The 115,343-nt window shown below is 39.8% G+C and carries 112 protein-coding genes (1 of these 112 running past the window's edge); 103 read left to right on the forward strand and 9 right to left on the reverse strand.

Annotated elements, in window-relative coordinates:
• From QSJ81_RS22225 to QSJ81_RS22245, 5 genes are all read left to right on the forward strand, one after another.
• Window positions 1–1,473, forward strand: a 1,473-nt coding sequence (locus tag QSJ81_RS22225) for a calcium-binding protein (RefSeq protein ID WP_285719540.1), incomplete at its 5' end; no start/stop codon positions are given.
• A 197-nt stretch (window positions 1,474–1,670) separates the two neighbouring features.
• Complete coding sequence (locus QSJ81_RS22230) at window positions 1,671–3,821, forward strand: peptidase domain-containing ABC transporter (RefSeq protein ID WP_285719541.1); 2,151 nt, start codon at window positions 1,671–1,673, stop codon at window positions 3,819–3,821.
• Between the two features lies 1 nt (window position 3,822).
• Window positions 3,823–5,181: an HlyD family type I secretion periplasmic adaptor subunit gene (locus tag QSJ81_RS22235; protein ID WP_285719542.1), complete on the forward strand. Its 1,359-nt coding sequence runs from the start codon at window positions 3,823–3,825 to the stop codon at window positions 5,179–5,181.
• A gap of 4 nt (window positions 5,182–5,185) precedes the next feature.
• The gene (locus QSJ81_RS22240) at window positions 5,186–7,339 is read left to right on the forward strand and encodes a peptidase domain-containing ABC transporter (RefSeq protein WP_285719543.1); all 2,154 of its coding nucleotides are present in this window, start codon (window positions 5,186–5,188) and stop codon (window positions 7,337–7,339) included.
• Window positions 7,340–7,348: 9 nt separating this feature from the next.
• Complete coding sequence (locus tag QSJ81_RS22245) at window positions 7,349–8,263, forward strand: glycosyltransferase family 2 protein (protein ID WP_285719544.1); 915 nt, start codon at window positions 7,349–7,351, stop codon at window positions 8,261–8,263.
• Between the two features lie 174 nt (window positions 8,264–8,437).
• Here QSJ81_RS22245 and QSJ81_RS22250 read toward each other — a convergent pair whose 3' ends face one another.
• Entirely contained in the window at window positions 8,438–9,994 is a 1,557-nt protein-coding gene (locus tag QSJ81_RS22250) for a capsule assembly Wzi family protein (protein ID WP_285719545.1), read from the reverse strand.
• Between the two features lie 275 nt (window positions 9,995–10,269).
• On the opposite strand from QSJ81_RS22250, the gene QSJ81_RS22255 reads away from it, so the two are divergent.
• From QSJ81_RS22255 to QSJ81_RS22325, 15 genes are all read left to right on the forward strand, one after another.
• Window positions 10,270–11,064, forward strand: a complete 795-nt coding sequence (locus QSJ81_RS22255; protein WP_285719546.1) for a tyrosine-protein phosphatase — start codon at window positions 10,270–10,272, stop codon at window positions 11,062–11,064.
• 505 nt (window positions 11,065–11,569) lie between these two features.
• The gene (locus QSJ81_RS22260) at window positions 11,570–11,776 is read left to right on the forward strand and encodes a hypothetical protein (RefSeq protein WP_285719547.1); all 207 of its coding nucleotides are present in this window, start codon (window positions 11,570–11,572) and stop codon (window positions 11,774–11,776) included.
• A 94-nt stretch (window positions 11,777–11,870) separates the two neighbouring features.
• A complete protein-coding gene (locus QSJ81_RS22265) occupies window positions 11,871–12,497 on the forward strand; it encodes a polysaccharide biosynthesis/export family protein (protein ID WP_285719548.1) in 627 nt (208 codons plus the stop codon).
• A 38-nt stretch (window positions 12,498–12,535) separates the two neighbouring features.
• Window positions 12,536–13,999, forward strand: coding sequence for a GumC family protein (locus QSJ81_RS22270; RefSeq protein ID WP_285719549.1), 1,464 nt, complete (start codon window positions 12,536–12,538; stop codon window positions 13,997–13,999).
• 2 nt (window positions 14,000–14,001) lie between these two features.
• Window positions 14,002–14,697: a CpsD/CapB family tyrosine-protein kinase gene (locus tag QSJ81_RS22275; RefSeq protein WP_285719550.1), complete on the forward strand. Its 696-nt coding sequence runs from the start codon at window positions 14,002–14,004 to the stop codon at window positions 14,695–14,697.
• Between the two features lie 58 nt (window positions 14,698–14,755).
• The gene (locus QSJ81_RS22280; RefSeq protein WP_285719551.1) at window positions 14,756–16,114 is read left to right on the forward strand and encodes a sugar transferase; all 1,359 of its coding nucleotides are present in this window, start codon (window positions 14,756–14,758) and stop codon (window positions 16,112–16,114) included.
• A gap of 23 nt (window positions 16,115–16,137) precedes the next feature.
• Complete coding sequence (locus tag QSJ81_RS22285; RefSeq protein ID WP_285719552.1) at window positions 16,138–17,202, forward strand: glycosyltransferase family protein; 1,065 nt, start codon at window positions 16,138–16,140, stop codon at window positions 17,200–17,202.
• Window positions 17,180–18,298: a glycosyltransferase gene (locus QSJ81_RS22290; RefSeq protein WP_285719553.1), complete on the forward strand. Its 1,119-nt coding sequence runs from the start codon at window positions 17,180–17,182 to the stop codon at window positions 18,296–18,298. The genes QSJ81_RS22285 and QSJ81_RS22290 overlap by 23 nt, the downstream gene beginning before the upstream one ends.
• A 24-nt stretch (window positions 18,299–18,322) precedes the next feature.
• Window positions 18,323–19,588, forward strand: coding sequence for a polysaccharide pyruvyl transferase family protein (locus QSJ81_RS22295; RefSeq protein WP_285719554.1), 1,266 nt, complete (start codon window positions 18,323–18,325; stop codon window positions 19,586–19,588).
• Window positions 19,578–20,654: a glycosyltransferase gene (locus QSJ81_RS22300; protein WP_285719555.1), complete on the forward strand. Its 1,077-nt coding sequence runs from the start codon at window positions 19,578–19,580 to the stop codon at window positions 20,652–20,654. Before QSJ81_RS22295 ends, QSJ81_RS22300 begins: the two co-directional genes overlap by 11 nt.
• On the forward strand, window positions 20,647–21,837 hold the full coding sequence (locus QSJ81_RS22305) for a glycosyltransferase (protein WP_285719556.1): 1,191 nt from the start codon (window positions 20,647–20,649) through the stop codon (window positions 21,835–21,837). The genes QSJ81_RS22300 and QSJ81_RS22305 overlap by 8 nt, the downstream gene beginning before the upstream one ends.
• On the forward strand, window positions 21,838–23,034 hold the full coding sequence (locus QSJ81_RS22310; protein ID WP_285719557.1) for an O-antigen ligase family protein: 1,197 nt from the start codon (window positions 21,838–21,840) through the stop codon (window positions 23,032–23,034).
• A gap of 56 nt (window positions 23,035–23,090) precedes the next feature.
• Window positions 23,091–24,629, forward strand: coding sequence for an oligosaccharide flippase family protein (locus QSJ81_RS22315; RefSeq protein WP_285719558.1), 1,539 nt, complete (start codon window positions 23,091–23,093; stop codon window positions 24,627–24,629).
• Window positions 24,622–25,824: a Coenzyme F420 hydrogenase/dehydrogenase, beta subunit C-terminal domain gene (locus tag QSJ81_RS22320; RefSeq protein WP_285719559.1), complete on the forward strand. Its 1,203-nt coding sequence runs from the start codon at window positions 24,622–24,624 to the stop codon at window positions 25,822–25,824. Before QSJ81_RS22315 ends, QSJ81_RS22320 begins: the two co-directional genes overlap by 8 nt.
• 59 nt (window positions 25,825–25,883) lie before the next feature.
• Window positions 25,884–27,278 (forward strand): mannose-1-phosphate guanylyltransferase/mannose-6-phosphate isomerase, encoded by a 1,395-nt coding sequence (locus QSJ81_RS22325; RefSeq protein ID WP_285719560.1) that lies wholly within the window; start codon window positions 25,884–25,886, stop codon window positions 27,276–27,278.
• Between the two features lie 107 nt (window positions 27,279–27,385).
• On the opposite strand, the gene QSJ81_RS22330 is transcribed toward QSJ81_RS22325, so the two are convergent.
• Window positions 27,386–27,712, reverse strand: coding sequence for a helix-turn-helix domain-containing protein (locus QSJ81_RS22330; RefSeq protein ID WP_285719561.1), 327 nt, complete (start codon window positions 27,710–27,712; stop codon window positions 27,386–27,388).
• A gap of 122 nt (window positions 27,713–27,834) precedes the next feature.
• On the opposite strand from QSJ81_RS22330, the gene QSJ81_RS22335 reads away from it, so the two are divergent.
• The 7 genes from QSJ81_RS22335 to QSJ81_RS22365 all read left to right on the forward strand — a co-directional run bounded on the left by QSJ81_RS22335 (window position 27,835) and on the right by QSJ81_RS22365 (window position 34,091).
• Entirely contained in the window at window positions 27,835–28,050 is a 216-nt protein-coding gene (locus QSJ81_RS22335; RefSeq protein ID WP_285719562.1) for a helix-turn-helix domain-containing protein, read from the forward strand.
• Between the two features lie 183 nt (window positions 28,051–28,233).
• Entirely contained in the window at window positions 28,234–28,413 is a 180-nt protein-coding gene (locus QSJ81_RS22340; RefSeq protein WP_285719563.1) for a hypothetical protein, read from the forward strand.
• 294 nt (window positions 28,414–28,707) lie between these two features.
• A complete protein-coding gene (locus tag QSJ81_RS22345; RefSeq protein ID WP_502929679.1) occupies window positions 28,708–30,081 on the forward strand; it encodes a phosphohexomutase domain-containing protein in 1,374 nt (457 codons plus the stop codon).
• 165 nt (window positions 30,082–30,246) lie between these two features.
• Window positions 30,247–31,167, forward strand: a complete 921-nt coding sequence (gene galU / locus QSJ81_RS22350) for a UTP--glucose-1-phosphate uridylyltransferase GalU (RefSeq protein ID WP_285719565.1) — start codon at window positions 30,247–30,249, stop codon at window positions 31,165–31,167.
• A gap of 31 nt (window positions 31,168–31,198) precedes the next feature.
• Window positions 31,199–32,677 (forward strand): phosphoglucose isomerase-related protein, encoded by a 1,479-nt coding sequence (locus QSJ81_RS22355; protein ID WP_285719566.1) that lies wholly within the window; start codon window positions 31,199–31,201, stop codon window positions 32,675–32,677.
• A gap of 89 nt (window positions 32,678–32,766) precedes the next feature.
• Complete coding sequence (locus QSJ81_RS22360) at window positions 32,767–33,438, forward strand: response regulator (protein ID WP_285719567.1); 672 nt, start codon at window positions 32,767–32,769, stop codon at window positions 33,436–33,438.
• A gap of 173 nt (window positions 33,439–33,611) precedes the next feature.
• Window positions 33,612–34,091, forward strand: a complete 480-nt coding sequence (locus tag QSJ81_RS22365; protein ID WP_285719568.1) for a hypothetical protein — start codon at window positions 33,612–33,614, stop codon at window positions 34,089–34,091.
• A gap of 119 nt (window positions 34,092–34,210) precedes the next feature.
• Here QSJ81_RS22365 and QSJ81_RS22370 read toward each other — a convergent pair whose 3' ends face one another.
• A complete protein-coding gene (locus tag QSJ81_RS22370) occupies window positions 34,211–34,768 on the reverse strand; it encodes a hypothetical protein (protein ID WP_285719569.1) in 558 nt (185 codons plus the stop codon).
• Window positions 34,769–35,054: 286 nt separating this feature from the next.
• Here QSJ81_RS22370 and QSJ81_RS22375 point away from each other — a divergent pair, with 286 nt between their 5' ends.
• From QSJ81_RS22375 to QSJ81_RS22410, 8 genes are all read left to right on the forward strand, one after another.
• On the forward strand, window positions 35,055–35,219 hold the full coding sequence (locus tag QSJ81_RS22375; protein WP_173406233.1) for a hypothetical protein: 165 nt from the start codon (window positions 35,055–35,057) through the stop codon (window positions 35,217–35,219).
• Window positions 35,220–35,368: 149 nt separating this feature from the next.
• A complete protein-coding gene (locus QSJ81_RS22380) occupies window positions 35,369–35,719 on the forward strand; it encodes a demethoxyubiquinone hydroxylase family protein (protein ID WP_285719570.1) in 351 nt (116 codons plus the stop codon).
• Window positions 35,720–35,743: 24 nt separating this feature from the next.
• The gene (locus tag QSJ81_RS22385) at window positions 35,744–36,580 is read left to right on the forward strand and encodes a family 1 encapsulin nanocompartment shell protein (RefSeq protein ID WP_038673873.1); all 837 of its coding nucleotides are present in this window, start codon (window positions 35,744–35,746) and stop codon (window positions 36,578–36,580) included.
• Window positions 36,581–36,769: 189 nt separating this feature from the next.
• On the forward strand, window positions 36,770–38,671 hold the full coding sequence (locus QSJ81_RS22390) for an ABC-F family ATP-binding cassette domain-containing protein (RefSeq protein ID WP_285719571.1): 1,902 nt from the start codon (window positions 36,770–36,772) through the stop codon (window positions 38,669–38,671).
• 226 nt (window positions 38,672–38,897) lie between these two features.
• Window positions 38,898–39,482 (forward strand): RNA polymerase sigma factor, encoded by a 585-nt coding sequence (locus QSJ81_RS22395; RefSeq protein WP_285719572.1) that lies wholly within the window; start codon window positions 38,898–38,900, stop codon window positions 39,480–39,482.
• Between the two features lie 5 nt (window positions 39,483–39,487).
• The gene (locus QSJ81_RS22400; RefSeq protein ID WP_285719573.1) at window positions 39,488–39,712 is read left to right on the forward strand and encodes a DUF1659 domain-containing protein; all 225 of its coding nucleotides are present in this window, start codon (window positions 39,488–39,490) and stop codon (window positions 39,710–39,712) included.
• A 41-nt stretch (window positions 39,713–39,753) separates the two neighbouring features.
• A complete protein-coding gene (locus QSJ81_RS22405) occupies window positions 39,754–39,966 on the forward strand; it encodes a DUF2922 domain-containing protein (protein ID WP_285719574.1) in 213 nt (70 codons plus the stop codon).
• 24 nt (window positions 39,967–39,990) lie between these two features.
• The gene (locus QSJ81_RS22410; RefSeq protein WP_285719575.1) at window positions 39,991–40,134 is read left to right on the forward strand and encodes a YvrJ family protein; all 144 of its coding nucleotides are present in this window, start codon (window positions 39,991–39,993) and stop codon (window positions 40,132–40,134) included.
• 59 nt (window positions 40,135–40,193) lie between these two features.
• Here the strand turns inward: QSJ81_RS22410 and QSJ81_RS22415 are convergent, their stop codons facing one another.
• A complete protein-coding gene (locus tag QSJ81_RS22415) occupies window positions 40,194–40,439 on the reverse strand; it encodes a TIGR03905 family TSCPD domain-containing protein (RefSeq protein WP_285719576.1) in 246 nt (81 codons plus the stop codon).
• Window positions 40,440–40,653: 214 nt separating this feature from the next.
• On the opposite strand from QSJ81_RS22415, the gene recD2 reads away from it, so the two are divergent.
• A complete protein-coding gene (recD2, locus tag QSJ81_RS22420; protein WP_285719577.1) occupies window positions 40,654–42,810 on the forward strand; it encodes an SF1B family DNA helicase RecD2 in 2,157 nt (718 codons plus the stop codon).
• 125 nt (window positions 42,811–42,935) lie between these two features.
• The gene (locus QSJ81_RS22425) at window positions 42,936–43,598 is read left to right on the forward strand and encodes a ComF family protein (protein WP_285719675.1); all 663 of its coding nucleotides are present in this window, start codon (window positions 42,936–42,938) and stop codon (window positions 43,596–43,598) included.
• A 2-nt stretch (window positions 43,599–43,600) separates the two neighbouring features.
• Here the strand turns inward: QSJ81_RS22425 and QSJ81_RS22430 are convergent, their stop codons facing one another.
• Window positions 43,601–44,203, reverse strand: a complete 603-nt coding sequence (locus QSJ81_RS22430; protein WP_285719578.1) for an HD-GYP domain-containing protein — start codon at window positions 44,201–44,203, stop codon at window positions 43,601–43,603.
• A gap of 240 nt (window positions 44,204–44,443) precedes the next feature.
• Between QSJ81_RS22430 and QSJ81_RS22435 the strand changes: the two genes are divergently transcribed.
• The 32 genes from QSJ81_RS22435 to hpf all read left to right on the forward strand — a co-directional run bounded on the left by QSJ81_RS22435 (window position 44,444) and on the right by hpf (window position 72,522).
• Window positions 44,444–44,842, forward strand: coding sequence for a flagellar protein (locus tag QSJ81_RS22435; RefSeq protein WP_285719579.1), 399 nt, complete (start codon window positions 44,444–44,446; stop codon window positions 44,840–44,842).
• Window positions 44,843–44,944: 102 nt separating this feature from the next.
• Window positions 44,945–45,244 carry a flagellar biosynthesis anti-sigma factor FlgM gene (gene flgM / locus QSJ81_RS22440; RefSeq protein ID WP_285719580.1) on the forward strand — a complete coding sequence of 100 codons (300 nt, stop codon included), beginning with the start codon at window positions 44,945–44,947 and terminating at the stop codon, window positions 45,242–45,244.
• Between the two features lie 10 nt (window positions 45,245–45,254).
• Complete coding sequence (locus tag QSJ81_RS22445; protein ID WP_285719581.1) at window positions 45,255–45,752, forward strand: flagellar protein FlgN; 498 nt, start codon at window positions 45,255–45,257, stop codon at window positions 45,750–45,752.
• A gap of 44 nt (window positions 45,753–45,796) precedes the next feature.
• Entirely contained in the window at window positions 45,797–46,288 is a 492-nt protein-coding gene (flgN, locus tag QSJ81_RS22450) for a flagellar export chaperone FlgN (RefSeq protein WP_285719582.1), read from the forward strand.
• Between the two features lie 14 nt (window positions 46,289–46,302).
• Window positions 46,303–47,814 carry a flagellar hook-associated protein FlgK gene (gene flgK, locus QSJ81_RS22455; RefSeq protein ID WP_285719583.1) on the forward strand — a complete coding sequence of 504 codons (1,512 nt, stop codon included), beginning with the start codon at window positions 46,303–46,305 and terminating at the stop codon, window positions 47,812–47,814.
• Window positions 47,815–47,849: 35 nt separating this feature from the next.
• Window positions 47,850–48,854, forward strand: a complete 1,005-nt coding sequence (locus tag QSJ81_RS22460) for a flagellin N-terminal helical domain-containing protein (protein WP_285719584.1) — start codon at window positions 47,850–47,852, stop codon at window positions 48,852–48,854.
• 95 nt (window positions 48,855–48,949) lie between these two features.
• Entirely contained in the window at window positions 48,950–49,483 is a 534-nt protein-coding gene (locus QSJ81_RS22465; protein WP_285719585.1) for a DUF6470 family protein, read from the forward strand.
• 14 nt (window positions 49,484–49,497) lie between these two features.
• On the forward strand, window positions 49,498–49,923 hold the full coding sequence (gene fliW, locus QSJ81_RS22470; RefSeq protein WP_285719586.1) for a flagellar assembly protein FliW: 426 nt from the start codon (window positions 49,498–49,500) through the stop codon (window positions 49,921–49,923).
• Between the two features lie 5 nt (window positions 49,924–49,928).
• Complete coding sequence (csrA, locus tag QSJ81_RS22475) at window positions 49,929–50,183, forward strand: carbon storage regulator CsrA (RefSeq protein WP_285719587.1); 255 nt, start codon at window positions 49,929–49,931, stop codon at window positions 50,181–50,183.
• A 193-nt stretch (window positions 50,184–50,376) separates the two neighbouring features.
• Window positions 50,377–51,204 (forward strand): flagellin N-terminal helical domain-containing protein, encoded by an 828-nt coding sequence (locus QSJ81_RS22480; protein ID WP_285719588.1) that lies wholly within the window; start codon window positions 50,377–50,379, stop codon window positions 51,202–51,204.
• Between the two features lie 73 nt (window positions 51,205–51,277).
• Window positions 51,278–51,610: a flagellar protein FlaG gene (locus QSJ81_RS22485; protein ID WP_285719589.1), complete on the forward strand. Its 333-nt coding sequence runs from the start codon at window positions 51,278–51,280 to the stop codon at window positions 51,608–51,610.
• Window positions 51,611–51,625: 15 nt separating this feature from the next.
• Entirely contained in the window at window positions 51,626–53,998 is a 2,373-nt protein-coding gene (gene fliD, locus QSJ81_RS22490) for a flagellar filament capping protein FliD (protein WP_285719590.1), read from the forward strand.
• Between the two features lie 98 nt (window positions 53,999–54,096).
• On the forward strand, window positions 54,097–54,750 hold the full coding sequence (locus QSJ81_RS22495) for a DUF8042 domain-containing protein (protein ID WP_285719591.1): 654 nt from the start codon (window positions 54,097–54,099) through the stop codon (window positions 54,748–54,750).
• 4 nt (window positions 54,751–54,754) lie between these two features.
• A complete protein-coding gene (locus QSJ81_RS22500) occupies window positions 54,755–56,608 on the forward strand; it encodes a motility associated factor glycosyltransferase family protein (protein WP_285719676.1) in 1,854 nt (617 codons plus the stop codon).
• A complete protein-coding gene (gene fliS, locus QSJ81_RS22505) occupies window positions 56,601–56,972 on the forward strand; it encodes a flagellar export chaperone FliS (RefSeq protein WP_285719592.1) in 372 nt (123 codons plus the stop codon). Before QSJ81_RS22500 ends, fliS begins: the two co-directional genes overlap by 8 nt.
• A gap of 28 nt (window positions 56,973–57,000) precedes the next feature.
• Window positions 57,001–57,387, forward strand: coding sequence for a flagellar protein FliT (locus QSJ81_RS22510; RefSeq protein WP_285719593.1), 387 nt, complete (start codon window positions 57,001–57,003; stop codon window positions 57,385–57,387).
• Window positions 57,388–57,423: 36 nt separating this feature from the next.
• Window positions 57,424–58,437 carry an NAD-dependent 4,6-dehydratase LegB gene (locus tag QSJ81_RS22515; RefSeq protein ID WP_285719594.1) on the forward strand — a complete coding sequence of 338 codons (1,014 nt, stop codon included), beginning with the start codon at window positions 57,424–57,426 and terminating at the stop codon, window positions 58,435–58,437.
• Window positions 58,434–59,618 carry a LegC family aminotransferase gene (locus QSJ81_RS22520; RefSeq protein ID WP_285719595.1) on the forward strand — a complete coding sequence of 395 codons (1,185 nt, stop codon included), beginning with the start codon at window positions 58,434–58,436 and terminating at the stop codon, window positions 59,616–59,618. Before QSJ81_RS22515 ends, QSJ81_RS22520 begins: the two co-directional genes overlap by 4 nt.
• A gap of 32 nt (window positions 59,619–59,650) precedes the next feature.
• Entirely contained in the window at window positions 59,651–61,039 is a 1,389-nt protein-coding gene (locus tag QSJ81_RS22525; protein WP_285719596.1) for a B12-binding domain-containing radical SAM protein, read from the forward strand.
• 41 nt (window positions 61,040–61,080) lie between these two features.
• Complete coding sequence (gene neuC, locus QSJ81_RS22530; protein WP_285719597.1) at window positions 61,081–62,250, forward strand: UDP-N-acetylglucosamine 2-epimerase; 1,170 nt, start codon at window positions 61,081–61,083, stop codon at window positions 62,248–62,250.
• Window positions 62,247–63,332 carry an N-acetylneuraminate synthase gene (neuB, locus tag QSJ81_RS22535; protein WP_285719598.1) on the forward strand — a complete coding sequence of 362 codons (1,086 nt, stop codon included), beginning with the start codon at window positions 62,247–62,249 and terminating at the stop codon, window positions 63,330–63,332. The genes neuC and neuB overlap by 4 nt, the downstream gene beginning before the upstream one ends.
• Window positions 63,329–63,961, forward strand: coding sequence for an acetyltransferase (locus QSJ81_RS22540; protein WP_285719599.1), 633 nt, complete (start codon window positions 63,329–63,331; stop codon window positions 63,959–63,961). Before neuB ends, QSJ81_RS22540 begins: the two co-directional genes overlap by 4 nt.
• Before the next feature lies 1 nt (window position 63,962).
• A complete protein-coding gene (locus tag QSJ81_RS22545) occupies window positions 63,963–65,012 on the forward strand; it encodes a nucleotidyltransferase family protein (protein ID WP_285719600.1) in 1,050 nt (349 codons plus the stop codon).
• Window positions 65,009–65,701, forward strand: a complete 693-nt coding sequence (locus QSJ81_RS22550) for an acylneuraminate cytidylyltransferase family protein (protein ID WP_285719601.1) — start codon at window positions 65,009–65,011, stop codon at window positions 65,699–65,701. The genes QSJ81_RS22545 and QSJ81_RS22550 overlap by 4 nt, the downstream gene beginning before the upstream one ends.
• Window positions 65,702–66,070: 369 nt before the next feature.
• A complete protein-coding gene (locus tag QSJ81_RS22555; RefSeq protein ID WP_038673810.1) occupies window positions 66,071–66,361 on the forward strand; it encodes a zinc-ribbon domain containing protein in 291 nt (96 codons plus the stop codon).
• Between the two features lie 331 nt (window positions 66,362–66,692).
• Window positions 66,693–67,466 (forward strand): basic amino acid ABC transporter substrate-binding protein, encoded by a 774-nt coding sequence (locus tag QSJ81_RS22560; RefSeq protein WP_285719602.1) that lies wholly within the window; start codon window positions 66,693–66,695, stop codon window positions 67,464–67,466.
• A 153-nt stretch (window positions 67,467–67,619) separates the two neighbouring features.
• Window positions 67,620–68,390 carry a basic amino acid ABC transporter substrate-binding protein gene (locus QSJ81_RS22565; RefSeq protein ID WP_285719603.1) on the forward strand — a complete coding sequence of 257 codons (771 nt, stop codon included), beginning with the start codon at window positions 67,620–67,622 and terminating at the stop codon, window positions 68,388–68,390.
• A gap of 532 nt (window positions 68,391–68,922) precedes the next feature.
• A complete protein-coding gene (locus QSJ81_RS22570) occupies window positions 68,923–69,699 on the forward strand; it encodes a transporter substrate-binding domain-containing protein (RefSeq protein WP_285719604.1) in 777 nt (258 codons plus the stop codon).
• Window positions 69,700–70,012: 313 nt separating this feature from the next.
• Window positions 70,013–70,678, forward strand: coding sequence for an amino acid ABC transporter permease (locus QSJ81_RS22575; RefSeq protein ID WP_038673800.1), 666 nt, complete (start codon window positions 70,013–70,015; stop codon window positions 70,676–70,678).
• Entirely contained in the window at window positions 70,665–71,384 is a 720-nt protein-coding gene (locus tag QSJ81_RS22580; RefSeq protein WP_285719605.1) for an amino acid ABC transporter ATP-binding protein, read from the forward strand. The genes QSJ81_RS22575 and QSJ81_RS22580 overlap by 14 nt, the downstream gene beginning before the upstream one ends.
• A gap of 130 nt (window positions 71,385–71,514) precedes the next feature.
• On the forward strand, window positions 71,515–71,712 hold the full coding sequence (locus tag QSJ81_RS22585) for a cold shock domain-containing protein (RefSeq protein WP_007930253.1): 198 nt from the start codon (window positions 71,515–71,517) through the stop codon (window positions 71,710–71,712).
• A 279-nt stretch (window positions 71,713–71,991) separates the two neighbouring features.
• Window positions 71,992–72,522 (forward strand): ribosome hibernation-promoting factor, HPF/YfiA family, encoded by a 531-nt coding sequence (gene hpf / locus QSJ81_RS22590; RefSeq protein ID WP_285719606.1) that lies wholly within the window; start codon window positions 71,992–71,994, stop codon window positions 72,520–72,522.
• Window positions 72,523–72,674: 152 nt separating this feature from the next.
• On the opposite strand, the gene QSJ81_RS22595 is transcribed toward hpf, so the two are convergent.
• The gene (locus tag QSJ81_RS22595; protein WP_285719607.1) at window positions 72,675–72,887 is read right to left on the reverse strand and encodes a hypothetical protein; all 213 of its coding nucleotides are present in this window, start codon (window positions 72,885–72,887) and stop codon (window positions 72,675–72,677) included.
• A gap of 221 nt (window positions 72,888–73,108) precedes the next feature.
• Here QSJ81_RS22595 and secA point away from each other — a divergent pair, with 221 nt between their 5' ends.
• The 9 genes from secA to QSJ81_RS22640 all read left to right on the forward strand — a co-directional run bounded on the left by secA (window position 73,109) and on the right by QSJ81_RS22640 (window position 84,667).
• Window positions 73,109–75,628, forward strand: coding sequence for a preprotein translocase subunit SecA (secA, locus tag QSJ81_RS22600; RefSeq protein ID WP_285719608.1), 2,520 nt, complete (start codon window positions 73,109–73,111; stop codon window positions 75,626–75,628).
• A 210-nt stretch (window positions 75,629–75,838) separates the two neighbouring features.
• A protein-coding gene (prfB, locus tag QSJ81_RS22605) for a peptide chain release factor 2 (RefSeq protein ID WP_285719609.1) occupies window positions 75,839–76,937 on the forward strand; the annotation gives its coding sequence in 2 pieces (ribosomal slippage) (window positions 75,839–75,910 and window positions 75,912–76,937; 1,098 coding nt in all).
• 21 nt (window positions 76,938–76,958) lie between these two features.
• A complete protein-coding gene (locus QSJ81_RS22610; RefSeq protein WP_285719610.1) occupies window positions 76,959–77,648 on the forward strand; it encodes an LmeA family phospholipid-binding protein in 690 nt (229 codons plus the stop codon).
• Window positions 77,649–77,833: 185 nt separating this feature from the next.
• The gene (locus QSJ81_RS22615; RefSeq protein WP_285719611.1) at window positions 77,834–79,885 is read left to right on the forward strand and encodes a DUF5693 family protein; all 2,052 of its coding nucleotides are present in this window, start codon (window positions 77,834–77,836) and stop codon (window positions 79,883–79,885) included.
• Window positions 79,878–80,987 (forward strand): polysaccharide pyruvyl transferase CsaB, encoded by a 1,110-nt coding sequence (gene csaB, locus QSJ81_RS22620; RefSeq protein ID WP_285719612.1) that lies wholly within the window; start codon window positions 79,878–79,880, stop codon window positions 80,985–80,987. The genes QSJ81_RS22615 and csaB overlap by 8 nt, the downstream gene beginning before the upstream one ends.
• Complete coding sequence (locus tag QSJ81_RS22625; protein ID WP_285719613.1) at window positions 80,987–81,838, forward strand: YitT family protein; 852 nt, start codon at window positions 80,987–80,989, stop codon at window positions 81,836–81,838. The genes csaB and QSJ81_RS22625 overlap by 1 nt, the downstream gene beginning before the upstream one ends.
• A 38-nt stretch (window positions 81,839–81,876) precedes the next feature.
• The gene (locus QSJ81_RS22630; protein WP_285719614.1) at window positions 81,877–82,722 is read left to right on the forward strand and encodes a transketolase; all 846 of its coding nucleotides are present in this window, start codon (window positions 81,877–81,879) and stop codon (window positions 82,720–82,722) included.
• A 64-nt stretch (window positions 82,723–82,786) separates the two neighbouring features.
• The gene (locus QSJ81_RS22635) at window positions 82,787–83,722 is read left to right on the forward strand and encodes a transketolase family protein (RefSeq protein ID WP_285719615.1); all 936 of its coding nucleotides are present in this window, start codon (window positions 82,787–82,789) and stop codon (window positions 83,720–83,722) included.
• A gap of 195 nt (window positions 83,723–83,917) precedes the next feature.
• A complete protein-coding gene (locus QSJ81_RS22640; RefSeq protein WP_285719616.1) occupies window positions 83,918–84,667 on the forward strand; it encodes a site-2 protease family protein in 750 nt (249 codons plus the stop codon).
• A gap of 378 nt (window positions 84,668–85,045) precedes the next feature.
• Here the strand turns inward: QSJ81_RS22640 and QSJ81_RS22645 are convergent, their stop codons facing one another.
• Window positions 85,046–85,468: a GNAT family N-acetyltransferase gene (locus QSJ81_RS22645; protein ID WP_285719617.1), complete on the reverse strand. Its 423-nt coding sequence runs from the start codon at window positions 85,466–85,468 to the stop codon at window positions 85,046–85,048.
• Between the two features lie 226 nt (window positions 85,469–85,694).
• On the opposite strand from QSJ81_RS22645, the gene QSJ81_RS22650 reads away from it, so the two are divergent.
• The 8 genes from QSJ81_RS22650 (at window position 85,695) to uvrA (ending at window position 97,251) form a co-directional block, all read left to right on the forward strand.
• Window positions 85,695–86,219 carry a nitroreductase family protein gene (locus tag QSJ81_RS22650; protein WP_285719618.1) on the forward strand — a complete coding sequence of 175 codons (525 nt, stop codon included), beginning with the start codon at window positions 85,695–85,697 and terminating at the stop codon, window positions 86,217–86,219.
• Between the two features lie 243 nt (window positions 86,220–86,462).
• The gene (gene ftsE, locus QSJ81_RS22655) at window positions 86,463–87,149 is read left to right on the forward strand and encodes a cell division ATP-binding protein FtsE (protein ID WP_285719619.1); all 687 of its coding nucleotides are present in this window, start codon (window positions 86,463–86,465) and stop codon (window positions 87,147–87,149) included.
• Window positions 87,139–88,026: a permease-like cell division protein FtsX gene (gene ftsX, locus QSJ81_RS22660; RefSeq protein WP_285719620.1), complete on the forward strand. Its 888-nt coding sequence runs from the start codon at window positions 87,139–87,141 to the stop codon at window positions 88,024–88,026. The genes ftsE and ftsX overlap by 11 nt, the downstream gene beginning before the upstream one ends.
• A 21-nt stretch (window positions 88,027–88,047) precedes the next feature.
• Window positions 88,048–89,175, forward strand: coding sequence for a murein hydrolase activator EnvC family protein (locus tag QSJ81_RS22665; protein WP_285719621.1), 1,128 nt, complete (start codon window positions 88,048–88,050; stop codon window positions 89,173–89,175).
• 269 nt (window positions 89,176–89,444) lie between these two features.
• Window positions 89,445–90,587, forward strand: coding sequence for a S41 family peptidase (locus tag QSJ81_RS22670; protein ID WP_352230927.1), 1,143 nt, complete (start codon window positions 89,445–89,447; stop codon window positions 90,585–90,587).
• Between the two features lie 217 nt (window positions 90,588–90,804).
• On the forward strand, window positions 90,805–92,052 hold the full coding sequence (locus QSJ81_RS22675) for a serine protease family protein (RefSeq protein WP_285719623.1): 1,248 nt from the start codon (window positions 90,805–90,807) through the stop codon (window positions 92,050–92,052).
• A 156-nt stretch (window positions 92,053–92,208) separates the two neighbouring features.
• A complete protein-coding gene (gene uvrB / locus QSJ81_RS22680) occupies window positions 92,209–94,269 on the forward strand; it encodes an excinuclease ABC subunit UvrB (protein ID WP_285719624.1) in 2,061 nt (686 codons plus the stop codon).
• A 147-nt stretch (window positions 94,270–94,416) separates the two neighbouring features.
• Window positions 94,417–97,251, forward strand: coding sequence for an excinuclease ABC subunit UvrA (uvrA, locus tag QSJ81_RS22685; protein WP_285719625.1), 2,835 nt, complete (start codon window positions 94,417–94,419; stop codon window positions 97,249–97,251).
• A gap of 141 nt (window positions 97,252–97,392) precedes the next feature.
• Here uvrA and QSJ81_RS22690 read toward each other — a convergent pair whose 3' ends face one another.
• The gene (locus QSJ81_RS22690; protein ID WP_285719626.1) at window positions 97,393–98,775 is read right to left on the reverse strand and encodes an acetyl-CoA carboxylase biotin carboxylase subunit; all 1,383 of its coding nucleotides are present in this window, start codon (window positions 98,773–98,775) and stop codon (window positions 97,393–97,395) included.
• 259 nt (window positions 98,776–99,034) lie between these two features.
• On the opposite strand from QSJ81_RS22690, the gene uvrC reads away from it, so the two are divergent.
• The 4 genes from uvrC (at window position 99,035) to rd (ending at window position 102,949) form a co-directional block, all read left to right on the forward strand.
• Complete coding sequence (gene uvrC, locus QSJ81_RS22695; protein WP_285719627.1) at window positions 99,035–100,834, forward strand: excinuclease ABC subunit UvrC; 1,800 nt, start codon at window positions 99,035–99,037, stop codon at window positions 100,832–100,834.
• Window positions 100,835–100,918: 84 nt separating this feature from the next.
• The gene (locus QSJ81_RS22700; RefSeq protein ID WP_285719628.1) at window positions 100,919–101,473 is read left to right on the forward strand and encodes a LemA family protein; all 555 of its coding nucleotides are present in this window, start codon (window positions 100,919–100,921) and stop codon (window positions 101,471–101,473) included.
• A 451-nt stretch (window positions 101,474–101,924) separates the two neighbouring features.
• Window positions 101,925–102,689: a TPM domain-containing protein gene (locus QSJ81_RS22705; protein WP_285719629.1), complete on the forward strand. Its 765-nt coding sequence runs from the start codon at window positions 101,925–101,927 to the stop codon at window positions 102,687–102,689.
• Between the two features lie 98 nt (window positions 102,690–102,787).
• Window positions 102,788–102,949: a rubredoxin gene (rd, locus tag QSJ81_RS22710; protein ID WP_038673751.1), complete on the forward strand. Its 162-nt coding sequence runs from the start codon at window positions 102,788–102,790 to the stop codon at window positions 102,947–102,949.
• 131 nt (window positions 102,950–103,080) lie between these two features.
• On the opposite strand, the gene QSJ81_RS22715 is transcribed toward rd, so the two are convergent.
• A complete protein-coding gene (locus QSJ81_RS22715) occupies window positions 103,081–103,620 on the reverse strand; it encodes a DUF3231 family protein (protein ID WP_285719630.1) in 540 nt (179 codons plus the stop codon).
• Between the two features lie 289 nt (window positions 103,621–103,909).
• Here QSJ81_RS22715 and QSJ81_RS22720 point away from each other — a divergent pair, with 289 nt between their 5' ends.
• The 13 genes from QSJ81_RS22720 to rapZ form a co-directional block, all read left to right on the forward strand.
• Window positions 103,910–104,218: a zinc-ribbon domain containing protein gene (locus QSJ81_RS22720; protein ID WP_285719677.1), complete on the forward strand. Its 309-nt coding sequence runs from the start codon at window positions 103,910–103,912 to the stop codon at window positions 104,216–104,218.
• A 336-nt stretch (window positions 104,219–104,554) separates the two neighbouring features.
• Complete coding sequence (gene mdh / locus QSJ81_RS22725; protein ID WP_285719631.1) at window positions 104,555–105,493, forward strand: malate dehydrogenase; 939 nt, start codon at window positions 104,555–104,557, stop codon at window positions 105,491–105,493.
• A 217-nt stretch (window positions 105,494–105,710) separates the two neighbouring features.
• Window positions 105,711–106,199: a methylated-DNA--[protein]-cysteine S-methyltransferase gene (locus QSJ81_RS22730; RefSeq protein WP_285719632.1), complete on the forward strand. Its 489-nt coding sequence runs from the start codon at window positions 105,711–105,713 to the stop codon at window positions 106,197–106,199.
• A gap of 90 nt (window positions 106,200–106,289) precedes the next feature.
• Window positions 106,290–106,634, forward strand: coding sequence for a phage holin family protein (locus tag QSJ81_RS22735; protein WP_285719633.1), 345 nt, complete (start codon window positions 106,290–106,292; stop codon window positions 106,632–106,634).
• A gap of 22 nt (window positions 106,635–106,656) precedes the next feature.
• On the forward strand, window positions 106,657–107,454 hold the full coding sequence (locus tag QSJ81_RS22740; protein ID WP_285719634.1) for a Cof-type HAD-IIB family hydrolase: 798 nt from the start codon (window positions 106,657–106,659) through the stop codon (window positions 107,452–107,454).
• 347 nt (window positions 107,455–107,801) lie between these two features.
• Window positions 107,802–108,815, forward strand: coding sequence for an NADPH dehydrogenase NamA (namA, locus tag QSJ81_RS22745; RefSeq protein WP_285719635.1), 1,014 nt, complete (start codon window positions 107,802–107,804; stop codon window positions 108,813–108,815).
• A 405-nt stretch (window positions 108,816–109,220) separates the two neighbouring features.
• Window positions 109,221–109,712: a hypothetical protein gene (locus tag QSJ81_RS22750; RefSeq protein ID WP_285719678.1), complete on the forward strand. Its 492-nt coding sequence runs from the start codon at window positions 109,221–109,223 to the stop codon at window positions 109,710–109,712.
• Window positions 109,699–110,445: a 6-carboxyhexanoate--CoA ligase gene (locus QSJ81_RS22755; RefSeq protein ID WP_285719636.1), complete on the forward strand. Its 747-nt coding sequence runs from the start codon at window positions 109,699–109,701 to the stop codon at window positions 110,443–110,445. The genes QSJ81_RS22750 and QSJ81_RS22755 overlap by 14 nt, the downstream gene beginning before the upstream one ends.
• A gap of 14 nt (window positions 110,446–110,459) precedes the next feature.
• Window positions 110,460–111,626 (forward strand): 8-amino-7-oxononanoate synthase, encoded by a 1,167-nt coding sequence (bioF, locus tag QSJ81_RS22760; RefSeq protein WP_285719637.1) that lies wholly within the window; start codon window positions 110,460–110,462, stop codon window positions 111,624–111,626.
• Window positions 111,627–111,637: 11 nt separating this feature from the next.
• Entirely contained in the window at window positions 111,638–112,378 is a 741-nt protein-coding gene (gene bioD / locus QSJ81_RS22765) for a dethiobiotin synthase (protein ID WP_285719638.1), read from the forward strand.
• Window positions 112,375–113,760, forward strand: a complete 1,386-nt coding sequence (gene bioA, locus QSJ81_RS22770; RefSeq protein ID WP_285719639.1) for an adenosylmethionine--8-amino-7-oxononanoate transaminase — start codon at window positions 112,375–112,377, stop codon at window positions 113,758–113,760. The genes bioD and bioA overlap by 4 nt, the downstream gene beginning before the upstream one ends.
• A gap of 142 nt (window positions 113,761–113,902) precedes the next feature.
• Window positions 113,903–114,634 (forward strand): phosphatase, encoded by a 732-nt coding sequence (locus QSJ81_RS22775; protein WP_285719640.1) that lies wholly within the window; start codon window positions 113,903–113,905, stop codon window positions 114,632–114,634.
• An 18-nt stretch (window positions 114,635–114,652) separates the two neighbouring features.
• Window positions 114,653–115,343: the 5' portion of an RNase adapter RapZ gene (gene rapZ / locus QSJ81_RS22780; RefSeq protein WP_285719641.1), read on the forward strand. It continues 215 nt past the right edge of the window; 691 of the gene's 906 nt are visible here — the first part of the coding sequence; its start codon is at window positions 114,653–114,655; its stop codon lies beyond the right edge, outside the window.

The following is a 115,343-nucleotide window of genomic DNA, read 5'->3' on the forward strand; positions in this document are numbered from 1 at the left end:
ATAGATACCGTATTATCAAGTATTGCCTACACGTTGGGTGCCAATGTGGAGAACTTGACATTGACTGGTACAGCTAACATTAATGGCGTCGGCAATGACTTGAATAATGTCATCACAGGTAACAGCGGCAATAATGTTCTGGCCGGCGGTTTGGGTGCGGATACTATGATTGGCGGTCTAGGGAATGATACCTATGTGGTAGACAATATAGGTGACGTGATCGTAGAAAATGCAGGTGAAGGAACAGATACGGTGTATTCGAATCTTGCCAGCTATACCTTGGGATCCAATCTTGAGAACATGATTCTATATGGTACAGATAACATCAATGGTGTCGGTAATGACCTCAATAACGTCATCACCGGTAATAGTGGAAATAACGTTCTGAGTGGTGGCTTGGGTGCAGATACGTTGATTGGCGGTCTGGGAAATGATACCTATGTGGTAGACGATGTAGGCGATGTGATCGTAGAAAATGCAGGTGAAGGAACGGACACGGTGTATTCCAATCTTACTACCTATACCTTAGGAGCCAATCTTGAGAACCTAATTCTTTATGGTACTGGTAATATTAACGGTACTGGTAATGAAGTTAATAATGTTCTAACAGGTAACAGTGGCAATAATACTCTAGACGGTGGCTTAGGTGCGGATACGATGATTGGCGGTCTGGGAAATGATACCTATGTAGTAGACAATATTGGTGATGTTGTTGTAGAAAATGCAGGTGAAGGCATAGATACCGTATTATCAAGTATTGCCTACACGTTGGGTGCCAATGTGGAGAACTTGACATTGACTGGTACAGCTAATATTAATGGTGTCGGCAATGACTTCAATAATGTCATCACAGGTAACAGCGGCAATAATGTTCTGGCCGGCGGTTTGGGTGCGGATACTATGATTGGCGGTCAAGGGAATGATACCTATGTGGTAGACAATATAGGTGACGTGATCGTAGAAAATGCAGGTGAAGGAACGGATACGGTGTATTCGAATCTTGCCAGCTATACCTTGGGATCCAATCTTGAGAACCTAATTCTTTATGGTACTGGTAATATTAGCGGTACAGGCAATGAACTTAATAATGTCATCATCGCCAATAGCGGTAATGATAATCTATACGGCGGTGCTGGTAACGACACCTTGTATGCAGGTGCTGGCAACGACCTATTAGATGGCGGTTTAGGAAATGATACGTATGTTATTGATATAGGTTGTGGTAACGAGACGATTAATAGTTATGTAGGTAACAACATTGACAATGGCTTCGATACGCTTCAATTCCAAAATATAGCGCTTTCAGGTATGTCATTTACCAAGAATGGCAATGACCTGATTTGTACAATCGGCCAAACTGGCAAAACAATTGACGTATCTAATTGGTTTTTAGGTGCGAACTACCAAGTTGACCAGTTCCAGTTTGCAGATGGGACGTTAACTGCTACACAGGTTAGTCAAAAGATAGCTTAAGGGACAAGCTAATAAATTGCTGTATTTAAATAGTCTATAGTGGTGATAGTATCGCCTCTATAGACTATCTTTTATATAGATAATTTAGATGTTGCATAATGACGACTTCAAATGATATTCAAAGATTGCAGGGAATTATCAATTATTAGCGAAAATGGTAAATACAATGAGTATGAAAAGAATTGCCGAGGTAGTATATGACGATACAAACATCAAAACAAGAAAATGACTACTATGAAGCTGAGGTTTGCGATACAGCTTTAAAATGTTTAGTGGCAGTAGCGAATACTCTAAGAGTTACTGTAGATGAAGAAATTATACGCAAAATTTATTATGGGAAAGTTGTAATGGATACAGGGCTTCTTTTGGAATCTGCTAAGTTTTTAAAGCTAAAAGCAAAAGTAGTAAAGCCCAAGAAAGACGAATTGGTAAAGGTGCCAATACCAGCCATTGCGGTGATGCAGGATGGAAGCTATCGGGTAATAGGTCAGAATAATAAAGAGCAGGTACTTTTATTTGATCCCCAAGTAGGAAGACCTGAGACCATTGGGCTGGAGGAATTTTTGACGATTTGGAGCGGGGAAGTCATTACCATAAAGAGACCTTTCAGCCTAGAGGGGGCAGGACAGCAGTTTAATCTGGCATGGTTTATTCCTATTATATTGAGGTATAAGCGATTCTTTTATGAAGTATTAATAGCTTCCTTTTTTTTGCAGTTATTTGGTTTGGTTACTCCCTTATTTACGCAAGTAATTATTGATAAGGTATTGCTGCATAAAGGGGTAGCAACACTGGACGTTTTGGCTTTGGCATTACTCTTTGCTGCATTATTCCAAATGATAATGAATATATTGCGGACCTATCTTTCAACTCATACCACGAATAAAATTGATATGATTCTAGGTGCGAAGTTAATTCGTCATTTAGTTACCCTACCTCTTCGCTATTTTGAGTTACGTAGGGTAGGCGATACCTTGGCGCGGGTGGCAGCATTAAATGGTGTTCGTGAGTTTTTGACAGGCTCAACCATGACCATATTTTTAGATGTGTTTTTTTCGATCCTATTTATCCTGGTTATGTTTTATTATAGTGTACCGCTAACCTTGATTGCTCTTATCTCTTTACCTTTGTATCTGGCGCAGAATATGATTGCTACACCCATCTATCGCGAACGTTTGCAGGCGGTATGGGCAAGTGGGGCAGAAAGTAATGCATTTCTTGTAGAAGCCATTACGGGAGTACATACAGTGAAATCCCTAGCTCTTGAGCCCCAATTCAATCATAAATGGGAAACTCTTTTGGAGAGATATATCCGCACATCCTTTAATAGTGCTAAATTAAGTTTGGTTGTGGGAAGCACTGGAAGCCTGATTCAGAGCTTGACTGGCTTTAGTATACTGCTCTTTGGTGGACACAAGGTTATGAATGGGGAAATGACGATAGGGCAATTAATCGCCTTTCAAATGCTTGCAGGACAAGCTAGCGCTCCTCTATATCGCTTAACCTCTATATGGCAGTCCTGTCAGCAAGCGGCATTGTCAGTAGAACGCCTAGGAGATATATTGAATAATCCACCAGAGTCTTACCGTAAGAAAAATAATGAGAAAATACCCTCAATGGGAGGAAATATTGAGTTTAGCAATGTTACTTTTCGTTATCGTGCTGAAGGACAGATTATTTTGAATCAGGTTACGATTCAAATATCATCTGGTATGAGAGTGGGGATTGTGGGTCGTTCTGGCTCAGGGAAAAGTACTATGACCAAGCTAATACAGCGGTTATATCTGCCTGAAAGTGGTCAGGTTTCTATCGAAGGTGTGGATTTAGCGCAAGTGGAACCAACTCTGTTTAGGCAAAAAATTGGAGTCGTGTTACAAGAGAACTTCTTATTTAACGGCAGTGTGAGAGATAACATTGCCATGGCTCGTCCAGGAGTCTCTATTGAAGAAGTCATCAGAGCTGCAAAATTGGCTGGAGCCCACGAATTCATTTTAGAGCTACCTGAAGGCTATGATGCAAAGGTTGGTGAGCGGGGCATGTCCTTGTCAGGAGGGCAGCAACAACGAATCGCTATCGCTAGGGCAATATTGACTAATCCCGCAATTTTAATTTTTGATGAAGCAACAAGTGCTTTAGATTATGAATCAGAACGAATTATTATGAAGAATCTAGATGACATATCATCTGGGCGTACCATGATTATGATTGCTCACCGTTTATCAACCGTTCGACGCTGTGATAAAATCATAGTAATGGAACGGGGTCAAGTTGTAGAGCAAGGAACACATGAGGAACTAGTATCACTTAACGGGCTTTATTATAATTTATATAAGCAGCAAGAGGTATAAGATGTTATCAAAATTGTTACGATCCTTAAATGAAAAATTAAATGAGCAATGGCCGCAGAATGAAACGGAATTTTTACCTGCTGCCTTGGAAGTCTTAGAGACACCTCCATCACCTGTTGGGCGTATTATGATGTGGACATTTTTTGTAGTAATAACCAGCATTATACTATGGACATTCATTGGTCATGTAGATGAAGTTGCTGTTGCACCAGGGAAACTGATACCTATAGGGTACGTAAAAACGGTCCAAGCAGAAGACAAGGGTGTTGTGAAGGCAATCCATGTTAAAGATGGGCAGAAGGTGACACAAGGGCAGTTGCTGCTAGAATTGGATACTACATTTACTGCTGCCGATATGGCGCGCAACAAAAAAGAAATGGCCTATTATCGTTTGGAAATTGAGAGGTTAATGGCAGAAATGGAAGAGCGAGTTTTTACGCCTCAAAAGGATCCAGATCTTGAGGATAAGGATATAAGTTTTCAAGTTGGTCTATATCAAAGTAGATTAGCTGAATATAAGGCAAAATTGGCAACAGCCGAATTCAATGTGAGCCAGAGCCTGGCCAGTTTACGTAGCAGTCGAGCTACCTATGACAAGTATGCATCCCTTTACGAAATTGCTAGAGAAAAAGAAAAAAGAATTGAGCAATTAGTGAGTGAAAATGCTGTTTCAACTTTTACTTTATTTGATCATCAGGAAAAACGTCTAGAATTAGAACATAATATTTCGTCACAAGCCGCTGAAATAGCAAGGCTGGAATGGGCGGTACAACAGAGTCAAGAAGCAGTTACTACCATTAAAACGGAACGCAATCGAGATATCACTTCAAAGATGGTGGATGATAGAAAACAATTTCAAGCTTATGCGGAAGAAGTGAAAAAGGCAGAAGAAAAAGATCGCCTTTCCCGTATTGTAGCGCCGATTGATGGCAAGGTCAGCCAACTCGCTGTACATACCATTGGTGGAATTGTAACAGCTGCGCAGCCACTAATGGATATTGTCCCCGAAGATGCGGAATTGCAAGTGGAGGCATGGGTTGCCAACAAGGATATTGGTTTTATCCAGCAGGGACAGCCTGCTGAAGTCAAAATTGAAACCTTCAGTTTCCAAAGATATGGTACTCTTGGGGCTACTGTAGTGGAGATCAGTCCAGATGCTGTAGAGGATAAGGATAAAGGAAGGGTATACCGAGTTCTTTTAAGCCTTGATAAAAATTCTTTTCTGGTGAATGATCGATATGCAGCAGTTAGTTCAGGTATGACGGCCACTGGTGAAATCAAGATCAGGCAAAAGAGAATTATTGAATTCTTCCTCGATCCTTTCCGCCAGTATCAGAGTGAGGCTTTAAGGGAGAGGTAAGGATATGAGTCAAGAACAGTACGCGACTCAAACAGAGCCGCGTAAAATAGATACAGCGATTATTTGCTTGGTAACAATCGCAAAGATATTAGGTATCCCGGCAGATGAGGCCCAGCTGCGTCGAGCATATGTCGTAAATAGTGCGGGCGGTATGGATAGGATGACTTTACTGCGAGCTGCAGGTGAGCTAGGACTAAAATCGCGCTTGATAACAACGAGTCAGCAGCGATTTGCTAAAACCCCACTACCCGCTATCGCAACTTTAAAAAATGGAAACTTTATCGTAGTAGTACGATTAGAAAATGAAAAAGTAGTAATTATAGATCCTTATAGGCAGCATCCGTTTATGTTACCTGTAGAGAATCTTTTCAAGGCATGGAATGGCGAACTCGTACTTTTCACTCGTCGATATATTTCACCGAAGAAAAAAACGGAGGGGCTTTTTGACTTATCTTGGTTTATTCCAGCTATCTGGCGGTATAAGGGATTCTTGGGGCAAGTGCTGTTACTTTCTTTTATTTTGCAGCTCTTTGGTTTAATTACCCCAATGTTTACCCAAGTAATTGTGGATAAGGTCTTGATACACCGCAGTTTGAATACCTTAGATATATTAATCATCGGCATGGCTTTTGTTTCCCTATTTCAGGCATGGATTACAGGATTGCGCAGTTATTTATTTACCCATACTACCAATAAAATCGATGTAACCCTTAGTACAAAACTGTTTCGCCATATTATGGCTTTGCCTGTTACATATTTTGAAACATGGCAGGTGGGTGATGTTGTGGCGAGGGTCAGGGAGCTGGAAAATGTACGCCAGTTTATTACTGGTTCAGGACTTACTGTAGTATTGGATACAATTTTTGCTGTGGTGTATATCATTGCTATGTTTATGTATAGTAGTTATTTGAGTTTGATTACTTTATTGATGCTACCTTTGTATATCGTTTTAAATTTGGTCGTTACTCCTATTTATCGCAAAAGACTCAATGACAAATTTACTGCTGGTACGGAGAATGAAGCCTTTCTCATTGAAACGGTTACAGGAATCCAAACCGTAAAATCTTTGGCAGTAGAATCTCACTTCATCCAGAAATGGGAGCAAATGCTCGCAAGGTATATAAAAACAGCCTTTGCCACTGCCAATCTAAGCAATATTGCTGGCAATGTGGGTAGTTTTATTCAGCAGGTTTTTACGGTAGCTATTCTTTGGTTTGGTTCTTATCAGGTTATGCAGGATAAACTATCTGTAGGTGAGCTAATTGCATTTCAAATGATGTCAGGACAAGTTACTGCACCTATTCTACGCCTAGTCAATATGTGGCAGAGTTTTCAGCAGACTAAGGTATCCGTGGCGCGGCTTGGAGATATCTTAAATGAAACAGCGGAACCTGCATTTAATGCAAGTCGTACTACCTTGCCAGCTGTTCGAGGTGATATAGTCTTTGATCGAGTGACTTTTCGTTATCGGCCAGACATGTCGGAAGCCTTGCATCAATTGAGTATCAATATAAAAGCAGGTACAAGCATCGGTATTGTCGGACGTTCAGGTTCTGGTAAAAGTACATTGACAAAGATGATTCAACGATTGTATGTTCCAGAGTCAGGAAGAATACTGATTGATGGTGTGGATTTAGCACAGGTCGAACCTGCCTGGCTGAGGCGGCAGATTGGCGTAGTGCTTCAGGATAATTTTCTCTTTAATGGCACTGTACGTGATAATATCGGAGCAGCAAGATCGGACGTATCATTGGAAGAAATTATGGCGGTTGCTAGAATGAGCGGAGCTCATGATTTCATTTTGGAACTTGCGGATGGCTATGATACCATAGTGGGAGAAAGAGGTACGGCTCTATCAGGTGGGCAGCGTCAACGTATAGCGATTGCTAGGGCACTGTTAACTAATCCTCGTATTTTAATATTTGATGAAGCTACTAGCGCTTTGGATTACGAATCAGAACGTATTATTATGAATAATTTGGATTGTATTTCTGTTGGGCGGACTATGATTATGATTGCTCACAGATTATCTACTGTACGTCATTGTGACAATATTCTAGTGTTAGAACGAGGGCGGGTGGTCGAGACGGGGGCACATGAAGAATTGCTGGCGAAGCGTGGTGTGTATTATCACCTACACATGCAGCAGAAAGGGTAGGTCAGGATTTTGTTTAAAGTAGCTTTAATCATCCCAACCCTGAATGGCGGGGAATTATTTAAGCAATTATTAACTTCAATTTCAAATCAGTCATATCAACCTTGCCGCAAAATTATCATTGATTCAACGTCTAAAGATCAAACGGTTGTATTAGCCAGGAAGGCTGGTTTTGAAGTTGTTTCTATTTCTCCTGATGCGTTTAATCATGGATTAACTCGTCAACAAGGGGTAGAAATGGTAGCGGATGCTGATATTATAATCTTTCTTACACAAGATGCTATCTTGGCAGATTCGGAGGTCTTATCTAGATTAGTTGCCTGTTTTACTAATTCGGATATTGGAGCAGCCTATGGTAGGCAATTACCCCATTCTAACGCTACACCTTTAGAGGCTCATGCGCGCTTGTTTAATTACTCTGCTGTGAGTAGAATAAAATCAATAGAAGATTCGCCAGCGTTGGGAATAAAAACAGCTTTTATTTCTAACTCGTTTGCTGCTTATCGTCGATCAGCTTTAATCGGCATAGGTGGATTTCCAATAAATACCATTTTAAGTGAAGATACCTATGTAGCTGCAAAAATGTTATTAGCTGGCTATAAGATTGCCTACTGTGCAGAGGCCCAGGCGTATCATTCTCATAATTATTCATTTATACAAGAGTTTAAACGTTATTTTGATATTGGTGTTTTTCAGGCTCGTGAGTATTGGATTCGGGACAAATTTGGTCAAGCAGAAGGCGAAGGGTTAAGGTATATAGTTTCTGAGTTGAAATATCTATGGAGGCATAATTATATCTCTTTTTTTCCTTCTTTTGGTGTACGTACATTATTGAAGTATATGGGATATAAGTTAGGGTTATGGGAGAAGAAAATTCCTACTTCCATCAAGCGGCGCATTAGTATGCATAATAGGTATTGGAAATAGCAGAGAAAACAGTTGTACCATGTGGTAACAGCTGTTTTTGCTTTTCACATTGAAAATCATAATTTTAGCAGGTGGTGGCTATCTTTAAACGAAAACGTTCAACGATAAAACGATAAAGTAAACCTCCGAGAATTGCTGAAATGGCAACATTCTTGGAGGTTTTTGTTGAGAATCTTAAAATTGTTTTGTCAAATTCGTACTTATTAGATAATTTCTATCGGAATTTCCACTTTTACAATTTTTATTTTTTATATTGGACATTCCAATAGAGCTATCCAAAAACAGATCATTTTGTAGTTTTTTTCTTGTTGATATCCAAATGGAATCGATATTCTGTGGTGTAGCAGAGCTAGGAGTAAATTGTTGTGATAAATGTTCTAAGTGCAAAGAGAGTTGCGTGCCATTCGGTGCGAAGTGAGTGAATTTAGCATAATAGCGATAAGCATTGTTGCCCATTGCATCGCCCAGGAGATTGCCTTTGTAAGTGTAGCCATCAGTATAGGCCCAATGATTATACCAGGTTGGTCTGGTATGTGCCCATTCAACATGCAGATCCCAGTTGCCACTTGGTGTCAGGTGTGGAAGATAAAGTCCGATTAATTCTGCATTTTCGGACGGAACGGGAATTATTTTTAATACATGGGATTGGTCTTCACCATAGAGTTCGCCATATATTTGGAGTCCATTTAGTTTTGGCAGGCGCCATCGGAAATCGGCACCAGCAATTGAATCCCAGTTATCGTTTTTAGAGCCAGCTGCATTTTTCCCTGTTAGGAAATCTATATAGTCACGAGCGCTGAGCATATGCCCCTGTCCTCCAACTATGGAAGTACTTGCAACTGCGAAGGTAAAATTATTATTTGGGGTGAAATCAGCTCTCATTCCTGTAAAAGAGGGATACTTAATATCCGTACGGTTATTTTCCAAAACGGAATAGAAAAAAGTTGTATTCGTCTGACCTAAAAGAGACAGTAATCCGTTAAATTTCATTGGTTCGAGATTCGTCAGTTTAATTGATGTTTGTGGTGTCGCGTTATCCGTTAAAAGGAGAGTGCCTCTATAACCTTGTCCCCACCACATAGGGTCTTTTCCTATTTGTACAGACATATTATTGATATGTGTTTTAATGTATGCTGATTGCATTGAATAATTCGTGGTAGTATCATTATGGATAATTTGGGGTGTGAAGGATAGTGCGAAATCATTGTTAAGATTCCCCTCATACTGCAAAGACATTACTTCGTTTGCATGCATGGCATATTTATTCCCATTATCATTTATATGCAGAGGCTGATAATGAGACTTAGTGCGTTTATTTGGTAAAACATCACCACTATAGTAAAACTCACCCAAAGAAGCCTCTTTGAGATAAAGCTTACTAACCTGTTTATTCGATAATTCTTTGTTAAAATCTTTAGTTAGCTCCCCAAGCATTGAACGTGCATACTGGGGTGCAGATGATTTATCCATATTCATTGAAATTTGGCGAATATATGTTGCGACTTGAAGCCTGGTATACGGTTTGGAACCTGTCGGCATAGCATCAAGATAGCCTAGGCCGTCCAATTTCTCTAGATAGTCGTAAACATAACTGCTTAAGGAAACGTTAGGGGATACCACATATTTATTAATGGTATTTTCTGCGGTAGATTCGCAATGCGCTAGAGGCAAACTAGTGCTGGATGCGATAGTAAAAGCAACAAGAAATCTTTTGGCCCAGTATGGATTCATTTTCAATCTCCTTTTGTTCTTAGATATTTTTAAACATATCATTATATGTATATATATTCCATAAGATCATAATATTACCTGAAATTATGTAAATATACTAAAAATATTATAGTAAATGAACGGATCAAGCATTATAGTCATACTGCTATTCCCTTTTATAGTAAATTGGTATAATATGGGAGATGAGTTGTTGTATATCAGCTTTTTCGCGATAGTGCTATAGTTACAATCATTACTATGTGCTAGATTACATAGAGGTGAAAAGGAGCAGTACAATGTTTGATTTACATAGCCATATACTGCCAGCCATGGATGATGGTGCAAAAGATATGGGGATGTCCTTAGGGATGCTGCAGATGGCAGTTGATAATGGTACAAAAGGAATTGTAGCGACTCCCCATGTCATAGAAGGAAAATGGCTGCCAACTTGGGATAGAGTTATCGCTGAATGTAATTTGCTACGAGAGACGGCTCTAGCAGCGGGGATAAAAATTCCTATATTCCCCGGGGGAGAGATTGCCATACATCTTGACATTTTAGATTTGCTAAAAGGCCCGGGGGCCTATTGTATCAATGGTGGACAATATATATTATTGGAGTTGCCTGCTGCCCACATTCCCAATTTTATTGATGATTTTTTATTCACCCTACAGGCTAGAGGTATAACCCCTATTATTGCACATCCAGAACGTCATCCGGATCTAGGAAAGAATCCAGAAATCCTTGTAGAATGGATCAATAGAGGTGTATTGACCCAAGTAAATGGGACAAGTATTACCGGCCATATGGGGAAACGTGTAATGGTCACGGCTGAACTATTTCTTATGAATAAGATGGTTCATATTCTTGGTTCTGATGCCCATTCAGAGCATAAACGTAATACCGACTTGAAGTCAGCTGTGGCAAGAATGAAACAGTTGATAGGACCAGAGGCAACTTGGGACATTATAGCTGTAAATCCAGAGAATATCCTTTCTGGCCGAGATATAAATATACCTGAAGTTGACGAAATAAAAATAAATGTAAAAAACAAGGGCATTATGAAGTGGATAGCTGGATTATGGAGATGAAGTAAATAAATTCAATTATAAAAGAAGGGTCAGCAAATATTTTCGATGAAAATACTTGCCGACCGTTCTTTTTTCTTTACGGAATCAGAAAGTATAACACTTCCTTGATTTCAAGTAAGAGCGACTAAGGCTTCTGCCTGCGTCTGAGGACTTGCCTAAGCCAAGTCTTTTCTTATGTAATAACTGTAAGAAATAAAAGGTACTAATTCTAGAATGCAGCATATACTGATAAAGTAGAATTAAAATACAAAAATCAAGTATGTGAATTATAGTGAAAATTAGGTATTTGTATCATAAATAGAAATAAATTTAAAACAAATTATTACAATTCCAAGGCATCCCCTAATAATATATTACCTTAAATTGATGAAACGATAATTATATATATATATCTTGGGGGAAGATGTCAATAAAAATGGTATTTTTTTACTTTACTGGGTATATAATCAATATTATACTGGGCATACAATATATGCATGCCATAAATTGTTAAGGGGATGATATTGTGAAGAATCAGCTAGAACGAATAGTGGAACTAAAGCAGTTAATAGTAGCTGCGGGGTATCATCCTGCTCAAATTAACGATATTGTCAGAGAATCGATTGGTGACACTAGTTTAGGTATGATTACCCATGAACAGAGTTGTAGATTAATCGAAACATTAGAATACTATTGCGAGTTTGCTAAGAGGTGCCAAAAAAGCAAATTGTAGAAGGTGAATTGAGACCTCTAAAGAGGTCTTTTTAGCTTTTTGGGAACGAAATAATATGAACTTTAAGAACGATTAGTACGTGGGAGGTATTTTAGTGAAGTATGTTGTTCATATCGTTATCATAACTGTATTTGTAGTAAGTATGGCTATGCATGTTGTTTGGGCAGAAGAATATCGCCTTAGCGCCGGTGACATTCTAAGTTTTGGAGTGTGGGGCTATGATGACTTACAAACCAAAGAACTTATGATCAGACCTGATGGCAAGGTTAACTTTCCTATTGTTGGGGAAGTTAACGCGCAGGGAATTACTGCAGGTCAATTGACAGAACTACTTACTGAAGGTCTCAGTCATTATGTTAATGATCCTAAAGTAACCGTCAATATTATTAAATATCACACAACTCGGGTTTACGTATTGGGTGAGGTAGTGAAACCAGGGATGTATGAATTGGAAAAACAGCATAATCTGCTTGATGCTCTTGGTGTGGCTGGAAGCTATACTCGAAATGCAGCTAAGAAAAAAGTCTATATTATTCATCAAAATCAAACGAATACTCCGGTAAAGGTGAATTTGATGAACATATGGGAAAAAGGTGATATGACACAAAATTATGCACTTTGTGATGGAGATGTAGTATACCTTTCTGATAATGGTAGGATTAATTTTGCCACTGATATTCTTCCTATCATTACAGGCGGCTATTATATGACACATATGTAACTATTACTGTGCTAATAATCTTCTTGGAGGGAAAAAGAATGGAAGAAACAACAATCGATTTAAAAGAAATTATAAAAACCATTAAAAAACGCCGCAATTTGATTAGAAATGTATTTGCAGTGATGGTTATAACTACAGTGGTAGTGAGCTTTCTCATTCCCCCTACCTATGAAGCGGAAACGACTTTGCGTGTGAAGCAGCCTAAAGGACTTGCTGATTCACTGTTGGCTGATCTACCAATAGGGAGTAGTAATGACACGAAACTGTTAATGAACACATATGCTGAAATTTTGAAAAGCAGATCGGTAGTAGAATCAGTCATTAATAAAACGCAGGCTGACAAACAAGATATACCGGATTATGATGAAATGTTAAAACGTATTTCGACACTACCCGTAAAGGATAGTGAATTATTAAAGATAAAAGTAACGGCAAAATCAGCGGAAGAAGCACAGGTTGTTGCCAATACATTGGTTGATACATTTACAGAAAGAATGACTCTGCTGGTACGGTCTGAACAGTCAGAAGTGCGCAAGTTTATTGGCGAGCGGATGGTAGAATCAAAAAAGGAGCTAGAAAAAGCGGAAAATCTATTACAAAAATATAAAACGGATGAAAATATTGCAGCCCCTACTGAAGAAACAAAAGCTATAGTAGAGAGGCTTTCTGCTATTAACAAACTATCAGCAGAAAACACGGTAGCCCTTGCCGCTGCACAGGCCAAAGTTAGTAGTGTGAATAGAGAATTGGCGGAGGAAAAACCAGGGTTTGTAGCTGACAGTCCCCTTATTCAACAATACAAAGGTAAGTTAGCTGATTTAGAAGTCCAATTAGCGACATTATCTCAGAATTTTACGGATAAGCATCCTCAGGTAATGTCTACACGAGCTGCTATTATAGAGACAAAAGCCAAATTAAATACCGAATCAGCCCGTGTACTGAATGCAGAAGCTCCCTCAATGAATCCAATACACTTAGGGCTATTACAAGGGAAGATAGAAGCAGAAGCTGAGATTGCTGCTGGCAGTGCACAGAAGGAAGCGATTAGCAAAATAGTAGCAGATGGCGAGAAAATACTAAACAAATTACCTGCGAAGGAACAGGGGCTAATACGTGTAATGCGTGATGCTACAGTTGCGCAAGAAATATATGTCATGTTGGCAAAACGCCATGAAGAAGCACGGATCAGCGAGGTCATGCAACCTACCGATGTGCAGATCATTGACGTAGCTGCCATGCCAGTTAAACCGATCAGTCCCAAAAAGACACTCAATGTGATCATTGCTGCGGCACTGGGCTTATTTACCGGCCTAGGAATAGCCTTCATGACAGAATATATGAATAGAACGGTGAAAAGTGTAGAGGATGTTAGAGATTATCTTGATCTTCCTGTGTTAGGAAGTATTCCGCATTTTGAAAGTGAAATGAAATTGGTAGCAAACCCTGGCATGTGGGCGAATATCAAAAAGTTAGTAATGGCTAAAACCAACAAGGGAGAATAATAATGAGTACTGATAAATACAAGCTTATTGTACATGAAGAAGCTAAATCCCCAATTGCTGAAGCGTACCGTACACTAAGAACGAATATTCAATTTTCAAAAACAGATGGTCAATTACAAACGATCCTGTTCACTAGCTCTGGACCAGGTGAGGGCAAATCAACGACGCTAGCAAATACTGCAGTTGCATTGGCTCAGTCCGGCAAGAAAGTTATTATGATGGACTGTGATTTTCGGAAACCGACCTTGCATAAAATATTTAGTAAGAAAAATCAGGGCATTACGAATATTTTGGTTGAGGAATTTTATGCTGAAGATTTGATCCAAGAAACACTGGTGGAAAATCTCAGGATATTGACCAGTGGGCCGATCCCCCCTAATCCCTCAGAATTACTGGGGTCTACAAAAATGCAGGGTTTATTAAACTATCTGAAAGAACAGGCTGATTATTTAATTATTGATGCACCGCCAGTAATTGCTGTTACAGATGCTTGTGTAATGGCTTCTAGAGTTGATGGCATTGTTTTAGTTGTCAATTCTGGTATGGTTCGCCCTGAAATGGCCCAAAAAGCGAAAGATTTGTTGATAAAAGCCAATGGGCATTTGTTAGGAGTCATTTTGAATCGTGTGGAGATAGAGGAAGAGTATGCTTATTACTATTATTACTATGGAAGTGATACGACTAAGATAGCGAAGTAGATATCTTAAGCGTATAAATAATTTAATTTGAGGTGATTTTGTGCAAAGGCGATTTCCCATGCTGAGAAAGTTAATATTATTAATTGGTGACATGGGGCTATTGGTACTGGCGACATATTTAGCAGTCGTTATGGTCTTTTATGATCGTACCTCTCAAATGAACTTGCCTACGTATTACAATATGACTCCAATTATGATTGTAACTGCAGGTATTTTATTCAATATAAACGGACTCTTTTCACTGTCCCGCAAAAAATTCAGTGAACTATTACTAAGTTTGGGGGTAGCACTGTTTAATTTATTGGTTGTGATGATGGCTATCAGTTTTTTCTTAAGAGAGTTCGGTTATTCGCGTAGTGTGTTGTTCATTACAATGATGCTGCAATTCACAATGCTGGCAGTTTGGAAATATATTTTTTGGCAGGCGGAAAAGGCTTTAGGTAAACGTAAAAATACACTGCTGATTGGTAATCCAATCGAGTGTGCAAGGCTTATTGCTCGTTTACAAGCGCAGCCACAGTTAAACTATAATGTACGATATGTTTGTACGGATTGTGAGAGTGAGGCCTGGAAAAATGTCAATCAAGACATTGATTTAATTATTGTCTGTGCCGAATTGAGTTTGAAAGATAAGGCTGAAATCGTTCACTATTGCCACGCCAATAATAAACAAGTATTTCTGATTCCCAACATGTACGAGATATTCTGCAGTGGAGTAGAACTGGATAAGATTGATGACATCCCAGTCTTTTATCCTTGTTATCTAAAACCGGCATTAGAGCAGCGTACTTTAAAACGCATGCTTGATATAGCCGTTTCAGGCACAACCCTATTATTTATATGGCCCTTACTCATTCTTGTGGCAATAGTCATAAAATTCGATAGTCCAGGTCCCATATTATACAGCCAGATCCGGACAGGACGTGATGAGCAAGAATTTAAAGTTTATAAGTTTCGTAGCATGCGTGCAGATGCGGAGAATGCTACTGGCCCCGTATTAGCTGGGGAAAACGATCCAAGAATTACAAGATCGGGAAAATTCTTGCGTGCTACCCGTCTTGATGAATTGCCTCAGCTTTTTAATGTGCTGTTAGGTGATATGAGCATTGTGGGACCTCGCCCGGAGCGTCCATTTTTTGTTAAACAATTCAAGGCAGAAATACCTGAATATATATACCGGCACAATGTCAAACCAGGGATTACAGGTTTGGCTCAGGTGTATGGAAAGTATAATACTACGCCGTATAATAAGCTGATTTATGATTTGATTTATATACAAAAATGCAATGTGCTAACGGATTTGGTTATAATGCTACAGACAATAAGAGTCCTAGTAACCAAAAGTAGCACCGAAGGGGTTAAGAGTAGCCATGGGAAGGCTGATCTGTCCAGGTATGAAATTGACCAAGTTGGATGATTTGCTAACAGAAGGAGGAGATTATGAAACTAGCATTTGTATGCAGTAATTATGGTTCTATACAGGACGGGATAGGTCATTATTGCAGCAAGATAGTAGAAAAAATTAATGAAATATACCCAGCATATACAGTCAAAGTGTTCACAGGTAATACCTTAGGGAGTGGCAAGACGAGTCTTGTCATTTCTCTAGCCATGACTGTTGCATTATTTCGTAGTGCTTGTAGTGTAATTTATGGACGTACCAATTGTGTTATTGTTGAGTACCCTTTCTATGAATGGAATCCAATGATTTTACTTGCTATTTGGTTCAATAAAGTTGCACTTTGGATATCTCGAGGGAAATTAATCATTTCTTTACATGAGTATAAGCGCGCAAATTTCTTAAGGCAGTATATGATTAGGCATATATTAGCCATTAGTGACATTATTTTTGCAACGGAACCTCAGGATATAGCTGGCTTGATACATTGCAAGAAAATAATATATCAGCGTTATATTCCAAGCAATATTGAGCCTAATGTTAGGTCTTTTGAACATCGTTTTAAGCCGAATAGTTTCTGCTATTTTGGGCTAATATCAAAGACAAAAGCTTTTGAGGAAATGCTGGAAGGTTGGAAGACCTTTAACCGTAAAGGAATTTATGAGCTGCATATTTGCACCAGTTCCGATTATGTGTATCTTATAGATGATATGATGAAATACAATATCTCAGTACACTTGCGATGTAATGAAAGGGAAGTATCAGAAATATTATCTATGTGTGATTTTGGAATACTGCCAATTATGCCTTGTGTAAGTACCAATAATGCAACGTTGAAGGCAATATTGGTACATGGGTGCATACCGATTGGTAAAATAGATCCAGAATGTGATGAATTTGAAAAACTCTTTATAAAAATGGAGAGTTATCATCCGAGTGCTTTTGCGGTAGCGATTGATAAAGCGGTGTCTCTGACCCTGCAAGTAAAGGAAGATCTAAGGGCTCAGGGGACTTTCTATGCAAGAAACTTCACAATCGAAAAGACATGTCGGGAAATCATTGAGAATATTTCTGAGGTGCGTTATGAAAATTCTGCAAGTAAATAAACTGTTTTATCCCCATGTAGGGGGAGTGGAAAAAGTAGTTTTAGACTTATGTGAGCAATTATCAGGTGATGTGGGGATGAATGTTTTAATAGCAAATAATTCTTTTTGCAGAAAAAATGAGACGATAGCCGGTGCTAATATTGAAAGAGTTCCAAGCGTAGGAACTCTGCTATCTATGCCGATTGCCCCCCTTTTTCCTTTTCATATTGCAAAATATACCGCAGTAGATCTAATGCATTTTCATTTTCCCTTCCCCTTGGGGGAAATTTCGTATCTTATGAATCAGTGGCATCTAAAGGCTCGTACCGTTGTTACTTGGCATTGCGATATTGTGAGACAGAAGAAAGTTCTAAAATTATATACTCCCTTATTACACAAATTTCTTCAAAGTATGGATTGTATTGTTACGACATCTCCAAATATGATTGAACACTCTGAATTTCTTCAGCCATATCGTGATAAATGTAAGGTTATACCTCTAGGGATTAACCCCAAACAGTTTGAACCTAACAAGCAAGTACTTGCAGATGCGGCTAAAATAAAAATTAGGTATAAACGCCCAATACTATTTTTCATGGGAAGGCTAGTTAACTATAAAGGCTTATCTTATCTGATTGACGCTATGCAAGATATAAATGCAGATTTATTAATTGGAGGATCTGGGAAAATTCGATTAGAACTTGAACAGCAGGTTCAAGACCGAGGCCTCCAAGATAAGATACATTTTACAGGATTTATAAGTGATGAGGATTTACCAGCATATTATCATGCATCGGATATATTTGTACTTCCTTCTATTGACCCGAGCGAAGCATTTGGGATTGTGCAACTTGAAGCACAAGTATGTGGCGTTCCGGTTGTTTCAACGAACCTAAATACGGGTGTGCCATATGCTAATCTTAATGGTGTTACAGGGATCGTAGTAGATCCAGGAAATTCAAAAGAGTTGTCACGAGCTATAAATAGTCTTCTTAGTGATGATAGCAGGCGAAGGCTGTTAGGGGTGCAAGCTCATGAACGTGTAATGTCTGAGTTTACAGTACAAGCAATGGGGAAAGCGTACTTTGAATTATACAAACAACTATGTGAAAAATGAATATTATCAACTGGGGGCATGAAAATGAAAATACGCGTTAGTCATATTTCCAATACCTATAATAATGGTAGTTTTATGATGGCGATTAATTTAATACATCATCTTGTAGCAAAAATACCTTCCAATACTGTATTTTATACAGATGCACCAAATGATAGCAATATGATGCGGTTGACCTCTTCTTTGCCGAATGTGGATGTAGTTGGTCGAGAATGTGATGAGAAACTTTTTGCCAATCCTAATAACGGATTAAAACCTATACGCATAATGAAATTATATATGAACAAGCTATATCAAATTGTTATGGATAAGGCCAATCTGCATGTTGTTTTAGGTGGGGATGACTTATCCGAGTATTACGGTACAAGCTACTTAGTGTATGGCTTACTAAGCATTTATTTATATTCACTTAAAATGCCAGTGTATTTGGTTGGCCAAACAGTAGGACCATTTACTGGCTGGCGTAAATATATTGCATGTTTTGTATTAAAACGCTGCAATATCTATACTCGCGAAAAATTAAATTTCAATTATCTAAGGGATGAATTGGGTTTAAGCAATATACAGGAATCGAGAGATCTTGCATTTCTAGAACTACCGGGACAGAATGATATCACGCTAAAACAAAGTTTATTAAGTCGTTACGGATTGCAGGAAGAAAAATATATAACAATTGTACCTTCGGGTTTATATGCTCATTATTGTAGGAATCAAGAAGCATATGTTCAAAACTTTGTAAATGTCATTCGCAAACTCAAAGCAGGAGGAGTCCACAGTTCTTATAAGATTGTTTTGTTACCTCATGTTATTAATACAGAATCTGATGATCGATTTATCATTTCTAAAATAATGGAGTTGCTTGATAAGAAGGAAGATATAGTGACTATATTCGATGAGTTAATGCCAAATGAACTTAGGATGATATTGGGGAATGGATATTTTACAATAACTGGGCGCATGCACGCTGCAGTATCTACATTTCAAATGGGAAGGCCGGCAATCAGTCTTGCATACAGTGTAAAGTATAAAGGCGTTATTTCAAGTGGACTTGATATGGATGATCTTGTTCTAGATTGCAGTGATTCGAGTAGGTGGGCATCGAATTTAGTCGCAGAAGACATAATGTCCTGTATTGATTTGATAGATAAGGATTATTTAGTGATGAGAAGTAAAATAGTATCTAAAGTATCTGAATCAAAAGATCTTGCTGAAAAACAAATAGTGGCGATTAGCGAAAGGCTGATTTCGCCAACGGGCCTGTATCCAAAGGCATGTGTCGATGAATATTAAAGTGAGTATTGTTGTTCCTGTATTTAATGCGAAACAATATCTGGATCATTGCTTGGAGTCGCTTAGATCACAGACTCTTGATGAAATTGAAATATTGGTTATAGATGATGGAAGTACAGATGAGAGTGTGGCAATCATTTCAGAGTATTCTCAAAAGGATTCACGGATTAAGCTTATTTGCAAAGAGAATTCTGGAGTGAGCGATACTCGAAATGTAGGTCTCATAGAGGCAAAGGGGCAATATATTGGATTCGTGGATTCCGATGATTGGATTGAACCGAAAATGTACGAATCTATGTATCGGCAGGCAATTGCTTTAAACGTTGATATAGTAAGATGCGGTCTGACAATGAATCGAGAAGACAGCAGTCTTATCGAAGAAATCACTCTGCCCTATGAACAAGAGATACCTTACAAAAATGGTGATATATGGAGTAAATTTATTAGAATGCTTATTGGGACATCGTTTACGGAGGCAAATCTTAGGTATGATAAGGCCCTCGCAGGATATTCTTGTGTGCACCTATATAACCGGAAGTTTCTTTTATCATATAATATGAAGTTTGATACCCAACTGAAAGTGTATGAAGATTTATTGTTTAATCTCACTGCATATAGCCATGCCAAAGCCGTTGGAATTATGAATAAACTGTACTACCATTATCGACAAAATTCTTTGTCAGCGTGCAATCGTTATAAGCCTGACTTAGAACATAATCAGGACTTGATGGTTAACCATATCACAAATTTTATAAAAGAGCACAAATTAGATGAAGAGTATACTAAAGCATTAAGCTATCGAATCTTTTTTGATACTCTTTGGGCAGTATCAAATATCTTCAGCCGATATAATCATGAATCATGGAAGACAAAGAGTAAACGTGTACAAAATCTATTTTCTAAAGAACATGTACGCAACTCATTTTTTACTTTGAAATCTTCGGGACTATCATTACCAAAGCGCCTGCTACATCTAATTATTAAAAGTAGGCTGTATTCGTTACTTTCAGTACTTTATTTTGCCAAAGGTAAGATGAATGATAGGAGTGTGTGCAGAAATGGATAGCAACCCTAAAATTCTCGTTATTGCCCAAACCAATATGATTAGCGGAGCCGAAACAGTAATGGGCGAATATATGGCAAATAATCGTGATGTAGAAATCCTTGTTTATACTAATAAGCTATCTTCGGTCCGACAATATTTTGAAAACCTGTTAGGTTCTGATTCAGTACTATCTGCAAATTCCATGAGATCTTATCTTGTTAAGCAAAATCCGCTACTTTTACCTTTATATATTTTGAGTCTTTTATTAAATGTATGGCGTGCAATCAGCATAGCTAACAAGAATGGTATTAACATAATCTATGGGAATAACAGTACGGATCTAGGAACTTTATGTTTAATAAAAATATTCAAGGGGCAAAGATTCCGTGTAATCGCTCATTGCCATGACATGCTTACTATGAAGACTCTTCCTGGAATTTATCTGAAGATGTTTTCTAGGTTGCTAGATGTGATACTCGTTCCATCTCAGGCTACTAAGAGGCGTTTAGAATTGTTATGTTACGGTAGTTGTGATATAAAAGTGGTTTATAATGGTCTATCCTTAAAAACGGCAATATACAATACGGAAGGGGAGTCGTCAACTCTTGTGCATAACGAATTTCAAGAGAAAAAAGTAATTGGATTTGTGGGCACTATCTGTCATCGTAAGAGACCCGATATTTTTTTAAATATAGTAAGTCAATTGTTATTGATTCGCAATGACATTGCTGGTGTTATGGTTGGAAAAGTTATTGAGGACGAAGTTGGTAGGGAAGTTGAAGGGCGCATACAAGAAGAAGCATTACCTGTTCGTTTTTTAGGTGAAGTGCCTCATGATGAGTTGTTATCCTTGTACCAGCGTTTTGATTTGTTGGTGCTTACAAGTGATAGAGATCCACTTCCAACAGTGCTAATAGAAGCTATGTCACAAGGATGTCCAGTCTTTGCGCGAGATGTCGATGGCGTTAACGAAATTATTATAGATGGCGAAAGTGGCTATATTTTTGATTATGAGTACAAGATAGGAGAAATTGTTTCGAAGATCTGTAGCATACTGGATAGCAATGAACTTCGTAGTTGCGTTAGTATGCGCGCTAAAGAGGTCGTTGCCGATCAATTCTGTATAGAACGCAAGATAAAGGAAATCAATCAAATAATTCGTGACATAAAGGGCGGGTTTGACGCTAAATGCGGGGTTAGTTAGATGAAAAAAGAAAGCGTAACGAATAGTCTTTGGTTTTTACTAGGATTTTTAGTTTTCTTCAATTTTTATATCGTTATTTTACCCTTCGAAAAACCACCTCGTGTGACGGATATCATTGGATGTTTAGTAACAATGTTTGTGCTTTTACGACTAAATATAGTAATGGAAATCAAGTTTCATATCTTCGATTTTTTGTATTTAGTAGCTATAAGCTTATGGTTGATGAAAGACTTACTAATTATTGGGCCAAGTAGCTTAATTATAACATTTCGGTGGATCATAGCTTTTATGATCGGGTTAGTTATTGCTCGAGTACCGTTCCAATCTACGTATCGATATAAGGTAATGGTAGGTATGGTTTGCGGTGCCGCGGCAAATATTGTAGTTATTCTTCTGCAGATTAATGGTAATTTTGATTCTATGGTCGCGCTTGGACTTGGTTCGAGAGATTCTTGGTACGCTAACATTGGTAGCTCGATTAGATATGCAGGCTTATTTGAATACCCAAATGCGCTGGCTCTTGTTACTAGTATTAGTCTTCCATTATCATTGGGACTAGTGCAAGAGTTTCGAAAGCCGTTCTGGGTAGTTATTGTCGGGTTTTGCATAACTGCTTTAGGTTGTGGCCTTACGTATACTCGTGCACCATTTATTGTTTCATGCTTACTAATGTTAATTTGGCTACTAAATGGGCAAAAAAAGCAAGTGATTAGAAATGTAATGATTATTTGCGCTATTATGTCCATTATTTTGCTATTTGGTTTGCCTGGTGGAGAAGATAGATGGTCTGATAGTGTATATATTGAAAATAATAAAAATGATAGACTTTCATCAAATATGGATGCTTTAGAGTTATTAGTCAAGAATCCATTTGGTCTAGGCGCCTTATTTAAAGATCAAGTTAACTTTGCTGTACACAATGCATATTTACAGCTTGGACTAATGGCTGGTATCCCTTTTTTAGGTTTTACTATCTTTCAAATCTTCAGGGCAATTCAAAAATCATTTTTCTTAAAAGGAAGCGAATTATGGGTTGCATTAACTCTTGCCTTAAACTTTTTCTTCGAAGAGCATCTAACAAACCCTACAATTGTTATATTGATAATGTGGATTGTTTTCGCTCCAAAATCCCGATTGAATCTTGAAATTGATAGTTTGAACAAGAGTAAACCAATAGGGAGGCTTCCCATTCGATGAGTATGGCTGCATATCAAAAAAGATAAAAAATAAACAAGAAAAGTAGGAGCTTGAAAGTGAATCAAGTTAAAACTGGGGTACTGTTGTCGTATGTCTCGATATTTATGACAATTATTATAACACTTCTTTATACTCCAATTATGCTCAGGCTTCTAGGTCAGTCTGAATATGGGTTGTACTCACTTATCGGCTCGGTGGTGGGGTATCTTAGCATATTAGACCTAGGTCTTGGTAATGCCATAGTAAGGTATACTGCTCGGAATAGAGCCTTAGGTGATAAAGATGCCGAGTCAAACCTGAATGGGATGTTTTTGGTTCTGTACAGTTTTATTGGAGTTTTAACTGTGATTCTCGGTGCAGTGTTATATTTTCATATCAATGTTATGTTTGGTGCCACTCTCACAGTCCTAGAAATGGAAAAGGCCAAAATTATGGTGATATTGCTAATTTTAAATTTTGCCGTGTCATTTCCTTTAGGTGTTTTTGGCTCAATCATGCAAGCTCATGAGAGATTTATATTTGTACGGCTGATCGGTATACTTCGTTCCATATTAAACCCATGCATCATGTTACCGTTATTATTTTATGGTTATGGATCAGTGTCCATGGTCGTGGTAAATACGGTATTAAATATTAGTTGTTTGCTGGTCAATGTAGTCTACTGTTTTAAGATTTTAAATACAAGGATCTATTTTAAAAAATTTGATGTGATTCTATTTAAGGAAATAGTAGGTTATTCTTTCTTTATTTTTTTGAATGTTATTGTGGATAAGGTTTATTGGAGTACAGGACAGTTTATTTTGGGTATCGTATCTGGAACGGTAATGGTCGCGATTTATTCTATCGCTATACAGCTAAACAATATGTATATCCTAGTTTCTAACTCTATAAGTGGCGTGCTGCTACCTAGGATCACTATGATGGTAGCCAATCATGCCAGTGATGAAGAGTTGTCTCAGATGATGATTAAAATAGGCAGAGTCCAATACGTGATTATGGCATATTTCCTAGGTGGATTTGTACTATTCGGGCAGACCTTTATAAGCCTGTGGGCAGGTCCAAATTATGATGATGCCTATTATATTCTTTTAATTATAATAATACCTATTACCATTCCACTGATTCAAAATGTAGGCATCACTATTTTGCAGGCCCAAAACAGGAATGCATTCAGGTCAGTTGTCTATCTTTCCATTGCAATCCTTAACGTGCTAGTCAGTATTCCATTAGCAAAAGTGTGGGGAGGCTTCGGTTGCGCCGTAGCGACATGTGCATCCTTACTTATCGGCAACGTTGTTATCATTAACATTTATTATTATCGACAGATCGGACTTAATATACCGCTTTTCTGGAAAAATATTGCTAGGATGTCTATGCCGGTGGTGATGTCTTTATTATGTGGGTATGGAATCAATCATTTTATAGTACAGGATAGTTTGTTACTTCTTGCTGGTAAAATAGTAATATTCTCAATCATTTATAGTTGCTTAATGTGGCTATTCGGACTCAATAGCTATGAAAAAGATTTATTTTTGTCGCCAGTTAAAAAGATTTTTATTAAATGTGAAGCTCGTAGAGGTGCATCTTATGATTAATATAATTGATAAAGCCAATTGTTGTGGCTGCCATGCCTGTTCTAATCGTTGTCCGCAGAAGTGTATCAGTATGCAAGCAGACGATGAAGGCTTCTGGTATCCGAAAGTGGATAGTAAAGATTGTATAAATTGTGGTTTGTGTGAAAAGGTGTGTCCGATTCTAAATAAGTCTATTGTCGAGAATCAACCTACAGCGTATGCTTGCCAAATTGAAGATGATCAAATTAGGCAGCAAAGTTCCTCCGGCGGCGTGTTTACAATTGTAGCGGCAAGCGTGCTTGCGAATCATGGCGTTGTTTTTGGGGCAGGCTTCGACAGGGAATTTAACGTACTTCATAGTTCAGTGGATAGCATAGATGATCTTAGTAATTTTAGAGGATCAAAATATGTGCAGAGCTGCATCGGTAATACCTATGAGCAAGCAAAGAATTTTTTGAATCAAGGACGACAAGTTTTATTTTCAGGTACTCCTTGCCAGATTGCTGGGTTTAAGTCCTATCTTGGTAAGGAATATGAAGGAGTAGTTTGTGTGGATATTATTTGTCATGGCGTTCCCTCGCCTTTGGTTTGGGAGCAGTATCGAAATAACTTAAAAAACAATAACGAGCTGATGTCTATTAGTTTTAGGGATAAGGCATTCGGGTGGAAACGGTTTAGTTTGAAAATAACATATAAGAATGACGAAGAGTATATAAAAGACCTAAAGTCCGATGCATTTATGCAAGGTTTTCTTAAGAACGTATACCTGCGTCCATCCTGCTATAATTGCAGCTTCAAAACACTTGCACGCCAGAGTGATATAACACTAGCTGATTTTTGGGGAATAGAAAACATTCTACCTAGTTTTGATGATGATAAGGGCACGTCCCTTATTCTAGTAAACTCCAATAAAGGGAAAGAAATATTTCTAGCCGCGGCAAAGCAAATGAAATATGAAAAAATTGATATAGATCACGCGATCAGGTATAATTCAGCGGCTATAAAATCGGTTGATTATAATCCTAAGAGAGATAAATTCTTTCGAGAATTGCCAGAATCGACAGACATTAGTCAATTGATAGGTAAGTATACGAAAGTTAGTTTTTCAAGAAAAGTGTATATGAAAGTGAGACTGCTGCTTTCACAGATAAAGAGAAAGATTCTTTATTTATGGGATGGAACAGAAAAAAAGGGCACAAATATGAATAATAGTTAGAAACTCTTGCTGATGGTTTAACAAGAAAGTGTAGATATATATTGGAAAGGGGAATAACCTTGAAAATAATTATTCTTGCTGGTGGCGGTGGTACGCGGCTATTTCCATTATCCCGTACTTGTTTTCCAAAACAATTTATGAAAATCGGTAATGATCAATCTCTATTAGTTCAGACGGTTATGCGGTTTGCGCCAGTGGCAAAGGCATCAGACATGGTGATTGTCACCAATCAGGAATATCTTCATTATGTCAAGGCAGAGTTAGTGGCTTGTGGAATGGAAAAGACACATATTTTATTAGAGCCAGTAGGGCGTAATACGGCTCCTGCGATTGCTTTGGCAGCAAGTTATTGTATCGATAAATTGGGGGCAGTTGAAGACGAAGTCATGTTTGTTACTCCTTCCGACCATATTATTCGACAGAACGATCTTTTTATACAGGCTGTTGGGCAGGCAGAGGAAATGGCTAAACTGAATAATATTGTTACTTTTGGAATTAAGCCTAATAAACCCGAAACTGGATACGGATATATTGAAGCCGGTGATGTTTGTGGTTATGGATTCGCAGTAAGGTCTTTTAAAGAAAAACCTGATGAGGCAACAGCCGAGAAGTATTTGGCAGCAGGCTCCTATTATTGGAATTCAGGAATGTTTGGTGTTACAATGGGGCAAATCATGAGAGAATTACGAACGCATCAACCGGAGATATATCAGTTATCAGCTACCAGTTTTGCAGATACCTTAGCTCAATTTGAAGTTATGCCTAATATTTCTATTGATTATGCGGTAGCTGAAAAGTCTGATAAAGTAGTGACCATTCCGTTATTAGCCTATTGGAACGATATTGGCTCATGGGATGCTATCTATGACGTATTGGATAAGGATAAGGATGGCAATGCAGTAAAAGGAGACTGCATACCTATTGATTGTACGAATACACTCATGCTAGGACGTAGTCGTTTGATTGCTGGTATTGGCCTTGAGGATTTGCTAGTGGTGGAAACTGATGATGTCATAGTGGTGGCTAAAAAAGGCGAATCGCAGAAGGTTAAAAGTTTGGTAAATGAGTTGAAGGACCGTGATCGTCGTGAAGCAGATGAGCATACTACCTTATATAGACCATGGGGTAGTACTACGGTGCTAGGTGAGGGACCTGGGTATAAAATGAAACAAGTTAGAGTCAATCCAGGACAAAGACTAAGTTTGCAGATGCATTATCATCGTAGTGAGCATTGGATTGTTACGGGTGGCACGGCACAAGTGATTCTTGGAGACGAAGTGAAAATGGTACATGAAAACGAAAGTGTTTTTATCCCTATGTCTACGAAACATTGTCTGAAGAACCCAGGACGGATTTCGTTAGAGATAATCGAGGTACAGAATGGGAAGTATCTGGAGGAAGATGATATTGTGTGGTTCGATGATGGGGAGGGGGCCCACTCCATAACGGATTAATTATGTAGACATTTTTGTTTGGATAGAAAATGAGGAGATAAAGTCGTTTACGACTTTATCTCCTCGTTTTTATTTCGTATTTGATATAAATGTTTGTTGGATTCTCGTTATTTGTCTGAAAACGCTTTTTTTATACCATGCTTATACAGAATAAATTCTCGGGCTATGTCTAATTCTTTCTGTATATGTTCGGGAAGGTTATCTATTTCATTATCATCATGATTCGTTGTACTTATGCCATCTTCTGAGAAGAAGTCTGATAGAGATATTTCGAGAGCTTTGCAGATTTTTTCCAATGTGATAATATTAGGACTTTTTTTACCAATTTCTATTTCACGCAGGGTCGCTTGTCCGATTTCTGCAAGTTGAGAAAGTTTATTGGTACTATAGCCTTTTTTTGTTCTTAATTGAATAATACGTTCGGCGATAGTCATAATTTAAATCCTCCAATTAACGCTAAAGCAATTATAACATAAAAATAAATAGAAATTTTAACGCGTTAGCATTGACTTGTTAACGCAAAAGCATTACAATAAAACCATTAGGGGGTGATGACTTGAAGAATTTAGCTAACTTTCGTAAGGAGAAAGGTTGGTCCCAAAAAGAGTTATCCGATAAAGCAGGTGTTTCACAAACCTACATATCAGAACTGGAAGCAGGTAAGAAGCAGCCGACCGTTCTTATCGCACAAAAACTTGCTACAGCATTAGGAATCACTTTATCAGAATTGTTAAATGAAGAGTTCGGATCTCCAAAATCGAAAGCCAGTTAAGGAGGTGATGAAAAAGTAAAGCGTAGGAAATTTTTAAAGTAAGATAGCTTGTATCGGCATGAGTAATTCGTTCTATCTCACCTATCTATAGTATAGCGGAAAAGAAAATAGTAAATTCATTTTGTAAGTCATCTCACAAGATCTCTTTAAAAATTGAATTATAGGAGTACTGGGAGGGGAAAAATGATCATCCACGAGTCACTCTTTGTATTGAAAATTTGCGTTCATCATACCTATGAGAAAAAAGAAGGGAATAAAGAGATAGCAATACTGTATTGCAATATGCAGCAGTTAGGGATTGATGGCAATCGTTATGTACAATGTTTTAACCTGGAGGGGCTAACTAGTAAGTTGTTGCATTAAGTGAATCTTGCATATTTGAAGATAGAGGCAAGGAAATGAAGAGGTAGCAATACATATAGAAATACATTTACAGCTGTGGTTTACTGCAGCTGTTTTATTTTTGGAAGCATTGTTGGTATAATAAAGAAACAAAAATTCTTAGCGGGGGAATAGAGAATTTTTTACGTCGTTCTTGTCTTGGTGGCAGGATAGAGATTGGGTTTTGGCGAAAAGTAGTTGATAGAGAGATTACTTTTTTTGTAAATTAAGCTGAAATTGGCTAGCGATAAGGAGGGCCCTGTATTGTTTAGCGAGATAGCAGTTAAAAGAGATGCCTTTAAGGCGTATGATATTCGTGGTAGAGTGCCTGATGAGCTGAATGAGGAAGTGACTTACCGAATTGGGCGAGCTTTTGTGGAATTGTTTGGTGCAAAGCGTGTGGTCGTGGGGCGGGATGTGCGGCTGTCTAGTGAGAGTTTAACGAAAGCATTAATGCGGGGCTTAACGGATAGGGGCTGTGATGTAATAGATATAGGCGTCTGCGGTACGGAGATGGTGTATTTCGCTACCTTTCATCTAGGAGTAGATGGCGGGATAATGATAACAGCTAGCCACAATCCTATGGATTATAATGGCCTAAAGCTAGTGCGTAAAGATGCAAAACCAATTAGCGGCGATACAGGCCTAAGAGAGCTAGAAGAGCGGGTCGTGAATGGTGATTTCTCGCAGGCCAAATGCGCAGGGTTAACCAAAGGTAAGATTAAACCTTACGATGTGATGAAAGAGTATGTAGCCCATTTGCTTACCTATGTAGATGTTTCTGCCTTGAAACCATTAAAAATCGTTGTCAATTCAGGTAATGGTTGCGCCGGTCCTATCCTCGATGCCTTAGAGGAATTATTGCCCTTTACTTTTATTAAAGTAAATCATGAACCAGATGGAACCTTTCCTCATGGTATTCCCAATCCTTTGTTAGTGGAAAATCGAGAGGCCACAGCCAAGGTGGTAAAAGAGAATGGCGCTGACTTTGGTATTGCTTGGGATGGGGATTTTGACCGATGTTTCTTGTTCGATGGACAGGGAGAGTTTGTTGAGGGTTATTATATCGTAGGTTGCTTGGCAGAAGCCTTTTTACGTCATTATCCTGGGGCGAAAATTATTCATGATCCTCGCTTGACTTGGAATACTATTGAAATGGTAGAAGAAGCTGGCGGTACTCCTGTGTTATGTAAAACAGGCCATGCTTTTATTAAAGAACGCATGCGCCGGGAGGATGCAGTTTATGGTGGGGAAATGTCAGCTCATCATTATTTTAGAGATTTTGCCTATTGTGATAGTGGTATGATTCCTTGGTTATTAGTCGCAGAAAATATAAGTGTGTCTGGAAAATCTTTGTCTGAGTTGGTAGGAGAACGGATTAAAAAATTCTCTGTGAGTGGTGAGATCAATCGCCGCGTAACAGATGCACATAAGGTAGTCGAGGAAATAGAGAAGCAGTTTGTCCTAGAGGGGGCTACCGTGGATCGTACTGATGGGCTTAGCGTGGAGTATCAAGATTGGCGGTTTAATTTACGGATGTCCAATACGGAACCGTTACTTCGTCTCAATGTGGAGAGCAGGGGTAATATGTTGTTGATGCAGGAAAAAACGGCAGAATTACTGGCTTGTATAGAAATGTTAGGAAAATGAATAGGATTGAAGGACTGATGGAGTAAAAAAATCGAACCACAAAGGCACAATGCTGCTAGCGCAGCACACAAAGAGGATAAGAATAGACTTGGGCTGTGTAAAAAAATCTTTGTGTACTTTGTGTCTTTGTGGTTCAAAAGAAAAAGTAAGGATGGTGCATTATAGATGGTAAGAGGTCATGGAAAAGTTCGTAAGGCGGTTATTCCAGCAGCGGGGATGGGCACTCGGTTTTTGCCCGCGACGAAGGCGCAGCCTAAAGAGATGTTGCCCATTGTTGATAAACCCGCTATTCAATATATTATTGAAGAGGCAGTACAGTCAGGAATTGAGGAAATCCTTATTATCACCGGGCGGAATAAACGTTCTATAGAGGATCACTTTGATCGATCCGTTGAATTAGAGATGCTGTTAAAAGAACAGGGAAAATACGATTTGTTGAACCTTGTTGAAGAAATCGCTGATGTCACCATACATTATGTACGCCAAAAAGAAGCCAAAGGCCTAGGGCATGCGGTGTTATGTGCCAAACAGTTTGTAGGGAATGAACCCTTTGCCGTGCTCTTGGGGGATGATATTATCGATGCCAGCGTACCTTGTTTGAAGCAAATGATGAGTGTCTATGAAGATTGCCCTAGTACAATTTTAGGAGTACAGGAAGTACCCCGGGATAAGGTGTGTAATTATGGGATAGTAAAACCGAAACCAGTAAAACAAAATTTATGGCAGGCTGTGGACTTGGTGGAAAAACCAGCTACTAGCGAAGCTCCTTCTCGCTTAGCAGTACTGGGGCGGTATATTCTTCAGCCTGAGATTTTTGACATTTTAGAAAATACCCAGCCAGGTAAGGGTGGAGAAATACAGTTGACTGATGCTCTGCGAACCTTGGCGATAGAAAAGAACTCTGTATATGCCTATAATTTTGATGGACGTCGTTATGATGTAGGGGACAAGCAGGGTTATTTGGAAGCAACCATTGAATTTGCTTTGAAACGTCCTGATCTGCGGGATAAGTTCTTGCCTTATCTATTGAAGACCGTAGGGTCTTTAGGCTCTAGTAAAGAAGGTAGTGGTGGAGATTGTAAGTAGCTTTGGCTAAATAATAAGAGGGGGTTATTGAATGAGTAATCAGAAAGATTCTTGTATAACATTGGCCTCGGGGTTTTCATTTGACTATGGCAATCTGTACGGTGCAGGAAAGGTAACAGCAGACGATGTGAAGGCTTTAAGTGAGAGGTTGGCTGCTGCTGAAGAGGCGGTTGTATATATGCGCTCTACAGGAGAAGTGCGGGGACATTTATCTAAAGATGGCACCCCAGAAAAGGTACTCTTTACCCAGCTGCCTTATGTAGTAGAGGGGAATCTAAATTCGCCACCTTCCATTGGAAGGTTAAAAGAGTTTGGCAAATCTCTGCAAAATAGAGTGGACGCTGTAGTGTCTTTTGGGATTGGCGGTTCCTATTTAGGGAATAAGGTATTGTTTGATGTACATTGCGGCGAATTTTGGAATTCCAAAAGTTTGAAAGAGCGCAATGGATATCCTAAACTGTACTTTAATGGGAATAATATTGATGCGAGACGGACTGCTGACATGGTAGAACATCTTTTGGCAGAGGCCCGCTTGAAGGTTGTACATGGTCAATCGGACAGCTATAAAGTAACCTTAGTAGTTATCTCGAAATCTGGCGGAACCCTAGATACCATGTCTACCTTTATGGTAGTGTATGATGCCTTAAAACGTCAGGCACCTCTATTAGAGATTGAAGTAGTCGCGGTAACGGACCCTGCCGAAGGAGAAAAAGCTACTTTACTCAAGAAGTTGGCTGCAGAACAAGGTTGGCCTACCTTTAGTGTTCCCGATGGGGTAGGTGGACGGTTCAGTATCTTTTCTGAGGTTGGACTGGTGACGGCAGCTTGTATCGGTTTCGATATCGATGCCTTCTTAGCAGGAGCACAGGCTATGGATAAGGTATGTCAGAATGCTGATATATACCAAAATCCTGCGAAGCTGAATGCGGCGCTTAAATTTATCGCAGCGGAGAAATATGGTCGCGATATTGAAGTCTTTATGCCTTATGCAGATTATCTAAAATCTGTGGCGGAGTGGTACGTCCAATTGTTAGCAGAGTCTTTAGGCAAACGTACCGATCGGGAAGGTAAGGAAGTATTCTACGGACGGACTCCCATTGTAGCCGTAGGAACTACAGATATGCATGCGCAGACGCAGCAGCATCAAGATGGTAAGAAGGATAAAGTGGTCCAGTTTGTAAAAATAGTAGAATGGGAACAGGATGCTATTATTCCTGATGTGTTTCCAAAGGCAGCAAAACTGTCCGAGATCTCTTCCCTTCGTCTTAGTCAAGCTTTGGATGTAGCGCGGGAGGCAAATGCGCAGGCTTTGATTAATGATGAGCGTTTTAATGCAACCTTTGTATTACCACGGTTAAATGCATATCATTTAGGGGAATTGCTCTACATGCTGGCATTATCTGTAGCGTATGAAGGGGAATTGGCTAATGTAGATGCTTTTGACCAGCCAGGTGTAGAAGCGTACAAACGAATAATGGGGCCAAGGTTAACGGCTATGAAAGCAAAATAATTTTCTTTAGTTGTAAAAATCCTGTTAGAATTAACAGGATTTTTGCCTTTTTTGTAGAATTTTACACAAAGAAGGTGGTGGTGGTGGTTATGACAATTAGCATTATGATTGCAGATGATCATGCCCTATTACGGCAAGGAATTCGCAATATTCTGGAATTAGAACCAGATTTTCAGGTAATTGGTGAAGCTAGTGATGGGGAAGAAGCAATCGCGAAAACCATTACCCTAGCACCGGATATTCTTTTGCTCGATATAAATATGCCAAAAGTGAATGGTCTGGAAGTGATTAAAAGAATCACAGAAGAGCAGCAAAACAGTAAGATTATTGTATTGACCATGCATGATGACGAAAGTTATGTACTAGAAGTAGTAAGAACTGGCGCGGCGGGTTATCTACTAAAAGATATTGAACCAGGAATGTTAGTAACGGCGATTCGTAAGGTATATAATGGTGAGTCTTATATCTATCCTACCTTGGCTAAGAGTTTATTCTCTGAAATCAGTCGTTGTCATGAAAAGACGCCTGAGGCATTGACGAGTATAAAGCATCGTAGGGAAGAGGGGCTTACTTACCGAGAACTGGAAGTCCTGCAATTGGTTTGCAAGGGTTTAAGCAACTTAGATATTGCCAAGACTATGTTTTTGAGTGAAAAAACCATTAAAAATCATCTGACGAGTATTTTTCGCAAAATCTCTGTAAATGATCGTACCCAGGCGGTACTTTATGCGATAAAAAATAAGATTGTTACTCTAGAGTAAATGCAAAAAATGATTGAACCACAAAGATACAATGCCAACTATCGCGTCGCACAAAGGAGGCGTTCTATAGTGTCCTTTGTACTTTTGTGGTTTAATCATTTTAACGCTCCTTGCACTTCTAATATATTATTTGCATATCATATCCTATCCCATAATGAAGGGGGTAGGATATTTTGTTTTTTTCTTATTCGATGAGTGTAATTTTGTTATCACTGGCCATGTACGGTATTTGGTATTTTATTCGGGATCTTTGGAAATGGTGGCTTGCCCCGCGTTTCATATCTGTGCCAAGTTGTAGTTTTTTGGTCGTGGTAAAAGATTTAGATTATAGAGTGGAAGGCTTGCTGCGGTATTTGGCTCATGAAATAGAACGGGCCGAGGTTGATTGTGATATTGTAGTAGTAGATGTAAGTTTGGATGATTTGACATCAGTCATTTTAGAGCGACTAGCGGAAGAACTCCCAGATATTAGTATAATGTCATTTCCTACTGGTATACGCCCTGTGGGCGAGGCCATTGCTTTGTGCCGTGGTGCCGTGGTTCATGTAATGGATTTAGCCAACCGAATGAGTGCCGAGGATTTTATGGTGGCAGTTTGTGGTCTCCTTCGTCAAGACTATCAAGAAGTTATGGTCAAGCGGGTAGCCAGATAATGGGATTCGGAATATGAACCGCAGAGGCACAGAGTACACTGAGGGGAATTATAATGCAATAATCCAACCTCTCCTCTGCGTTCTCTGCGCCTCTGCGGTTAAAGCTCCATCGTGTGCTTTCATTCTTTCTTATGTTTCAGCACTAAAATATCATAGATAATCTCCACCAACTTTTGTGCGATAGGCATAAGGTCAGGGTGGGCATCAGGGGATTGTACGGTGTGAGAAATTGCCAGTCTAGCAGATTGTAGATGTTTATTAACTGTATCTGAAGTCCAAAGAACAGGAATGTTCGTACCACCTGTAAGACTGACAATGGCTTGGTAAGTAATAAGGCTATTTTCGGCTACGCCAGTTACGGCATGGTAATTGACGTAGCCTGTACTCGTGTCTCCAGTAATGCGAGGAATTCTAGTTTTAACCGGACAGAGGACAAGTCCAGGGGCTAAGGGGAGCGGCTGTAGAACGCGTCGTCCTGTTGCGCGGGTTGTATGCTCTCTTAGCGCGATCAGATCTTTCGAGCGGCTGTGAGCCAAGCGGCGCAAGATTGTTCGAATTTGTGTCTTAGTTGATATTTCTTGTCCGTCAGTGGTAATGATCGTAGTAGTATCGCCAGCGTTGGTATAACGGGGAAGTATGGCGGCAATCTGATTGTAATTTGGCATTTTCTCTAACATAAAAAGCTCCTTTAAATCGAACATGTGTTCGATGTTTTTGTTTTTATAATAACAAAAATTGGATGAAATGACAAGGAAATTAATAAAGAAGACTTGATTCAGATGGAATTTTAACTCCATCTGAATCTTAGCCCTTCTTATCCAGGGACGTAGCCACTCTTAACTCCCACTTGAAAAAAAGGGGAGTTTTAGAGCGGTTTAGTCATCGAATAAAGGGATTTTTTGTATAGTAAGTCTTATTCTGTCGCATACTGAATAGCAATGAGGGAATAAGGAGGGAAAAATCATGTTGAATGAACGACTGGACAATGTAGAGGAAGGTTACAGATGCAATCGTTGTGGTGGTATGTTTTCTTCCTATCATGATAATATAGTACGATGTCCATTTTGCTCTATGATCTGTGATGAAGTGAAATGTCGTGTCATAGAGACAAGTAATGAAGAATATTAATAAATAATAATAATAAATAATAGTTTAGTTACAGGAAATTCATGGGTTGTGTCGAAAGAATAATAACAAACAAACCCTTAGCCTCAATTTTGCTTTTGGGAATTGTGGCTGAGGGTTCTATTGTTAATTCGAAAAAGGGGTTGATATGTATGGCTTATGGTAAAACCGCAAATGAAGGAACCAAGGATTCTGGATTAGAACAAGTATTGATCTGGTTACGCGAAGATCTCGTAGGAGAATTGGAAGCAATCAACCAATACCAGGCTCATATTGATAAGATTGATAATGAGGAAGTTAGAGAATTATTAGAACATATTCGGGATGACGAAAAAGAGCATGTCGCTGAGATTACTCATCTTTTAGCTCGCATTGACATGATTCAACGGGAGAAATTTGCCGAGGACCATACAATGGCCCCCGAACAACGTGTTGTAAATGAAGGCGCAAAAGAAGTGGATGAAAAAGTAGCAACAATTGGCAATATGTTTGGACAAAAATAGATTAAAAAGAGAGGAGAGATAACTATGGATATTTTAGATCGCGATTCAGCACCGTTGACGGAGGCTGAATGGTCAAAAATTGATGAGGCTGTAGTTACTACGGCTCGTCGTATGTTAGTAGGCCGGAAAGTAATTGAAGTTCTTGGACCTATGGGCCCTGGAGTCTATACCATTCCTTATTCCGTTTTTAGTGGAACTTCTTCAACGGGTATTGATATGGTGGGAGAGCAGGACGATTTTATCGTAGCACCTAGTTCTCGTGCTACTACTAGCGTACCTATGCTTTATAAAGATTTTAAAATTATGTGGCGTGATGTGGAAGCCGACCGTCATATGGGATTACCCCTTGATGTGAGTACGGCTGCAGTCGCTGCCAACTATGTAGCAGTTCAAGAAGACAATCTTATTTTTAATGGTAATAAAGAACTTGGCCAAGTCGGTTTGATGAATGTTCAGGGTCGTAAGACTGTGAAAATCAGCAATTGGGATGAGCCAGGCAGTGCTTTGGCAGATGCAGTAAAAGCGGTAAGTGCTTTAAGTGAAGCTGGACATTATGGTCCTTATGCTATGGTAGTGAGCCCTGTACTTTTCGGCCGTATGGTACGAGTGTATGGAAATACTGGCATGCTTGAATTAGACCAGGTGAAAGCTTTAATTAGTGGTGGGGTTTATTATTCCAACACAATTAGTGGTAATAAGGCTGTCGTATTAGCGACTGGTGGTCATAATGTAAACTTGGCAGTTGGTCAAGATATGACGACTTCTTACATGGGACCTACTAACATGAATCATGTGTTCAGAGTGCTAGAAACAACAGCTTTATTAGTACGTCGCCCAGATGCTATTTGTACAATTGAGTAGTAGGTAGAAAAGATTTTAACCGCAGAGGCGCAGAGGAAGCAGAGATGGTGGGGTAAATATGCCCGCTCTGTGTTCTCTGTGCCTCTGCGGTTATTTTCTTCCGTCTTCATCCCTTGCAGGTCCTACAGTTGCCGAGTATAATGTTATAAGAATAAGTACAGCCTTGCGGGGTTTGTTTGAGGTGGATACATGGGAACATTGCGGGTAGAAGGCTTGCATAAGGCTTTTGGTATTGAAACATTATTTACAGATGTAGCGTTTGAGCTAGGGCGGGGAGATACTTTTGGCCTCATCGGGGCGAATGGTACAGGCAAGACGACGCTGATGCGTTGTTTACTCGGTCTGGAGTCCATTGATGGCGGGCGGGTAGCGGTGCCCGTTGGTGAAACAATTGGTTATGTACAGCAGGATGCTAGTTTAAGCCAAGGGACACTCTATGAAGAATTGTGTTCAGCCTATGAGGATGTCTTAGCCTGTCAGAGGAAAATGCATGAGCTAGAGCAGGTCATTGCTGTAACCAAAGAGGAAACTGCTTTAGAAGGGCTGATGAAGGACTATGCTAAAGTAGTCGAAACCTTTGAACGAGGTGGGGGCTATGAATATGAAAATATCATTCGCCGAGTTGCTTTTGGTTTAGGTTTTACTAGCGAGGATTTTTCAAGGCGGATTGAAACCTTTTCTGGTGGACAAAAGACACGAATTTGTTTGGCAAGGGCGCTAATTCGCCAACCAGATTTCTTGTTTTTGGATGAGCCGACAAATCATTTGGACATTGGAATGGTTGAGTGGTTGGAGGATTTTCTCGTAGGATATCCAGGGGGCGTACTCATTATTTCTCATGACCGCTATTTTCTTGATAAAGTAGTGAATCGGGTCATTGAATTAGAAAATAAGGCCCTAACTGCTTATAAAGGGAACTATACTTCTTATATGCAGCAGAAAGCGGAACGTATGGCAGCCTTAGAAAATGCGTATGAAAAGCAGCAAGACCATATTGCCAAAACACAAGCATATATTACGATGTATCGGGCGGGAATCAAGTCTAAGCAAGCCAGAGGGCGGGAAAAACAATTGCAACGTTTGGAACGAATTGTATTGCCTGCTGACATTGCCCGTTTTGATTTTTTTGGTTTCAATCCTCCTAGTGAATGTGCCGAGCGAGTAGCGGAATTAGAAGAAGTAGCAGCGGCCTATGGAGAACGAAAAATTTTCGAAAAACTGTCTCTGCTTATTCGTAAGGGAGATGGAGTTGCTCTAGTAGGGCCTAATGGTGCAGGCAAAACTACCTTATTAAAATTATTGACTGGTGAATTGGCTCCTGTCAGCGGTAGAGTCAAACTTGGTAGCAGAGTCAAGGTAGGGTATTTTTCTCAGGAACATGAAGGTCTGAATGGGAAAAATCGAATCATCGATGAAATTATGATGGAATATGGTTTTAGCGAAGAACGGGCACGGCATTACCTGGGGGCTTTTCTATTTCGAGGGGATGAGGTATTTAAGATCGTTGGTGATTTAAGTGGCGGAGAAAAGTCTAGGCTTGCCATGCTGAAGCTCATGTTGACGGGAGCCAATTTCTTAATTTTGGATGAGCCGACCAATCATCTTGATATTCCAGCAAAAGAAGCAGTAGAGGAAGCAATTCTAAGCTTTCCCGGTACTTTCCTTACCGTATCTCATGATCGATATTTTCTTGATAAAGTGGCCAATTGTATGGTGGAATTGGCTGATGGTTCGTTAACGGAGTATGCGGGGAATTATAGTTACTATCGGGAGAAAAAGCTGGCGAATCAAAAAGCAGCTGCTGCTTTGCAGACGCCAATTGTTAAAGTGGAGGCCAGTGCCAAGAAAACGGAGAAACCTAGACAGCGTAAGGCAGATCCAGAAAAAAACTTAAGGAATTTGCAAAAGCTAGAAGGCGAGATTGCAATGCTAGAATTAGAGATCAAGGGCCTTGAGCATCGTCTAAACGATCCTGCCAGTCATGGTGACCCAGAGGCGAGCAGCAAATTAGCCGAGGAATACAGCCAAGCCCAAACTACCCTGGCAGAGAAGTATGATGCTTGGGTAGAGTTAACAGAAGGCGGAGAGTAAAAATAACCACAGAGGCGCAGAGAACACAGAGATTAATAAATTCCTCTGCGTTCTCTGCGCCTCTGTGGTTAAATAAACCGTACTACTTTCTTTCCTATATCTTTTTAGGCTGACTTGTGTGTCGAGAGACACATAGGTCGGCTTTTGTTTTGCCCAAATTGGCGTGGTAGAGTGAATCAAGCGCTAATTTAAGAGGAACCGGTTTCTCGCCATAAGGTGAGAAAAAATGGAATTAGGTCAATTAGTCAAAGCAGCTCAAGCTGGTGATAAGCAAGCCTTTCAGGAAGTATGCAGTCGCTTCACAGGATTAGTGAAGAAGCATGCCAATAAGCCCCATTTACGTCCTATTGTCGAGGAGGCAACAGCACAAGGCTGGCTAGCCGTTGTTCAGGCGGTGAAGTCTTATGATGAAAAGTGTGGTGTTCATTTTGCTGGTTATGTGGATAGTAAAGTTAAATTCGCTATTTGGAATTTGTTTAAAAAAGAGCGTCGCCGTTGGCAAGAGGAAGTTCTTTTAGAAGGTGCAGCAGAGGATGAGGAGTTGGATGCCTTCGCCCAGCTGCCGGATAAGACCAATGTGGCTCAGGAGGTAGAATTAGAGTGGCTATCTCAGCAATTGATGACTGCTGTAGCAGCTTTACCCGACAAGCAGCGGCAAGTCATATTGCAAACGGTTGTGGAGCGCGGCACCTTAAAAGATGCAGCGGTTAAGCTAGGAATTACAGTACAAGCTGTATTTAATTTGCGGCAGCGTGGTGTGGCGCGTTTAAAAACCCTCTGCGCTGGAATGTATACCAGTGAAAGGGGGTGAGAGATATGGCAGTCGATAAAGTACCACAAACAAGCAAAATGGTTATCACAGTGGAAAATGGTGTGAATGCAAGCGGAGAGCCAATTCAGCGTCAGCGGAGTTACAAAAACGTAAAGGCTAGCGCGAGTGACGCGGATGTGTATGCCGTGGCTCAAGGAATTGCTGGGCTACAAACTCATGCGGTAATAGCCATCAGCCGACAAGATGATTGTTACTTGGTAAATGGCTAACATGCTGAAACTGAATTGAAGTAAGAAGGAGGTGATGTAAGATGGCAAAAACCCTGGAAATGGTTTTCCGCAATACCAGCGGTAAGGAAGTGACTTTGAATGTTGCAGATCCCAAAGAAAATTTGACATTAGCAGAAGTTAAGGTGATTATGCAAGACATTGTCGCTAAGAATATTTTTACTAGTAAAACGGGTGATTTCGCGCAAGTAGTGGAGGCTCGTATGGCTAGCAAAGATACGGCGGTATTAGCGTAGCATTAGGTAAAGGAGGCTAAAGATATGGATCAAATCCTAACCTATGCAGCTAACTATGGATTTCCTGCGGTGATTAGCGTTTACCTTTTGGTACGCATCGAAGGGAAATTGGAGCAGTTGACTGGTAGTATTAATGATTTGGCTAAAATCATAGCGACAAAATTATAGGGCAAACTAAAACCCGAGAGTATCGTAAATGATGCTCTCGGGTTTTTCGTTTATTTTATTTATTTTTTCATTTGTTCTAGTAAAGCAGTTGCTAACTGATCGGTGCAAGAAGTTGTTTTTGATCCACAGGTGATACCTTTGAGTTTTTTTACCACTTCATCAGCAGGCATGCCTTCTAATAAGGAACTAATAGCTTGGAGGTTTCCAGGGCAGCCGCCATTAAATTTTACATTGCGGACAATTCCGTCCTGTAAGTCGAAATTTATTTCTTTGGCACAAATGCCTGTTGTATTGTAAGTAGTCATTGATAAAACCCCTTTGTAAATAATTTTAAACCACAAGGCACATAATTAGTAGAAATCGCTGTGTCCTTTGTACCTCTATGGTTCACATTTCTTTTAAAGATACACCGAAATGCTCTGTCTGTCTAGTCATTATTGTTCTTATTTCATGCCACCAGCAGGATTTAAGCAGAAACCTGCGAATAAAAAAGATATATTATATTGAGTGGAGAACGCCGTGGAATATTTAGAAGGTACTGTAGAAAATATCATATTTCAAAATACTGACAATGGTTTTGTCGTTTTTAAACTAAAACCAGCTAACGAAAATGGGTCTGTAGCTGTTGTAGGCAGTATGCTGGTGCCTTTGGTCGGTGAACAGTTGGAGTTAACTGGGGAATGGGCGGAGCATGCCCGTTTTGGCCGTCAATTTAAAGCCGCCAGTTACAAGAAAGTAGCACCTGCCAGTGTAAAGGGCATTGAACGTTTTTTGGCTTCTGGTGCTATTAAAGGCATTGGTCCAGCTATGGCGGCACGGCTAGTAAAACAGTTTGGTCTTGATACCTTAAAAATAATTGAAGAAAAGCCGAAACGGTTACAAGAAATAGAGGGAATTGGCAAGAAAAAAGCGGAGGCCATTCACGAAGCGTATGCCCAACAATCTGAAATGCATGAGGTCATGCTATTTTTGGAAATGAACGGAGTAACAGGGGCCTACGCCGGTAAAATTTTTGCTCAATATGGATTTTTGGCAATTAGCGTATTACAGGAGAATCCCTACCGTTTAGCCCAAGAAGTACAAGGGATAGGCTTTCGTACTGCGGATCAGATTGCCATGTCGTTAGGGTTAGAGCGGGACCATGAGGAACGGATTGCGGCGGGGATTGATTTTGCATTATTACAGATTTCCCAAGGCGGACACTGCTGTGTCCCCGAGGACATATTGGTGCAGGAGGCTGCCAAGCTTTTATTGATTGAGCCTATCAATGTAGCTAGGCGTGTATCCCAGTTAATTCAAGATGATAGCTTATGTGTTGAAGATTTTCATGGCATGACCCTTATTTATCCTCGTCATTTATACTATGCGGAAAAAAGAGTGGCGGAACGGTTATTGCGTTTGAAGGATAGGGCGAAACAGGCGCCTGATGAAGACCTGGTGGCTATTGTTGATCGCTGGGAAAGGCAGTCAGGGATTACTTTGGCTGAGGCCCAAAGAGAAGCGGTTCTATCTTCCTTGCTCCATGGGGTATTAGTGTTGACGGGTGGGCCAGGCACTGGGAAAACCACAGTTGTCAGGGGCATGCTAGATGTACTAGAAGATCAAGGTTTCAAGCTGCTCTTAGGGGCACCTACTGGACGAGCAGCAAAACGGCTAAATGAGGCTACGGACCGAGAGGCCATGACAGTACATCGGTTGCTAGAATCGACTGGCGGGACGGAAGGCGCACCTTTATTTATGCGCAATGAAAAGGACCCTTTAGATGCGGAAGTTGTCATCATTGATGAGGTTTCTATGATGGATATTTCTTTGATGAATCATTTTCTTCAAGCGATACCTGATGGCTGCCGCGTTATCTTAGTAGGTGACGTAGACCAGTTGCCAGCAGTTGGCCCAGGGTCTGTACTCAAGGATATTATTCGTTCCACAACGGTGCCAGTCGTACGTTTAACGGAAGTTTTTCGTCAGGCAGGAGAAAGCATGATTGTCATGAATGCCCATCAGATTAACCGAGGAATGTTGCCTGATTTTAAAAGCAGTAATGATTTTCAGTTTAAAGAAATTAATGATAGTGATGCAGTAGCTCAGTCTATTGTGGAACTATGTCGTGATGTGCTTCCTAAAGAAGGTTTTAATGTTTCCTATGATGTGCAAGTATTGGCCCCTATGCACAGGCTAGTGTGTGGTGTGGAAAATTTGAACAAGCTGCTCCAGCAGGCTTTGAATCCTGAAAGCGATGGTAAAGCTTCTGTTTCTGGTGCCAATCAAGTCCTCAGAGAAGGGGATAAGATTATGCAAATGAAAAATAATTATACCAAAGGGGTATATAACGGGGATATTGGTTTTATTACAGGTATTCAAAATGGCAGGGTAGCCGTTCGCTATCCAGAGCAAGATGTGATTTATGAAAGAGGCGAGTTAGAGGAACTGCATCTTGCTTATGCCATGAGTGTGCATAAGAGCCAAGGGAGTGAATACCCTGTGGTTATTATGCCACTCATTTCGGGACACCACGTTATGTTGCAGAGGAATTTATTATATACAGCCGTAACACGGGCCAAGGAAAGGGTCATCCTTTTAGGCAGCAAAGCTGCCCTCAACACCGCCCTAATGAACGACCGTACCAAACGCCGCTACTCCCTTCTCGCGGAACGCCTGCGTGGGGAGGAACTGTAGACCCTAGGCTGTACGAAGACACACCCCGCCTGCGGGACCCCTCTCTAGAGGGGAATGAAGTGAAAAAATCCCCTCTAGAGAGGGGGGGGCGCGTAGCGACGGGGTGTGTTAGGAGGTTACATGTGATGATAACTAACTACTGGAGTACCTTTGTGGATATCATCTACCCACCAAAGTGTCCCTCTTGCAAGGCATTGGTTCAGGAACATGGTGCCTGGTGCCAGCAATGTTTAGCAAATATCCTATCAGTACGAGACATTAATCTAATAGAACATCGCCTAAAGTATCTGACGGCCTGCAGGGCGGTGTGCGAATATACAGGGGGGCTGAAGCGGATCATTCATGATATGAAATTTCGCCAGCAAAAAAAGTATGCCATTCATCTTAAGTGGTTACTTGCGAGCTGTAAGCTCCCAAAATATCTTTCTCAGATTGACTATGTAGTACCTGTGCCCCTGCACAGTGATCGTCTAAAAGAGCGAGGGTATAATCAGACTGAGCTTATTTTCAAAGAGTGGTCGAAAGAGCAGAATTTATGTTGGATGCCCGATCTATTAATGCGGAAAAAGCATACAATCCCCCAATGGGAGCTAACCTTAACAGATAGAAAGCAAAACATAAAGGGCGCATTTATCACAACGCGCCCTGACAGGGTTAATAATCAGAATATTTTGTTAGTGGATGACATTGTTACAACAGGAATTACCTTAGACGAATGCGCTAAAGTGTTGAAAAAAGCGGGGGCAAAATCTGTCTACGCCTTAACAATTGCAAGTGGAGCTAGATAATCTTACCCCAAAGATTCAATAAAAGCCTTTACAATTTCAGGATCAAAGGCAGTGCCTGACATGTTTTGCAGTTCTTTTACAGCCTCTTCCTTCGTTTTTTCCCAATGCTCTGTGCAAGGGTTGATAAAGCGGTCATAATAGTTTACAACGGAAATAATACGGGCACCAAGAGGGATATTAACCCCTTTTAAACGTTTGGGATAGCCTTTACCGTCCCAGCGTTCATGGTGGTAACGGATATAGGGAATATGTTCTTGGCATTGAGCAATATTTTCTAGCATGTAGCTGCCCGCATTGCAATGATTTTTAAAGACGGTCATTTCACGGGTGGAAAGATAGGGTACTTTTGCTAAAACGGCATTAGGAACGGTAAGATGTCCAATATCGTGCAGCAAAGCAGCCAAGCGAATACGTTCAATTTCCTCGCGAGGCAGACGCATTTTGGCAGCAACGCTAACGGCGTAGTTGGCTACCTGCTGGCTGTGTAAGTATAAATTTGAACTTTTCAATTGGATAAGCTGCATAAGGTTGGCGATGACTTTGTCTATCGTTTCCGAATCGCCAGAATAAATTTCAGGACCTTGCATAAGTGTTAACATAACCATGGCAAACTGCCTTTCCATATAAAGTATATCAAAGTATATTCTATGCTATGCTTTGGCAAAAAACAACAGAATCTTGCTAAAAAAATATAAAAAGGTATAATAAAAAAAGAGTACGTCAAGATTTGATAGGAATTATTGCAAAGTATTGCTATAATGATAGCAGAAAATATATTTATTGAATCATTAAAAAACTCGTTAGATCCTACTTTTCTATAGCTTTTTAAATAGGGGGAGATTTGTGTGGGTGTAAAAAATTGTCCAGAGTGTGGTAAATTGTTTATGGAAAATCCTAGTGGTCTATGTCCAGCGTGCTACAAACAAGAAGAAATATATGAGCATAAGATTGGTGAATATTTACGGGAGTTTGGCAAATCATCTGTTGAAGAAATACACAAGGCAACAGGTGTGAAGGAAAAAGTCATATTGCGTATGCTCAAAAGTGGTCGCTTGTTTGCAGAGGGGCAAAACTTAGTCAATTATCCTTGCGATATGTGCGGTGCTCCTATTTACGAAGGGCGTTTATGTTCTAAATGTGGCAGTGATTTTACCAAACAAGTGAGAAAGACTTGGAAAACAGATGAACCTTCGGTGGATTCCCAACGTGGTGTGCGGATGTACACAAAAAATGCTAAAGATTAAATTAATAAAAAAAAATTATGGCGGGGATTAATGTCCCGGCCATTTTTGTCGATAATAATAATGAGGAAGATTTTTTTGTTTAGATTGTGAGGTGCGAAAAGTATGATTATTTCAAATAAACAAATTCAAAATGTACTTAAGTTATATGGCGAGCAAAATAGTGTGACGAAAAATACGAAGAGTGAAAAAGCACAAACTACTAAAAGACAAGATCAGGTTATATTGTCTTCAGGGGTACAAGAATTTGGCCAGGTATTGCAGAGTGTGATTAGTATGTCTGATGTTAGGCCAGAGAAGGTAAAAGAATTGTCAGCGAAAATTCAAGCAGGTACTTATCGGGTAGATTCTAAAGATGTCGCTGATAAAATGGTCGGGCGGTCCTTAGTCGATACCTTGATTTAAGGAGGATATTGTGCAAGAAAAGTGGGAAAAGTTAGTGTCTGTTCTTTTGGAAATTCTTAACATATATAAAGAGCTTCTTGGATTGGGGTATCAAAAAAGGGAAGCATTAGTGGAACGGGATTTAAAAAGAATAGAAGAAGTCACGAAACAGGAAGAAAATTTGATTTTTCAGTTAGCCAAACTGAATGGAATTCGAGAGGCTGTAATTCAAGAAATATCCATTTTGCATGGTCTTGTAGATAAGAAACCAACCTTGTCCCAGATTAGTCAATTGGCTGATTCTGAAATATTATATAAGTTAAAGAATATAGAACAAGAATATAATAAAATGATTTTGGAAATGACTCAGTTGAATGAAGTAAATAAAAAAATAGTACAACAGGCTATGCTTATTGTGAATTGTACATTGAGTCTTATATCTCAAAGTAAGGCTGATCCCACGTATGGTTCAAATCAAAGTGCCCCTCCCGTGTCACATAATCGGGCTTTATTTGATCATAAAGTGTAAGTATATTTTTGCTACCACAAAACAAGTAGAAAGGCTGATTATTAATGATTTGCCAAACAAAGCATGTAGCTGATGAATTAATCAGTATTTTGGAACGTCTGGTTGTTATTTATCAGGAATTGAATGTCTTAGGTAATGATAAAAAGAAATCGTTAGATGCAAATAATCTAACATTTTTACAAGAGATTGTTCGAAGAGAAGAAGAACTGGCATCACTGGTTGAAATAGTAGAAGAGTCTCGTCTTACGTTGCAAAAGAAAGTTTTGGACAGCCCAGTAACCTTTGGACAATTGATTGCGTTGCTAGATGAATCAAGTAAGGCTCATGTTACTTTACTAACACAAGAATTAAAACAATTGGTTGAGGAATTGCGTTTGAAAACAGAGACCAATTCTATCATTACCCAGCATCTATCGAATCTTTCAAGGCATAAAATGAATATTCTCTTGGGAGTAAGTACAATGCCCACTTATGAAAATAATAGTAGTAATACGATTTATAGCAGAAACAAAGGGTTAATTGACAAAAATATTTAGTTAGGAGAATAGTGATGACATCAACATTTGGCGGTTTTAATACAGCTGTTTCAGGTTTGGCAGCGCAACAACTTAATATAAATACGGCAGGTCATAACGTGTCAAATGCCTCTACGGATGGGTATTCTAGACAAAGGGTTAACTTAGTTACTACTATACCAGAGGCAGTTTATACTGCGTCGGGGAAGTCTTATTTGGGAACTGGGGTAACGACCCAATCCATTTCGAGAGCAAGGGATTTCTTGGTGGATGCCCAGTATTGGCAGCAGAATTCAACGAAAAGCTATTGGCAGAGTCAGTCAGACAATCTTGGAAGTATTGAAAATATTTTTAGCGATACGAAAACTACGGGTCTCCAAAATGTTATCAATAAATTTAATACTGCACTAGGAACATTGGCTAGTAATCCTGATGGTACTGCTGGGATTTCTGCTCGAACAGTTGTCCGTGAAAGTGCCAATGCATTAGCGCAAACGCTGCAACAAGATGCTGCAAGTCTCGTTCAGCAGGCCAACGATATATCGACTCGAATTGATGCACAGGTTACACAAGTCAATAATTTTACTAGCCAAATCGCCGCATTGAACAAACAAATTATCGTTCAGGAGGTTGGCGGCGCTAAAGCAAATGATTTGCGGGATAAAAGGGACTATTTGGTGGACCAGTTGTCTTCTATGACTAGCGTGAATGTATCGGAAGATCAGTCAGGTGCCTATACAGTGTCTATTGCTGGTGGAATTCCCTTGGTGCAAGGGAATGATGCTACTGTATTAACAGTGAAAGATACTGCGAACACTCCTCCTTATGGCTATACTACCACTAGTATTACTGCCAATGGTGGCGCGATAAATGTTATTATGAAGGATGGCTCGATTGCTAGTTTGACCAAACTAAGAGATGAGACAATTGGTGGTACAAATGGTTATTTAAAGAAGTTGGATGATATGGCACAGTTTTTTATGCAGGATTTTAATGCTCAGCATAAAAAAGGATTTGACATGAATGGCGTTGCTGGTGATAATTTTTTTGGCACAACAGGCGTAGACTATACATTAACGGCAAATGATCCAACGGCTCAGATTCCCCCTACCAGCTGGATTAGTAAATTAACAGTCAATAGTGCGTTTTATACTGCAAATGGAGTAAATTTAATTGCCGCACAGGATAAGAATGCCGTCACTGGAGGAACAGCAAATGGTCTTAATGCAACTGCGTTATCCAATTTGCTAGTTAAAAAACCTTCTACACCTTCTGCTGCATTAGGTGATAATAGCCTTTCTGATTACTATGGCTCTGTGATTAGTGCTTTGGGAGTACAGTCACAGCAATCGCAAAGTATGAATAGTAATCAAGGGGTTATTGTGAATGCGACCACTAAATCTCGAGAACAAATTTCTGGAGTAGATATGAATGAGGAATTGGCGAACATCATTAAGTATCAACAAGCTTATGGTGCCTGTGCAAAAGTAATGACAACAATGGACTCCATGCTTGATACTTTGATCAACAAAACAAGTGTTGGTTAAAGAATAAATGTTACAAATTAAGGGGTGAATAATAGATGAGAACAACAAGTAACATGCTCAGCAATCAATACCTTACTGGTTATAATCAGTCCCTATCGCAACTCAGTGATATACAACAGAAAATATCCACTTCTAAGGATATTAATAAGCCTTCAGATGATCCTGTCCGGATCGTACGAGGTCTCCAATTCAGTGGTGCTGCGAATTCGAATACAATGTTTTCGCAAAATGCAAATGACGCAATATCATGGATGAAGACAAGCGATTCGAATATTATAAGTATCCAAAACGTACTGACTAGCATAAGGACTGAAGTCTCAAAGGCGATTTCGGCAGGGCCGGCTTCTTCCTATACAACGGCTGCAGGTATTATAGATAAGGCAATTGATGAGTTGGTTCAGCTCGGGAATGCTGATATGGGTGGAAGATATATTTTTGGCGGACAAAATGATACGACGCCACCTTTTACTCGTAATTCAGATGGTACAGTGAGCTATAACGGTACCTATGATGGCCAACTGAAAAATCCAGCTTTGCCATTTAATGCTATTACAAATCCTAATGTGGCTACTGCTGGAACGATAACCATGACAATCAGTCCAGGAGCTGCCGATCCTCTAAGGGATAAGGTTAATGTTGATGGGCAAGCACTTTTTGGGACAATTGATACAACGAGTACTCCTCCAAATCAGCCTCAGATTTTTAAAGATCTATTGAAAATTAAACAGGATGTACTAAATGGTACTACGGCAGCATCAGGCAATGCGGCAGTTTTGACGAATGATCTGGGTACGATTGACGCAGCTAGCAATCAGGTAATTTTGGCGCAATCTTCCATAGGAGCAAGACAGTCGGCCTATCAAACGATAAAAGATCGCTTAGTAGACGATTCTCTTACGATTGCATCAGATCGTTCGGACAATGAAGATCTTGATGTAGCTAAGGCTAGTATTGATCTTCAAAAAGCGCAAAATGTCTATAGTGCGGTTTTGGGTGTAGGGGCGCGCATCTTACCTAAGTCGTTGCTTGATTACATGTGATAAAGAAAACTTGATTCAGATGGAGTGTTAGCTCCATCTGAATCTTAGTCCCTGTATAAGTAGTAGTATGTCACAATAAAAGGAGAGGATGGTTTGTGGGACAGATTGAGATTGAGCAAAGGGCTGGACAAATCGGTCTAAAAATTACCCAACCAAATTTAAATTTAAAGACCACACAACCTGATTTGCAAATCAAAACAACGCCTGCTGACTTGGCGCTACATATTGAACAACCGGAAATCATCATTGATTTGCGCGCATCATTTAATAGTATGGGTTTACAAGATACATACACCTTTGCGGATTCTGCTGCGCAAGCGGCAAAAGAGGCTTGTCTGCAAGGTATTGAACGGCGAGTTTCTATAGGAAATCAATTTACTGAACCCCATGGACCTTCCGCTGGGCAAATTGTAGCCGAGGCCAGTAAACCCCCTGAAAAGAAATTAGTAATCGGTCTTATGCCTTCTGTTCCCCCGGAAATTTCGGCGAAAATGGGGACGGTAAAAGGAACATATACTCCTGCCCATATAAATGGAAAGTTCAATGAAGGAAAAGTAACTAGCAATTTTACATGGGGACGGGTTGATATCTATATGGAACGTGAACCATATATTAATATAAAAGCATAGCCGGAGGATGAAAAATGGAAAAAGAGATGGCTGTAGCACAAGATATTCAGCAAAAAGTAATAGATTTTCCCAGTGGTTTAATTGGTTTAGAAGAACATAGAAAGTTTATTCTAAAGGAATTACCTGGACATGACCTGTTTTTTTTACTTCAGAGTTTGGAAGACAAAGATTTTGGATTGGTAGTTACCAATCCATTTTGGTTTATCCCGGATTATGAATTTGATTTGCCTGATGCATACGAGGAGCAAATGGAGGATAAGAAAAATTTAAAAGTCTTTGTTACTGTAAACCTAGCATCAAATCCCGAAAATATTACTGCGAATATCATGGGACCCATTGTGCTTGATCAAAATGTCGGCATTGGATTTCAAGTTTTAGTTTCTGATAAAAATTATACAACACGCTATAAATTGATGTCTGCAAAACCAGCAGGAGGTTAGTTGAAATGTTGATTTTATCACGTAAGAAAAATGAGGTTTTGCGTATTGGCAATGATATTCTTTTAACAGTAATCGACATTCAGGGAGATCAAGTTCGTTTGGGGATTACTGCACCGCGGGAAGTGCAAATATTGCGGCAAGAATTGTATGAGGCTGTTAAAGATTCCAATGCTCGATCAGCACAAACCGTACAAAATACAGAGGGACTTGTGTTTTTTGAAAAAATGACAAAATTAGATAAAAAAAATGAAAAGAACTGAAAAAACGAGAAATAAAGGGTAAATAGAAAAAAACAGCTTTAAAACCGAGTTTTTTGGACAAATTCACCCCTTAATAGACTGCGGACAAGCTACGATATATATAGTGACAGTATAAAATACTGAATGACTCAGCTGGCCAGCAGTCATATTTTTGGCAAGGATGCCACATTTAAAATTCAAGGAGGAAATTATAATGAGTGTTGTAAATACTAATATTGCGTCTTTAAATTCCTGGAGAAATCTTACTTCTAGCCAAAATAGCATGAGTAGTTCTTTGGAAAAATTGTCTTCAGGTAAAAAAATCAACAGAGCTGCTGATGATGCTTCCGGTTTGGCTATCAGTGAAAAAATGACTGCTCAGATTAATGGCTTGGATCAAGCTACTCAGAATTCACAAAATGCTATTTCTTTGATTCAAACAGCAGAAGGTGCATTGACTGAGACTACTTCTATTCTTCAACGTATGCGTACATTGGCAGTACAGTCTAGAAATAGCACTAATACGGATTCTGACCGTGCGCAAACTCAAAAAGAAGTTACACAATTGCTTGCGGAAGTTCAACGTATTGCTACTACCACTCAATTTAACACTAAGAACTTGTTAAATGGTTCAGCTAGTACGACTCCTCTTGTTTTCCAGATTGGTGCTAATCAGGGGCAAGTAATTTCTGTGAAGATTGCTAATATGAAAAATACTGCTAGCGGTATAGGCATTACTGGTGTTGCTCTTGGTGCTGCAGGTTCAGCTTCGAAGGCTATCTCTGTAATTGATGCTGCTCTAAGTAAAGTTTCCAGCAACCGTGCTAATTTAGGTGCTGTTCAAAATCGTTTAACACATACAGTAAACAACTTAGAAGTTGCATCTGAAAACTTAAGTTCTGCTCGTTCTAACCTTCAAGATACTGATATGGCGAAAGAAATGGCTAACTACAGCAAACAACAAGTACTTATTCAATCAGGTACTGCAATGCTTGCGCAAGCTAACCAATCCTCCCAATCAGTTCTTAAATTATTACAATAATCATAGTCATTCCGAGTTTAAACCGGCCGGCGATATGCCGGCCGGTTTTTAATAATAAAGGAAGGGTTGCCACATGAAAATTGATATGGTTAACTCAGCTGGAACGACGCAGAATATAGAGAATAAAAATAGTGAAGAAGCTTCTAAAATACAAAACGATAAAGCAAATCATCCAGGTGAGGTAGATCTATCCCAACTAAAAGAATCAGTTGATAAACTGAATAAAAAAGTCGAAGAAACAAATTATGATGTTCAGTTTGCTGTTTACAAAGATACGAACCGTATCATAGTTCAAGTCGTGGATAAAACCACGAAAGAAGTTGTTTCCACATTTCCTCCGAAGCAGATTCTGGAGATGGCGAGAATGGTGGAGCAAGAATTCAAGATATTGGATAAGAAAATTTAAAAAGAAGGTGAAAGTATGGCTACTTCATCCCTTTCCTTGTCTACGACTACGTCTTCGTCCCTTGGTACAACCCATATGAACAATACGGTTGGAGGACTTGATGTCGATGCCTTGGTTAGTGCGACGATTCAATCACACAGCTTACCTATGATTAATCTCCAAAATCAAAATACAAAGTTGCAAGCCCAATTAACCGATTATAATACAATTAAAGTAGCTTTGCGCACGTTGCAATATGCGGCTACTGATTTGACTTACTCCAACACTTTTTCTGCAATGAAGGCATCTTCGACAGATGAAAAGATAGTTACTGCAAGTTCGCAAAACGGCGGCACCAGTGGTAGTTATATTATTAATGTTGGAGCTACAGCTACGATTACCAGTAATACGAGTGGGATTATTGGAAACGCTGGACGTAAAGCGAATGTTGCTGGGACGCAAGTTTATGATTCCGGAACTGCTGTTACGACCGGTGCATTACAGATCAATGGTGTATCTATCGGTGTAACCGCCGGGGATTCTCTTACTACGATTGTGAATCATATTAATAGCTCTTCTGCAGGTGTCACGGCGTCAGTAGGGACGGACGGCAAAGTTACAATCACACAAAATACCGCGGGTCCTAAAATTACATTTTCCGATAACAGCGGATTTTTAGCGAATGCAGGTATACCGCAAGCAGATGTAACTAACGGAAACGTTGATACCAGTGCTGGTAAAAAGGCGTATGTAACAGGAACTGCTCAAGATCTAACTACTTACAATACCCCATTAAATAAAACTGGTACATTTTCCATCAATGGTAAAAGTATTGTTGTAACTGCGGATGACACGGTAAACACGATTGTGAATAAAATTTCGGCATCTGGTGCAGGTGTCACGGCGTCAGTAGGGACAGACGGCGCAGTTACTATCACGCAAAATACAGCGGGAAAAACGCCAACGATTACGATCAATGATTCCTCCAATCTTTTAAGTCCCCTTGGTTTAACAGGGGCAACTGTAGTTTCTGGGGTCAATTCGGATGAGACGCGTACCTTGGATGATCTCTTTGGTACGGCTGCGGGTGCCACGTCCGGATATTTTTCCATCAATGGGACATTTTTCAAAGTAGACTCAACTACAGATACCATTGATACAATTATTAACAAAATAAATACTTCAACAACAGCTGGTGTTTCGGCTTTTTATAATTCGAATACTGGCACGATATCTTTGACTTCCAAAACGGCTGGTGCTAAGGATATTACGTTGGGGACGGCTACCACAGACAGTTCACCTTTCTTGTCGAAAATAGGATTGGCACAAGGAAATCAACAAAAAGGTACTGAGGCTTCTGTGACGGTCAATGGCGTAGCCGTAACCCCAGTAGATAACAAAGTGACATTTAATGGAAATACTTTTTCCCTCGTGGGTAAGGGAACCGCGACCGTTTCGGTGCAGACTGATGCCGATGCTATTATAGCAAAGGTACAAACCTTTATTACTGCCTATAATGCTGCCATGGATGCCGTTTATGGCAAACTGAATGAAGGTTCAGGAAAATTTGACACTAGTTCGACAGATGCGTCAGTTGGGGATTTATTTGGTGATCCTACATTAGCAAGTGTTAACAATATGCTACGGAGCATCACGTCTGCTGTTGTAACCAATCAATCGTCTAGTATGCAACAACTTTCTCAAGTTGGTATTACCACTGGTAAACCAGGGGTATTTGACGCAGCTGCAGTTCAGAGTGGACATTTGGAATTGGATACAACCAAATTTAAAAGTGCATTACAATCCAATCCTCAAGCTCTTGCTTCCCTATTTGGTAATTCAATGGCTTCCGTCACGGGTGAAACCGTTACTGCAACTGCCGGAGTATATACTCTTAAAAATGGCTCCGTAACAGGGACGCCGATAATTAAGGTCGGTACTCAAACTTATACTCAGGTTTCTGGAACGCCTAAAAAACATGTAAGCTCAGTGACTGACGCAAATACAGAGACAACAGGTTATGAATATTCTTTGGATTATACAACGGGAAAGATTAAGTTCGGTAGTGATCCTTCTGTTGATTTTCCTGCTACGGCAATAACTGCTGACTATAGCTATGATGTTAGTTCAGGAAGTAATGCAGGGATTTTTGTACAATTGCAGACAATGTTAAACGGTAACACGCAATACGGTGGCACGTTTGATGCCATAACGGGGTCTGATGGATCAATTACGAAAACGATGAAGAATAATACTGATCGGATTTCAGATTTAAAGACTCGCTTGGCAGCAGAACAGGCTACTTTGTATACTAAATATCAAAATATGCAGACTCTTTTATCGTCGCTTCAATCTCAGGGATCTTACATGACATCAATGCTCGCTAGTTTGAATAGCAGTAAGTCGTAATGTAATTATCATTATAATGGTTAACGCCGTTTGTTGACCATTATAATGATAATATATAATGTTCACTAGTGTCTAGTTGTGTTAGCTTGGAGGAAAGTATGTATAATTATTTGCAGGAAGAAGTGTTCAAGTTACTGGACCGACATACAGCGTCTTATGCTAAACCATTGAATTCTAAAGAAATCGGTGAGATATTGAAGGTAACGCCATCCTATATTCGCAGTCAATTATCTCAATTGGTTAAAGTAAGGCGAGTAGGAGTGCGCAGAGGCAATGGCGGCGGATATTATGTGATGCAGGAGGGGAGGCACAAGATGCAAGGGACGAAGAAAATTGAAAGTGAAAAACAGTTTGAAGAGTTGGGCGGTCTATTATCAGATATGGAAAATTATTTGTATAAGGTGGCACAGGGTAGCCAAGAATTGTCGGTTACGTTGCATGGCGTTGATAGGTTACAATCGTTGGAGATGTTGACCCGGATTATGGAAGGACTAGATTGTTATCAAAAATTATTGAAATCTGCCGCGGTTTTACTTACAATTGATTTCTCAGAACCGTTATATGAAGAAACGACTGTGTTGTTATTGTTTGACCAATTATGTCAGGTCTTTACCAGTATAGTTGAAGCAACGGAAAGTGAAGATTACTCATTATTGGCGGATTTGATCGAATATGATTTGGTGCCAGTTATTCGCATTTCTCAAGGGATGTTAGGGGTAGTGCAGGAACGATATAAAGAGAGGGCAATATAGATTGATGCAAGAGAAAAAGCATGTATGGGAAGCTGAAAACTGGGCTATATATAAGGACCGTTACAGTTTTAATAAGTTGGATACCACAGTTACCTCAGAGAGAATCGAAATTATAGATAGTCGAATAGGAATGCCGACAGTGAGAGTGATGTCCTCAACTGGTAAGAAGGTTTTCTTACATAGCTCTGTTGATCCTGTGAAAGAAGCAAAAAAAATAGCGGAGAGTGTTTCCTCTAAGCCAGGTAATGTGATTGTTGTTTATGGATTTGGCTTGGGATATTTGGTAGAGGCATTATTGGAAACAGTGGATGAGAGAAGTCCAATATTTATTATCGAACCTGAGCGTGATTTATTTTGTGCAGCAATGGCAGCTAGAGATTTGCGACATCTTCTCTCTTCTGAACGTCTTTATATTCTTGTAAGCGATTTGCCTAGAACTGTTAAAGCCTACTTCTTTTCGGTGTATAATGCAGCCAAGCATCAGGATATTATAGTGACCGGGTTGGCCGGCCATCGAACAGTATATGGCGATTTTTACGATCAATCTATGCGACAGATTAAAGAAGTTGTTAGTACGAATGTAGTTAATCTAGTAACAGGGATTAGATTAGGCTGGAATTTTGTATCGAATTCTATACTGAATCTACTAGATTATTCCACTTATCCTGGTATAGTTTCTCTATTTAATCGTATGAAAGGTATGCCTGCCATAATTGTATCGGCAGGACCATCCTTAAATAAAAATATACAGCTGTTAAAAGAGGTAAAAGGTAAGGCGGTTATTATTGCTGTGGGAACAGCTGTTAAGGCACTAAAAAAATGGGACATTGAAGCGGATTTTATATTCAGTATAGATCCCCATCCGTTGAATTATGAGCATATGAAAGGTGTAGATGTGGGAAGGGCCGCTTTGGTTGCAGAAATACAAACGCATCATATGATTTTTGAGAATTACCAGGGACCGGTATTCGTATCGGGCGATATGCCGATACTAAATTGGTTTGGCGATAGTATAGAGAAAAAGGGGAAGATTGAAAGCGGAGGTTCAGTTGCTAATAATGCTTTTGTTGCAGCTTATAAAATGGGGGCGGATCCTATCATACTAGTGGGGCAGGATTTAGCATATTCGCGGGATGGGCACTCTCATGCAACTGGGACAATTTATGAGGATAAAGTCTACTGCGGAGGAGAAAATGCAAGCTATTTTCAGGTGAAGGCAAATGATGGGGGAAAACTCCTTACGGACCGGGCGTTTTATCAATTTCTTATTTTTTTCGAACAGTGGATTGATAGATATTCCGATCGTGAATATATAAACGCTACAGAAGGGGGAGCATTTATCCCGGGTACAAAGATCATGACTTTGCGAGAAGTGATTGATGAATATTGTCAGGAAACAACAATTGATGTACAAGAATTGATTAGGGAAGCACAAATTTCTTTTAAAATACCTAACATGGAACCTATATTGGAAAAACTGGAACTGCGCCTAAAAGATGCGAAGAAAACCATTATTGATGCCAATAAGGCCATTAAGCATCTAAAACAATTGGAAAAGGCCTGTGAAGATGAGCAAACGAAAAAAATGCAGCAACATTTAAAGGCTGTTACTAAAATATATAAAAAATTTGAAAATGATCCATATATACGGGAAGTGGTTGAAGCGTATTTCCAGCATGAATTACATGGGATATTTTCGCGTACTCATACAGCAGAGTATTCGGAAGAGGATGATTTTCATGCTGCCATTGCCGACTACAGGATTTATTATGAAAAAGTTCTTGAAGGGACAAAAGCACTAGAGGATCTACTTCATCGTTGTATTGAGAAATTTAGGAGGAACATGTGTAATGATTAATAATCCTTATGATCACTATAAGCGCATGCAGGTGGAAACGGCAAGCCAAGGTAGATTAATTATTATGCTCTATGATGGAGCATTAAAAAATTTGCGCGGTGCACAGAATTGTATTGCTCACAAAGATATAAATGGTGCCCATACTTTGTTGATAAAAACACAAGATATTATTAAAGAATTGAACATAACATTGAATATGAATGCTGGCGAGATTTCTCAAAACCTGCGTAGTTTATATGTATATATGCTTAAGTGTTTAGCTGAGGCTAATATGGCAAAAGATTCTGCAAAAGTGGGAGAGGTCATTGAATTATTATCTACCTTAAAAGAAGCTTGGGATAGTATTATCTTAAAAAGTAAGTAGTTTATTGTATTTTTATGGGGGGATGAAAATGCAACAGGAAGATAAGGGGTTGCTTTTTATAAAACACTATAGTAATCTCCTATGTTTATCGGTTGAACAGTTGAAGGCAATCAAAGAAGAAAATCTAAATACTGTTAACGAATTAGTTGCGCAAAAACAAATTATAATGGATAGTATTGTGGCTCTACAAGGTGAGTTTGATATCAATAATTGTAAGCCGGAAATCAAAGAAAGTTTGAAGGAATTATTGATCCAAATTACTGATAACGATAACGAGAGTCAGCAAATATTAAAAGACAATTGTTTAAGTATTAGTAAAAAAATGCTGACAGGGCGTAAAGAGATTAATCTTCACCAAGCTTATGAAAATGATTCTTTTCTAGGAAATGGACATATGCTTAATATAAGAAAGTAATATAATTTGAGTTTAATCTATCTTGGAAAGGACTTAATGATGAATTTAAAAGGAAAAAAAATTTTAGTAACCGGAGCTGACGGTTTTATTGGATCTCATCTTACAGAAGAATTAGTGCGACACGGCTATGATGTTAAGGCGTTTGTCTTGTATAACTCATTTAATTCTTGGGGATGGTTGGATTCTACTCCGCAAGAAATTAAGGAACAGATTGAAGTCCACACGGGTGATATTCGTGATCCCCATGGTGTAAAAACAGCAATGCAGGGTTGTGATGTTGTTCTTCATTTAGCAGCACTTATTGCCATACCTTATTCCTATCATTCTCCAGATACCTATGTGGATACAAATATTAAGGGAACTCTCAATATACTACAAGCGGCAAGGGAGCTGGAAGTAGAAAAAATTGTTCATACTTCTACTAGCGAAGTGTATGGTACTGCACGTTTTGTTCCTATAACCGAGGAACACCCATTGCAGGGACAGTCCCCCTATTCGGCAACGAAAATTGGAGCTGATCAATTAGCGATGTCTTTTTACAATTCCTTTAATATGCCTGTATCAATCATACGTCCCTTTAACACGTATGGTCCACGCCAATCTGCCAGAGCTATTATTCCTACTGTAATCACTCAAATTGCTGGTGGAAAGCGTGAAATCAAGCTGGGGGCTTTGCATCCTACCCGGGATTTTAACTATGTAGCAGATACTGTCAGAGGGTTTATTGCTATGGCTCAATCTGATTCAGCAATCGGGGAAGTCATCAATATTGGCAGTAATTATGAAGTATCCATTGGAGAAACGGTCAGTCTGATTGCAGAGGTTATGGGGGCAAAGATTGATATTGTCGCTGACGAAGCAAGATTGCGGCCTGCTAAAAGTGAAGTGGAGCGATTATGGGCTGATAACCAGAAAGCAAAAAGACTTCTCGGATGGGAACCTCTCTACGGGAGTAAAGATGGTTTAAGAAGGGGGTTAGCAGATACGGCGGCGTGGTTTACTCGGGAGGGAAATTTGAAACAATACAAAGCCGATATCTATAATATATGAGAAACGAGCGTTTTAATGTAGATAGTGTGATTGAAGCTTTAAAAAGTTGTTTACCAATAGAGCAGGAAAAGGTTGCCCTTCACGAGCCCTATTTTGGGGGAAATGAATGGAAGTATGTAAAAGAGTGCATAGATACCGGTTGGGTATCTTCTGTGGGGAAATATGTTGACCAATTTGAACAGAAATTGGCTGAATATACGGGTGTCAAAAGGGCAGTCGCAGTAGTAAATGGGACAGCTGCACTACATGTCGCCCTTAAAATAGCAGGTGTAATAAAGGATGATGAGGTCATCGTACCTACTCTCACATTTATTGCTACTACTAACGCCATAACTTATTGTGGTGGGATACCTCATTTTGCTGATTGTGAAGAGAGAACACTAGGTTTAGATCCTTATAAATTGGACGTATATTTACAGGAAATTGCGGAAGTAAAGACAGATGGCTGCTTTAATAAAAAAACAGGGCGTAGGATCAAAGCTGTGCTTCCAATGCATACTTTTGGACATCCTGTAGATTTAGATCCTTTAGTTGAAGTGTGTCAAAAATTTAAACTAGAACTAATTGAAGATGCAGCCGAATCTCTTGGTTCTTTTTATAAAGGTCGTCATACAGGGAATTGGGGTAAGTTGTCTACATTGAGTTTTAATGGTAATAAAACGATCACTACAGGTGGTGGTGGTGCTATTTTAACTAATGATGAAGAGTTGGGGAAAATGGCTAAACATATCACCACAACGGCAAAACTGCCTCATAAATGGGACTTCTACCATGATCAGGTTGGCTTTAATTATCGATTGCCTAATATTAATGCTGCTTTGGGGTGTGCACAACTGGAGCAATTGCCAGAATTTCTGGCTCAAAAAAGGATATTAGCCGAGAGATATATAGAACGTTTTTCATCTATGCACGGGATGAAAATTTTTCGTGAGACAAACTTTTCAAAGAGTAATTACTGGTTGAATGTTTTACTGTTAGAAAGTGATTATAAACAATATCGCGATACAATATTAGAAGCTACTAATATAGCTGGTATAATGACTCGTCCTGCGTGGATCTTGATGCATAAATTATCAATGTTTACGTCGTGTCCACATATGGACTTAGCAGTGGCAGAGAATATCGAAGCACGTCTTATTAATATTCCTAGTAGTGTAAAACTAAGTAAACATAGAATGTAGTAAAATTACAAATAACGGAAGGAATCTTTTACATGAATATTTTATTAATTGCATACGATAATGATTCTTATATATCATGGTTTTCCCCAGGGCTTGGTTACATTGCGGCTGTATGTCGTAAAGCCGGGCATAAGGTAACTATTTATAATCAGGATGTTTACCACTGGCCAGAGGAGCATTTAATCGACTTCTTAGAAAAAAATGAGTTTGATGTTGTGGGTTTGGGAGCTTGTGGCGGCTATTACCAATATAGAAAGGCATTAAAAATTGCAGAAGCAATCAATCAATCAAAGAATCGTCCCTTCTTTGTGCTAGGTGGACATTTGGCTTCACCTGAACCTAAATTTTTCTTAGAAAAAACAATGGCGGATGCTATCGTTATTGGTGAAGGCGAAGTCACAATGTTAGAACTGCTAACGGCATTGCAAAATAAAACAAGCTTACAGGATGTTAATGGAATTGCCTATATTGAGAACGGAAATTTTGTTAAAACGGCTCCTCGGGAATTGATTCAAGATATTGACAGTATACCGCTTCCTGCCTGGGATTTATTTCCTATGGATCATTATGCGTTGCTACGCTTACCCAATATAAAGAACTCTGAACGTTGTATGCCAGTGTTATCAGGTAGAGGATGTACATTTACATGTAATTTCTGTTACCGGATGGATCAAGGTTTCCGCCCGCGGTCTGCGGAAAGCATTATTGAAGAAATTCAAATTTTGCAAAAAGACTATGCTATATCCTATATTGCCTTTTCTGATGAATTGCTCATGAATTCGGTACAACGTACCACGGAATTATGTGAAGCTTTTATTAAAGCAAAATTAAATATCCATTGGGATTGCAATGGACGTCTAAATTATGCGACTCCTGATGTTCTTAATCTGATGAAAGATGCAGGTTGCGTTTTTATCAATTACGGTATCGAATCAATGGATGAACAAGCGTTGCGTAATATGAAAAAAGCACTTACCGTATCACAGATTACTACAGGTATTGAAAATACGTTAGCGGCAGGAATCAGTCCTGGGTATAATATTATCTTTGGGAATATTGGTGAGAATGCGGAATCATTACGACTTGGTGTGGAATTTTTGTTGAAGTATGATGATCATGCCCAAATGAGAACAATCAGACCTGTAACGCCTTATCCTGGGTCTCCTTTATATGATCTTGCAATTGAAAAAGGGCTTTTAAAAGATTGCCAGGATTTTTATGAAAATAAGCACTTGAATTCGGATTTATTAAGTGTTAATTTCACAGATATGAGTGATGAAGAGTTTTATCGTGCCTTATATCAGGCGAATAAAATTCTTCTCGATAATTACTATAGTGCAGGACAAATAAAAGTTGAAGAAAATCTACGAAAACTATATATAGAGAGAGATGCTTCTTTTCGAGGATTTCGGCAGAGTTAATTTCTACTTAAAACTAATTTAATTATAAGCAGGTGTTTTCTGTGGCTTCCAAACGTAAAATTTGCGTGGTAACTGGTACACGAGCGGAGTATGGACTGTTATTTCCTTTATTAAAAAAGATTCAAGCTGACAAAGAACTGGTACTGCAATTGGTTGTTACAGGGATGCATCTTTCTCCAGAGTTTGGCTTGACATATAAGGAAATTGAAAAAGATGGCTTTACGATTGATGCCAAAGTGGAAATGATAATGTCTAGTGATACTCCGGTAGGCATTGCGAAATCCATTGGAATAGGAATTATGGGGTTCGCAGATGTTCTTGACAGGTTACATCCTGACCTTATGGTGGTTTTAGGAGATCGTTACGAAATATTGGCAGCTGTACAGACTGCGATGGTCGCTAAAATCCCCATTGCACATATTGCAGGAGGAGATACAACGGAAGGTGCCTTTGATGAAGCCATTCGTCATAGTATTACCAAGATGTCTCATTTGCACTTTGTAACAAACGAGATCGCAGCTAAAAGGGTTAAGCAAATGGGCGAAAATCCTAAACGTATTTTTTGTGTCGGTAGTCCAGGCATTGACCAGATTAAGACTTTACATTTGCTTACTAAGGAAGAATTGGAAAAAGAACTAAACTTTAGATTTAAACCTCACAATATTTTAGTAACCTTTCACCCTGCTACGCTTGAACATCAGCATCCTGCAGAACAGTTTCAAGAGATATTGGACGCGCTGGACTCTTTTGGAGAGAATTTGGGAGTTCTATTTACCAAGCCAAACTCTGATAATTATGGAAGATCTTTAATTCAAATGATTGATGAATATGTAGCTAAACATCCTCAGTGTTCATGTGCCCATACCAATTTGGGACAAAAACGCTATTTTAGTGTTATTCAGCAGGTTGATGCAGTTTTAGGAAATTCATCCAGTGGAATATATGAAGTCCCGTCTTTTAAAAAAGTGACGATTAATGTGGGAGATAGGCAAAAAGGGCGTATTCAAGTGCCTTCAGTGATAAACTGTATACCGAAAAAGCAAGCTATTATTAATGCAGTTGAACGCTCCTTTACTTTAGATTGTTCGGATATTGTCAATCCATATGGCGATGGTACAAGCTCACAACAAATATTAGCTGTATTAAAAGACGATTTGGACGAAAATCAATTAATTAAAAAATGTTTCTTCGAGGTGAATTGCTCAATATGAATCAAACAGAAAAGACCTATATCATCGCTGAAGCTGGGGTTAATCACAACGGTTCAATTGAGATGGCAAAAAAACTTATTGACGTTGCTGTCCAATGTGGAGTCGATGCTATCAAGTTTCAGACCTTTCGTGCAGAAAAATTAGTCAGTAAAGATGCAGCAAAAGCTGACTATCAGAAACGGAATACAGATATCGGCGAATCTCAATTTGATATGATTAAAAAATTAGAGTTGAGTGAAGAGGCCCATCACAACCTAATTGAATATTGCCATGAGCAAGGTATACAGTTTTTATCCACTCCGTTTGACCTAGATAGTTTGAAATTACTAATAAGTTCTTTCGAATTACCTTATATAAAAGTTTCTTCAGGGGATTTAACTAATGCACCATTTCTGTTAGAGATTGCCCGGACAGGTAAGGCGGTTATTTTGTCTACAGGGATGAGTACGTTAGGTGAAGTTGAAATAGCTTTAGGTATACTGGCTTTTGGATACATGGATAGAGGTAATAATCCTAGTATAGAAAACTTTCAAGAAGCTTATTCGTCTTTGCTTGGACGCCAGCTATTGCAACAAAAGGTAAGTTTATTGCATTGTACTACTGAGTATCCAGCTTCTTTGGCTGAAGTAAATCTAAAAGCAATGGATACTTTGCGATGTGCCTTTGATTTATCCGTCGGTTTTTCTGACCATACTGCTGGTATTGCTGTTCCACTAGCTGCAGTCGCTCGCGGCGCAGTAATTATCGAAAAACATTTTACGTTGGATAGAAGTTTACCTGGGCCGGATCACAAAGCGTCATTGGAACCAATAGAATTGAAAAATATGGTTGAATCGATACGGCAAATTGAAAAGGCTTTGGGATATTCCTATAAGATTCCAACACCTTCTGAGGTTAAGAATAAGATTGTGGCTCGCAAAAGTTTGGTTGCAAGCCAAGCAATCAAAAAAGGCGAAAAATTTACAGAAAAGAATATAACTACCAAACGTGCGGGAACAGGTCTTTCACCCATCTATTATTGGGAGTGGCTTGGAAAATCTGCTGAACGGGATTATGAACAGGATGAAAGGATAGGAATATGAAACGTCCTGTTATTATAGTCGGTGCTGGAGGCCATGCTAAAGTAGTGATTGATATGTTGCGAGGGTCCAGTGTTGAGATTATTGGTGCGACTGATTCTAATCCAGAGAAAATGAATACGTATGTATTGGGAATCCCTGTAATCGGTACTGATGAAGTGATTTTACATTATAAGCCAGAGCAGATTTTTCTGGTTAATGGTATGGGTTCAGTGGGATTGCCTGCAATTCGTAGGGAGATTTTCGACTACTTTAAAACGCTAGATTATTCTTTTGCAACTGTTATACATCCCTCGGCGATAGTGGCTTCAGAAGTTATCTTTGGAGAAGGTGTTCATATTATGGCAGGGGCGGTCATTCAGCCAGGTTGCCATATTGGTTCAAACTCTATTATAAATACGGCAGTCTCTGTAGATCATGATTGCCGTATTGGTTCGCATGTTCATTTAGCTCCTGGGGTAACTCTCTCTGGTGGTGTAGAGATTGGAGATGGAGTGCATATTGGTACAGGAGCTATTATGATTCAAGGTATAAAAATTGGGGGAAACAGTGTAGTGGGTGCAGGAGCCGTTGTGATTAAGAATGTAGCAGAAGATACAAAAGTAATTGGTGTACCAGCACGGGAGGTATAATATGAAGGAATGGAAGCAGATATTAATTTCGCAAGATGTAACAATCCATAATACACTCCAGATTATTGATTCCAGTGCAATGCAGATTGCACTGGTAGTTGACGAAAAAAATCGTTTATTGGGAACTGTAACAGATGGAGATATACGCCGTGGCATTTTAAAAGGCATTATGTTGGAGGAGTCCGTTAAACGGATTATGAATCCTCATCCGACTGTAGCAAAATCATATGAGCGGCGCGATATTGTTTTAGCTGTTATGAAGCTAAAGCGGCTGAATCATATACCCGTCATTGACGATGATGGAAAAGTTATTAATGTGGAGACATTGCAAGATTTAATTCAGGAAGATGTCAAAGATAACATTGTTGTTATAATGGCTGGGGGGCTAGGTGCCCGGCTTCGTCCACTAACGAATGATTGTCCTAAACCACTTTTAAAGGTGGGCGGAAAACCTGTTCTTGAAACTATTCTGGAAAATTTTATGGAGTATGGGTTTAGAAAATTTTATTTATCAGTAAATTATAAAGCTGACATGATCAAGGAGTACTTTGGAAACGGAAACCGATGGGGAATCGAGATTCATTATATTGATGAGGAAAAACAGCTGGGAACTGCAGGCGCGTTAAGTTTACTGCAGGAAAAGACTGCGCAACCATTATTAGTTATGAATGGTGATTTACTAACGAAAGTTAACTTTCAGCAACTTCTTGATTTTCATAGTATGCATCAAGCCCAGGCTACTATGTGTGTTCGAGAATATCACTATCAGGTTCCTTATGGTGTTGTAAAGATCGAACAAAATCGACTTACAGGCATTGATGAGAAACCGGTGAAACACTTTTTCGTGAATGCAGGAATCTATATAATTGAACCTAAAGCTTTAGAGTTGATAGCTCATAATGAATATTTCGATATGCCCAATCTTTTTACCAAAATAATTAGTACAGGTGGCGAAACAGCGGCTTTTCCCATCAGAGAGTATTGGATGGATATAGGGCAAATAAATGATTATGAACGAGCAAACGTTGAATTTGACGAGGTATTCGGATGATCAATAGTAAAAAAGTATTAGGAATTATTCCGGCTAGAGGTGGATCTAAGGGAATTCCCGGAAAGAATATTATTGATCTTGCTGGCAAACCACTGATTGCTTGGACAATTGAAGCAGCGAAGAAATCAAAATATATTGATCGACTGGTTCTTTCCTCTGATGATGATGATATTATTCGCGTAGCCACTCAGTGTGGATGTGAGGTTCCCTTTAAAAGACCGGATGAGTTTGCTAAAGATAATACACCCGGTATAGATCCTGTTTTACATGCGATTTCAATGCTGCCTGGATTTGACTATATTATTTTATTGCAACCAACTTCTCCACTTCGTACCGCCGAAGATATTGATGGATGTATTGAATATTGCATGATAAAGCAAGCAAATTGTTGTATTTCAGTTACTGAGCCAGATAAAAGCCCATTTTGGATGTATCACATTAATTCTCAAGGTATCCTTGAACCAATTTTACAGACTGATAATGAGGTGGCTACACGGCGTCAGGATTTACCTGTTGTATATGCTTTAAATGGAGCAGTATATGTTGCGAAATGTGATTGGCTGATAACAAATAAATCTTTTTTGTCTAAAGAGACGGTTGGCTATGCCATGTCTAAAGATCATTCAATTGATATTGATTCATTGAGAGATTTACAGCTGGCAAAATTGCTCTTAGATTTAAAGGTATAAGTGATTTTCATTTACTTTCAGCCTCATGCCTATACTTTATCCAAAAAAACTCTATTTTGAGCTTGCAATTCATTAGAAAAAAACCTATACTATAACATAAGAACCTATTGCTTAGGTCTGTGGTTGAAAGTCGAGGCCAGTCGCAGGCGAAACGATCCACATAAGGAGTCCAAAGTGGCTCTGAGCATGGTGCGGTTTAGGGGTAAGTCCTGCCGAGTTATTAGCTACGTCAGCTAGATTCGAGAGTGGCAGTAGTGAGGAGATTGAATTCTTATTAGCGAACCTTCCAGCAGGCGGGTGTGGGGGCAAAGACCAGGTCAGCTAAGCAGTGTGGTCCTTAAAATTCACAAAGGTGAGGGGATTTCTTTAATGGCTTTTCAGGACAAAACTCTAAAGTGTAAAGACTGTGGCGTAGATTTCGTGTTTACGGTAGGGGAACAAGAGTTTTATGAGGAAAAGGGATTTGAAAATGAGCCTGCACGTTGTCGCGAGTGCCGTGATGCTAAAAAACGTAGTCGCGATGGTGGGGATCGTCAAACAACGCAACGTGAAATGCACGAGGTAATTTGTGCTGGATGTGGGATAACCACACAAGTACCATTTAAACCTCGTAATGATAGACCGGTTTACTGTCGCGAATGTTTTGCCGCTCAAAGATAATAAATATGTAATGCTGCTCGGATGAGAAATCATCCGAGCTTTTTTGTTATGTTAGAATGTATGTGATTTGTCGAAGAGGGGGAAGAAAAAATGATTTAACCGCAGAGGCGCAGAGGGCGCTGAGTGGAATATTTAATCCTATCTATCTCTTCTCTGGGTTCTCTGCGCCTCTGTGGTTCATATCCTAATCTTATTATTCTTCATGTCTTTGTGGTTCGCACAATTTGTCCGCTGTACTATAAAAAACTTACAAAAGAGTATTGACTAAATATACATTAAAAGTGTATAATTATAAATATAAAACAAAGTAGTTCAGCAGGAGGTATATGAAATGTCGAAGAAGATTATGTCATTGATAATGTTAATGGTGCTTATCGCATCATTTGGTTTAGTTGGGTGTGGCAAAGATGCAGCATCTACTGCGAAGGTGTTAAAAGTGGGAACGGATGCAGGTTTTGCTCCTTTTGAGTTTCAAGATGAAAAATCAAAAGAGTATGTTGGCTTTGATGTAGATTTGATAAAAGCACTTGGTAAACAGATGGGTTATGAAGTGCAAATTCAAAATATGAATTTTGATGGATTGATCCCAGGTCTAGAAGTCAACAGTATTGATGTAGCCATTGCTGGTATGACGATTACTGATGCTAGAAGCCAAAAAGTTAATTTTACTAAACCTTATTATCAATCTGGTTTAACAATTGTAGTGAAAAACGATAATAACGCGATCAAAAGTTTCAAAGATCTAGAGGGTAAGAAAATTGCTGTACAGATCGGTACGACAGGTGCAACAGAAGCTAAGAAAATTAAGGATGCTCAAGTTCGTGAATTTAATAATGCACCAGAAGCTTTCATGGAATTAAAAGCAGGTGGCGTGGATGCCGTAGTGAATGACAAACCTGTAAATGAATATTATATTGCAAAATCAGGCAGTAATGATGCCAAAGCGGTTGGTGAACCTTTGCAAGCAGAAGAATATGGTATTGCTGTTGCTAAGAAGAACACAGAGTTAGCGGGTAAATTAGATAAAGCGTTAGAAGAAGTGAAAAAGAACGGCGAATATGAAAAAATATACGTAAAATGGTTTGGTAAAAAACCAGGGAATTAAATCATATAAAGTATTCTGTATACATTGAAGAACTTGGTGAAAACCAAGTTCTTTTCTTATAAAATCTCAAAAAAACGTTGACTAATTATGCGAATGATATGTATAATTATAAACATTACAAGATTACAAGAAAGTGTTGAGGGGGAAGGGTTAATGTCTAAAAAAATAATGAGTTTGTTCATTGTGGGAGTATTTGTTTTATCCTTGGGTTTGGTAGGTTGTGGCAAACAAGAGGCTGCTAAGCCCGCAAAAGTTCTTAAAGTTGGTTCAGAAGCAGCTTTTGCTCCTTTTGAGTTCCAAGATGAGGGTACAAAAGAATATGTTGGCTTTGATATTGATTTAATTAAAGCCATAGGTAAACAAATGGGAGCTGAAGTTCAAATTCAAAATATGGGTTTCGATGGACTTATTCCTGCTCTAGAAGCAAATAATATTGATGTAGCCATTTCCGCTATGACAATTACCGAAGAAAGAGCGAAAAAGGTTAGCTTTTCCAAACCTTACTATAAATCTGGTTTAACTATGGTGGTCAAAACTGATAACAATTCCATTAAAACTTTTAATGATTTAGAAGGTAAAAAAATCGCTGTTCAAATCGGTACTACTGGTGCTGATGAAGCAAAAAAGGTGAAAAATGCGCAAATTCGCGAGTTTAACAGTGCTCCAGAAGCATTCTTAGAACTTAAGGCTGGCGGTGTCGATGCTGTTGTAAATGATAAACCAGTTAATGAATACTACATTGCAAAAGCAGGTGGCAAAGATGCTAAAATGGTTGGCGAGCCTCTGACTGCTGAAGATTATGGTATCGCTGCTTCTGGCAAGAACAAAGAATTAGCCACTCAGATAGACAAAGCCATCGATGAACTGAAGAAGAATGGTGAATATGAAAAAATCTATGTAAAATGGTTTGGTAAAAAACCTTAATAACAAAAAGCGATAATAGACACAGGCGGGTTTCATAAATGTGAAGTTCGCCTGTGTTTTTTTTATGTTCTTATAGAAAAGGTGAGGACAAAATAACTAACCGCAGAGGCACAGAGTTCGCAGAGGAGAATTTTCCTATAAATCCCTTCTCTGTGCTCTCTGCGTCTCTGCGGTTAAAAAAGTGTTAAATAACTCCCTTTGTGTCCTTCGTGTCTTTGTGGTTCAATTTTTCTTCTATACATTTTAAGGTTGTATTACTTTTTTCAATACAAAACATAGGGAAAATAACTAACCGCAGAGGCACAGAGTACACGGAGGGGATTTTTTTAACCCAATCGATCCCTTCTCTGTGCTCTCTGCGCCTCTGTGGTTAAACGCGTTAAATTTATCCCTTTGTGTCTTTGTAGTTCAAATTTTCCTCTACGAATTTTAACTTTGTACTACTTTTTCAATACAAAACACTTGATGATTTGGCAAAAAGATGTAAAATGGTATAGGGAAAATAAATAGAGGGTTATGGGAGGTTTTTTGGTTGTCTAAGAAAATGATGAGCTTACTTGTTGTAGGAATTTTCCTACTATCTTTGGGGTTAGTTGGCTGTGGTCAAAAGACTGCTAATACGGACAAAGCGAAGGTACTTAAGATAGGTGCTGAAATGACGTTTCCGCCTTTTGAATTTCAAGAGGAAGGCAATAAAGAATATGTTGGCTTTGACATGGATTTAGCACGGGCTGTTGCAAAACAAATGGGTTATGAAACAGAAATCCAGAATATCGGTTTTGATGGTTTGATTCCTGCGCTAGAAGCAGGCAATATTGATATGATTGTTTCCGGTATGAGTATTACAGAAGAGCGTAGCAAAAAGATTGCTTTTTCTAAACCTTATTATAAATCAGGCTTGTCTATTGTAGTTAAGAGCGATAATACTACAATCAAGAGTTTCAAAGACTTAGAAGGCAAGAAAATTGCTGTACAGATTGGTACTACAGGCGCTGAAGAAGCTAGAAAAATAAAAGATGCGAATGTAAGAGAGTACAATAGTAACTCAGAAGCTTACATGGAACTTAAAGCTGGTGGGGTAGACGCAGTAGTGAATGACTTACCAGTAAATGAATATTATTTAACAAAAAGCGGCGAAAAAAATGCCAAGCTAGTTGGCGATATTATGAATGCAGAAGAATATGGTATGGCAGTAACCAAGAAAAACACAGAATTAGCTGAAAAAGTGAATAAAGCCTTAGATGAACTGAAAAAAAATGGCGAGTATGAAAAAATTTACATGAAATGGTTTGGTAAAAAACCTCAATAATAAAAATGCCTCAATAAGACGCAATATCATGTTGCGTCTTATTGTTATCTAGAAAGAGGGAAAATAACTAACCGCAGAGGCGCAGAGTACGCAGAGGGGGATTTTTTTAACCCTATCAATCCCTTCTCTGTGCTCTCTGCGCCTCTGTGGTTAAAAAACGCGTTAAATTATCCCCTTTGTGGTTCAAACGCCTACGTTTAAAGGACGTTAGGGGTTTTTAGAAATAGGATTGACAGGGTTATGCTGTATGTTATAATCATAGTATTGCATTAATATGCATGTATGTATATTTTTTGAATTAAGGGTGAAAACGATGAACTTTGATTTTGATTTAGTTGTACGATCTTTTCCGCTTTTATTAGTCGGTGCAGGGGTTACAGTACAAATTACAGCGTTTAGTGTAAGTCTTGGTATGTTAATCGGGATGTTTGTTGGGATCGCCCGTTTATCCAATACATGGATTATTAAGGCATTAGCTGCCGTGTATGTTGACTTTATTCGTGGGACACCTTTACTGGTGCAGATCTTCCTTATTTATTTTGCTCTGCCTATTTTGGTGGGACAACGAATTGATCCTTTTATCGCTGCGATTACTGCTTGCAGTATCAACAGCGGTGCTTACGTTGCTGAGATCTTCCGTGGCGGTATTCAGTCCATTGACAAAGGACAAATGGAAGCAGGACGTTCTCTGGGTATGACTTGGCGGCAGACTATGTATCATATTATTTTGCCTCAAGCTTTCAAACGAATCATTCCGCCTCTTGGCAATGAATTTATCGCGATGATGAAAGATTCTTCCTTGGTATCTGTAATTGGCTTTGAAGAGCTTACGAGAAGAGGACAGCTGATTATTGCTCGTACTTATGGATCCTTTGAGATATGGTTATCTGTAGCATTTATTTATTTGATTATGACCTTCACTATTTCTCGCCTGGTAGATTATTTGGAGCGGAGGTACAAGATCGATGATAAGCATTAAAAATATTCACAAAAAATTTGGCGCGCTTCATGTATTGAAAGGCATTAATGCTCATATTGCAGAGAAAGAAGTAGTGGTTATTATTGGACCTAGTGGTTCAGGTAAAAGTACGCTGCTTCGCTGCATTAATTATTTGGAAGAGCCAACAGAGGGGGAAATCGTGGTAGATGGTATTCCTCTGACCAGCGAAGCCAACATTAATAAGGTAAGAGAAGAAGTGGGGATGGTATTTCAGCGCTTTAACTTATTCCCTCATAAATCTGTCTTGGAAAATGTAACCTTAGCACCTATGACAGTACGCAAAATGCCAAAAGCAGAAGCGGAAAAAGTAGCGTTGGATTTACTAGAAAAAGTGGGTTTAGGTGATAAGGCTTATGCTTATCCAGAACAATTGTCAGGTGGACAGCAACAGCGGGTCGCTATTGCGAGAGCCTTAGCGATGAGACCGAAAGTCATGTTGTTCGATGAACCGACTTCTGCTCTTGATCCAGAAATGGTAAATGAGGTACTTGATGTTATGAAATCCTTAGCTCATGAAGGTATGACTATGGCAATTGTTACTCATGAAATGGGTTTTGCCCGCGAAGTTGGTGACCGTGTTATCTTTATGGATGAAGGACGTCTTGTAGAAGAAGGCACTCCTGAACAAATTTTTAATAGTGCAAAAGAGGAACGCACAAAGGCGTTTTTATCCAAAATATTGTAAAAAATTGGATGGCAATTATGCCAATTCCAGTTGGTGTCACATTGACACCATTATCCAGTAATGTTATACTTTATATTGTGGTCACGTGGTTGGCCCCAGTTTATTGTTTATTTTTAGGAGGAGTTTCATAATGATTGGTAAAGTAAAATGGTTCAGTTCTGAAAAAGGCTATGGTTTCCTTGAAAGAGAAGATGGCGGCGACGTGTTCGTACATTTCTCAGCAATTCAAGATCAAGGCTTCAAAACTTTAACTGAAGGTCAACAAGTTGAGTTTGACATTGTTGATGGCGCACGTGGACCGCAAGCAGCTAACGTTGCTAAAGCTTAATAGATTTTGACAAATATACCCGGCTATTTATAGCCGGGTTTTTTGATATTATGCGTTGTTTTTTTAACCACAGAGAACGCAGAGCGGATAATTTGATATTTTCTCTTTCTTCTCTGTGCCTTTGTGGTTAACGGCCTTACAGATTTCTCTTAATTATAAATGAATCAGTAGGTTTTTTGTAATATGATTTAATTTTTAAAATAATTAAAATTCATAAAGGATTTTATTGCTAATATGGAGAATAATACTTATATAGACACTGGAAGGAGATGGGCGATTATGGCAATCACTGTACGAGGCAAAAATATCGAAATTACACCAGCACTAAAGGATTACGTAGTAAAGCGCACCAGTAAAATCACAAAATACTTCCAAACTCTAGGTGAGATTACAGCTGTTTTAGCTGTAGAAAAGGGTCGTCACATTATAGAGCTCACCGTACCTATTAATGGTATGATTCTCAGAGGCGAAGAAGCTACTGCTGATATGTATACTTCTATCGATCTTGTTGTTGATAAGATTGAAAAACAGATTGAAAAATATAAAACCAAAATTTCCCGCAGACTAAAAGCTGGAGTTTTCAAAGGGGAATTAGTTGCGGCGACTGTACCGTCAGAAACAGATGAACTACAGGTCGTAAGAACCAAACGATTCGCTGTTAAACCGATGGATACAGAAGAAGCCATTTTGCAGATGAATTTGATTAATCATGATTTCTATGTCTTTAGAGATGCTACAACAGAAGAAGTTAACGTAGTGTATCGTCGTAAAGATGGAAGATACGGTTTAATTGAACCAGATTCTAACTAAGCTAAAAAGTTACAAGAAAAAACCGGGGCATTTGCCCCGGTTTTTCTTGTAAAATATTGATATATTATGGGAAAAGTCAATAAACCACGGAGGTGCAGAGAACGCAGCCACTCTGTGCTCTCTGCGCCTCTGTGGTTCGCAAAGCCTATGTTTTACACTGTCAACTTTTGGACACGTCGCAGTGATGAAATCTCACGGACTGTAGCATTTTCTAATTCTAGGGCCTTATGAGCAAATTCTTCTCTGCTGAAGAAATTTTTTTCTATTAATAACTCTATTAGCGTGCTAATTGCCAGTGTGTTTTTGTAATCTGTATCTTTCAAGTCAGCGATTTGTCCGATGACATTAATGCTATTGGCTTGCATATATATTCCCCCTTGCGTTAGATGGTATTATACTACTAAGTATTTCCATTTTTACAAAGAAATATACAGCTTGATTCAAGAAGTTATACTTTCTAAGGAAGCTCACTAAGTTTATTTATTTTGACTTATCTACTATCTTTTGATAAAATTTTAAATTAGGCATATACTGTAAACTAATAGAAGAATATGATATATGCCAACTATTAAGGAGTTGATACCTGTTGCTTAAATTTTTAAGAAATCTATTCGGTGATGATAACGAAAAAGAAATAAAACGTATGATGAAATATGTAGAGCAAGTAAATACAATTGAGCCAACTATGCATAAGCTGAGTGATAGTTCACTGTCAGCTAAAACAGTTGAGTTTAGACGACGTTTGGAAAAGGGCGAAACCTTGGATGATATTTTGCCTGAAGCATTTGCGGTTGTGAGGGAAGCGTCACGTCGTGTACTTGGAATGCGACATTTTGATGTGCAGATCTTAGGTGGTGTTACCCTGCATGAAGGTAATATTGCGGAGATGCGTACAGGGGAAGGGAAAACTCTTGTAGGTACCCTTGCTACTTATTTGAACGCACTTACAGGTGAAGGGGTACATGTCGTTACAGTGAATGATTACTTAGCGAAACGGGATAGCGAGTGGATGGGCAAGGTATATCGCTTTTTAGGCTTATCCGTTGGTTTGATTGTCCATGGACTGGATTTTGTTGATCGTAAACAAGCATATCATGCAGATATTACATACGGTACCAACAATGAATTTGGTTTTGATTATCTTCGTGATAATATGGTTATCTACGCGGATCAAATGGTACAACGTCCATTAAATTATGCCATTGTGGATGAAGTAGATAGTATCTTGATTGATGAGGCCCGCACACCTCTTATCATTTCCGGACCAGGGGAGAAATCAACAGAGTTATATCATGTAATGGCAAGAATTACTCCTAAGCTCAAAGAAGGAGAAGACTACACGGTAGATGAAAAAACTCGTACCGTAGCACCTACGGAAAGTGGTATAGCGAAAGCGGAAAAATTACTAGGTATCAAAAATTTATATGACCATGAAAATATTGAAATGTCCCATCATTTTACCCAAGCACTAAAAGCCAAAGGTTTAATGAAACGGGATCGGGACTACGTGGTAAAAGACGGAGAAGTCGTTATTGTCGATGAATTTACAGGCCGTTTAATGTTTGGTCGTCGTTATTCCGATGGTCTTCACCAATCCATTGAAGCAAAAGAAGGCGTAAAAGTAGAAAGGGAAAGCCAGACATTAGCTTCGATTACTTTCCAGAACTATTTCCGTATGTATAAAAAACTGTCAGGTATGACAGGTACGGCAAAAACGGAAGAGGCAGAATTCCGGAAAATTTACAAGTTGGATGTTATTACTATCCCAACCAATAAAGAAGTTAGCCGTGAGGATTTACCTGATGTAATTTACAAAACTACTCGGGCTAAATACAAGGCCGTAGTGGATTCCATTGTGGAACGCCATGCGAAGGGTCAGCCTGTATTGGTAGGAACCACCTCCATTGTACAATCAGAACATTTAAGTGATATGCTGAAGAAGAAAGATGTACCCCATAATGTTTTGAATGCTAAATTCCATGAGATGGAAGCACAGATTGTAGCGCAGGCTGGTCAGTTAGGGGCTGTCACAATCGCTACCAATATGGCAGGGCGTGGTACGGATATTGTATTAGGTGAAGGCGTAGCGGAGTTAGGTGGACTTCACATCATTGGTACGGAACGTCATGAAAGCCGCCGGATTGATAATCAGTTACGTGGCCGTGCAGGTCGTCAAGGCGATCCTGGTTCGTCCCATTTCTACCTATCCTTAGAAGATGATTTGATGCGTTTATTTGGTTCCGACAATATTGCTACTATCATGGATAAGTTAGGTATGGAAGAGGATGAACCCATTGAGCATAGTTTAATCACTCGTTCTATTGAACAGGCCCAAAAGAAAGTAGAAGGCCGCAATTTTGACATGCGTAAGCACGTGTTAGAATATGATGATGTAATGAACCAGCAGCGGGAAGTGATTTATGGACAACGCCGCCAGATTTTGGTGGGGGAAAACATGAAGGAAAATATTTTCCATATGATCGAAAAGTTGGTAACCCGGGGTATGGAGCTATTTGCCGACGAAAAACTGTATCCAGAAGAATGGGGTTACCAAGGATTAATCGAGTATTGTGAGGAAATATTTGCACCAGAAGGCCAGTTGCAAGAAGAAGATCTAAAGAAATTGAGCCGTGAAGAACTACAAGCTGAATTACTGCGGGTAGCAACTGTTTCCTATGACGCACGAGAGGCTTTGTTTGGCAGCGACAATATGCGTGAAATGGAAAAAGTCGTTATGTTAAAAGTAGTTGATTCCAAATGGATGGAACATTTAGATGCAATGGATACGTTACGCGAAGGGATTAGTCTGCGTTCGTATGGTCAACGTGATCCTTTAATTGAATATAAAATTGAAGCATATGATATGTTCCAACAACTCATTGATTTGATTCAGGAAGATATTGTAAAATATATATTCCGCGTAAATATTGTGGCTCCACCGGAGGATCGTTTGCAGCAAGCCCATGCTGTACATGGAGATGATGCAGAAGAACCAGTGGAAAAACACCAGCAGCCGGTCGTCAATAAAGATCATACTGGTCGTAATGATTTATGTCCTTGCGGTTCTGGTCAGAAGTACAAAAAATGCTGCGGTGCTGCGAAGTAAGGAACTTGTAAAGAATGAAGAGATATAATAAAGTATGAAACGCAGAGGGCACAGAGAACACAGAGGAATGGAGAGGGTAAAATAATATAGACCTCTCTGCGTCCTCTGCGCCTCTGTGGTTAATCGTCTCCTTGTATCCGTATTAGCGGATTCACGTTTTCATGTTTAAATATTTATATCATAATTTTTAATTTATTGGAGTTGATACAGTTGTTGTTAGAAGATTTGCGAGTGCAGATTGCTGCTTTTGAACAAAAATTAGTTGAAGTGAGGGCTTCTCTTTGACGTTGCTGGCAAAGAAGAGCGCATTTCTCTATTAGAAGATCAGATGGGTGGGCCAGGATTCTGGGATGACACGAATGCTGCCCAAAAAGTGGCTCAAGAACTAAACGTACTTAAAGATAGTGTTGCTCAATTTGAACAGCTATCTGCTGAATATGAAGATTTAGGTTTGCTGTGGCAAATGGGTATGGAAGAAAAGGATGAAAGTGTATACCCAGAAGTAGTAGCAGCCATTGATAAAATGACTCAAGATATTGAACGTTTGGAAGTTGCCTTAATGCTCTCGGGAGAACATGATGGTAGTAATGCTATACTTACGTTGCATGCTGGAGCTGGTGGTACAGAAGCTCAGGACTGGGCTCAAATGTTACTTCGTATGTATGTGCGTTATGCAGAGAAGAATGGCTATAAGGTTGAGACCATGGACTTTTTGGCTGGTGATGAAGCCGGCGTGAAAAGTGCTACCATTCTGGTATCCGGGCCCAATGCCTATGGATATTTAAAATCGGAGAAAGGGGTACACCGCCTAGTACGTATTTCTCCTTTTGATGCCAGTGGGCGTCGTCATACCTCTTTTGCGGCAGTTGATGTTATGCCAGAAATTGATGACAATGTGGAAATTGACATCAATATGGCAGATGTTCGAGTTGATACGTATCGCGCCAGTGGTGCTGGTGGGCAGCATATTAATAAGACGGACTCTGCTGTGCGCATGACTCACATTCCAACAGGCAGTATCGTGCAATGCCAAACCCAACGTTCTCAAATTAAAAATCGGGAACAGTGTATGAAAATGCTGCGGGCTAAGTTATATGAATTAGAACGGCAGAAACAGGAGAATATAAAAAATGAGCTTGGTGGCGATTACCAAGCAATTGAGTGGGGCAGTCAGATTCGCTCCTACGTATTTCATCCTTACAATATGGTAAAAGATCACCGTACCAGTGCGGAAGTAGGCAATGTCCACGCTGTTATGGACGGGGAGTTAAACATCTTCATCGAAGCTTTTTTAAAAAGCGGAAAGTAGTGAATTAAGGAGGCGTATCCTGTGACAAAGGGCTTGCGTCTTGTAGTAGCAGTACTTATTTTGGCAGTAGCAGCAGAGCTACTGCTGCCAACGGTACTATCGGATATTGTGGCTAAAGGTATGATGGGGCTAGTGGGGAGTGAACAAGTAGCAGTCACCCTCACCAAAAGGCCTGCACTATACATGTTAGGTGGTAAGTTTGATGAAATTGCCCTTAACGCCCAGCAGGTAAAAGCGGATAAAATTCAATTTGCCCAGATGGATATAACATTGAAAGATGCCCAATTAGATATGGGAGCACTCTTAACGCGCAAGGTAGTCGCCCTTCAATCTGTTGGTGATGTAGATATTAAGGCTATAGTGACCCAAGAAGAGTTAGCCAAATACTTGAACCAGTCTGTAAAAGGGGTAAAAAACGCTGTCGTGGATATTACCTCGGATAAGATAAAGGCGACAAGTACCTTTGCCCTTGGCGGTTTTGCCAATGTGGCTGTGAGTATGGAAGGTAAAGTAGTAGGCGATGGCCAAAAAATCAAGTTTGTTACGGAAAGATTTTTAATTAATAATAGAATGACTGGCAATATTGGTGGTACTCTTTTAACAGAGATTCCTCTAGTGGATTTAAATAAGTTACCATTCCACGTAAATGTTCGTGACATTGTAATGGAAAGTGGGAAAGTGAATTTATATTTGGATAACCGCTCCCACTAGCCCTTCACCCAAGGGCAATTTTTTTTTAGTAAGCTTGTTTTTTTCTCTATTTAATAATAAAAATTTTACAGATAAGCAGGATATTGGGCAGTTTTGACAGAATATGATGAAGTTGCATAAAGTATTGCAGAAAGCGGTTAGAATATAGTTACATGGACTTATTTATGATAAGGTGGGATCGATTGTTGAAACAGTTTACATATAATCGGATATTAGTAGCATTGATTGCAATTGGCTTAGTGGCAGCCTTGTCTATTGTATGGCAGCGTCATAAGGTAGAAGAAAATAATACAACCGTTGAAATGGTTATGGAATATGAGGATGTTCTTGAATTAGCACAGCTTGAGGGTGCTCCTATAGATGCTTTGATGCAACGAATTAAGGATGCAGGTATTACTTCCCTCGCAGTCTACGAGACTACCTTAGAAAAATTAAATAAAAGCGGTAAGGTGACGACTCTTTCTGGTGCCCAATTGTTACAGCAATACCAAACCGGTATGCTGAGTGATATTGCTTGGCGTAACTTGGTAGAGACAGGGCGTATTAAAGCGGAAGATGTATATGTAATTGGTCGTGACCCACAAGTTTTTGCTGAGGTTAAGGAAGATTTAAGCAAACGTTTAAGCCGTGAAAGGGTAACCCTTCTTGATAGTCAAAAACAGATTTTAGCTGTTAAAGCCAATTATGAAAAAGTAATCAAATGGAATCTTGGGTTGCCTACAGATGAGATGCGTTATGTGGCAAGTCAAGGATTTTGGGTCGTAGCTCGGCCTAGTAACTATTCAAAAGTACAAGAATCAGATGTGTTAGGTGTGTTTGACCGGTTGTCAGGTATTGATAAGGTTTCTTCGATAATGTTTGCTGGAGATGAAGCATTAGGATATCCAGATCTTTTATCCTTAACCTTGAAAAAAGTCAAAGAAAAGCAGCTAACCTTAGACTTAATTGAGCATCCATTACAACTGCAGTTTTTTAAACAAGAAGGTCTTGTGCCTATGGCGGTTGCCAATGATTATAAGGCAGCGCGAGTTTATGTGATTCCCAAAGATGAACAGCCTAAATTAAAACAGGCAGAAGCTGTACAGCGTTGGATCGTAACGGATCAAGAGCGTAATATACGGGTTAATCTTTTGCGAAAGTATGACAAAGCGGAACCGGGCAAAACCCTTATCGAAACGAATTTGGAATATGTGGCCGATGTGCGTGATGGTTTGATCAATAACGGTTTTACCATAGGGCGTGCCGGTACATACCAACCTTACTTTCCTAATAAATTTTTGCTAGCGATCATTGCACTTGGCGCAGTAGCTGCAGGAGTATTGTTTTTGACGTTAGTGCGTCCGTTCGCCCTTAAATACCAATATGGATTGTTGCTGCTTCTAGGTCTTATCTTTGCATTTCCTTTAGTAAAAGGTAGTGGGGATGTGGTTCGCCAGGCTGTCGCCTTATTTAGTGCGATTATCTTTCCTGTTCTGGCCATGACCTGGCAAATTGATCGTTGGAGAGGTATGACGATTCAAGGTCGTAAACCTCTAATTGGTATTATTAGAGATGGGATCGGTGGTTTAATAATTATCGTTATTCTGTCAATGATTGGCGGTATGTATGTCGCTGCTGTACTTGGTGATGTACGTTTTTTTCTCGAAATGGAAATATTCCGTGGTGTAAAATTAACCTTTGTCGCTCCTCTTCTCTTGGTTACTGTAGTGTATTTAACTCGGTATAATTTATTGGTAACGGAGCAAGAAAATCGCAAAGATGTTTGGCAGCAAGTAGTGAAATTGCTGAATTATCCTGTACAAATTAAGACCTTAGTGATATTTGCTTTAGTAGCTCTAGCCGGATGGGTATTTGTGGGTAGATCGGGTCACACGGCAGGTGTGCCTGTGCCTGATATTGAACTTAAAATGCGGGCTTTTTTGGAGAGGGTAATGTTTGCTAGACCTCGGGAAAAAGAGTTTATGATAGGGCATCCTGCCTTTTTCCTTGCTGTGATGGCCTTGTATCGCCAATGGCCAAGAGTAGTACACTATACCTTAGTTGTAGTTGCTACCATCGCTCAAGGTTCTTTAGTAGAAACCTTTGCCCACATACGCACTCCTGTCTTTATGTCTTTTGTCCGTGGTATAGATGGTATGGTAGCAGGGATTGGTATGGGTATATTGGCGGTAATTGGTGTACAGTTGCTCTGCTATTTGTCTGTTGTCCTAGGAAGGAGACCTACTGAGAATGAGTGAGATTGTTATTTCAGGGTACTACGGTTTTGGTAATGCTGGTGATGAAGCCATGCTTGCAGCCATGATTGAAGTATTAACTGAACTTGCATCCGATATAAAGATTACAGTACTTTCGGGTAATCCAGAGGATACTCGCAGGCGCCATGGAGTAGCGGCTATCTATCGATTAAATTACCCGGAGATTGCCCGGACTTTATCGCGAAGCCAGTTGCTGATTAGTGGTGGTGGCAGCTTGCTCCAGGATGTGACGAGCGAGCGGAGTTTATATTATTACCTAAGTATTATGATGCTGGCTAAAAAATTAGGTACGCCTGTTATGCTCTATGCCCAAGGTATAGGGCCTGTACGGGGAACCTTGGCGAGAAGTGCTATGCGTTATATTGGCAATATGGTAGATTTAATTACTGTACGAGACGAAGGCTCTCTTGCTGAATTAAAAAGACTTAGAGTAGTGAAGCCACCTATTCACGTTACTGCGGATCCTGTGCTAGCAATGCACCAAGTAGATAAGCAGATTGGTAGAAGAATTTTACAAAAAGCTGGTGTTGAAGGTACAGCACCACTAATTGGTATTTCCGTTCGAGAATGGAAGGATTGGAAACATTATAAGCAGGCCCTCGTGGAAGTTGCTGACCAATTAGCAGTGGAATTTGGGGCTAAAATTGTGTTTTTACCCATGCAGTGGCCAGAGGATTGCGCCGTATCAAAAAAAATGGCCATTCGTACAAAGAAACAATCTATTGTATTAGATGAAGAGTACACGACGAGTGAGTTGCTATCCTTAGTAGGGAATTTTAATGTATTAATCGGTATACGGCTTCATGCTTTGATTTTTGCTGCTGTTATGCATGTCCCTATGGTTGGCATTTCTTACGATCCAAAGATTGATCGTTTTCTTGAATCTTTAGGAGAGTGTCATGTAGGAACACTACAAAATATAGATAGTCAGATGTTGGTTGAGAAGGTGCGGCAGCTATGGCCTACGAGTACAGGTATGAACCCTTCGAAGGCGAAGCAGAGTGCCCAGTTACGGGATAAAGCGTTTCAGAATGCAGAGTTAGCGTTGGAACTTATTTCTCAAAGAAAGTGCGGGAAGGCATAATGATGAGGAAAATAGTATGGCGTGATTATTTGGGAATTACCCTAGGCGCCTTGATTACTGCGATTAGCTTGAATATGTTTCTAATTCCAAATAAAATAGCAGCGGGCGGCGTAAGTGGTCTAGCAACAGTACTTTATTATTTGTTAAACTGGCCCGTCGGTGTAATTATGCTGGCCTTTAATGTTCCTTTGTTTATTATTGGTCTTAAAGTATTAGGAGCCCGTTATGGGATTAATACTTTATTTGGTGCTGCCATGTTGTCCATAATGATTGATCTTACAGCTCCTTTTACCCCTGTGCTGACATCGGATTTATTGTTAAATTCGTTGTACGGTGGAGTGGTGGGCGGTATTGGTATGGGACTCGTATTTCGGTCCAAGGGCAATACGGCTGGAACGGCCTTAGCTGCTGTTATTCTCAATAAGATACTAGGAATCCGAATTGGGCAAGCTATGATGGCAGCCGATTTTTTTGTAATTGTGTTTGCAGGTTTAGCTTTTAAAAGTGCTGAACTTTCCTTATATGCTTTAATCTCCATGTTTGTTACAGGTCAAATTGTTGATCTAGTGCAAGAAGGACCTAGTACATCCAAGGCCTTTTTTGTTATGAGCAACCAACCTAAGCAGGTGGCTGCTGCTATTATCAATGAAATGGATCGGGGTGTGACTGTACTGCAAGCAAGGGGTGGCTACACTGGCGAGTCTAGGGAAACATTATTATGTGTGGTAAGCACCAGTGAGGTAACTCAACTCAAAGAAGTGATTTATCAGATTGATCCTAAGGCTTTTGTAATTGTGACAACAGCCCATGAGGTGTTAGGTGAAGGATTTACAGAAGTAAATAAGGGTTAAAATAAGCATTTTTCTTAAAACTAAAGGAGGTTGTATCTATGGCTGAAAAACTAACGCAAGAAAAAGTATCTCAATTAGAGAGTTATGCAAAATCCATTCGCTCTAACATTGTAGCAATGGTTACGGAGGCTCAATCGGGTCACCCAGGGGGGTCCTTATCCGCAGCTGATATTTTAACAACATTATATTTTGCTGAAATGAATGTAAATCCGAGTGATCCTCATCAGGTTGACCGTGATCGTTTTGTTTTGTCAAAAGGACATGCAGCTCCTGTCTTATATGCAACGTTGGCAGAAAAGGGCTTTTTCCCCAAGGAAGAACTATTGACATTGCGTAAGATTGACAGTCGTATCCAAGGACATCCTAGCATGAAGAGTTTACCTGGAATTGATATGTCCACGGGTTCCCTAGGACAGGGCTTAAGTGCTGCATCAGGTATGGCCTTAGCGGCTCGTCTTGATGGACGTACCAATCGAGTATACGCAGTTCTTGGTGATGGGGAACTAGAAGAAGGTATGGTATGGGAAGCAGCCATGTTTGCTGCTCATTACAAATTGGATAACCTAACAGCTTTTGTTGATTTTAACGGATTACAAATAGATGGTCCTGTTTCAGAAGTACTTTCACCACTGCCTATACCAGAAAAATGGAAAGCTTTTAATTGGCATGTTATTGAGATAGATGGACATGATATCCAAGCTATTTATGCTGCGATTCAAACTGCAAAAACAATAAAAGGCAAACCTACCATGATCGTTGCTACAACCATAAAAGGCAAAGGCGTATGTGAAATGGAAAATAAAGCAGATTGGCATGGCAAAGCGCCTAGTCGCGAGCAGTGCGAATTGTTTATGGCACAATTAAATGATCTCGAATCAAAATAAATAATAAATAGGTTGGATGAACGCTAAAAAGCGGTTATCATCAGCCAATGAGAGGTGTTAAAAAATGGGGTTAGCAACTCGTGAAGCATATGGAGAAATACTAAAAGAACTTGGAGAAAAACATAAGGATATTGTGGTGTTGGATGCGGATCTATCAAAATCCACCAAGACAGCAGTATTTAAGAAAGCCTTTCCTGAGCGTTTTTTTAACGTAGGAATTGCAGAACAAAATTTAATGGGAATTGGGGCAGGTCTAGCAGCCAGTGGTAAGATTCCTTTCGTATCTACCTTTGCAATGTTTGCCGCAGGTCGTGCTTTTGAACAAATTCGTAATTCAATTTGCTATCCAAAACTGAATGTAAAGATTGCCGCTACCCATGCTGGTTTGACAGTTGGTGAAGATGGAGCATCTCACCAATCCATTGAGGATATTTCTTTAATGCGCAGCATTCCAAATATGACAGTCATTGTGCCTGCCGATGCAGAAGAGACACGTAAAGCTGTGGCTTATGCGGCTACCTATGATGGCCCTGTTTATATTCGCTTGGGCCGTATGTCAGTGCCGGATTTATTTGCCGCTGATTATACTTTTGAACTTGGTAAGGCAGTACAGCTCGCAGATGGTAAAGATGTTACTATTATCGCCACGGGCATTATGGTGGCAACTGCAAAACAGGCAGCCGAAGAACTTGCTGCTGTTGGGATTTCAGCAAGAGTTCTTAATATACATACCATTAAACCAATTGATCGGGAAGCAATTATTAAGGCAGCTTCTGACACAGGTGCAATTGTCACTTGTGAAGAACATAGCGTTATTGGTGGTCTTGGCAGTGCTGTTGCCGAAGTAGTAGTAGAAAATAACCCTGTTCCAATGGAACGTGTAGGTGTAATGGATACCTTTGGTGAGTCCGGAACTCCAAGTTCTCTATTAGTCAAATATCATTTAACAGCAGAAGATATTGTAGCTGCTGCCAAGAAAGCAGTTAGTCGGAAGAAATAAATTCCAATAAAGATAAAACGCTCCTCGCATGCATACACATGTAGAGGGGCGTTTTTGTTATGATAAAAAGATTTAACCACAGAGGTGCAGAGTACGCAGAGGGGCTCTAACTTTCCCTATCTTTTCTCTATGTCCTCTGTGTCTCTGTGGTTCAAAATAAGCTACGTATTTTTTATATCGTATGGAGGGTAAAGGATGAAGGCATGGCAAGTGGTCAGTTTTGGTAAGAAGATGCTGGGTAAGTTAGCCCTTTTTTTAGTAGGCTTGATTGCCATGTTAAAAATGGGATCTGGGGTTACCATGGCTGTATCCATGGTGATTTCTATACTTGTTTATGCGATGGCTTTTGGGATGTCTTTTGCGATTGGTTTTGTGCTCTTACTTCTGTTGCATGAATGGGGACATTTAATGGCGGCAAAGGTAGTTGGTCTAAATGTTTCTCGCCCTGTATTTCTTCCCTTTATTGGGGCGATTATAAGAATCAAGGAATTGCCCCGCAATGCAAAAATGGAAGCCAATGTAGCAATCGGTGGGCCGGCGATGGGAACTTTGAGTGCATTGATTTGCTTGGCCTTCTACTTATGGACGGATAGTCTTTTGTTATTAGTTCTTTCTTATACTGCCTGTTTATTAAACTTATTTAATCTGATTCCCTGCGACCCACTGGATGGAGGTCGTATTGCTGTTGCCATTACCCATCGTCTTTGGTGGTTAGGAAGTCTTGTAATTGGAGGGTTATATTTATATACTTATAATTTTTTTCTGCTTTTATTTTTTTGGTTTTCTTTATATCGGATTTGGAAAAATGTTGACCTGAAGGAAGATGTTAATTATTATCACCTTACCCTAAGCCAGCGATTAGCAGTAGCTTGGTGGTATTTTGGTTTGGTAATTGTATTAGGGGCGACGACATTATACATTGGTGCAATCTTTAACGGCAGGTAAAGATTGCACCAGTGTAAAGAACGTAAGAATAACACTTCGCGTCATTTTTGAACCACAAAGACACAAAGGTCACAAAGGGGTTCTATCCATCTCATTCCCATCTTCTTTGTGTGCCGCGATATCGGCATTGTGTCTTTGTGGTTCAATCTTTTTAACTAGAAACTTATAAATTCTGATACCATAAGAAAAACACTTTGCGTTCTTTTAGTCTACGGATCAAGCGACGGGTCCATGTTATTATAAGCGTAAGTCAAGTAACACGGTGAAGCTTTAATAATATGGACTCGAAGCGACCTACAAACAACAACAAAACTTATACTTTTTGGTACTACAAAAAAGACACAGCTGCGACCGTTAACGGGCAGCTGTGTTCGTAACCTATTCAATAAAGCCTCTTTCACGCATTACTCTTTCCTTCGTAAACCTAGCCATCCCTGTAAGCATTTTATGATAACCAATTTTGCGATAAAATGGCTCTTTTCCTGGACTTGCATACAAGATAATATTCATATTCTCTAAGCCCTTATGAATCTCTTCAACAATCAATCTGCCAATGTTTTTTCCTTGATAGGAAGGGCGAACAGCAATATCGTAAATTGCCGCCTGGTACGCACCATCTGAAATAGCCCGACCTACCCCAATTAACGATTCATTATTAAATATGAATACTACGCGATAGCTATTTTCAAAGGCTTTCCTCGTCAATTCTGCAGAATGAGTTGCCAATCCTGCATCGCGGAGTACATTGCAAACCTCTTGCCAATTAACATTTTCACTATTTCCTTGGATTCGATATTGCATACTTACCTCCCAATTTCCTTTATCTAAGACTCATCTATTCTGAAAATAATAAATTAGCGATAGAACATAAAACTCCTGCCTATTTTGCAGATAAATTCAGATATTGTTAAGCCTTGTAATTTTGAGGGGAAACGTAGCAGGAATATCCTGCTTCAGATATAAAGTAATACATAGTATCAGAGATAATCCTAATAAAAAATAATAGTAAAGAGTAGAGGGATTCAAAATGGATTCAATCATGTCAACAATAGTAAACCGGAGAAGTATTAGATCCTATACATCGGAAAAAGTAAGTAAAAATGATATTACTAAAATACTAACTGCTGGGAGCTGGGCTCCTTCGGGTAATAATCTACAACCATGGAAATTTTCTGTTGTAATGAATAATGAAGAGTTAATTAAAAGGCTTTCATCCCTAACGATTTATCAAAGTTGGCTACAGACTTCTCCCTGCTTGATAGCAGTCTTTCTTGATACGAAAGTGGTAGATAATAAAGTAGAAGGTATTTATCTAAAACATGTGCAAGCAATCGGAGCCGCAATTCAGAATATGTTGCTTGCTGCTTATGAACTTGGTTTAGGTACTTGTTGGATTGGTGAGATACTAAAAAATGAAAATCTGGTAAAAGAGATATTGGGAGCTTCAAAGGAGTTAGAATTAATGGCTGTTATATCTGTTGGCTATCCAAATAAAAATAATATAAGGTCAAAAAGAAGGGTTATTTCTGAAGATATTATAAGCTGGTTCTAAGTTGAGGTAGCCATAATTTAGGATGCAATTAAAATAAATACAGTTATTACTTGGATACAATTTGTGGAGCATATCTTTCTTATTATTACTAAGAATAGTATTCTCGCTGTTGTTTTTACAAAATATAACTTTGAAAAAGTTGGATTGTGAAAAATAACAGCAAAAAAAAGGGATTTTGGTACAAACGTCAAAGAATTACAAGTAGAGCTGAAATTTTTCTGGTAGTAGGGAGAGTGACTATAGTTGATTCATTTGGATGGTGTTTCTAAAGTTTATGATAATGGTTGTGTCGCCCTCTCTGATATTACGGTTGACATTCCTAAAGGTGATTTTGTATTTGTGGTAGGCCCCAGTGGTGCAGGTAAATCCACTTTTATAAAGATGATTTTTCGGGAGGAGTTGCCGACAAAAGGTAAATTAATTGTCAATGGCCGTAATGTGGGCGAGTTAGAGCCTTCAGAAGTACCTTACCTAAGGCGCAATTTAGGTATTGTATTTCAAGATTATCGTTTGTTGCCGAATAAAACGGTGTATGAAAATGTAGCATTTGCTATGCAGGTAATTGAGTCTTCTCGTCGAGAGATTCAAAAACGTGTATCTCATGTATTAGACTTAGTTGGTTTGCGGCACAAAGCCAAGAACTTCCCTGGTGAACTGTCTGGTGGTGAGCAGCAGCGTATTGCAATTGCAAGAGCCATTGTTAATAATCCTGTAGTAGTGATTGCCGATGAGCCAACAGGAAACTTAGATCCAGAAACATCTTGGGAAATTATGAAAATCTTTGAACGAATTAATAAAGATGGGACAACCATTGTTATGGCTACCCATGATAAGACTGTGGTTGATGCTATGAAAAAACGAGTTATTGCAATTGAAAAAAGCCGTATTGCTCGGGATCAGGTGAAAGGGGTATACGGTTATGAAGATTAGAACAATGGAGTATTTTATCAGAGAAGCAGTCTCTTCTCTTAGGCGAAATGGCTTAATGAGCTTTGCGTCGGTTAGTACTGTGGCCTTGTCTCTGCTCATTTTAGGTATGTTTTTAGTAATGGTTTTAAATCTGAATAATATGGCTTCTACCTTAGAGTCACAGGTACAGATTTCTGTATATCTGCAGGATGGTTTAAGTGAGCACGAGATGCGTGAAGTGGGAACTCGTATTACAAAGCTGCCTGGTGTTGTGCAAGTGAACTTTATCGATAAAGAAGAAGCCATGAAACGCTTCAAACAGCGTTTAGGAGAACAGCAGAGTTTACTGAATGCCCTTGGCGAGGCAAACCCACTGCCAAACGCCTTTGAGGTCAAGGTGGACAGGACTGATCGTGTGAAACCAGTGGCTCAAGCCATTACCCAATTAAAAGGGGTAGAAAATGCAAAATTTGGTCAAGAAGTAGTTGAACAGCTATTTGCGTTAACGAAGATGGTGCGAATCTTTGGTTTGGTTATCATTCTATTTTTAGCTTTAGCTGCGCTATTTATTATTTCCAATACCATCCGTATTACCGTATTTGCTCGGCGTAAAGAGATTGGTATTATGAAATATGTTGGTGCCACAAATTGGTTTATTCGTTGGCCTTTCTTATTGGAAGGTATGATGTTAGGGTTTGGTGGAGCGTTGGTTGCCGTATTGTGTTTAAATGAAACCTATGGAGTTTTGATACATCAAGTGTATGAATCCCTGGCATTTTTACCGCTAATCCCCCAATACCCATTTATTACAAACATAAGTGTAGTGCTATTGGTAACAGGCACGGTGATAGGGGCTCTTGGCAGCACCATATCACTACGTCGATTTATGAAAGTATAGTGGGTAAGCAGGAGGGGTTTGATGTTTAGTAGCAAACGGTATTTGGCCTTAGGTTTAGCACTTGTTATGATGATTATAGCTGTTGGTCCTGCCTTAGCCAATGAATTGGCAGAGCAGCAACAGCAGGTGCAGCAGCAAATGCAGGAGCAACAGGAGAAATCAGCCCAGGCTAAACGGAAGGTAGAGAGTGTTTCCGATCAGTTGCATAAGGTTCAAATGGAACTAGATAATGCACAAGGTGATTATCTTTCTGTCCAAAAGAAGTTAAGCGAGACAGAGGAAAAAATTGAGGTAAATTCTGCTGTTTTGGCTAAAGCGGAAAAAAGCTTGTCGGAACGTGGTGTGATTTTAAATAAGCGTATTCGAGATATTTATCAAAATGGCCAGTTAAATTATTTGGATGTGCTATTTGGTGCAAATGATTTTGGCGATTTTACAACTCGTATGGAAATTTTGAAACGAATTATGAACAAAGACATTGAGTTAATTGTCAAAGTAAAGGCTGAACGAGAGCTAGTATTACAGAAGAGGTCAGAATTAGAAAGTGATCGTGCCTCAATTTTAACATTGAAGCAAGTAGCAATAGAAAAGAAAAAGATTATTGAGTCTAGTAAGAAAGAGCGGGAAGCTGTTTTGGCTTCGGCAGTCAGTGAGCGGGATACTGCAGAGCAGTCCTACCAGGAACTCCTAGAAACTTCACGTAAGATTGAAGATATGATTCGCCGAAACCAAAATAAGAAGCAAGGGCCTAGCAGTGGTACAGGCTCTATGATGTGGCCGACAGATGTTACTGAAATTACGTCACCCTATGGCTGGCGCACCCATCCCATTTTTGGGACATCTCGTTACCATAGTGGTATTGATATTGGTGCTGATTATGGAGATTCGGTTAGAGCGGCAGATAGTGGTGTCGTTATGTATGCAGATTGGATGGGTGGCTATGGTAAAGCCGTAATTATCGAGCATGGTAATGGCATTTCTACTTTATATGGGCACAATTCGGAGCTGCTAGTAAGTGAAGGGCAAAGAGTACGTAAGGGGGAAGTTATTTCCCGAGTAGGTTCGACAGGCTACTCTACAGGACCTCATTTGCATTTTGAAGTGCGGCAGAACGGATCACCAACGAATCCAATGGACTATTTGCCATAAAGAAGACTTGATTTAGATGGAGTTTTAACTCCATCTGGATCTTAGTCGCACTTATCCAGGGACTTAGCTGCTATTAACTTCCGCATGAGAGTCTTAGAGCAGCTTAGTCATCGGATAAAAGGTTGATAATTTGCCATAAGGGTACCCAAAGTGGGTGCCCTTATGGAATATTTAATGCGTGTTCTGCATATAGTTAATATGTATGTTTTTATAGGGTATATTAGCGAAGAGGTGAACGTTGATTCAACTCTCGAATTGGGGTGTATGTATTGAGTCGTCGTAAAATTATTGTAGCAGCCATCTTATTGGTTGTATTTACCTTCACTGTAACAACAGCTGGATTCTTATATCTGCTAAGGGGAAACTCTGCAGATATCGTCAGCACGTTAAAGTTCTTTCGGGCCTTGCAGATTGTCAAGGCTCGCTATGTGGAACCTGTAGACACGGATACCTTGGTGGCGGGTGCTGTGAAAGGTATGGTTAGCTCTTTGGGTGATCCTCATTCCGTTTATATGGATCCCAAGATGTATAAGGAATTCATGGTGGAAACGGAAGGTTCCTTTGGTGGGGTCGGCATGGTTCTTGGGGTAAAGGACAAAACTTTGACAGTCGTTTCGCCGATTGAAGGTACACCGAGTGATAAGGCAGGAATCAAAAGCGGGGATCAAATCATTAAGATTGATGGAAACGATACAAAGGATATGGCATTGGATGAAGCCGTGGGTAAAATCCGTGGTCCAGAAGGCTCACAAGTCACACTCACAATTCGTCATGAAAGTGAGCCGCTGAAGGATGTTGTTTTACAACGATCCAACATTCAAATTAAAACCGTCTCAGGCAAAATGCTGCCTAATAAAATTGGTTACATTCGTATTTCTATGTTTAATGAAAACACAGGAAGTGACTTTAATCAAAAATATCAAGAATTAGAAGCCGAAGGTATGCAGGGCATTATTCTAGATCTTCGGGATAATCCTGGAGGATTATTAGAAGAAAGTGTGAAAGTTGCTAGTAAATTTGTACCCAAGGGACCGGTTGTTTCTGTAGTTACCCGAGATGGGCATAGAGAAACTCACTCTTCTAACTTGGAAGCGGTAAAATATCCTGTGGCAGTGCTAGTAAACGGCGGAAGTGCGAGTGCTTCTGAGATCGTTTCAGGAGCCATCCAAGATACTGCTTCTGGTACCTTGATCGGTACTAAAACCTATGGCAAGGGTTCTGTGCAAACCGTACTTAGATTAGATGGCAGTGCGATAAAATTAACGATTGCAAAATACCTAACACCTAACGATCGTTCCATCAATGGAATTGGTATTGAGCCAGATATTAAAGTAGAAATGGAAAAAGATGCAACGAAGGATATACAACTAGACAAAGCCACACAATTCGTAAAAGAAAAGTTGGGTAAATAAAGAAAGGTAGCGGCGGGCTTTTGCTTAGCCGCTTTTTTCTAATGGTAGATTTATAGTTTTTTGAATGTAGTTAGGAACGAAGGGATTGAACCGCAGAGGCACAGAGGACACAGAGAAAAGATTAGATTTAAGATATTAGCCCCCTCAGTGCTCTCTGCGCCTCTGTGGTTAAACGGTTCCATGTTTTACCCACAAATACTATTAAATTTGAGGTGAGATGATGTTTCCATGGCAGGAATTGATTCGGCTGGCAATTGGTGGTGTAGTAGCAGCTTTTTTTCAACCTATTTTTTGGGTGATTATTGCCCTAGTTACTTATCAATATTGGCAATTGCAAAAAAGTCAAAAACGTATGTTTGGAATATGTAATTTTTCACTCACTCAGCAGGTGACCTTAGCTGTGTTGCTAGGGAGTATTGGGGGTATGTTGGGGAGTTTTCTATTAACGGTAGTCGGGATTAATGTAGATCAATTAGGTCTTGCCTACATTTGGCCGGTGGCTATATTACTAATGGCAATTAATATGCGATTCTTATGTTTTGCCTATGCGGGAGGTTTAGTGGCTTTGTCAAAAGTATTAATTGGCTGGCCAGCGGTAGATGTATCTCAGGTATTAGTGCTAGTGGCGGTTCTTCATATCACCGAAAGTATACTAATTGCCATCAGTGGATATTATGGCAGTATGCCTGTTATTTTAAAGCGAAGAAATGGACAATTAGTAGGGGCTTTTAATTTACAAAATTTTTGGCCACTGCCTTTGCTTTTGATGTCGGCGGTTGCATTGCCTGAAAGTAAGGTTCCGGCAGGAGTATTGCCTATGCCTGACTGGTGGCCTTTGTTGCCAATCAGTATGAGTCTGCCCGAAGGACATATATGGATGTACGCAATGATTCCTGTAGTCGCTGCTTTAGGCTATACCGATATTGCGGTAGCTAGTTCACCTAAAAGGCGTCGCCGGAAATCAGCTTTTCATCTAGCTATTTATAGTACTATACTCTTGGCATTAGCCTTATTATCCATTCATTATAAATGGCTGCAAGGTGTGGCGGCGATGGTCTCTTTCTTAGGCCATGAAATGCTAATTCAACTAGACAGTCGACGAGAATTGGAAGGCATTCCTCGTTATGTACCGCCAACTGAGGGGCTTATGGTATTAGATACGGTAATTGATACTCCAGCACCAAAGGCAGGGGTAAAATCCGGTGATATTTTGTTAACCTTACATGGTATGCCGATCAACAGAAGGGATCAATTGGCAGAGGCTATTTCCCTTGTCCCCAACGAATTTATGATACAAATGGTAAGAGATGGTCAAAAAATGGAGACGAAGGTGAAATTCTCCAAAGGTCAGCGAATGTTAGGTGTGATTTTAGTACCAGAAGGCAACGAATTATATTATGTAGAGTTAACGGAAGATAAGTTTTGGTTGTGGGAGAAAGTGAAAAAAAAGTGGAGGAATAAATAGTAAATATAGTAATTTAAAAACAATATATATTATAAGAGAATTATTATATAATAGAATTATGACTGTCATTAAATTTCACTTTGACCGAACGTATGTACTGTGATAAGATAAAATATATATAATGTGGATTAATATTTTGTAAAGACTGGTGATATTATGGCTACTGTTCCTAAGTTGAATACGACCTATCATGAGGGAGGCATACCTTTTAAAGTAGAAGCTCCTTTCGTGCCGACAGGAGATCAGCCTTCTGCCATCCGTACCCTGGAAACGGGTATTTTAGAAGGGCAAAAGGCCCAGGTGCTTCTTGGGGCAACAGGCACAGGAAAGACCTTCACTATTGCTAAATTAATTGAACAGGTTCAAAAACCAACCTTAGTCATTGCTCATAATAAAACACTGGCTGCTCAATTAGCCAGTGAATTCAAGGAGTTTTTTCCTAACAATGCAGTGGAGTATTTTGTCAGCTATTATGATTATTACCAACCAGAAGCATATATTGCTCATACAGACACCTATATTGAGAAAGATGCTTCGATTAATGATGAGATTGATAAATTGCGTCACTCTGCTACCAGTTCCCTATTCGAGCGACGTGATGTGATTATAGTTGCCAGTGTATCTTGCATCTATGGTTTAGGTTCGCCAGATGAATATCATGGTCTAGTTCTATCTTTACGGCAAGGACAAACAAAAGACCGCGATGAAATTTTACGTAAATTAGTTGCTATTCAATATGAACGAAATGATATTAATTTTATTCGCGGCAAATTTAGGGTACGGGGCGATGTGGTAGAAATCTTTCCTGCAGCCTATGGGGAAAGAGCGATCCGAGTGGAATTATTTGGTGATGAAATTGAACGGATTTTAGAGATTGATACCTTAACAGGCGAAATTATGGCAGAACGCAAGCACATTGCCATCTATCCTGCCTCTCACTATGTTACCTCCAGGGAAAATATGCTCAGGGCAGTAAGAGATATTGAGGCAGAACTAGAAGTACAATTGGCATTTTTTAAGGCGAATGGTAAGTTGGTAGAAGCTCAACGCCTAGAGCAGCGGACGAAATATGATTTGGAAATGATGCAAGAAATGGGATATTGTTCAGGGATCGAAAATTATTCTCGCCATCTAACAGGGCGTAATCCAGGAGATTCTCCTTATACACTCATTGATTATTTTCCTGAGGATTTTATGATTGTTGTGGACGAGTCTCATGTCATGCTTCCCCAGCTTCGGGCTATGTATGCAGGAGATAAAGCCCGCAAAGCCTCTCTGGTGGAGAATGGTTTCCGCTTGCCTTCTGCTTTCGATAATCGGCCTCTTACCTTTTTAGAGTTTACAGAGCGCATTAACCAAATTGTCTATGTATCGGCGACACCAAGCGCTTATGAATTAGGGGAGGCTAGTCAAGTTGCCCAGCAAGTCATTCGGCCAACGGGTCTTATCGATCCTGAAGTAGAAGTACGTCCTATCAAAGGTCAGATGGATGATTTGCTAGGTGAAATCAAAATACGAGCTGCTGCCAATGAAAGGGTTTTAGTAACTACCTTAACTAAAAAGATGGCAGAAAATCTCACAGAGTTTTTAAAAGAGATGGGAATCCGTGTACGGTATTTACATTCTGATATTGTTACCATTGAGCGGGGAGAAATTATTCGTGATTTGCGGGCTGGTGTTTTTGATGTATTGATTGGCATCAACCTCTTACGGGAAGGTTTAGATTTGCCGGAAGTCACTTTGGTGGCGATATTAGATGCAGATAAAGAAGGCTTTTTGCGTTCCGATACTTCTCTAATTCAGACCATTGGTAGAGCTGCACGTAATGTGAATGGACGAGTTATTATGTATGCCGACGTGATTACTAAATCTATGGCACGAGCAATGGAAGAAACCAATCGTCGCCGTGCAATTCAAGAGGCTTATAACGAGGAACACGGCATTACCCCGATGACTATCCGAAAGAAAGTCAAGGAATTGATTGAAACAACTAAGGTAGCAGAAACACCCGAAATATATAAAACAGACCGTCTAGGAAACATGAGCCAAGGGGAAATGTTAGACTTAATTGGTAATCTAGAAAAAGAAATGCGCCTTGCCTCTAAGCAACTCCAGTTTGAACGGGCTGCCGAACTTCGAGATATGATTGTTGAACTAAAAGGGCGAGTTGGCAAAGCACCAAAAGAGTCGCCACCTAGGAGTAAAAAGAAAAAGTAATTATGAACCACAAAGACACAATGCCGCTTTGCGGCACACAAAGGATCTTGTAAGGGGGTGTATTGTGGTAATCCCCAGTGAAAATCTTTGTGTCCTTTGTGTCTTTGTGGTTCAATTAAATATTTTGTGACAGAAAGGAACATTCTAGTGAAAGAAAAAATTGTTATTAAAGGTGCGAGACAGCACAATTTGAAAAATATTGATATAGAAATCCCACGTAATGAGTTAGTGGTTATTACTGGCCTAAGTGGGTCTGGCAAGTCTTCCTTAGCTTTTGATACGATATATGCTGAGGGGCAAAGACGGTATGTAGAGTCACTGTCTGCCTATGCTCGTCAGTTTTTGGGACAAATGGACAAGCCGGATGTGGATTATATTGAAGGTTTATCACCGGCTATTTCAATTGACCAAAAAACGACCAGTCGTAATCCTCGTTCTACGGTGGGAACAGTAACGGAAATCTATGATTATTTACGTCTCTTATTTGCAAGGGCAGGACGGCCTCATTGTCCTAAATGTGGTAAACCCATTAGCCAACAGACAATTCAGCAAATGGTGGATCAATTGGTTGCCTTACCGGAGGGAACTCGCCTCATGTTAATTGCCGGTGTAATACGTGGCAAAAAAGGGGAGCACCAGAAAGTGCTTGAGGATATCCGCAAAAATGGCTATGTTAGGGTGCGAATCGATGGGGAAATTCGCGATATTGCAGAAGAAATTAAATTAGAAAAAAACAAAAAGCACACCATTGAGGTGGTAGTGGATCGAATCGTTGTGCGAGAAGGAATTACCCAGCGTTTAGCCGATTCCTTAGAGACAGCTCTTACCTTGGGGGAAGGTGTCGTCAATGTTGATATCGTTGGTGACCAAGAAAAAATCTTTAGCCAAAATTTTGCTTGTATCGAATGTGGGATTAGTCTGCCAGAAATTGCCCCAAGGATCTTTTCTTTTAATAGTCCATTTGGTGCTTGTCCTGATTGTACTGGTCTGGGGAACAATATGGAGGTTGATCCATCTCTTATCATTCCAGATCCTAGTAAAGCTCTCCTTGATGGGGCCATCGCGCCATTAAGTAAAAATACCAACTCCTATTTCATGTGTCAATTGGAAGCTGTTTTGGAAAAATATAATTATTCTTTAACGAATACTTGGGAAAGTTTATCTCCTGAGGTACAAGAAATTATTATGACAGGTTCAGGACTGGAAAAGTTCCATTTTGAATATGACAACATGTATGGAGAAAGCAAAACTTATTACGCTGTTTTTGAAGGTGTAATTCCTTTATTGAACCGTAGATATCGAGAAACTGTTTCCGATTGGTCTCGGGAAGACATTGAAGAATATATGAGTACGAAACCTTGTCCTAAGTGTAAGGGAGCTAGATTAAAACCGGAAGCCTTATCCGTTAAGGTCGGTGGTAAGAATATTTATGAAGTGACTACAGCAACGATTGGGGAAAGTCAGGAGTTTTTCCGTAATTTAGAGCTGACAGAAAGGGAAAAGACCATTGCCCAGCAAATTCTCAAAGAAATTAATGCTCGACTTGGCTTTTTACTAAATGTTGGGTTAGATTATTTGACATTAGATCGGGCAGCAGGCACCTTATCTGGTGGTGAAGCACAGCGAATTCGTTTAGCTACCCAAATTGGTTCTGGTTTAGTTGGGGTATTGTATATCCTGGACGAACCTAGCATTGGGCTGCATCAACGAGATAACAATCGTCTATTGGCCACCTTGCGGCATTTGCGAGATGTGGGTAACAGTTTATTGGTCGTTGAACATGATGAAGACACGATGTACGCAGCAGATCATATTATTGATATTGGCCCAGCAGCGGGTGCCCATGGTGGACAAGTAGTAGTCCAAGGCACAGTCGACGAGATTAAGGCTTGCTCAGAATCCATTACTGGACAATATTTAAATGGAAGTAAATACATTCCCATACCAAAAGTAAGGCGTAAACCCAACGGCAAGTGGCTAGAGGTCGTAGGTGCCAAAGAAAATAATCTAAAGAAAGTTACAGTGAAGTTTCCTTTAGGCGTATTTACTGCTGTGACAGGAGTGTCAGGCTCTGGTAAGAGTACTTTAGTCAACGAAATTTTATACAAAGGTTTGGCATCGAGGGTATATCCTGGTTCGAAACAGCGTCCGGGAGCCCATGATGACATTCGTGGCGTAGAGAATATTGACAAAATAATTGATATTGATCAGTCACCAATTGGTCGTACGCCTCGTTCCAATCCAGCTACCTATACAGGATTATTTGATGTCATTCGGGAAGTTTTTAGTCAAACCCAAGAAGCAAAAATGCGAGGCTATAAGCCTGGGCGTTTTAGTTTTAATGTTAAGGGCGGACGGTGTGAAGCTTGTCGTGGCGATGGTATTATCAAAATTGAAATGCACTTTTTGCCTGATGTTTATGTTCCTTGTGAAGTATGTAAAGGCGATCGTTATAACAGAGAAACGTTAGAAGTACGATATAAAGGAAAAAGTATCTCTCAAGTGCTGGATATGGTAGTTGATGAGGGGGTAGAGTTCTTTCAAAACATCCCCAAGATTCAACGGAAGTTACAAATTTTACAGGATGTTGGTCTTGGCTATATTAAGCTGGGGCAGCCTGCCACCACCTTATCTGGAGGAGAGGCCCAGCGAATAAAATTGGGTACGGAACTAGCAAGGCGCAGTACAGGTAAGACGTTATATATTTTAGATGAGCCGACCACTGGTCTTCATACAGCCGATATTCATCGTTTGCTTACGGTGCTTCAGCGTTTAGCAGATGGCGGGGATACCGTTGTAGTAATTGAACATAATCTTGATGTAATAAAAACTGCGGATTATGTAATAGATCTAGGACCAGAAGGTGGCAGTCGAGGCGGTACGATTATTGCTAAAGGTACTCCTGAAGAAATCGCAAAAACTGCGGAGTCCTATACCGGACAATATTTGGCTCCTATATTAGAAAGAGGAATACGAGAATAACAGAATTAACCGCAGAGGCGCAGAGGTCACAGAGAGGATAATAGTAAACCCTCATTGCTTCGTTCTGTGTCCTCTGTGCTCTCTGCGGTTAAATCGTCCTCAGTTTATCCCATAAGAATAAAAAAGAGTAGGCGCTAGCGCCTACTCTTGGGAATAAAATTTTCTATTTTCGTTTTCTATTTCGCATTCTTCTTCTTTACGAGGAGTCATGCGTTTATAAATAAATTGAGTGTCGATATTACCACTACAGAAATGAGGGTTATTCAAGACTTCTTGCTGAAAGCTAATATTTGTTTTTATGCCAGAAATACGGAATTCAGCTAAGGCTCTGCGCATAATTTTAATGGCATCCCCTCTAGTGCGACCATGGGCAATGACTTTGGCAATCATAGAGTCATAATGAGGTTGTACCGTCATGCTAGCACATACGCCACTATCGACACGAACTCTTGGACCGCCTGCTTCGTGGTAAAAATCAATATAACCAGGAGAAGGGGCAAAACACATATCGGGATCTTCTGCATTAATTCGGCATTCGATAGCGTGACCGCTAAAAATGATATCTTCTTGCTTTTTGTTAAGAGGTTCACCAGCAGCTATACGAATTTGTCGACGTACCAAATCAATACCGGTGACCATTTCCGTAACGGCATGTTCTACTTGAATCCGAGGGTTAATTTCCATAAAGTAGAACTTACCTGTTTTTACATCCAATAAAAATTCAACAGTACCTAAATTGGTGTAAAAAATGCTTTTTGCGGCACGAATCGCCATGGCTCCGACTTTTGTACGCATTTCTGGGGTTAAAGCACTAGAAGGAGATTCTTCAAGAACTTTTTGGTTGCGACGCTGCAGGGAACATTCCCGCTCACCAACATGAAGAATGTTTCCATAGGTATCCGCCATAATTTGCACTTCAATATGTCGTGCTTCGGAGATATAGGTTTCCAAATAAAAAGAGCTATATGTCACATCTACTTTATTTAAAGCACTAACTAACTCATCCTGGTTATTGGCGACAAACATAGATTTACCGCCACCACCTGACACAGGTTTCAAAATAACAGGATAGCCTATTTCTGTGGCAAGTTTATAAGCATGTTCATTGCTAGTAATCGGTTCACTGCCTATTGTCATTGGCAGACCAGCAGCCTTCATGGCTTCTCGGGCTGCATCTTTGTTTCCTACTTGGCGGATGATTTCAGCACTAGGGCCAACAAACACCAAACCAGCATTGGTAACCTTTTCAGCAAAATCAGCATTTTCCGATAAAAATCCGTATCCCGGGTGAATGGCTTCTGCCTTTGATGCTTTGGCAGCCATAATAATCGCATCCATGTTTAGATAGCTTTTCATTGCATCTGCAGGCCCGATATTGTATGCGTGGTCAGCCAATTGTACATGGAGAGCATCGGCATCAACATCTGAATATACGGCGACTGTTTCAATATCTAGTTCCTGGCAGGCTCGAATAATTCTAACTGCAATTTCACCACGATTGGCGATAAGTAGTCTCTTGAACATCAGCATTGACCTCCCATTTAAATAGCAAAGTTTAATGTGCTCTTAACACCAATGAAATTAATTATAGTATATAAAAATTAAGTCTACAATGAGTTTCATGCATGTATACATTGAACGTCTCATTAAAGTTCAGGTATATATTGGAATTGGGTCAGTTTAGATTTTTATTGTGAGCAGGTGCTAAAAGTATGTTACAATTATCTCATAGTTTTATGTTTTTGGCAATGTGATTTTTTTCTCAAAAGGAGTTTTGTAAAAAATGAATGATGAATTATTAGAAAAAGTAAACCACTTGCCAGATAAACCAGGTGTTTATTTAATGAAGGATGCCCAAGATCACATTATTTATGTTGGCAAAGCGGTAGTACTAAAAAATCGTGTTCGTTCCTATTTTCAATCTAGTCGCAATCACTCTCCAAAAGTGCAGGCCATGGTTTCACGGATTGCCGATTTAGAATATATTGTTACAGCTTCGGAAATTGAAGCCTTAATTCTTGAATGTAATTTAATAAAAAAACATCGGCCAAAATACAATATTAGTTTGCGAGATGACAAAACCTATCCTTATATTAAGGTAACGACAAATGAAGATTTTCCTCGTTTGTATGCTACCCGCAGGGTACAAAAAGATGGTGCTCGTTATTTTGGTCCTTTTACTAGTGCAGGGGCTGTCCATGAAAGTATTAAACTAATGAGAAAATTATTTCCTCTGCGTAGTTGTCGTAATTTAGATGCCAGACGCCCTTGTTTGGAATATCATATAAAACGATGTCTTGCGCCTTGCGCTGGGTTTGTAGATAGGGAAACTTATAACGGCATGATCAAAGAAGTTTGCTTACTGCTCGAAGGTCGTAGTGATGCTGTAGTACAGAGTCTAAAAAAACGGATGGAATTAGCAGCAGAAGAACTGCAATTTGAACAAGCTGCAAAACTCAGGGATCAATTAGCAGCTGTAGAAAAAGTCAGAGAAAAACAAAACATTGTTACCGGCGCAGGGGATCAAGATGCTATTGGTCTGGCTCGTTCTGCGTTAGGAACTTGTGTGCAAGTTTATTTTATACGCAGTGGCAAAATGGTGGGGCGGGATCATTTCTTACTGGCAGGTAGTGATCAGGAAGAGGATGATGTAGTATTAGCTGCTTTTATTAAGCAATATTACAGCCAGTCTACCTTTATCCCCAAGGAATTATTGCTGCCTATGGATGTTCCCGAGCAGGCGTTGCTATCGGATTGGTTAAGCCAATTAAAAGGCAGTCGTGTAACTGTAGAAATCCCAAAAAGAGGCACGAAAAAAGATATTGTCACTATGGCTGATGGAAATGCTGCGATTGTCCTTAGTGAACAAGAAGGAAAAATCAAAGCCCATTCAGAACAAACAGAAGGAGCTATGGCGGATCTTGGACGATATTTAGGACTACAGGCACCTCCGATACGTATGGAATGCTTTGATATTTCTCATATTCAAGGGTCTGAAACCGTTGCCTCTATGGTGGTTTTTGAAAATGGCATGCCAAAGAAAGAAGCTTATCGTCGTTATAAGCTACGCACAGTAGAAGGTAAACCAGATGATTTTAAATCTATGCAGGAGGTAGTTAGTAGGCGTTATGGCGCAACCAATCAACCAATACCTGATTTAATCATTATTGATGGTGGCAAGGGACAGTTGAGTGCGGCTCTTACCATAATTCGCGGATCTGGTTTGCTAGATGTTCCTGTAATTGGTTTAGCAAAAGAATTTGAATATATTTTTTGTGAAGGTCAGAGTGATCCTTTGATTTTACCTCGTCACTCACAGGCGCTCTATCTGATGCAGCGCATACGGGATGAGGCCCATCGATTTGCTGTAACCTATCATCGTACGTTGCGCTCCAAGCGGAATATGGTGTCAGTTCTTGATCATGTACCAGGAATTGGCGCCAAACGTCGTAAAGCTCTCTGGGATCATTTTGGCAGCCTGCCAAAAATAAAAGGGGCTACGGTAGAAGAATTGGCTGCCGCACCATCAATGACTTTCCCCGCGGCGCAAGCCGTATATGATTTTTTTAGGCAGCAACGGTGATAACTGGAAAAATAATTGCTTTCTATTTTCGCTAAAATTGGATAAAATAATAAGTAGTATCGATTCTAAGGAGGATTAAGTAATATGAATAAAACAATATGGATTGTACTTGCCCTAGTTGCAGTACTAGTGGTAGGAGCATTTTCAGGTTATAACAGTCTTGTAGGTATGAATGAAGCAGTGAATGGTAAATGGAGTCAGGTAGAAAATCAATTGCAGCGTCGTGCTGATTTAATACCAAATTTAACAGCCACCGTATCTGGTTATGCAAAACATGAACAAGCTGCGATTCAAGCAGTTGCTGATGCAAGAGCCAAGCTGGCAGGAGGGCAAGGACCTGCCGCCAAAGCAGAAGCTAACAATGAATTGGGTGGCGCTTTATCTAGATTACTGGTTATTGCAGAAAACTATCCTAACTTAAAGGCAGATCAGAACTTTAGGCAACTTTCAGATGAACTGGCTGGAACAGAGAATCGTATAGCAGTGGCCCGTAAAGACTATAACGATTCAGTTCAGATGTATAATACTAAAATTCGGACCTTCCCTTCTAGTATTTATGCAGGTATGTTAGGTTTTGGTCCCAAAGAATATTTCAAAGCGGCTGAAGGAGCTCAGCAAGTACCACAAGTTAAGTTTTAGGGAGAATTGAACATAGAGGACACAGAGAAACACAGAGGGAAAGATTATAAATAGTTTAATAAATCGCCTCAGTGTCCTCTGCGCCTCTGCGGCTAATTTTCCCCTTTGTGTACTTCGTATCCGCGATAGCGGCTTTGCGTCTTCGTGTTTAAACGTTATTTAAGAAGATCAGTTAGGCTTTGGCCCAAAGGAATATTTCAAAGAGGCGGAAGGTGCTCAACAAGTGCCACAAGTTAAGTTTTAGGGAGAAATAAACACAGAGGACATAGAGTACCACAGAGAAAAAATTGTAATTAGGGATTCTTAAAGCCCCTCAGTGTTCTCTGCGCCTCTGCGGTTAATAATATTCTCCTTTGTGTTCTTTGTGTCCGCGATAGCGGCTTTGCCTCTTCGCGTTTAAACGTTATTTAAGAAGATCGTTTAGTATTACTCGTATAAGAGAGGGAAGACTATGAAAAAGAGGCTAGCCTGGATTATATGTGTGGCATATCTGTTGATGGCTGCAGTGGCCTGGGCCCAGCCGCAAATACCACCAGTACCAACATCTAGTATTTATATTCAGGATTATGCTGGTGTAGTAAGTGCTGATACGAAAGCTCGTATCAATAACTTAGGGAGTCAACTAGCGGCTAAAACAAAAGCCCAGATTGTTGTAGTCACGACAAAAAACCTAGATGGTGCTGCTCTGGAGGATTATTCCTTAGAGCTTCTTCGGAAATGGGGGATTGGTGACAAAACATTAAATAATGGAGTACTTATCTTAGTCGTCGTGGATGACAAACGATCTCGTATTGAGGTAGGTTATGGTCTAGAAGGCGCACTGCCTGATGCGAAGACAGGGCGTATTCAAGATGATTATATGATTCCATACTTTCAAAATGGAGATTATGATAAAGGAATTTTAAATGGTTACCTTACTGTTGCGACGGAAGTAGCTAAAGAATATAAACTAGAGCTAAAGACTGAGGCAAAACCAGTGCAACGCACGCAAGCTGCTAATCAAGGTTCAGGTTGGGATACCCTTCCCTGGTGGCTGAAAGTCGTGATTGCTGCTGGTGTTCTTCTTCTATTTATGATAGATTGGATATTTTTTGGTGGCACCATAACTTACTTACTGTTATCCATCGTGCTTAGGCGTGGTGGCGGCGGTGGTGGTGGCGGTGGTGGATTTGGCGGCGGCTCAGGCGGCGGTGGCGGCTCCAGTCGAAAATGGTAAGGTTTTTAGTTGATAGTGGATATCATTTGCTAATTTATATAAATATGGTAAAATGGTAAGAGACAAAATTAGTAGAAAATAATGGAGGGATTTTAGAAATGGAAAAATGGGTATGTGTAGTATGTGGTTATGTTTATAATCCAGAAGAGGGAGATCCAGATAGTGGTATTGCTCCTGGTACTAAATTCGAAGATATTCCTGAAGATTGGGTCTGTCCATTATGTGGAGTAGGCAAAGACCAATTCGAAAAACAAGCATAATAAAAAAACCTTCCAGGTACACTGGAAGGTTTTTATTTTTACGGAATCAGAAAGTATAACACTTCCTTCCAAGTAAGAACGACTAAGGCTTCTGCCTGCGCCCGAGGACTTGGCCTAAGCCAAGTTTTTTCTTAATGCTGAATTTTTGCAAGTCGTGGGAGCCAACCACGGTTTAACATAAGTTGCAGTAAACGATAATCCCAGTCTAAGCCGGCATCTAACATTTCTCGATACATTAAAGCTACTTCTACTTGGTAGGATTGATGCAATGCTGCTAGCAATGCCATTTGTGCCGCCTTACCCATGGTGCCGACTGCAATGGCAACTTCACTATCAGTTAGATGGGCATCTGGAGGAATGTTTAAAGGTGTTTTGTGTAGTGTACGACGGTTAAAAGATAAGGAAGGAATGCTACCACCGCTATTTTGCAACATCTCTTCAGAATGCTCAATCAGGGTTTTGTTGTGTCTTTCAAGGGCTTCCTTGATTAGGCCTTTTAATTCTTTATCTTCGGCGTGGTTATAAAGGATTTCTAGCGCAGCAACGTTATAGCGACCTTGGGCAATGACCCCATATAAACTAGCTGCCTCTAAATAGTTAAGGGGTTCTTTGTCAAAAAACATGTTGAATATGCCACGGGTTTCTGAGCTTACTTTTTCAAGAATCGTCATATAATATAACCTCCCTACTACAAAATGTTAAGCTGATGTAATCAAAAATAGTATGTGCATGAATAAAGTTGTTCATACATTTTTATAAAGGGATTTTAATAAATATTGGAATTCAAAAAATTGCAATAATCCTTTACTTTCACAGTAAAAAAATGTATACTAATGATTGAGCCCATCTAAATAGGTCTAGTGAGATTCCATTATATATCCTTCTCAAGTAGGTTTTTGGTAAGGACAGTAGTGAACCCTAAACCATTTTGGGCCATAAAATTTGAGGGGGACTATCACAATGGTTCAAGACAAAAATTTAACATGCCGCGAATGTAACGCAGAATTCGTGTTCTCAGCTTCAGAACAAGAATTTTACAACGAAAAAGGTTTCACTAATGAGCCTGGCCGTTGCCCACAATGCCGTGCAGCTCGCAAACAAAGAAATAATGGCGGTAGCAGCTTTAACCGTGGTGGCGCTCGTCCACAACGCGAAATGCATGATGTAACTTGTGCAGCTTGCGGTGTAGAAACACAAGTGCCTTTCCGTCCAAGCAGCGATCGTCCTGTATATTGCCGCGATTGCTTCAGCAAAAATAGCGGTCGTTAATACATATTAACGATGAACTCCTTCTACTATTGTAGAAGGAGTTTTTTTGATAAAGATATTAACCACAGAGGCGCAGAAAACACAGAGCAAGAGATTGTGGTTAACGTAGTAGATATACACCTCTGCGTCCTCTGTGGTTCGAAAAAAGGTCTATATTTTACTTAGTTACTTATTTCTTTCTTTATTTTCACATTATTGTTATTATTTTTTCGATAGTATGTATTTTTTTTCACTTAAGATCTATACAAACCTATGAGCTGGGAGTTATAATTACTAATAGGGTTAACATATACTAAGAATACAATATTGTACAAACTTTAGGAGGATGATGTCAGGATGAAAATTACTGTCGTTGGTGCTGGTAATGTAGGCGCAACTTGCGCAAATGTAATTGCACAAAGAGAATTAGCAAGTGAATTGGTATTGCTCGATATCAAAGAAGGCGTATCAGAAGGTAAAGCTCTAGATATGATGCAAACTGCTACTTTGCTCGGATTTGATACTCGGGTTAGTGGTAGTACAAATGATTATAGCAAAACTGCTGGTTCTGATGTAGTTGTCATCACTTCCGGTATTCCTCGTAAACCTGGTATGACTCGTGAAGACTTGATAGGTACTAATGCAGGTATTGTTAAAGGTGTAGTTGATAGCATTTTGAAATATTCCCCAGATGCTATTTTTGTTATCATTAGTAATCCTATGGATACTATGACTTATCTTGCATTAAAAGCTAGTGGCCTGCCTAAAAATCGTATTATTGGTATGGGCGGTATTTTGGATAGCTCTCGCTTCAAATGTTATTTGAGCCAAGCTCTTGCTGTTCCTGCTACTGATATTCATGGTGTGGTTATTGGTGGTCATGGTGATACTACAATGATTCCATTAACTCGTTTTGCTACATACATGGGTATTCCTGCTTCTGAATTGTTAGATGAAGCAACTTTGGAAAAAGTAGCGGCTGATACTATGGTTGGTGGTGCTACCTTAACTGGTTTATTAGGAACTTCCGCTTGGTATGCTCCTGGTGCTGCTGGTGCTTTATTGGTAGAAGCAATTGTTCGCGATGAGAAAAAAGTATATCCTTGCTGCGTGGCATTGGATGGCGAATATGGTCAAAAAGATATCTGCCTAGGCGTTCCTGTTGTAATCGGCAAAAATGGTTGGGAAAAAGTTGTTGATTATAAATTAAATGCAGTAGAACAAGAGAAATTCAATAAGAGCGCTGATGCAGTTCGTAAAATGAATGCAGTATTAGTAGATATGAAGCTAGTATAAAGAAGACTTGATTCAGATGGAGTTAACTCCATCTGAATCTTAGCCCTTCTTATCCAGGGACTTAGCCGCTCTTAACTCCCGCTTATGAAGATGGGAGTCTTAGAGCGGTTTAGTCATCGGATAAATTAGAAGCAAAACATATATTTAAATAAATAGGAAAATACCTAGTTGCTATAGAATATGGCACTAGGTATTTTTTTTAGTAAGGATGTGGATGATGATGCAACAAATGCATACAATATTAGAAACAGATTGGGGTTATATGACTGCTATTTGGACAGATATAGGGTTATGGGAGCTGGATTTTCCCGTAAAAGATAAGCCTGAAGAGCCAAAAGGCGAAGTAACGGAAGCTGTGAAATTTTGGTCAGAGCAACTAAGGCAGGAATTAAATATGTATTGGCGTGGCTTTGCTGTAATATTTGGCGTGCCAATTGATTGGCGTGGATATACTTCTTTTCAGGCTGCCGTACTTAAATTTACGGCAACGATCTCTTATGGACAGACTACAAGCTATGGTGCGTTGGCCCGAGAAATTAATAGCCCCAAAGCCGCGCGAGCAGTAGGAGGAGCCTTGCACCGCAACCGGGTACCGATTGTTGTTCCTTGTCATCGTGTGATAGGAGCAAAAGGTACCTTGACAGGGTTCGGCGGTGGTATTGAACTAAAGCAAGCCTTGTTGTTGTTAGAAAGTAGTGAGGGATAAGAGCAAAAAATATATTGTCAACGATTTGTCCAACAGGATATAATAAGGATTAGTATTACTTTTAGTTAGGATTTGAAGGAGGGCCAAAACGTGTGCGGTTTTCTGCTGCGTATGATTCTTAATGGCGTCTTATTGTTTTTACTTATTGTAGAACTACCAGGAGTTTTTGTTGATACGTTAGGTGGTGCTTTACTTGGAGCCGCAATTATTGGCATAGCAAATGGAGCAGTAAGGCCATTGTTAGCCTTGAAGGATAAGCCTTTAAACTGGGTTACCCTAGGTGGATTGACCTTTTTTATGAATATATTGACGCCATTTATGGTGATTAAAACTTTGCCGGGATTTCAAATTTATAGTATGATTGCCCCTGTAACCAGCGTATGCTTGATGACGGTTTGCAGTTGTACTTTGTCAAGAGTGATAAAGGATCGATAAGGATAGCAGTGGAGGTTTTTTAATGACAATTCGATTAGTAGCAGTAGATATGGATGATACGCTATTAGATAAAACATTACAAGTATCGCCACGGACCTGTGAAGCCATTACCAAAGCCCAAGAACAAGGGGTTTTGGTAACCATCGCTACAGGTAGAATGTTTAGTTCGGCGGTGCCATTTGCCAAGAAATTGAATATGAAAACACCCATTATTACTTATAATGGTGGTATGGTTCGCTCAGCCTTTACGAAAGAGATGGTATTTCATAAGACGATTGCATCCAGTGTGGCTAATAAAGTAGTAGCCTTATTCCGTGAACGGGGTTGGTATCTACAATCCTATATGAATGATGAACTGTTTGTGGTGGAGCGTTGTGAGAAGGCAAAGTCTTATGAAAGATTATCTGGTATTCAGGCAATTCCTCTGGGAGAGGAATTCTATACTATGCAACATGAGCCGACGAAGATGCTTGCCATGGCGGAACCTCATGAAATTCAAGAAATTCAAAAGGTTATTAATCGAGAATTTGCAGGAGAGGTATTTACGGCTACTTCTAAGTCAAACTACTTGGAACTGACCCATCCTAGTGTTAATAAGGGACACGCCTTAGAACTTCTTGCAAAAACGCTAGGTATTAAACAAGAAGAAGTCATGGCGATTGGTGATTCAAATAATGACTATCCTATGATTGAATATGCAGGATTTGGTGTAGCTATGGGAAATGCATCCGACCGGGTAAAAGCCGTCGCCCAAGCTGTAACAACTCACAATAACGAACATGGTGTGGCAGAAGCAATTGAAAAATATGTATTGAAGTAGCAGGGACTTCGTTCTTAGAAAATAAGAGCGAAGTTTTTCTTTATAATAGAATTGAGATAAAAAGTAATGAACCGCAGAGGCGCAGAGGACGCTGAGAGGTACTATTAATACCCCTGATAAACATACCTCTGCGTTCTCTGCGCCTCTGCGGTTCAAAGATCTTATGGTTGTCAATAGTATGTTTTTTGTTACTATACTACGAAAAAGTGTGTACTTGTATTGTCTTTCCATATCTATTAGAATGATATCATAAATTGGTAGAAACTTGAATATCCTTGAAGGTGTTAGAATTGTAAAGCTAATTTGGATTCAATTTTATCTAGTAATGAAAGGAAAGGATGATCTGGATGTTATTTACACCGATTTCGTTTAAGCAGTTAACCTTAAAAAATCGAGTTGTTATGCCCCCTATGTGCATGTATAGTGCAGCGGATGATGGTATGGTTACAGATTGGCATGTAACACATTATACAACAAGGGCGGTAGGGCAGGTTGGTCTAATTATTGTGGAGGCCACAGGGGTAGAACCTCGGGGGCGTATCTCCAATAAAGATTTGGGAATTTGGGATGATAAGCATGTTGCAGGTTTGAAAAGTATTGTTGATCATGTCCATGCCCAAGGAGGTAAAATTGGCATTCAGCTAGCTCATGCGGGGAGAAAGAGCGAAGCAGTTGGAAGTACACCTGTAGCACCTTCTGCCATTGCGTTTAATGAGGAATATCGTTTACCTATGGCTTTAACAATAGGAGAAATCCAAGAAATCATACAAAAATTCGTTCAAGGAGCAAAACGTGCGGTAGCAGCAGGCTTTGACACGATTGAGCTTCACGCTGCTCATGGCTATTTAATTAATGAATTTTTATCACCATTAACGAACCTTCGTGATGATGAGTATGGTGGCAATCTTGTTAATAGAGTACGTTTCTTACAAGAAGTTCTAATTGCGGTGAAACAAGTCCTTCCTAAAGAAATGCCGATCATTGTCCGCGTATCGGCAGATGACTATCATGAAGACGGCAATACACCGGAGATTGTAGCCGAGATGCTGAATTTAGTAAAACAGTATGGCATTGATGTAATCAATGTAAGTTCCGGAGCTGTAATTCCGGTTATGCCAAGGGCATATCCAGGATATCAGGTAGCTATGGCTTTAACGATTAAGGAAAAAACCCAATTGCCCGTATTAGCAGGCGGGCTTATAACAGAACCTGCCCAAGCCATGCAATTAGTTAAGGCTGGTATTGATCTGGTGTACACGGGTAGAGAATTGTTACGCAATCCATTTTGGCCTTTACAGGCTGCTCATGTTCTACAGCAGGAAGTAGAGTGGCCAGTACAGTATTTACGAGGAAAATGGTAAAATAGTATAGAAACAGGAGTTATCTTAAAAAGATAGCTCCTGTTTTTTTATTACAAAATAATTTACATTTTACAGTGAGGAGTGTATGATTAATATTGTTAACTACATATTATTGTTTGGTTAACGGTGAGAACGTGCTTTAAAGAAAGTTGTATCTATATTGCTGGTCTGTTAGGGATGGGATATAGGGCTTCGTTTGCTTCCTACGTAACGCCTCTCAGCCCTATATCCCATTCCTAACAATTGTCATTTAGCCTATTTATTTTGGAAATTCGATAGGTTCTTTATAGGTTTTCTATAATTGATAAGAAATAATCGGAGTGATAGCTTATTTTTTTGTTAGAAACGTTAACTTAAAAAATCTAAATGGTTAACTGAAGGGGGATGTTTATGAGAAATGTTGCAATGCCCAAGACGAGAAGGCTGACAGAAACGGCCTTATTGACTGCTTTACTTACTATTTCGGGTGCGATTAAGCTTCCTGGTTTGATCCCGGGGACGGAATTTCAGCTGTCCGCTCCTTTGGCGGTAGCTGTCTGTGGGGTGTTTGGTTTTTCTACTTATATGATGGCTGGGATATTGTCTAGTCTCATTGGATTAATCCTAGGAACGCAAACTTTACTGCATGTTGGTGTCGCGATGATATTTCGTGTAGTAGTAGGGATCTGTGTAGGTGTTTTTGGTGCAACATGGCCAGTATTGATAATAGCCGGGCCGATTGGATCTAGTGTAGCTAGGATAACTCTTGGTAATATAATCGGCAAGGCGGCAGCGCCTCTTTTATTAGCAGCCTTGCCTGGTATGGTCTATACCGCTCTGGCAGCTTGGCCCCTCGCTTTATTGCTAAAACGGGTAAAGGCACAAACGGAAAGGGTGATGCAAAGTGTACAGCGTTAGAATGCGGGCAGCTCAGGGAGGGCGGCATGAAGAAGGTGGCCGTCATATTTCTGGAGCAGAGCGGGTTGTTCCAGAGGAAAGAGTAGAAGAAACAACAAGTGCTATGTTAAAAAGGGCTTTTTCTCATACTAGGGGACAAGCTGATTTTGTGAATATCATTGTAGAAAAGATAGAGAACTCTGCAATAAAACAAGTACCTTTATTGACCGTTTCCACGGCAAAGGCCTATAGGGTAGAAGAAGGCCTTTGTGTAGCAGAAAAAGCTCTAGTGGCAGCAGGGGTATCTCTTACTGGGGCTAAGGAGGGAATACATTTGTTGCAATCTCTTCCAGACAGTATGCGAGGCGCTATGTTACTATGTGCTATAACTGGCAGAAGGCTAGATAATACAGGGGAAAAGGGCATCCGCGTATCCCGCATGGATATCGAGAAGGAAGAGGTATTTATGGGGAAATTAGTAGAGCAAGGGATTGATAATATGCATGTGCGTGAGGCATTGGTGTTAGCCAGCAAGGTAGCAGCAGGCCCTGGCATTGTGGCAGAACTTTGTTGGTCGGATGATCCTGAATATACTACTGGCTATGTGGCTTGCCCTCAAGGGTACCTACGGATTCCCCACTGTAAGCCCCTTGGTAATGGGATTGGCGGAAGGATTTTTTTTATCAATCCCAATACAGATTTATTAGCACTAAAAGAATATTTGCAGCACCAGTCTGTGCTTGTGAAAATTTGAGGGAGGGAGCCAAAATGGAGTTTTATGAAGAGTACCTTAAAGAGGTAAGAGCACAAGCTTTGTACCGGGAACCGGTAAGCATAAAGCATTTGGATGCTGTACATATACAGGTAGAGGGGAAAATTTATTTATCCTTGTCGTCCAATAATTATTTAGGCTTAACCCATAGCCCTAAGGTACAGAAGGCTGCTTTGGATGCTGTCTTGCAGCATGGTACTGGTTCAGGAGGAGCTAGATTAACAACTGGCAGTCATCCTTTGCATAAAAGCTTGGAAGGGGCGTTAGCCCAATTTAAAGGTACTGAGGCGGCGTTAGTTTTTAATACAGGATATATGGCAAATGTGGGAACGATCAGCGCCTTAGTTGGCAAGGGTGATCTAATATTCAGTGATGAACTAAATCATGCCAGCATTATTGATGGCTGCCGCCTATCAAAGGGGCGGACTGTCGTCTATCGTCATAGAGATATGAAAGATTTAGCTGAAAAGTTAAGGGATTCCAACTGCCCTGGGAAAAAGCTGATTGTTACTGACGGAGTTTTTAGTATGGATGGAGATATTGCTCCTTTAGATAAAATCGTTTCATTAGCAGAAGAGCATCAAGCTATGGTTATGGTAGATGATGCTCATGCCGTAGGGGTACTAGGTCGAGGTGGGCGTGGTACAGTGGACTATTTTGGTCTTAAAGGCAGAGTCCATGTTCAAGTGGGGACTCTTAGTAAGTCTTTAGCCTCTGAGGGTGGTTATGTGGCTGGCAGCCAGATGCTTATTCAATATTTAGTTAATAAAGCACGTAGTTTCATTTTTTCGACTGCTTTGTCTCCGGCGACTGTGGCAGCGGCAGCTAGCGCGTTAAAGGTATTAAAAGCAACTCCCCAATTAGTGGATAAATTGCTAGAAAATGCGGCTGGAATGAGAAAGGCTTTAGTGGCTGCAGGTCTAAAGGTTGATGGTGCCCTAACACCAATAATACCAATTCTAATAGGAGAGGCAGCATTGGCAGTAGCAATGAATCAAGAATTAAAAGAGCATGGTTTATTTGTTTCTGCGATCAGACCACCTACTGTTTCGCCAGGTGCCAGTCGTTTGCGTATAACAGTATCTGCTGCTCATGAAAAGGAAGAGCTAGTTAAAGCCGCTGATATTATCATTGCAGTCAGTAGAAAGTTAAAATTAGTATAAGAGGTGATTGGATGTCTGGGTTATTTATTACAGGGACGGATACGGATATTGGTAAAACCGTTATTACGGGAGGGATTGCCGCAGCGCTCAAAGTTCGAGGGCTACAAGTAGGAGTAATGAAACCCCTAGCATCAGGTGGTGTGGTTAATCAGTCTGGTAAGTTAGTAGCAGAAGATGCTACCTTTTTAATGAAGGCAGCTGGTATTGGGGAAGAAAAACGTGATGCAGTGAACCCCTTATGTTTTGCTCCTGCCCTGACGCCAGCTGTGGCTGCAGTAATGAGTGGGGTTGAAATCGATATAGCTCTCATTCTTAGGGCCTATCACAAGTTAACTGAAAGCTATGAACCAGTAGTCGTAGAGGGTGTAGGCGGAATTACAGCTCCTTTATGGCAAGAATATCTGTTGGTTGATCTTATGGTAGAACTTGATTTGCCAGTTTTTGTTGTTACCAGGCCTAATTTAGGAACGATTAATCATACAGTGCTAACTGTTGAGTATGCTCGCAGTCGTGGGTTATATGTGGCAGGCATTATTATGAATGGATGGAATGAGTCCGAGGTAGGTATTCTAGAAAAATCCAATGAAGAATATATTGGACGTTTGACCCAAGTGCCTATAATAGGGAAGTTCCCTCATGTGTCTGCCATAAAAGAAGGCGATATATTGCCAATGGAGCTAGCTAAGATGGCAGAAGAATATTTACAGATAGATGAACTGATTTCTATCATTAAAAGGGGGACAAAGGCATGAATGAAATAGAAAGTAAAGATAAGGAATATATTTGGCATCCCTTTACCCAGATGCAAGATTGGCTGGACCAGCCCCAAATGGTAATTGAGGCAGCAGAGGGGATAAAGCTGATTGATGATCAAGGTAATGCTTATTATGATGGGGTATCTTCCTTATGGGTTAATCTTCATGGACATCGCCATCCAACGATGGATCAGGCGATTATTGATCAACTCGGCAAGGTTGCTCATACGACTATGTTAGGTTTGATTAACGTGCCAGCGACTCAGTTGGCGGAAGAATTAATGACAGTTGTGCCTAAAGGGTTAACAAAGTTATTTTATTCGGATGATGGTTCTACAGCTGTAGAAATTGCCATTAAGATGGCATACCAGTATTGGCAGCTGCATGGTAAAAAGAAAAAACAAAAGTTTGTTACATTAGCAAACTCTTATCATGGTGATACTATTGGTACGGTGAGTGTTGGTGGAATTGATTTGTTTCATCGTATTTTTTCTTCCTTGTTATTTGAATCCATACAGGCGCCCTCGCCATGTTGCTATCACTGCAGATTGGTTTCTGATCCTCAAAATTGTGGTATGGCCTGTATTGATGAAGTGGAGAAGATTTTGGCGCACAGGCATGAAGAGATTGCTGCTATGATAATTGAACCACTAGTTCAGGCAGCAGCAGGTATGTTGGCACAGCCGCCAGGATATTTAAAAAGATTACGAGAAGTAACGCAAAAATATAATGTACTGCTCTTGGTGGATGAAGTAGCCACAGGGTTTGGTCGTACTGGTAAAATGTTTGCTTGTGATCATGAAGAGATATCGCCTGATATGATGATGGTGGCAAAAGGGATTACTGGTGGCTACCTACCATTAGCTGCTACCTTTATGACAGATGAAATATATAAGGCCTTTTTAGGTGATGCCCAACAACGAACTTTTTTTCATGGGCATTCTTATACTGGCAATCCTTTATGTTGTGCCGCTGGTTTGGCGAATTTAAAGATATTCCGCGAAGAAAAGGTATTGGCAGGTCTTCCTGAAAAAGTAGCAGCGGCTCGGGAACAACTTGTTAACTTTACCGCTTTAAAGCACGTAGGAGATATCCGCCAATGGGGCTTGATGATTGGCATCGAGTTAGTTGAGAACCCTGGAGATAAAACCCCCTTTCCTTGGGAACTAGCAGTGGGCGCTAAGGTTTGTAAACAAGCGAGACAGCATGGGTTAATCATTCGTCCGATTGGCAGCGTAGTTGTGTTTATGCCTCCCCTTGCCAGTACAGTAGGAGAAATAAAACATATGCTTTCACTGATCTATTTGTCAATAAAAGAAGTCACTGAGGAGCAAAAACTCCAATACGTATCCAAAGATGTATCCGCTGTTATGATATAAGTCAGTATGAGCCTTACAGTAGCATGACAATTCAATGAAAATAAAAAAACCAATCGTAATGTAGCTGCGATTGGTTTTTTGCTTTTTTATAGAATTTGCCATATAATTGAGGGATAGCATAAGAAATGAGGGGGGCGATGAGATGAAGTTTGTCGCTGATTTACATATTCACACGGTAGCAAGTGGGCATGCTTATAGTACTATATTGGAGAATGCTCGGGCAGCAGCCGATATTGGGCTTGCCATGATAGCTATTACAGATCATGGTCCAGATATGCCAGGTGGACCACATGCTTACCACTTCGGCAATTTAAAGGCAGTGCCTGAGGAATTGTTTGGTGTGCGCATTTTAAAGGGAGTAGAGGCCAATGTAATTGACCGGGATGGAACACTGGACTTGGCTGAAGAGCGATTAGCTGGACTAGACATTGTATTAGCGGGATTACATTCTGTATGTTCACCTTATGGTTCTGTCTTAGAAAATACACAGATGATGGTGAATGCTATGAAAAATCCTTGGGTAGATGCGATTGTTCATCCGGGGAACCCAGAGTTTTTGGTAGACGCGGAAGCAATTGTAAAGGCAGCCGTAGAATATGACGTAGCCTTAGAAATTAATAATAGCTCCCTCAAAATATCTAGGGTAGGCAGCAAACCCCATTGTGAAAATATTGCTTGTTTGGCAAAAGAATATGGGGCAAAGATAATCGTTGGGACAGATAGTCATTTTTCTTTAGCTATTGGAGACTTTAGCAAAGCAAATGAGCTGCTGGAAAGGGTTGAGATTTCTCCCGATGCAGTAATTAATACATCAATTGAAGGTGTGCTGCGTCATCTAAATCGTCGTTCTAACCGGAAACAAAGTGTTCGATAGATAGTGGAGGTGTAAAGAATGGAAGATGTGCGCTTGGTGATTATCACAGGCATGTCAGGTGCTGGCAAGACTCAGGTCGTGCGCACTATGGAGGATCTAGGATATTTTTGTGTTGATAATTTGCCTCCCATGTTGATATCGAAATTTGCTGAGCTTTGTTCCCAGTCCGCAGGGCGGGTCAATAAGGTTGGTTTAGTAGTTGATATTCGTGGACGTGAATTTTTTGATACCTTGATACAAGCCTTAGAAGAGTTAGAAAAACAAGGGCATCGTTATGAAATGCTCTTTTTAGAGGCCTCTGATGAAACCTTAATTAGAAGGTATAAGGAGACGAGAAGGCGGCATCCTCTGGCACCTCATGGTCGTATCAGCGAAGGTATTACTAGAGAACGGGAGCGGATTGAACATGTTAGAGGAAGAGCTACACAAATTATTGATACCTCTGAATTAACAACCGCTAATTTACGAGAAAAAGTTACTGCCTTATTTACCAGTGATCATGAACAGCAGCGTATGAATATTACGGTGGTTTCTTTTGGCTTTAAATATGGTATTCCTTTGGATGTTGACATGGTTTTTGATGTTCGTTTTCTGCCAAATCCCTTTTATGTGGAGTCTTTAAGGCGTAAAAGTGGTGAAGTAGCTGAGGTTGGGGATTACATTTGGAAATGGCCCATTACCCAGCAGTTTATGGAAAAAGTAACTGGTT

This window comes from Pelosinus sp. IPA-1 (assembly GCF_030269905.1).
Classification (GTDB): Bacteria; Bacillota; Negativicutes; order DSM-13327; family DSM-13327; genus Pelosinus.

What these genes read in the sequence shown, in the direction of transcription:
- QSJ81_RS22230 (WP_285719541.1), top strand. Translation starts at nt 1,671, where the DNA reads ATGACGATACAAACATCAAAACAAGAAAATGACTACTATGAAGCTGAG.
- QSJ81_RS22235 (WP_285719542.1), top strand. Translation starts at nt 3,823, where the DNA reads ATGTTATCAAAATTGTTACGATCCTTAAATGAAAAATTAAATGAGCAA.
- QSJ81_RS22240 (WP_285719543.1), top strand. Translation starts at nt 5,186, where the DNA reads ATGAGTCAAGAACAGTACGCGACTCAAACAGAGCCGCGTAAAATAGAT.
- QSJ81_RS22250 (WP_285719545.1), bottom strand. Translation starts at nt 9,994, where the DNA reads ATGAATCCATACTGGGCCAAAAGATTTCTTGTTGCTTTTACTATCGCA.
- QSJ81_RS22255 (WP_285719546.1), top strand. Translation starts at nt 10,270, where the DNA reads ATGTTTGATTTACATAGCCATATACTGCCAGCCATGGATGATGGTGCA.
- QSJ81_RS22270 (WP_285719549.1), top strand. Translation starts at nt 12,536, where the DNA reads ATGGAAGAAACAACAATCGATTTAAAAGAAATTATAAAAACCATTAAA.
- QSJ81_RS22275 (WP_285719550.1), top strand. Translation starts at nt 14,002, where the DNA reads ATGAGTACTGATAAATACAAGCTTATTGTACATGAAGAAGCTAAATCC.
- QSJ81_RS22280 (WP_285719551.1), top strand. Translation starts at nt 14,756, where the DNA reads ATGCTGAGAAAGTTAATATTATTAATTGGTGACATGGGGCTATTGGTA.
- QSJ81_RS22285 (WP_285719552.1), top strand. Translation starts at nt 16,138, where the DNA reads ATGAAACTAGCATTTGTATGCAGTAATTATGGTTCTATACAGGACGGG.
- QSJ81_RS22290 (WP_285719553.1), top strand. Translation starts at nt 17,180, where the DNA reads ATGAAAATTCTGCAAGTAAATAAACTGTTTTATCCCCATGTAGGGGGA.
- QSJ81_RS22295 (WP_285719554.1), top strand. Translation starts at nt 18,323, where the DNA reads ATGAAAATACGCGTTAGTCATATTTCCAATACCTATAATAATGGTAGT.
- QSJ81_RS22300 (WP_285719555.1), top strand. Translation starts at nt 19,578, where the DNA reads ATGAATATTAAAGTGAGTATTGTTGTTCCTGTATTTAATGCGAAACAA.
- QSJ81_RS22305 (WP_285719556.1), top strand. Translation starts at nt 20,647, where the DNA reads ATGGATAGCAACCCTAAAATTCTCGTTATTGCCCAAACCAATATGATT.
- QSJ81_RS22310 (WP_285719557.1), top strand. Translation starts at nt 21,838, where the DNA reads ATGAAAAAAGAAAGCGTAACGAATAGTCTTTGGTTTTTACTAGGATTT.
- QSJ81_RS22320 (WP_285719559.1), top strand. Translation starts at nt 24,622, where the DNA reads ATGATTAATATAATTGATAAAGCCAATTGTTGTGGCTGCCATGCCTGT.
- QSJ81_RS22330 (WP_285719561.1), bottom strand. Translation starts at nt 27,712, where the DNA reads ATGACTATCGCCGAACGTATTATTCAATTAAGAACAAAAAAAGGCTAT.
- QSJ81_RS22340 (WP_285719563.1), top strand. Translation starts at nt 28,234, where the DNA reads ATGATCATCCACGAGTCACTCTTTGTATTGAAAATTTGCGTTCATCAT.
- galU (WP_285719565.1), top strand. Translation starts at nt 30,247, where the DNA reads ATGGTAAGAGGTCATGGAAAAGTTCGTAAGGCGGTTATTCCAGCAGCG.
- QSJ81_RS22355 (WP_285719566.1), top strand. Translation starts at nt 31,199, where the DNA reads ATGAGTAATCAGAAAGATTCTTGTATAACATTGGCCTCGGGGTTTTCA.
- QSJ81_RS22360 (WP_285719567.1), top strand. Translation starts at nt 32,767, where the DNA reads ATGACAATTAGCATTATGATTGCAGATGATCATGCCCTATTACGGCAA.
- QSJ81_RS22370 (WP_285719569.1), bottom strand. Translation starts at nt 34,768, where the DNA reads ATGTTAGAGAAAATGCCAAATTACAATCAGATTGCCGCCATACTTCCC.
- QSJ81_RS22375 (WP_173406233.1), top strand. Translation starts at nt 35,055, where the DNA reads ATGTTGAATGAACGACTGGACAATGTAGAGGAAGGTTACAGATGCAAT.
- QSJ81_RS22380 (WP_285719570.1), top strand. Translation starts at nt 35,369, where the DNA reads ATGGCTTATGGTAAAACCGCAAATGAAGGAACCAAGGATTCTGGATTA.
- QSJ81_RS22385 (WP_038673873.1), top strand. Translation starts at nt 35,744, where the DNA reads ATGGATATTTTAGATCGCGATTCAGCACCGTTGACGGAGGCTGAATGG.
- QSJ81_RS22390 (WP_285719571.1), top strand. Translation starts at nt 36,770, where the DNA reads ATGGGAACATTGCGGGTAGAAGGCTTGCATAAGGCTTTTGGTATTGAA.
- QSJ81_RS22395 (WP_285719572.1), top strand. Translation starts at nt 38,898, where the DNA reads ATGGAATTAGGTCAATTAGTCAAAGCAGCTCAAGCTGGTGATAAGCAA.
- QSJ81_RS22400 (WP_285719573.1), top strand. Translation starts at nt 39,488, where the DNA reads ATGGCAGTCGATAAAGTACCACAAACAAGCAAAATGGTTATCACAGTG.
- QSJ81_RS22405 (WP_285719574.1), top strand. Translation starts at nt 39,754, where the DNA reads ATGGCAAAAACCCTGGAAATGGTTTTCCGCAATACCAGCGGTAAGGAA.
- QSJ81_RS22410 (WP_285719575.1), top strand. Translation starts at nt 39,991, where the DNA reads ATGGATCAAATCCTAACCTATGCAGCTAACTATGGATTTCCTGCGGTG.
- QSJ81_RS22415 (WP_285719576.1), bottom strand. Translation starts at nt 40,439, where the DNA reads ATGACTACTTACAATACAACAGGCATTTGTGCCAAAGAAATAAATTTC.
- QSJ81_RS22425 (WP_285719675.1), top strand. Translation starts at nt 42,936, where the DNA reads ATGATAACTAACTACTGGAGTACCTTTGTGGATATCATCTACCCACCA.
- QSJ81_RS22430 (WP_285719578.1), bottom strand. Translation starts at nt 44,203, where the DNA reads ATGGTTATGTTAACACTTATGCAAGGTCCTGAAATTTATTCTGGCGAT.
- flgM (WP_285719580.1), top strand. Translation starts at nt 44,945, where the DNA reads ATGATTATTTCAAATAAACAAATTCAAAATGTACTTAAGTTATATGGC.
- flgN (WP_285719582.1), top strand. Translation starts at nt 45,797, where the DNA reads ATGATTTGCCAAACAAAGCATGTAGCTGATGAATTAATCAGTATTTTG.
- flgK (WP_285719583.1), top strand. Translation starts at nt 46,303, where the DNA reads ATGACATCAACATTTGGCGGTTTTAATACAGCTGTTTCAGGTTTGGCA.
- QSJ81_RS22460 (WP_285719584.1), top strand. Translation starts at nt 47,850, where the DNA reads ATGAGAACAACAAGTAACATGCTCAGCAATCAATACCTTACTGGTTAT.
- fliW (WP_285719586.1), top strand. Translation starts at nt 49,498, where the DNA reads ATGGAAAAAGAGATGGCTGTAGCACAAGATATTCAGCAAAAAGTAATA.
- csrA (WP_285719587.1), top strand. Translation starts at nt 49,929, where the DNA reads ATGTTGATTTTATCACGTAAGAAAAATGAGGTTTTGCGTATTGGCAAT.
- QSJ81_RS22480 (WP_285719588.1), top strand. Translation starts at nt 50,377, where the DNA reads ATGAGTGTTGTAAATACTAATATTGCGTCTTTAAATTCCTGGAGAAAT.
- QSJ81_RS22485 (WP_285719589.1), top strand. Translation starts at nt 51,278, where the DNA reads ATGAAAATTGATATGGTTAACTCAGCTGGAACGACGCAGAATATAGAG.
- fliD (WP_285719590.1), top strand. Translation starts at nt 51,626, where the DNA reads ATGGCTACTTCATCCCTTTCCTTGTCTACGACTACGTCTTCGTCCCTT.
- QSJ81_RS22495 (WP_285719591.1), top strand. Translation starts at nt 54,097, where the DNA reads ATGTATAATTATTTGCAGGAAGAAGTGTTCAAGTTACTGGACCGACAT.
- QSJ81_RS22500 (WP_285719676.1), top strand. Translation starts at nt 54,755, where the DNA reads ATGCAAGAGAAAAAGCATGTATGGGAAGCTGAAAACTGGGCTATATAT.
- fliS (WP_285719592.1), top strand. Translation starts at nt 56,601, where the DNA reads ATGATTAATAATCCTTATGATCACTATAAGCGCATGCAGGTGGAAACG.
- QSJ81_RS22510 (WP_285719593.1), top strand. Translation starts at nt 57,001, where the DNA reads ATGCAACAGGAAGATAAGGGGTTGCTTTTTATAAAACACTATAGTAAT.
- QSJ81_RS22515 (WP_285719594.1), top strand. Translation starts at nt 57,424, where the DNA reads ATGATGAATTTAAAAGGAAAAAAAATTTTAGTAACCGGAGCTGACGGT.
- QSJ81_RS22520 (WP_285719595.1), top strand. Translation starts at nt 58,434, where the DNA reads ATGAGAAACGAGCGTTTTAATGTAGATAGTGTGATTGAAGCTTTAAAA.
- QSJ81_RS22525 (WP_285719596.1), top strand. Translation starts at nt 59,651, where the DNA reads ATGAATATTTTATTAATTGCATACGATAATGATTCTTATATATCATGG.
- neuB (WP_285719598.1), top strand. Translation starts at nt 62,247, where the DNA reads ATGAATCAAACAGAAAAGACCTATATCATCGCTGAAGCTGGGGTTAAT.
- QSJ81_RS22540 (WP_285719599.1), top strand. Translation starts at nt 63,329, where the DNA reads ATGAAACGTCCTGTTATTATAGTCGGTGCTGGAGGCCATGCTAAAGTA.
- QSJ81_RS22545 (WP_285719600.1), top strand. Translation starts at nt 63,963, where the DNA reads ATGAAGGAATGGAAGCAGATATTAATTTCGCAAGATGTAACAATCCAT.
- QSJ81_RS22550 (WP_285719601.1), top strand. Translation starts at nt 65,009, where the DNA reads ATGATCAATAGTAAAAAAGTATTAGGAATTATTCCGGCTAGAGGTGGA.
- QSJ81_RS22555 (WP_038673810.1), top strand. Translation starts at nt 66,071, where the DNA reads ATGGCTTTTCAGGACAAAACTCTAAAGTGTAAAGACTGTGGCGTAGAT.
- QSJ81_RS22560 (WP_285719602.1), top strand. Translation starts at nt 66,693, where the DNA reads ATGTCGAAGAAGATTATGTCATTGATAATGTTAATGGTGCTTATCGCA.
- QSJ81_RS22565 (WP_285719603.1), top strand. Translation starts at nt 67,620, where the DNA reads ATGTCTAAAAAAATAATGAGTTTGTTCATTGTGGGAGTATTTGTTTTA.
- QSJ81_RS22575 (WP_038673800.1), top strand. Translation starts at nt 70,013, where the DNA reads ATGAACTTTGATTTTGATTTAGTTGTACGATCTTTTCCGCTTTTATTA.
- QSJ81_RS22580 (WP_285719605.1), top strand. Translation starts at nt 70,665, where the DNA reads ATGATAAGCATTAAAAATATTCACAAAAAATTTGGCGCGCTTCATGTA.
- QSJ81_RS22585 (WP_007930253.1), top strand. Translation starts at nt 71,515, where the DNA reads ATGATTGGTAAAGTAAAATGGTTCAGTTCTGAAAAAGGCTATGGTTTC.
- hpf (WP_285719606.1), top strand. Translation starts at nt 71,992, where the DNA reads ATGGCAATCACTGTACGAGGCAAAAATATCGAAATTACACCAGCACTA.
- QSJ81_RS22595 (WP_285719607.1), bottom strand. Translation starts at nt 72,887, where the DNA reads ATGCAAGCCAATAGCATTAATGTCATCGGACAAATCGCTGACTTGAAA.
- csaB (WP_285719612.1), top strand. Translation starts at nt 79,878, where the DNA reads ATGAGTGAGATTGTTATTTCAGGGTACTACGGTTTTGGTAATGCTGGT.
- QSJ81_RS22625 (WP_285719613.1), top strand. Translation starts at nt 80,987, where the DNA reads ATGATGAGGAAAATAGTATGGCGTGATTATTTGGGAATTACCCTAGGC.
- QSJ81_RS22630 (WP_285719614.1), top strand. Translation starts at nt 81,877, where the DNA reads ATGGCTGAAAAACTAACGCAAGAAAAAGTATCTCAATTAGAGAGTTAT.
- QSJ81_RS22635 (WP_285719615.1), top strand. Translation starts at nt 82,787, where the DNA reads ATGGGGTTAGCAACTCGTGAAGCATATGGAGAAATACTAAAAGAACTT.
- QSJ81_RS22640 (WP_285719616.1), top strand. Translation starts at nt 83,918, where the DNA reads ATGAAGGCATGGCAAGTGGTCAGTTTTGGTAAGAAGATGCTGGGTAAG.
- QSJ81_RS22645 (WP_285719617.1), bottom strand. Translation starts at nt 85,468, where the DNA reads ATGCAATATCGAATCCAAGGAAATAGTGAAAATGTTAATTGGCAAGAG.
- QSJ81_RS22650 (WP_285719618.1), top strand. Translation starts at nt 85,695, where the DNA reads ATGGATTCAATCATGTCAACAATAGTAAACCGGAGAAGTATTAGATCC.
- ftsX (WP_285719620.1), top strand. Translation starts at nt 87,139, where the DNA reads ATGAAGATTAGAACAATGGAGTATTTTATCAGAGAAGCAGTCTCTTCT.
- QSJ81_RS22665 (WP_285719621.1), top strand. Translation starts at nt 88,048, where the DNA reads ATGTTTAGTAGCAAACGGTATTTGGCCTTAGGTTTAGCACTTGTTATG.
- QSJ81_RS22675 (WP_285719623.1), top strand. Translation starts at nt 90,805, where the DNA reads ATGATGTTTCCATGGCAGGAATTGATTCGGCTGGCAATTGGTGGTGTA.
- uvrB (WP_285719624.1), top strand. Translation starts at nt 92,209, where the DNA reads ATGGCTACTGTTCCTAAGTTGAATACGACCTATCATGAGGGAGGCATA.
- QSJ81_RS22690 (WP_285719626.1), bottom strand. Translation starts at nt 98,775, where the DNA reads ATGTTCAAGAGACTACTTATCGCCAATCGTGGTGAAATTGCAGTTAGA.
- uvrC (WP_285719627.1), top strand. Translation starts at nt 99,035, where the DNA reads ATGAATGATGAATTATTAGAAAAAGTAAACCACTTGCCAGATAAACCA.
- QSJ81_RS22700 (WP_285719628.1), top strand. Translation starts at nt 100,919, where the DNA reads ATGAATAAAACAATATGGATTGTACTTGCCCTAGTTGCAGTACTAGTG.
- QSJ81_RS22705 (WP_285719629.1), top strand. Translation starts at nt 101,925, where the DNA reads ATGAAAAAGAGGCTAGCCTGGATTATATGTGTGGCATATCTGTTGATG.
- rd (WP_038673751.1), top strand. Translation starts at nt 102,788, where the DNA reads ATGGAAAAATGGGTATGTGTAGTATGTGGTTATGTTTATAATCCAGAA.
- QSJ81_RS22715 (WP_285719630.1), bottom strand. Translation starts at nt 103,620, where the DNA reads ATGACGATTCTTGAAAAAGTAAGCTCAGAAACCCGTGGCATATTCAAC.
- QSJ81_RS22720 (WP_285719677.1), top strand. Translation starts at nt 103,910, where the DNA reads ATGGTTCAAGACAAAAATTTAACATGCCGCGAATGTAACGCAGAATTC.
- mdh (WP_285719631.1), top strand. Translation starts at nt 104,555, where the DNA reads ATGAAAATTACTGTCGTTGGTGCTGGTAATGTAGGCGCAACTTGCGCA.
- QSJ81_RS22730 (WP_285719632.1), top strand. Translation starts at nt 105,711, where the DNA reads ATGATGCAACAAATGCATACAATATTAGAAACAGATTGGGGTTATATG.
- QSJ81_RS22740 (WP_285719634.1), top strand. Translation starts at nt 106,657, where the DNA reads ATGACAATTCGATTAGTAGCAGTAGATATGGATGATACGCTATTAGAT.
- namA (WP_285719635.1), top strand. Translation starts at nt 107,802, where the DNA reads ATGTTATTTACACCGATTTCGTTTAAGCAGTTAACCTTAAAAAATCGA.
- QSJ81_RS22750 (WP_285719678.1), top strand. Translation starts at nt 109,221, where the DNA reads ATGCCCAAGACGAGAAGGCTGACAGAAACGGCCTTATTGACTGCTTTA.
- bioF (WP_285719637.1), top strand. Translation starts at nt 110,460, where the DNA reads ATGGAGTTTTATGAAGAGTACCTTAAAGAGGTAAGAGCACAAGCTTTG.
- bioD (WP_285719638.1), top strand. Translation starts at nt 111,638, where the DNA reads ATGTCTGGGTTATTTATTACAGGGACGGATACGGATATTGGTAAAACC.
- bioA (WP_285719639.1), top strand. Translation starts at nt 112,375, where the DNA reads ATGAATGAAATAGAAAGTAAAGATAAGGAATATATTTGGCATCCCTTT.
- QSJ81_RS22775 (WP_285719640.1), top strand. Translation starts at nt 113,903, where the DNA reads ATGAAGTTTGTCGCTGATTTACATATTCACACGGTAGCAAGTGGGCAT.